Origin of the sequence: Salipiger aestuarii (assembly GCF_003259905.1) — a bacterium.
In the GTDB taxonomy this organism is placed as follows: domain Bacteria; phylum Pseudomonadota; class Alphaproteobacteria; order Rhodobacterales; family Rhodobacteraceae; genus Salipiger; species Salipiger aestuarii.
On sequence record NZ_QLMG01000010.1, the window covers coordinates 1 to 114,674 of the forward strand.

A 114,674-nucleotide genomic window follows, 5' to 3' on the forward strand; every position below is an offset into this window, starting at 1 on the left:
CGACCCGGGCGCGCGGCACCCGCACGGTCTGGGTCCCGAAGGTGCCGGTGAGCTGCCGCTCGCGGTGTCCGTGGCGATACCCCTTCGCCGGGCTGCCCGACCGGCCATAGCGCAGGCGGCCGAGAAAGGCGGCCAGCTCCTCCTCGAACATCGCCTCGATGGTGAGGCGGACGTTCGCCCGAAGGCGATCCTCGATCGGGTCGAACCCGGCCTCCCCGGCCAGTAGCGCAAAGCTCGCGGTGTCGGTAATCTGGGTCATGGCGTGATCTCCCTGGCGGTTGGCGCCGCCGGTTGGGTGGGTTTCAGGTCACCCGGAGATTACGCCGCCTTCGAATTTCCACCACTTCCGCGACACGACCCCCGCGGGAAATATCACGCGCGATGGTTGCGACTAGGGCTTCCTCATTAAGATAGGGCAAGATCACTTCGCGGACTTTTACCTGCGAAAGTAAAAGATCGACACCGTTGACGTGGTCGCTGTCGAGGTGAGAAAGAAAAAGTAGGTCGATTTCGCTGTCTCTGGCGATGGAACCGACCTCTCGCTTCAACGCATCGGCCTGATTGGAGCCGCAGTCATAGACCCAGCGTAGCGGTTTATGACCAAGCGTCAGCTCGCCGCAATGCAAGCCGCCCTGACCAACTGCACGCTGCACCATCCTCACTTGCATCTATCGTCTTTCCTTCAAGATTTCGGTCTTAGTAGGGTCAAAATGCTTGACCGCTCTTCAGTAACTTGATGCCTGTCAAAGGCTTGCCCCCGCGAAATGGGTCAGCCCTTTGCTGACAGTCGCCGATTTGGTTATCGCGGCAGTGCAGCGTCCCCGAACCGGTCATCCATGGCGGCTCGTAACAAAGCCAAGGGAGAATGTCGTTGGGAGGTAGGGTTGAAACGCTTCGACTTTTTTAACGTAGTCAAGCGCAGCGGGATTTCCAGATTTGATAAATCGTCTTACGACGCTCAAATGCCTCCGGGCCGCCCTCCATAATGGAGATGACGTTGGCCTGGCAGGACTTATCGTCAATATTTCCGACTGATATGGCGATTTCATCATCTCGGAAGTGGCATGTAGTAATGGTTTCGGCATCTCCAAGTACCGGGAAATTCGCGTTGTGCGTCGCGAAGATGAATTGCTGGTTCGGCTTGAGCCAACGAAGCAGTTTGACAACCTCCTCGTAGACGGTCTGGCTATCAAGATCATCTTCTGGCTGGTCGATGAGCAGAAGATCATTCTCCTTCTGGCTAAGCAGGAAGAGCATCATCGCCGAGGCGCGCTGGCCCAGAGAATGAGACAAGAGTGCCTTGCCGTGATACGTCACTGAATAGCTGTTGGGTACCTGATAGGCGGTGAGTGAGTAGAGATTTGCTATGAAGAGCTTTTTGAAGTCCTGGCTCTTCCCCTTCGCGTGAGCACAAGCCTTTTCGAGGTCTTTGAAAACCTCGCCAAAATCCGAATAAGCCTCGGAAAGGTCATTGTAATATTCCTTGCGGAGGTTATTTCCTCGAAGCAATCCGTCAATATGGGCCTTAAAGGCGTTGCGGTCTCCCTTGAACGCTGCCTCCACTCTCAGTGATCCTTGCGATTCATTGATGATTTCAAGCGCCGCCGCGATGAGTTTGAATTCATCGTGCCAAGCGTTATTCAGCGAGTTCATGGCCGTCAGAACGGCCTCAAGTCTTGTTCTTTCCTTGCCCGTCCGGTTGGCAAGCTCGGCGATTCCAGTTTCAAGCTCCTGCTTGCGCTGAGTGAGATTGATATAGGCATTCGGCTGGATCGAGGTAACGCCCTGTTCCTCCAACGCCTTGACCAGCTCCCGCTCGGTCTCGGCAAATTCTTCCTTCAGGCCGTCTCGCACGCCTTCAAGCTCTTGGCGCAGTTCATCTAAATCGGTGGAATTAGTCTTGATCGTAGCGGCAAGGGCCTTGGCTGTCGCAACCGTGCCTTTTAGTTCTTTCACCTTGGCCGCATAGCGCGTGAAGAAATCTGTATTCTGATCGGAGGAATGAACTTCGATCAGTTTGAAATTTTCTTCGGTCTGGTTTGCCGCATCATCAATCGTCTTGCGCCAAGCCTCAGCTGTCTCGTGAATGCCCTGACAGTAGGTCAAGTCCTCGTTATAAACCAGTTGTTTTTCAAGCTTGTCCTTGACGCCATGCTTGTCAAATTGCTCCAAGTTGAATTTGACATCCTCAAGTTCATCTTCTAGCGCCTGCTTGTCCTCTGCATCGCTTCGCGCGGAATGGAAGTTCTCTATCGCCGTTTTAAGTTCGCCTGCGCGCTCCTCGATCTTTTGCCGCACGCCCTTAAGGCTATCCCCCATGAGCTTTTCGACAAGATCGTGCCCGAAGCCTTTCCCAGCAGCGGCGAGGTCCTTCTGCCCGAAGTAAAGTGGCTTGGCGATAATCGTTTCCCTAATAGAGACTCCCGGGCGCAGCACGCCATCGACATAGACATCTGGAGAGTGCCCCCAAATGCGTCTCACCTCAAAGCGACCGCCATGCCGATCGGTCGCTTCAACAATCACCTTGCCGCCGCTTTTCAGGACATGGGGCAGGAGTTTGTCCTTGTATTCCTTGTCCTGCGCTTTTTCGCCAAAGGGGATATCAAGGGCATAACGCACGCTTTCCAGGATAGAGGATTTTCCGCTGCCCTGGATGCCGATCAGGCAATTCAGATGCGGGGAGAAAGTAACGCGACTGCCATCCAGCAACCCGCCTTCAAAGCGAACGGCGTTGACATGGGAATGCCCTAAGGACGGAAATTCCGACGCAACGCGGAAAGTATGATCGGTCATGGCAAACTTCACGGCATCGAAGCCAACATCGCCAAGCTTCAGATAGACCCTTCTGCCTTTGCCGATTGCGGTTATTTCTTTTGCATCAGAGCCTTCTACTTCGGCTGGATATTGATCGCCCCACCAGCCCTTGACCTTCGTGCGGCAAACGCTGTCCGGCTTGTCATGGGTGCGAACCTTCTGGAAGCCCAGAGCATATTTTTGAATGAGCGGCTCAACGGCAAGCTCGCCCATTCGGCCGCCGCTTAACTCTTTCCACAAGCCGCTATTGGCCTCGACGTGTGCGAATATAATGAAAAAGTCGCGGTTGTATGCTTCCAGCTTCTTCAGCGTCTCGATTACGTCGTCGTTGCTGCGCCCGTTTTCCTGCTCGTATTGCGCGGGGACCTTGCCAGCGAATGCAACGCCAAGAAACTGGTTGATGTAATCCTGACCCTCGGCCAACCAAGCTTCGGAAAATACCACAAGTGTGTGAACACCGTTTGCGCCGTCCTTGACGGACAGCTCCACGCCAGGGAGCACACCGATACCGGATTTGCGCGCCCTTTTGCGCAGCGCCTTAAATTCTTCGAGGTCAAATTTGTTGTGGTTGGTGATGACAGCAAGGCGTATTCCGGCAGCTTCAAGCGCCTCTACATAGCTTGCGACGAAACGGTCATCATCGCCGTCATAGCGAAATTCCTTATCTGCTCGAGTGTGCAGGTGAAAATCTGCCCTTACCCATTGTGCGCCATGTTCGAAAACTTTCTGAAGAGCCTCACTCAATCTTAAAATCCTGTGATAAAATCATTTTCCGGCAATGAAACCACGCAATGAGGGGTTGTGTAAAGTCAAAAGCCGACTGGTCCCAGGATGTCCAGCGCGGCGCGCGAGCGGCGGCAGTGTGACATGTCCTGAGGTGCAACAGCGACTGTGTCCGAGCTGTCCCTGCAACTGTGATGCAGGGACTTGGGAGAGCCGACGATCCTCTCGTCAAGGGGCCTCGAGTTCGCTTCCATGCCCTGGCACGGATGGTGCCGCACATGCAGAGAAGGTCCGTTTTCCGCCCTTCGTGTCGGCGCCTGACGTAAAGTTGCGCCTTGCAGGAATGCCGCTTGGGCTGCCCCCCCCGCCAGCTGCTGCCATCAGCCCAAGCGACTACTTTGGTCTTGGCCGACCTAAGGCGCGCTCGCCTCGACCACTCAATGCGACAGTGGGCTGCTTGCCATGGCCTCTGCCCTCTCCAGCATCCTGGACACATGGCGCAGATTGAGATCATGCTCCCCGGCAACCTGGTCGATCACCTCACAGATCGCGCCCAGGGCAGAATCAGACAGCCCCCGTCGTGCGCCCTCGCGCTCCGCGAAGGAGATAAGGTCTCCCTTGCCTGGGCCCGCGAGGCGCAGGATTTCCAAGCGGCTCAGGAACGGAGCCGGAAGCGTCGTCAGGCTGTTCGAGGTCAGGACCCAGCTGATCCAGGACATGTCGAAGCCGACCTGGTAGTAGGGGCACTTCCAGGCCACGGAAGACGAGCGCTCCAGCAGCGCCAGCAGCCCGTCGGCCAAGCCGTAGGCCTGCCCCTTCGTCGAGATCGGCGTACCGGCCTTTTCGATCTCGTCGATCACCACAATCGGGTTCGCGCAGAGGCTCTGCACGATGGTTTGCAAGGGCCGTCCCGGGAAGGCCGTGCCCCAACCGCGTTGCGACCCGTTCACGACGAAGGAGGCCTGCTCTGCGGTCCCCTCGATGCCACAGCGCGGCACACCGAGATGGCGCCCAAGTTCGCGCGACCACACGCTCTTGCCGAGGCCCGGCGGACCATCGAGCAGCACGGGTGGCAGCCGGAAGCCTGGCTCCCCCACACGCACCGAGCGGCGCATCGCCTTCCAGAGGAAGTCGGTGGCAGCCGCCATCCAGGGCATCTCGGCATGAATGGCCGCGGCGATCTCATCGGCGCGGTGCTCACTGGCGATGCCGACCAGATCCGCCCCGCCGCGGAACACCTCAAGGGCGCGCCGGTCATCCGAACTGAGATGGCTGAGTCCGGAAGCCTTTGCACGCGCACCCATGACCCGGCGCGCACGGCGCAGCACCTTGTTGCGGTCCTTTTCCGAGAGCGGCACGGCGATGAGGTCCTCGTTCCAGCGCAACTCATCTTCGAAGTCTCCCGGAACCTTTGGGGACACCCCGTCCTGAAGGGCACGGAGCTTGCGCAGATGCCACTCGAAGCGGCGTTTAAGGGCGAACTCGTTCTCGTCGGGATCAGCGAAGCGCGCATCGATAAACTTGATCTTCGTCATGGGGGCCTTTCTGGCGCAGCGCGCCATGCCCTCAGGCAGAGGTTCTGCTGGAGGGGGATGTTGGAAAGAACCCGGCCGGATTTGCCCTGAGGGATGCCGAAAGCGCGACTGGCCGTCAACGGCGCCCACCAGGGCGGAGCACTGCTACGGCGCATACAAGGCCGCAAATCCGCCAGTCTCGCAAGTCATTGAAATAAAAAGAAACCACAGACTGCAGCGCAGCCGGTGGTCATTAATCCTGTGCCGGAATGGTCAAATTACCCCGGAAATGGACAAGATATGTTGGGTCTCACACAAGTAAAAACTCAGTATTTCACCCCGAACACTTCGAATGTCCGCAGCTGCTGCACGTCATGCAGCCCTCTAGCATCATCATCGAGTACTGGCCGCACGAGGGGCACGCCTTTCCGCGCGGAGCGTCAAGGTTCACCACCTGCGCCGTCGGATCGGACTTGAGACCCATTCCTTCGCCCTCAAGAAACCCTGTCGCCAGGAAATGCCGTTCGATAACACCGCCGATCGCGGCAAGGATCGACGGGATGTACTTGCCCTGCACCCAGGCACCGCCGCGCGGATCGAACACGGCCTTCAGCTCTTCCACGACGAACGACACATCCCCGCCCCGGCGGAACACCGCCGAGATCATCCGCGTCAGCGCCACCGTCCAGGCGTAGTGCTCCATATTCTTCGAATTGATGAACACCTCAAAGGGCCGGCGATGGCCACCCACCACGATGTCGTTGATCGTCAGGTAGATGGCGTGCTCGCTGTCAGGCCATTTCAGCTTGTACGTCTGTCCCTCAAGCGCCTGCGGACGGTCCAGCGGCTCGGCCATATAGATCACGTCGCCGTGAGGCACATTAGGTTCTCTGGCGGGGGTCGCGACGGCTTCGGGCGTGGAATCGTTGCCAACATCCATAGCGTGAGTAAGCCACATCACAGGCACATCGAAACAAGCAGCAAGACGCTCGAGAACGGACAGCGGCGCGACACCTCCGTCCTCATAGGATATAATATCGGCCTGTGACACTCCGACAGCGGTTGCTAGCTGCGGCTTGGTCAGGCTTTTTCGAAGGCGCTCGTCTGCCAAACGCTGCCCCCAAACCTTGTAGGATTTCGGCGTCTCTTCCGAGACCGACAAAACCGACCCCGTCACATCATTGGGCCGATAGGTGGTACACCCCTTGCAGCCCATTTCATAGGCCTGCATGTAGACGTCCTTGAACGCGTCGAAATCGATGTCCTCGGGGCAATTGATGGTCTTGGAAATCGACGAATCCACCCATTTCTGCGCCGCCGCCTGCATGCGTACATGGGCCTGCGGGTCCAGCGTCTGGGCGTTGACGAAATAGTCGGGCAGCGGGGTATCGCCCTTGAGGTCGCGCCACATCTGCACGGCGTAATCCACCACCTCTTCCTCGGTGCGCGTGCCGTCCTTTTGCAACACCTTCCGGGTGTAGGCATAGGCAAACACCGGCTCGATCCCGGACGACACATTCCCCGCATACAACGAGATCGTCCCGGTCGGTGCAATCGACGTCAGCAGCGCGTTGCGGATGCCATGGGTGCGGATCGCCTCGCGCACGTCGTCATCCATGTTCATCATGTTGCCTGACGCAAGATATTTTTCCGCGTCAAACAGCGGAAAGGCGCCCTTTTCCTTCGCCAATTGCACCGACGCCAGGTAGGCGGCGCGGGCGATCCGGTGCAACCAGTGCTCGGCCTGACGCGCCGCTTCTTCGGTGCCGTAACGCAGCCCCTTCATCAGCAGCGCATCGGCAAGCCCGGTGACACCCAGTCCGATCCGGCGCTTGTTGCGGGCCTCTTCGGCCTGCGCGGGCAGCGGGAATTTCGACGCATCGACCACATTGTCCATCATCCGCACGGCGGTGCCGACAAGTTCGTCCAGCTCGGAATCGTCGATCCCGGCGCCCGCCTCGAACGGCGCCGTCACCAGACGCGCAAGGTTGATCGACCCCAGCAGACAAGCGCCATATGGCGGCAGGGGCTGCTCGCCGCAGGGGTTGGTGGCGCAGATTTCCTCGACGTAGTTCAGGTTGTTGGCCTTGTTGATCCGGTCGATGAAAATGACACCCGGCTCGGCGTAATCATAGGTGGCCTTCATGATCCTGTTCCAAAGATCGCGCGCCTGCACCGTGCGATACACCCGACCGTCGAATTTCAGATCCCAGCTGCCGTCCACCTTCACCGCCTCCATGAACGGATCGCTCACCAGCACCGACAGGTTGAACATGCGCAGGCGGGCAGAATCGGACTTGGCGCCGATGAACTGCTCGATGTCCGGGTGATCGCAGCGCATGGTGGCCATCATCGCGCCACGGCGCGACCCCGCCGACATGATCGTGCGGCACATTGCGTCCCAGACGTCCATGAACGACAGCGGCCCCGACGCATCGGCGGCGACCCCCGCGACGGGCGCGCCCTTGGGCCGGATGGTCGAGAAATCATAACCGATTCCCCCCCCCTGCTGCATGGTGAGCGCGGCCTCTTTGAGCATGTCGAAAATGCCGCCCATGCTGTCGGGGATCGTGCCCATCACGAAACAGTTGAACAGCGTCACCGAACGCGCGGTGCCGGCCCCGGCGGTGATGCGCCCGGCGGGCAGATAGCGAAAATCCTCCAGCGCCGCGTAAAACCGGTCTTCCCACCGCGCCGGTTCCGCCTCGACCGAGGCCATGTCGCGCGCGATTCGGCGCCAGGTGTCCTCGATCGTGACATCCAGGGGCGTGCCCCCGGCATCCTTGAAACGGTACTTCATGTCCCAGATCTGTTCGGCGATGGGGGCGGCGAAACGGCTCATGGCAGCGGATTCCTCAGAGTGGCAGACATGCCTGATAACAGCCACCATCCTAGCACGTCCAGCCCGTTCGGAACAGCAGCACACCATCTCTTGAAACCGCGCTGGACGTTCCTACAATATGCTGCGGCCCACCGGAGGATTCGCGTGACCAACCCGACCCATCTCATCAAGCTCAGCGTGGGCACCGAAAGCGTCGAGGGCCTTGCGGCCTGGCAGGCCTCGCCCCAGGCGCAAACCGATGACGGCCAACCCCGCCACGTCACCCGCATGTTCCCCAAACGCGAAGCCGACGTGCTGGACGGGGGCAGCATCTACTGGGTGTTTCAGGGCCTGATCCAATGCCGCCAGCGCGTCCTCAGGCTGGATCGCGTGACGGGCAGCGATGGCATAACCCGCTGCGCCATGGTGCTGGACCAGGATCTGATCCGCGTCAGCCCGGCCCAGCGGCGCCCGTTCCAGGGCTGGCGCTACCTCGCCCCCGCCGATGCCCCGCCGGACCTTGCGGCAGGCCGCCAAAACGAAGACTCCCTGCCCCCCGAACTCGCCGGCGCGCTGGCCGAAATCGGCGTGCTCTAGCGACCCTTGCCACTGAGAAAGTACCACCCCAATGCCGGGATCTCGCGCAGCACCGCCTTGACCTGTGGCCCCGGCCGCGCGCCCGTCAGCGCCACAGCCACGCCGCGCGCCGAAACCCCAGAGCGCCGCGCAACCATCAGCGCCCGTGGCAGGTGGTAAAAGTCGCTTACCACGATCACCTCGCGCGCCCCGATCTGGCGCAAAACGGGGCGCGCGAACTGGATGTTCTCCAGGGTCGTGGTCGATTGATCTTCGCAAAACACCACGCTGCGGGGCACACCCGCCTCATGGCACAGCCGCGCGATCACCGCGGCTTCAGCGGGCGCGTGGGCGCCCTGTCCACCGCAGGCGACGATCGCCCGCACCCGCCCCCCGGTCCAAAGCCGCGCCCCCGCCAGGGCCCGCCGCCTCAGCGCTGGCGACGGCATACCTCCGGACCACACGGCTGCCCCGAGCACAAGCGCCACCGGAAGATCGTCGCTCCCCGTCTTCATCTTGCCAAATAAACTCCCGCCGGAGGCATCCCGCCCCCTCAAACAGAAACACCGCCGGCGCCTGCGCGCCGACGGTGCCATCAGACCTGAAACAGACCTCAGTTCGGGATCTCGCCCGACACCCCTTCGACATAGAAATCCATGCCCGCCAGCGTGCCGTCATCGGCCACCTCGCCCTCGGCCAGCCAGGCCGACCCGTCCTGCTTGTTGATCGGGCCGGTGAAGGGGTGGTAAGCGCCCGAAGCAATATCCTCCTTCATCCGGGTGACATGGGTCAGCGCATCCTCGGGGATCGGGCCGGTGAATTCACCGATGCCGACCATGCCGTCGCCGATGCCCTGCCAGACATTGTGGCTTTCCCAGGTGCCGTCCAGCACCGCCTGCACCCGTTCGATGTAATAAGGCGCCCAGTCGTCGATGATCGACGAGATGCGCGGGGTCGGCTTGAACTCTGCCATGTCGGCCGCCTGACCGAACCCATAGGCCCCGGCCTTTTCCAGCACCGACAGCGGCGCGGTGGAATCGGTATGCGCCAGCACGACGTCCGCGCCCTGATCCAGCAGCGCCTGCGTGGCGTCCGCCTCTTTGGCGGGGTCGAACCAGGTGTTCAGCCAGACCACGGCGATCTCGACATCGGGGTTGGCCTGCGCCGCGTGCAGGTAGGATGAGTTGATGCCGCGAATGACCTCGGGGATCGGGAAAGACCCGATGTAGCCGATCTTGTCGGTCTCTGTCATCGCCCCGGCCAGATAGCCGGTGATCGCGCGTCCCTCGTAGAAACGCGCCGAATAGGCCGACACGTTGTCGGCGGTCTTGTACCCCGTTGCGTGTTCGAATTTCACATCCGGGAATTTCTGCGCCACATTGATCGTCGGGTCCATGTAGCCGAACGAGGTGGTAAAGATCAGGTCGGCCCCCGACAGCGCCATCTGGGTCAGGACGCGTTCGGCGTCGGCGCCTTCGGGCACCGATTCCTGTTCGACAATCTCGATCCGGTCGCCGAAATGGTCTTTCATCTCCATCGCGGATTCATGATGGTGCTGCGACCAGCCGCCATCGTTCACCGGACCGACGTAGACAAAGGCGATCTTCGGCACGTCCTGCGCAAGGGCGGCGCCGGCGGCAAGGCTCAGCGCGGCGGCAGAGGCAAGAAGGGTTCTGCGGTTCATGTGACGTGGTCTCCCTGTCGTTTTCAAAGATGCCTCAGCTTGAGGCGTGAAAGGAACGGCCCAGAGATGCGGGCGCGCCCTGCACCCCGCGGGCCGAGATGATCACCAGCACGATAATCGTTATCAGGTATGGCGACATGGACAAGAGTTCGACAGGCACGGTGGTGCCCGCCGCCTGAAGGTTCAGCTGAATGACGGTGACACCCCCGAACAGGTACGCCCCGATCAGCACGCCAAATGCCCGCCAGGACGCAAAGACCACGATCGCCAGCGCGATCCAGCCCGCGCCCGCCGTCATGCCTTCGGTCCATTGCGGCACGCGAACAAGGCTGACATAGGCGCCACCCATCCCGGCGCAAGCCCCGCCAAAGGCGATCGCGGCCATGCGCACCCGCACCACCTTGTAGCCCAGTGCATGGGCGCTGGCGTGATCCTCGCCCACCGCGCGCAGGATCAGCCCGGCACGGGTGTATTTGAGAAACGCCCAGACCGCCGCGACCAACGCAAGGCTGACATAGACCATGATGTCATGCGACAACAGCATCCGCCCCAGCATCGGAATATCCGACAGCAAGGGCATGTCGAGCTTGCCCAGAGCAGGCGCGCGCTGGCCTTCGTAGTGCGATCCGATCAGCGCCGACAGGCCCAGCCCGACCAGCGTCAGCCCCAGCCCCGTCGCCACCTGGTTCGACAACAGGTACTGTGTCAGGAACCCGAACGCGAGCGACAGTACCGCCCCCGACACCGCCGCCCCGGCAAAGCCCATCAGCGGCGAGCCAGACGTCACGGCAATGGCAAACCCCATGACCGCACCCGTGATCATCATGCCCTCGACCCCAAGGTTCAGCACCCCGGATTTCTCGACCACCATCTCTCCCAGAGCAGCCAGCAGGATCGGAGTCGCCGACACCATGATCGAGGCGACAAGCAGCACGGGGTCCATCAGGCGGCCTCTCTGCGTAGCATGCGCACGCGGTAATTGGTGAACACATCCGTCGCCAGCAGGAAGAACAGCAGCATCCCCTGAAACAGTTGGATCGACGCGCCGGGCAAACCAAGCATCAACTGAGCCAGTTCACCGCCGATATAGGTCAGCGCCATCAACAAACCGGCGGCCAGGATGCCAAACGGGTTCAACCGCCCAAGGAAGGCGACGATGATCGCGGTGAACCCATAGCCCGAGCCAAAGTCGATGCTGACCTGCCCCGCCGGGCCGGTGACCTCGAACAGCCCGGCAAGCCCGGCAAGCCCGCCCGAAACCCCGAGGCACAGGAACACGATCCACGCCGGGCTGACGCCCGAAAACCGCGCCGCGAGGGGGGCTTCGCCCGTCAGTCGGACGTTGAACCCCTGGATGTGCCGCGCCATCATCACATAGGCCGCGATGACGGCGATGAACGCTGCGGCGACGCCCCAGTGCATACCTGTGCCCGTCAACAGCTCGGCATTGTAAACGGCAGACCACTGCTTGAAATTTCGCGAGCCGGGAAAGCCCATGCCCTCGGGGTTGCGCAACCAGCCTGCCGAGGCGGAGGCAAGAATGTTCTCGGCCACATAGACAAGCATCAGAGACACGAGGATTTCGTTGGTGCCGAAACGTGTCTTGAGCACCGCCGGAATCATCGCCCAGGCCCAGCCGCCAAGCGCCCCGGCAAAGACCATCAGCGGGAACAACAGGACACTTTGCGACGGATAAAACGCCAGCCCCACGGCAGCGCCCGAGACCGCGCCCATGATATACTGCCCCTCGGCGCCGATGTTCCAGATCCCGGCGCGGAAGCCGATGGAAAGCCCGATCGCAATCAGGATCAGCGGCCCAGCCTTGACCAACAACTGTGGTCGCGAATAGTCCGCAAACTGCGGATGAAACAAAGGATCCCAGAAAATCGTGCGGATCGCCTCGACCGGCGGCTTGCCCAATGCCCAGAACATGAAACCGCCGACGATCATCGTCAGCCCCACCGCCAAAATGGGGCTGAGCGCGGTCCAATACCCCGAGGGCTGCGTGCGTTTTTCCAGCCGGATCATCGCGCCACCTTTCTGCCGCAAAGATTTTTCGTACGAAAAATCTTGATCTCGCGCGGAAAGAAGAAATTTCGTACGAAATTTCTTCGGCTCCCCCCATCAGCCGTCTGCATGGACGACCTCCATGTCATGCGCACCGCCCATCATCAGACCGATCTTCTCGATATCCAGATCGGCCACCGCCCGCGTGGGTGACAATCGTCCCTCGTTGAGCGCCCCGAAACGGTCCGAGATTTCCATCAGCTCGTCCAGATCCTGACTGATGCAGATGATCGCGGCCCCCCTGGCCGCCAGATCCAGCAGCGCCTGCCGGATCGCGGCGGCGGCGGCGGCATCTACGCCCCATGTCGGCTGGTTCACCACGAACACGTCGGGGTCCTGTTCGATCTCTCGCCCCACGACGAATTTCTGAAGGTTTCCACCAGACAGCGACCGCGCCGTGACATCCGCTCCCGGCGTGCGCACATCATAACGGGCGATGACGTGGTCGGCAAACGCCTGCGCCGCCGTCCAGTCGATGAACCCGTTCTTCACCAGCCGCTTGCGCCGGGCCCCCGTGAGCACGGCGTTTTCGGTCAGACTCATGTTGGGAGCGGCGGCATGGCCAAGCCGCTCTTCGGGCCCCGAAAGCAGTCCCGCCTCGCGCCGTTTGGATGGCCCGTCGCGGCCGACGTCGCGCCCCTTGAACCAGATCGTCCCCTTGGGCGCCAGCCGCTCTCCGGACAGCGCCATCAACAGCTCGTCCTGCCCGTTGCCCGCAACGCCGCCAATGCCAAGAACCTCTCCGCCGCGAACTTCCACTGAAATCTCGCGCAGGGGCGTTCCGAAGGCCCCCGGAGCCGGCATCGATAGCGCGTCGCAGCGCAAAAGCACCTCGCCCTTGGCGCCTGCTTTCGGCTCGGGCGCGGCGAAGCTGGATCCGACCATCATCTCGGCCATCTGACGTGCGGTGACATCGCGCGGCGTGCAAGTGCCGACATTCTTCCCCAGCCGCAGGATCGTCGCCTCGTCGCACAGCGTGCGGATCTCTTCCAGCTTGTGTGAGATATACAGAATCGATGTGCCTTCGGACTTCAGCTTGTTCAGGGTCTGGAACAAAATCCCGACCTCCTGCGGCGTCAGCACCGAGGTCGGCTCGTCCATGATCAGCAGGCGCGGGCCTTGCAGCAGGCAGCGAATGATCTCGACCCGCTGGCGTTCGCCCGCCGACAGAGTGCCGACCACCCGGGAGGGGTCTAGCGGCAGCCCGTAGGTTTCAGACACGGCGCGGATCTGGCGGGCGAGGTCGCGCATCGCGGGCGGGGATTCCATCCCCAGCGCCACGTTCTCGGCCACGTCCAGCGCATTGAACAGCGAGAAATGCTGGAACACCATGGCCACGCCCGACTTGCGGGCCTCCGACGGCTTGCCGGGGCTGTAAAGATCGCCGTCGAGCCGCATCTCGCCCCTGTCCGGCTTTACCAGCCCAAAGATCATCTTGACCAGCGTCGACTTGCCCGCCCCGTTTTCGCCAAGCAGGGCGTGGATCTCGCTTTTGCCGATATCGAACGAGACGTCATCGTTCGCGACGACGCCCGGATAGGTCTTGGTCAGGCCCCGGAGGCTGAGAAGTGTGTCGGGCACGCCAGGCTACTCCCTTTTCCGTGATGGAGTAGATGCCCAGCCACACCGATGGCAATGGCCTGAGGGTGTTTGCCATAGTCTTTTTGCCCAATCGGGCAGCAAATGCGCAAAATCTGCGCATCTTCGTGTCCGAGCGCCCGCAGACGCGTCCGGAACCGGGCCCATTTGGTGCCTGAGCCGATCAACCCGGCCCAGCCAAAGCGATGCGACAAAAGCGCGTGACACAGCATGAAATCAAGCTCGTGACTGTAGGTCAGCACCAGATGTTCGCCCCTGTCCGGCGCATGCGACACCAATCGCGCGGGATCGGCGGCAGGCACGGTTGTGACGCCTTCGGGAACCTCGGCGGGAAAGCGCGCCGCGCTGGTATCGACCCAGCTGACCGCCAGATCCGGCAGAGGCGCCAGCACCGACACCAGCGCACGCCCCACATGGCCCGCGCCCCAGATCCAGACATCACGCGACGGGCGGGTGACCGGCTCGACAAACCAGCCCTGCACCAATTGCGGCTGGACAGTCGCGCCCTGCGCCCGCGCGCGGTCGCGCAGGCGCGCCACCGCCAAAGGCATCGCCCCAATGCCGCGCGCGATCACCTCGCACCGCTCCAGCGCCGCCAAGGCGGCGGCATCGTAAACCTCTGTGAGCAGCACCACGGCCCCGCCACAGCACTGCCCCAGCTCCGGGCCCAACGAATGCCGCGACAATCCCTGACGGGCAAATGCCGCCCGTGCCGCCATCAGTTCCAGCGCGCCGCCACCGATGGTCCCCGACTGCGCGCGCCCGTCGTCCCAGACCAGCATCGCCGCGCCTACCTCGCGCGGGGCGGATCCGGCGACCTCGGCCACCACGACGCGCGCGACACGGCCGTGCCGCGTCACAGCCGCCCGCAATCCGGCCAGATCAAACCCCATCCTGCACCTTGCGAATCGCCATCAGCACCCGTTCGGGCGTAGCAGGGGCATTCAGATCCGGATAGGCGCTGCCGCAGGCCGCAACCGCATCGGACAACGCCAGAAACGCCGAAATACCCAGCATGAATGGCGGCTCCCCGACCGCCTTGGACCGATAGACGGTCTCTTCGCGGTTCGGCCCATCCCAAAGCGCCACATTGAACACCTCGGGGCGGTCCGAACAGGCCGGGATCTTGTAGGTCGATGGCGCATGGGTGCGCAGACGCCCCCTGTCATCCCAGACCAGTTCTTCGGTGGTCAGCCAGCCCGCCCCCTGCACATAGCCGCCCTCGATCTGGCCGATGTCCAGCGCGGGGTTCAACGAGGCCCCCGCATCGTGCAGAATATCCACGCGCAGGATGCGGTATTCGCCAGTCAGCGTGTCCAGCACGACCTCGGTGCAGGCCGCCCCGTAGGCAAAGTAGAAGAAAGGCCGCCCCTGCCCCGCGATGCGGTCCCAATCGACATTGGGGGTCTTGTAGAACCCGGTGGACGACAGGCTGACGCGGCCCTCGTAACACAGCCGGGCCGCCGTCGCGAAGCTGATGACCTCGTTGTCCACCCGCACCGAACCGTCGGCGAACATCACATCCGACGCCGGCACCTGGAAAACCTGCGCAAGATGCGCCGCCATCCGGTCGCGGATCGTGTCGCACGCCGCCTTCACCGCCATCCCGTTCAGGTCAGACCCCGATGATGCCGCCGTGGCCGAGGTATTGGGCACCTTGGAGGTATCCGTCGCGGTGATCCTTATGGCGTCCATCGCCACGCCAAAACGCGCCGCCGCCACCTGCGCCACCTTCTGGAACAACCCCTGCCCCATCTCGGTGCCGCCGTGGTTCAACGCAACCGACCCGTCCTGATAGACGTGTACAAGCGCACCCGCCTGGTTCAGATGCGTCAGCGTGAACGAGATTCCGAACTTTACCGGCGTCAGCGCGATGCCGCGCTTGAGCAACGGTTTTTCGGCATTCCACCGCGCGACCGCCTCGCGCCGCGCCGCATACCCGCAATCTGCCGCCAGCTTGGTCGTAAGCTCACCGAGGATGAAATCCTCGACCGGCTGGCCGTAATGGGTGGTCTGCACCCCCGCGGGCGCCGCGACAGGCGTGCCCGACGACACAGGTGCCCCGCGCGACGCAAGATCGCTTTCGGCGATGTCCTGTGTGTTTGGGGCCAGAATATCCTCGGGGGGGGGTGTCGGCGTGTCGGGCGCGCCTCTGTCCGCGCCGTCCACGGGCGCATCCGCATAGTAATTCGCCCGGCGCACCTCCAGCGGATCACGGCCCAGCGCGTGGGCCACATGGTCCAGCACCCGTTCGATCCCCAGCATTCCCTGAGGACCGCCAAAACCGCGATAGGCGGTGGCGCTTTGCATGTTGGTCTTCAGCCGGTGGCTTTCGATCCGCATGGCGGGGATGTCATAGGCGTTGTCCGCGTGCAGCATCGCGCGGTCAGCAACTGGCAGCGACAGGTCCTGCGCCCAGCCGCAGCGGGTATGATGCACGAAATCCACCACCTCGATCCGGCCCGCGTTGTCATAGCCCACCACATAGTCGATGCGGAAATCGTGACGCTTGCCGGTGATCGTCATGTCGTCGTCGCGATCATAGCGCATCTTGGCGGGGCACCCGGTCGCCGCCGCGGCGACGGCGCAGGCCACCGCCAGCGCGTTGCCCTGGCTTTCCTTGCCGCCGAAACCGCCGCCCATGCGCCGGGTCTCGACCCTGACGGCGTGCATCGGCAGGTGCAGGGCATGGGCGACCTTGTGCTGGATCTCGGTCGGATGCTGGGTGGAGGAATGCACCAGCATGTCGCCGTTTTCCTGCGGCAGCACCAGCGCCGCCTGCCCTTCAAGGTAGAAATGCTCTTGGCCGCCCATGTCGATGGTGCCGCGCAGCACATTGGGCGCGCCCGCAAGCGCCGCCGCCGTGTCGCCCTTTTCCCAGGTGCGCGGGCCATCCTCGAACCGCGAATCCGCCGCCATCGCCTCATCCACGCTGAGCAACGCGTCCCGTTCCTGATAGGTGATGCGCGCCTTGCGCACCGCCTTGCGCGCCGCAAGATGCGAACGTGCCGCCACAAGGAACACCGGCTGGCCCAGGTAGCACACCGTCGATCCCGACAGCATCGGCTCATCCCCAAGCGAGGGCGAACAATCGCAGGGCGACGGCAGGTCGCGCGCCTCCCACACCCGGACAACGCCGGGCGCGGCGCGCACCTCGTCAAGGTCGATCGACGTGATCCGCCCATGGGCGATTTCAGACAGGCCGAACGCCAGATGCAGGCAGCCCGCAGGCACGGGGATGTCGTCGATATACCGCGCACGGCCCGTGACGTGCAGCGGGGCGGCATCGTGGGGCAGCGGTTTCGCCACGCTCATGCCCGCACCTTCCGCACATCCGTGTCGGCGCCCAGATCTTCCAGCAGGTACCGCGTCAGCATGTTGCGTGCGGAAACCAGCCGGTAGGACGCGCTGGCCCGCATGTCGCTCAGCGGGACAAAGTCCCGTTCCCAGGCGTCCCAGGCGGCAATCACCGCCTCATCGGTCCAGGGCTTGCCCAGCAACGCCGCCTCGACCTGAGCGGCGCGTTTCGGGATGCCCGCCATGCCGCCAAAGGCGATGCGGGCCGTGGTCACCACGCCGCCGTCAACCTCGACACAGAACGCGCCGCACACGGCTGAAATATCCTGGTCGAAGCGTTTGGACAGCTTGTAGACCCGCAACCGGTCGCGTCGGCGCGGGATGGTGACGGCAGCGACAAACTCACCCGGCCTGCGATCCTGTTTGCCATAGGCGATAAAGAAATCCTCGATCGGCATGTCTCGTGTCCCGTCGCGGTGGCGCAGATGCAGCGTCGCGCCAAGCGCGATCAGCACCGGAGGGTTGTCTCCGATGGGCGAGCCATTGGCGATGTTGCCACCGATGGTGGCCGCCGCGCGCACCTGCGCCGAACCGTAGCGGCGCAGCATTTCGGCGTAGCTGGGGGAATGGCCGCGCATCAGATCCAGCACCCGGTCCATGGTGACCCCGGCGCCGATGCGGATCGCGTCGTCCGAAATCTCGATCTGTTGCAGATCGGCGCAGCGATTGAGAAAGATCACCTCGGGCAGATCGCGCAACTGCTTGGTCACCCACAGCCCCACATCGGTGGCTCCGGCCACCAGCACTGCCTCGGGGCGCTCGGCGTAAAGCGCGGCCAGCGCCTCGGTGGTTTCGGGTGCGCGCGCAAGGCCGGTGACCGGCGGCATCGCGGGTTCCGCCATCCAGTCCGGAACGGGAACCGTTGCAGCGGCACGGGCGGCGCGCACGATGGGCGCGTAGCCCGTACAGCGGCACAGGTTGCCCGCGAGGGCATCGTCATGGTCGGTATCGCCCACCTTGTGCGCCCGTGCCATCGACACAATGAAACCGGGCGTGCAGAATCCGCATTGCGACCCGTGCTGATCGACCATTGCCGCCTGCACCGGATGCAGCGCGCCATCGGGGGCGGCAATCCCTTCGACCGTGCGCAGCGCCTTGCCGTGCAGCTGGGGCAGGAACAGGATGCAGGCGTTGACCGCGCGTGTTCCGCTGTCATCCGTCACCATCACCGTGCAGGCGCCGCAGTCGCCCTCGTTGCAGCCTTCCTTGGTGCCGGTCAGGCCGCGCCGCTCGCGCAGCCAGTCAAGCGCCGTCCGCGTCGGGGACACCCCGTGCAGGTCGACTTTCTCCCCGTTCAGAAGAAAGGAGATGTTCATATGCAATAGACCCGCCGCCTTACCCTGTCCGTCTGCTGCGCGCCCCCGATGCGGCATAGAAGGCGCGCGGACCATCCCTGTGTTTCCCGAAAGCTAGCGAGACCGCTTGAAGCTTGGCAAGGGAAAAACGCCGGTTTTCCGTGCCGGCGGCCAGCTGGTGCCGTGAAACATGTCAGGCCGTGGCCCGCCGATCCCCGGCGCGTGACGGAACCCATGCCCGCCCCGGCGCATTTAACGGGGCAGGCAGGGAAAGGACAGCCGATGAACCGTCTTCAGATTTCACGCATGGCGCGGGCGCTGGTCCGAACCGAGGGCAGCACCAAGGCCGCGTTGCGTGAGGCCGCCCGAGTCATAAGCCAGGAACAATCGCGCGGCCGCGCCGACAAGGCCGACATCTGGCGCGCCATCCGCGACGAGCTGCTCGCGCTGGCCCCGTCAGATGCCCCCGGTGCCGTCGCGGAACGTGGCTGAGCGGCCTTTCGCCCGGCGGGCACTGGGCCTAATCTGGGGGGCATGGCAGATCCCCGATTCATCCACCTTCGCACCCATACCGAATATTCCCTGCTCGAAGGGGCCGTTCGGCTGAAAAAGCTGCCCGGCCTGTGCGCCGCGATGGAGATGCCCGCAATCGCGGTCACCGACAGCAACAACCTGTTCGCGGCGCTGGAATTTTCCGTCGGCGCCGCCGGCGCCGGCATTCAGCCGATCATCGGCTGTCAGGTCGATCTGCGCTACCTCGAACCGGCCCCCGGCGAGCGCCCCAAACCCCCCGCCCCCATCGTGCTGCTGGCGCAGAACGAGACCGGGTATGAAAACCTGATGCTGCTGAATTCCTGCCTGTACATGCGCGGCGACGGCGCGCTGGAACATGTCACGCCAGAGGATCTGGAGCGTCACGGCGAGGGGCTGATCTGCCTGTCGGGCGGCCCCGACGGTCCGGTGGGGCGGCTGTTGCGCGACAACCACCGCGCCGCCGCGCAGGTGCTGCTGACCAGGCTGCATACGATCTTTGGCGACCGGCTGTATGTCGAACTGCAACGCCATCCGGGCGATGACGGCCTGCCGCAGGCGGAACGCCTGTCCGAACGCGGCCACCTTGAAATGGCCTATGAAATGGGTCTGCCTCTGGTCGCCACCAACGACGTGTATTTCCCCAAGTCCGAAATGTACGAGGCCCACGACGCGATGATCTGCATCGCCGAGGGCGCCTATGTCGACCAGCAGGAACCCCGCCGCCGCCTGACACCGCAGCATTACCTGAAGACCCCGCAGGAAATGGCGACCCTGTTCGCCGATCTGCCCGAGGCGCTGGAAAACACCGTCGAGATCGCGAGGCGCTGCGCCTTCATGGCCTATCGCCGCGACCCCATCCTGCCGAAATTCGCCGATGACGAGGTTGCCGAACTGCGGCGCATGGCGAATGAGGGCCTGCAACGCCGCCTGGCAGTGATCCCCCATGCGGTCACGCCCGACGAATATCAGGAACGGCTGGATTTCGAACTGGGCATCATCGAAAGCATGGGCTTTCCCGGCTATTTCCTGATCGTTGCCGATTTCATCCAATGGGCCAAGGATCACGACATCCCGGTCGGTCCGGGGCGCGGTTCGGGCGCCGGGTCGCTGGTCGCCTATGCGCTGACCATCACCGACCTCGACCCGCTGCGCTACAGCCTTCTGTTCGAACGGTTCCTCAACCCCGAACGCGTGTCGATGCCGGACTTCGACATCGACTTCTGCATGGACCGCCGCGAAGAGGTGATCCGCTACGTTCAGGAAAAATACGGCCACGACAAGGTGGCGCAGATCATCACCTTTGGCGCCTTGCTGTCGAAAATGGCGGTGCGCGATGTGGGGCGTGTGTTGCAGATGCCCTACGGGCAGGTCGACCGTCTTGCCAAGATGATCCCTGTCGAAGGCGTCAAGCCGGTATCCATCGAACAGGCGCTGCGCGACGAACCCCGCCTTGCCGAAGAGGCGCGCAACGAAGAGGTCGTCGACCGCCTGCTCACCTATGGCCAGCAGATCGAGGGGCTGCTGCGTTCCGCCGGCACCCACGCCGCCGGTGTGGTTATCGCCGACCGCCCCACCGACCAGCTTGTGCCGCTGTACAAAGACCCGCGGTCCGACATGCCCGCCACCCAGTTCAACATGAAATGGGTCGAACAGGCGGGGCTGGTGAAATTCGACTTTCTCGGCCTGAAAACGCTGACCGTGGTGCAGAACGCGGTGAACCTGATCCTGAAAGACGGCCGGCCGATCCATGTCGCTGCCGATGGCACGCAATTGTACGAACCCGCCGAGGGCGGCGAAAACCAGATGAACCTCATCCCGCTGGACGATGAGAAAACCTATCGCCTTTATGCCGATGCCAAGACGGTCGCGGTGTTCCAGGTGGAATCCAGCGGTATGATGGACGCGCTCAAGCGCATGAAACCCACCTGCATCGAAGACATCGTCGCGCTTGTCGCGCTGTACCGCCCCGGCCCGATGGAAAACATCCCCGTCTATTGCGAGGTCAAGAACGGCCTGCGCAAGATCACCTCGGTTCATCCGTCGATCGACCATATCCTGGCCGAAACCCAGGGCATCATCGTCTATCAGGAACAGGTGATGCAGATCGCACAGGAAATGGCCGGATACAGCCTTGGCGGCGCCGACCTGCTGCGCCGCGCCATGGGCAAGAAAATCAAGGAGGCGATGGACGCCGAACGCCCCAAGTTCGAAAAGGGCGCGGCGGAAAACGGCGTCGCCAGGAAAAAGGCCACCGAGGTCTTTGACCTGCTGGAAAAATTCGCAAACTACGGTTTCAACAAATCGCACGCGGCGGCCTACGCGGTGGTCAGCTACCAGACGGCGTGGCTCAAGGCGAACCACCCGGTCGAATTCATGGCTGGTGTGATGAATTGCGACATCCACCTGACCGACAAGCTGGCGGTCTATTTCGACGAACTGAAGCACGGGCTGAACATGGGCTTCGTGCCCCCTTGCGTGAATCGCAGCCAGGCAACGTTCGACGTGGTGAACCAGGAACTGGTCTATGCGCTTGGCGCGCTCAAGAACGTCGGTGTCGACGCGATGCAGATGATCGTGCAGGGGCGCCGTTCGGTGCCCGAAGACCCCGACAGCCCGGACAAGCCGTTCGCCACCATCTTCGATTTTGCCCGCCGGGTGGATCTGAAACGCATCGGCAAGCGACCGCTGGAAATGCTGGCGCGCGCGGGCGCGTTCGACCAGCTTGACCGCAACCGGCGGCGGGTGTTCGATTCGCTCGACGCGCTGGTGGCCTATTCGGCGGCGGTCCACGAACAGCGCCACTCGGCGCAGGTGTCGCTGTTTGGCGATGCGGGCGACGATCTGCCCGAACCGCGCCTGACCCCCGCCCCCGACTGGCTGCCCGCCGAACGCCTGAACGAGGAATTCAAGGCCATCGGCTTTTACCTGTCCGGCCACCCGCTGGACGACTACATGCCCGCGCTGAAACGGCGCGACGTGATGACGCTGGAAGAGGTCCGGCGCAAGGCCATGGGCGGGGCCTTTGTCGCCAAGCTGGGCGGAGTTGTGGCGGGGCGCCAGGAACGCAAATCGGCCAAGGGCAACCGCTTTGCCTTTGCCCAACTGTCCGACCCGACCGGCGCCTACGAAGTCACGATCTTTTCCGAAACGCTGGAAAGATCCCGCGATCTGCTGGAAACCGGCACCAAGGTGGTGGTCACGGTCGAGGCCACGGTGGACTCGGACCAGCTCAAGCTGCTGGCGCGCAGCTTTGGCCCGGTGGAAACGGTGGTGGCGGACGCCGGCGCGTCCGGACTGCGAATCTTTATCGAAACACCGGGATGCGTGTCGCAGATCGCATCGGTGCTGACCCGCGCGGCCGAGCAGATGCCCAAGGCGGGGCGCGGGCCGGTCCGTCTGTGCCTGTCGGGCCAGGGCCTGCCGGGTGAGGTCGAAATGGACCTCAAGCGCGAATTTCCCGTCTCGCCCGAAATCAAGGGCGCCGTCAAATCGCTTGACGGTGTGCTCGCGGTCGAAGATTTCTGATCGCGAAACCGCCGCTCAGGCGATTGTGAACGTTCCGGTTTCGCCCCGGCGGGCCGACGGGCCCATGCACGTTCCCGATCAGTAATGCGGCGGCCGCTCGTCCCCGATCACCACGCCGCCCCCGGCATCCGACTGACGCTCGGCCTCGCGCCGGGTCAGCAGCTCAAGTCGTCGGGTCAGCCGCGCGATTTCGCGATCCTGCCGGGCAACTGTCTCGGACAGATCGTCGCCCAGTCGTTCCAGATGGGCGATGCGTTCTTCGAGGGCGGAATCGTGCGGCATGGGCTGGCTCCTTTGTGATCCAGATAGGTGCGGTTGCGCGCGATGTCCACGGCGCGCAGGGGGCGCCGCCCCCTCGGCCATGCGGCCTCACCCCCGGAGTTTATCTGGCAAGATGAAGGCAGAGGGCGGTCCTTGTCCATCCGGGGCAAACTGGTCGAAGCGCAAGCCAGCGCCGGCCGTCTTGCGCGACACGCCGCGCCCGTCGCTTGCCCCCTGACGCACAAGCGGCTAAGGGAGGCGCGCATTCCGCAAGGAGCCAGTCATGGCGAAAGACAAGAAAGCCCCCCGCCCCAAGGCCCAGACGCCGAAGGGGTTCCGCGACTATTTCGGGTCCGACGTGAGCGAGCGCGCGGATATGCTGCGCGCCATTGCCGGGGTGTATCATCGCTACGGTTTTGACGCGCTGGAAAGTGCCGCCGTCGAGACGGTCGAGGCGCTTGGCAAGTTCCTGCCCGATGTGGATCGCCCGAACGCGGGCGTGTTTGCCTGGCAGGACGAGGACGAGTCGTGGATGGCCCTGCGCTACGATCTGACGGCGCCGCTGGCCCGGGTCTATGCGCAGCACCGCAACGATTTGCCGCTGCCTTATCGGCGCTATGCAATGGGGCCGGTCTGGCGCAATGAAAAGCCCGGCCCGGGGCGATTCCGCCAGTTTTACCAGTGTGATGCGGATACGGTGGGGGCGGCATCGGTCGCCGCCGATGCGGAAATCTGCGCCATGCTGTCGGACAGTCTGGAAGTGGTGGGCATTGCGCGCCGCGATTACTTGATCCGGGTGAACAACCGCAAGGTTCTGAACGGTGTACTGGAAACCATGGGGCTGGACGGCGACGCGCAGCGCGATGCGGTTCTGCGCACCATAGACAAGTTCGACAAGGTTGGCGAGGCGGGCGTGCGCGCGCTGCTTGGCAAGGGCCGGCTGGACGCATCTGGCGCCTATATCGACGGCGTGGGGCTGAGCGAGACGCAGGTCGATCCGGTGCTGGCGTTCCTGACCTCGAAAGGGACGGATGCGGGCGCGACGGTGGCCAATCTGCGCGCTGCCATCGGCGGCAGCCAGATCGGCACCGAGGGCGTCGATGAGCTGGAACAGATGGGCGCGCTTCTCGCCGCCCAGGGCTACGGCCCCGATCGCATCGTGATCGACCCCAGCGTCGTACGCGGCCTTGGCTATTACACCGGGCCGGTGTTCGAGGCGGAGCTGACCTTTGAAATCCTTGATGACAAGGGCCGCAAGCGCCAGTTCGGCTCGGTCGCGGGCGGCGGGCGCTATGACGATCTGGTCAAGCGGTTCACCGGGCAGGCGGTGCCGGCCACTGGCGTGTCCATCGGCGTCGACCGCCTGTTGGCGGCCCTGCGCGAAAAGGGCCGGATCGGCGGCCCCCCTTTGGGGCCTGTCGTGGTGACAGTGATGGATCGCGACCGCATGGCCGATTATCAGGCCATGGTGGCCGAACTGCGCAACGCGGGCATTCGCGCCGAGGTGTATCTTGGCAACCCCAAGAACTTTGGCAACCAGTTGAAATATGCCGACAAGCGCAATTCCCCCGTGGCCGTCATCGAGGGCGGCGATGAAAAGGCGCGCGGCGTGCTTCAGGTCAAGGATCTGGTGCTTGGGGCAAAGCTGGCCGAAAGCGCCAGCCTTGAGGAGTGGAAAGAGCGCCCCAGCCAATATGAAATTACGCGCGCCGATCTGGTCGCCAAGGTTCGCGAGATCATCGACCAATGGGCCTGACCCTCGCAACCGAGCGCGCCGAGGCTGTTCGCCTGCGTCAGCGTTTCATCGACGCGGGCGCCCAGAACGTCGAATGCGCCATCCTGCAATCGGCGGAAACGCTGCTGGATGTTTACGGCGAAGACATCCGCGCGCGCACCTATGTGACGCAGGATCCGTCGCGCGGCGAGGTGATGCTGCGCCCCGATTTCACCGTGCCGGTGGTGCAGATGCACATGGAAAGCGGCGCCGCCCCGTCGCGCTACACCTATTGCGGCGAAGTGTTTCGCCGGCAAGAGGACCACCCCGAACGGGCCTCGGAGTATTTTCAGGTCGGATACGAGCTGTTCGACGAAAACGATGCCGCACAGGCCGACGCCGAGGTCTTTGCGCTGTTTGCCGACACGCTGAAAAGCTACGATCTGCGCGCGGTGACCGGCGACATTGGCATCCTGACCGCCGCCGTGCGGGCGCTGCGGGTGTCACAGCCGCGCCGGGAGGCGTTGATGCGCCATATCTGGCGGCCACGCCGTTTTAGGGCGCTGCTTGACAGGTATTCGGGGCGCGCGGCCGTCCCGCCGTCGCGCAGCGCCCTGCTTGCGGCGCCGGATCCCATGGCGCATGCCGGGCCACGGATCGGCCTGCGCTCTGACGCGGAAATCGCCGAGCGCATCGCCGCGCTGCGCGCCGAGGCCGCCGAAGGTCCGCTGTGCCTCAGCCAGGTTCAACTGATCGACACGCTGCTTGCGGTGCGCGAAACCTGTTCCTTTGCGCTCGAGCATCTGCACGACATCGCCGTCGACCTGCCCGGAATGCGGCCTGCCGTGGAACGGTTCGAGCGGCGCTGCGAGGCGCTGGCCGCGCGCGGTGTCGACGTGTCGCGGCTGGAATTCGAGACCAGCTACGGGCGCAGCTCGATGGAATACTACGATGGCTTCGTGTTCGGTTTCGTGCCCGCACGCCGCCCCGACCTGCCGCCCATCGCCACAGGCGGGCGCTATGACGCGCTGACCGGACGGCTTGGCGCGGGGCGCTCGGCGCGTGCCGTGGGCGGGGTCATCCGCCCCGGCCTTCTGCTGCAACTGGAGACCACGGCATGACCATCAAGCTGGGGGTGCCGTCCAAGGGGCGGCTGATGGAAAAGACCTTTGACTGGTTCGGCGCGCGCGGCATCACGCTGTCGCGGACCGGCAACGATCGCGAATATTCCGGAGCGGTCGGTGGCATCGCGGGCGTCGACCTTGTGCTGCTTTCGGCGGGCGAAATCCCGCGCGAACTGGCGGCGGGGCGCATCCATCTGGGCGTGACCGGCACCGACCTCATCCGCGAAAAGCTGGTGCAGTGGGACCAAAAGGTCGAACCGCTGGCCGAGCTTGGCTTTGGTCAGGCCGACCTGATCGTCGCGGTGCCCGCGAGCTGGGTCGACGTGAACACGCTGGACGATCTTGACGCCGCCGCCGCCGCCTTTCGCGCCCGGCACGGGTTCCGGATGCGGATCGCGACGAAATACCACCGGCTGATGCGCGACTACCTGCGAATCGGCGGCGTGGCCGACTATCAGCTTGTCGACAGCCAGGGCGCGACAGAAGGCACGGTCAAGAACCTGACCGCCGAGGCGGTGGCCGACATCACCTCGACCGGCGAAACGCTGCGGGCCAACCATCTCAAGGTGCTGGAAGAAGACCCCGTGCTGCGCAGCCAGGCGACTCTGTTCCGCAGCCGGACCGCGCCGATGGACGCCGCCGACCGCGACACGCTGCGCGACCTGACCGAGATCCTGCGGGTCTGATTTGGCCCGCCGACGCGCAACCGCCCGCCGCGCCCTGTTCTTCTCCCCCCTCCCGTGCCACCCTTGACGAAATCGAAAAGGGGAATCGCGCCATGAAAGTCGGCATCGTCGGGGCGGGCATGGTCGGGTCCGCGGCAGGCTACGCGCTTGCGCTGCGTGGTGGGGCCAGCGAAATCGTGCTGGTGGATCGGTCGCTTGCCTTTGCCCGGGCGCAGGCCGAGGATATTTCGCACGCGGTGCCGTTTGCCCATCCCTGTCGGGTGCTGGCGGGGGAATATGGCGCGCTTGAGGGGGCGGACATGGTGATCCTTGCCGCCGGGGTCGCGCAGAAAGCCGGTGAAAGCCGCCTGAGCCTGCTGTCGCGCAATGCCGATGTCTTTGCACAGGTCATCGCGGGGGTGCGCAACGCCGCCCCGGACGCGATCCTGCTGGTGGCGTCGAACCCGGTCGACATCATGACGGACGTGGCGCAGCGCATCTCGGGCCTGCCGGCCGCGCGGGTGATCGGGTCGGGCACGATTCTGGACAGCGCCCGGTTTCGCAGCCTGATCGCGGGGCATCTGGGCATCGCGCCGCAATCGGTACATGCCTATGTGCTGGGCGAACACGGCGATTCCGAGGTGCTGGCCTGGGCCTCCGCCCGCGCGGCGTCGCAACCGGTGGAACGCTTTGCCGCGCAGGTGGGCGCGGCAATCACGCAGGACGTGCGTGACCGCATCGACGACGGCGTGCGCCGCGCCGCCTATCGCATCATCGAAGGCAAGGGCGCAACCTGGTACGGCATCGGCGCGGGGCTTGCGCGCATCGTGCAGGCAGTCGGCGGCGATCAGCGATCGGTTCTGTCGGTGTCCATAGTCACCCCCGAGGTCGAAGGTGTGAGCGACGTCGCGCTCAGCCTGCCGCGCGTTGTGGGCCGCGAGGGCGTCATCGCGACGCTGCGGCCCGAATTGTCGGGCACGGAATCCGACGCGCTGCGCCGCTCGGCCGAAATGCTCAAGGATACCGCATCCCGATTGTGACACCACCCGCGCGCATCTGGCTCAGGCGATGATGTCCGGGGTCAGCCGGTCCTCGATCAGGGCGATCTTGTCCTTGAGAAACAGCTTCTTTTTCTTCAGCCTCTGAAGGGTCAGCTGATCGGCGACCCCCCGTTCGTGCAGCGCGTTGATGGCATCGTCCAGATCGCGGTGTTCCCGTTTGAAAACCTCCAGTTCGATCCGCAGCACCTCCTCGGTTTTCATCGAGATGTCTTGCGGTGCGTCCATTCGGGCGATCTCCTTTCGATGCAGGCATTTAGCTTATCAAACTGTCGCCGCTTGGCAAAGCCCTTGCAAGGGGCTTGCGCGGGGGGCGCGGCTTTCCCATATTGAAATCAGACGGGTTGCCGCAAAGCGGGGCCCGGTTGGACGGTCGCTTTTCCGCAAAGGACGTGTCATGAGCAAACTGACCCTGGGATCGTATCCCCATATGCTGGGCTTTGAGCAGCTTGAACGCTTGCTTGAACGCACCGCCAAGACCAGCGAGGGCTATCCGCCCTTCAACATCGAACAGACTACGGACTGTTCCTATCGCATCACGCTGGCGGTGGCCGGGTTTTCCGAAAACGATCTGTCGATCACCGTCGAAGACCGGCAACTGGTCATCCGGGGTCGCCAGCGCGACGACGGCTCGGACCGCATCTTTTTGCATCGCGGTATCGCGGCGCGGCAGTTCCAGCGCAGCTTCGTGCTGGCCGACGGGGTCGAGATTGGCGACGCCATCATCGAAAACGGCCTGCTGCACGTCGACCTGACCATATCGCGGCCCGAAACCGTGGTACAGACGATTCAGATCAAGAAAGGGTAAGCCATGGACACGACATACGATTTCAGCCAGACGGGCGAAGACCGCATCGTCTATGTGCGGCCCGTGGATGCGGATGAATTGCCGCAAGACGTGCAAGACCAGCTTCACGGGCTCAAGACACTATACGCCGTGCACAATGCCGATGGTGAACGACTGGCGCTGGTCAAGGACCGCAAGCTTGCCTTCCTGCTGGCGCGGCAGAACGATTTCGCCCCCGTCACAGTGCACTGAACATCACGGGCGCGGGGCCGACGGCGGCCCCGCTAGCCCCGCCGCCAGCGGTGCATCACGTCGCCGCCCATGGCGCGGACTTCTTCCAGCGTGAAACGCGGCGCTTCGGACAGCCGGTCGATGCCCATGGCGCCGATGCCGGGCCTGCCCTCGGCCCCAAGCGCCATACCGGCGGTAAAGCCCACCAACTCATCCACCAGATCGGCGGCCAGCAGCGATGCCGCCAGTTGTCCGCCCCCTTCGCAAAACACCCGCGTCAGGCCTTCGCCGCCCAGTGTGGTCAACAACGCCTGCGGGTCGATCCGCCCGGCGCGGACGCTGCATTGCAGCAGTCGCGCGCCGCAGCTTTCCCATGCCTTGCGCGTCAGAGGCGCGGCGTCCGAGCCATGCGCGACCCAGACGGGCACCTCGCGCGCGCCGCTGGCCAGCTTGCTCATCAAGGGCACGTCGATCAGGCGCGAGACGATCACCCGCACCGGCTGGCGCATCGCGCCCATTTCGCGTACGGTCAGCGACGGGTCGTCCGCGCGCGCGGTCCCCGCCCCCACCATCACCGCGTCATGCCTTGCGCGCAGCCCATGCACATAGCGGCGCGCCTCGGGGCCGGTGATCCACTGGCTTTCGCCGGTGGCGGTGGCGATGCGCCCGTCAAAGCTGTTCGCCAGCTTCAGCGTCACCAGCGGGCGACCCTGCGCCACCTTCAGAAAGAACCCGGCGTGGTCGCGCGCCGCCTCGTCCGCCAGAACCCCTGTGGTCACCTGGACCCCGTGCATGCGCAGATACTGGAACCCCTGCCCCGACACCCTGGGGTCGGTATCGGCAATCGGCGCAACCACCCGCGCAATGCCGGCCGTCACCAGTGCCTTGGCACAGGGCGGCGTCTTGCCGGTGTGGGCGCAAGGTTCCAGCGTGACATAAGCGGTAGCGCCGCGCGCCGCAGCGCCCGCCTGGGCCAGCGCCTGCGGTTCGGCATGGGGGCGCCCGCCCGGCGCGGTGGCGCCACGACCGACAATGCGCCCGTCCCTGACGATCACGCAGCCGACCGCCGGGTTGGGCCAGCACTGGCCCATGCGCCTGCGCCCCAGCCGAAGGGCGTGGGCCATGTGCGCGGTATCCGGGATCACTTGTCGATCGGCGAAACGGGCCGCAGCTCGCTGACGAACTTGTCGAAATCGCCCGCCGCCTGGAAATTCTTGTAAACGCTGGCAAAGCGTACATACGCGACGGTGTCGATCCGGGCGAGCGTCTCCATCACGATTTCGCCGATCTGCTTGGAGGGAATATCGGTGTCGCCCAGGCTTTCCAGCCGCCGCACGATGCCGCTTATCATCTGTTCGATGCGCTCGGGTTCGATGGGGCGCTTTTGCAGGGCGATCCGAATCGAGCGTTCCATCTTTGTACGGTCGAAATCCTCTCGACGCCCGTTCGATTTTATCACCACCAGGTCGCGCAGTTGCACCCGCTCGTATGTGGTAAATCTGCCACCGCAGGCCGGACAGAACCGCCGGCGGCGGATCGAGACATGCTCTTCCGCCGGGCGTGAATCCTTGACCTGCGTATCAATATGTCCGCAAAACGGGCAGCGCATCGCCTGTTCCCTTATCCTATCCCGCCTCAAATGTGGGGTTGGCCCCCACTTATCCACAGCGACTATAGGCGAGCCGCCAGACCTTGGGTAGCCCGTATTTCGGGTAACAATATGGGGCGGCGTACCGCCGGCGCGTCAGCGGGACAGATGCGCGATGACGTCACGCCGCTTCGGGGCATCGCGGTGTTCGAACAGATAGATCCCCTGCCAGGTGCCCAGCCGCATATGCCCGTCCAAGACCGGAATGGACAGGGACACCGGAAGAAGCGCCGCCTTGATATGGGCGGGCATGTCGTCGGGGCCTTCGAGGGTATGTTTCAGATAGCCCATCGTCGCATCGGTGGCGGGGGGCACCAGTCGCTGAAAGAACGCGCTCAGATCGGTGCGCACCTCGGGATCGGTATTTTCCTGAATGACAAGCGACGCCGAGGTGTGGCGGATGAACAGGGTCAGCAATCCGGAGCGCGGATCATCGCCCGAGCGAACCCAGGCCGCGACATCCCGCGTAAATTCGTACAGCCCTTGCCCGTGGGTCGACAGGGTGAAACTGGTCTGCATCGGCGGTCCCTTCGGTGGTGCGGCACGGGAACCGCGCCGCAAGCACGGCGATCACGCGTCGATCGAGATCGCGCAAACCACGGTGGGAAGAGCGTCCGCCCCGGCGAAAACAACCGGGCTGCCATTGTCGGACACCACCGGCATGGCGCCAACCTCGCGCAGCGTGCGTTGGCAATCGGCAAGCTCTTGCGGCGCGACTTCGATCCGGATGACTTCGGGTTCGTCAGAGATCACCGCATCGACCCCGGCAAAGGCGGTCACAGCGACGGTTGCGGCGGCAGCGCCGAGGGCGGCAAGGCGGAACATCATGGCGGGTCTCCTTTTGTCTTGGCGACATAACGCCATCAAACCCTTAAATGTTCCCTTCAAACCGGGGGGCGTTTCGCGCGGCCTCGCACGGGGCGCGGTGGGTCCGCCCAGCCGCGCGCATCAGGCTTTCAGCCGAACAGACGCACACCCTGTTCGTCGATCATCTGCCGGGCCTTGCGCAACGAGGCCTCGATGGCATCGTCCCGGTCGCGGATCACGTCGGCGCGCACAAGCTGGTGCGATTTTGTCTCGCCCGCGACCTCGGCTTCGATCAGCGCGGCGATGCGAAAGCCGTCGCCCTCTTTCAGGGGCGATGGCGTGATGCGAAAGTCCTTGTAGGCGACCGCGTCGGCCTGCGGCGCGGGGACCGCGTTGCCCCCGCCAAAGAGCTTTTTCAGAAACGACATGGCCTTACTGATCCAGGAAGCTGCGCAGCTTGCGTGACCGCGACGGGTGCTTGAGCTTGCGCAACGCCTTCGCTTCGATCTGTCGAATGCGCTCGCGGGTCACGCTGAACTGCTGACCGACCTCTTCCAGCGTGTGGTCGGTGTTCATGCCGATGCCGAACCGCATCCGCAGCACACGTTCCTCACGCGGGGTAAGCGAGGACAGCACGCGGGTCGTGGTTTCCTTCAGGTTTTCCTGAATGGCCGAATCCAGCGGCAAAATCGCGTTCTTGTCTTCGATGAAATCGCCAAGCTGGCTGTCTTCTTCGTCGCCGATGGGCGTTTCCAGAGAAATCGGTTCCTTGGCGATTTTCATCACCTTGCGGACCTTTTCCAGCGGCATCTGCAACTTTTCGGCCAGCTCTTCGGGGGTCGGTTCGCGACCGATCTCATGCAGCATCTGGCGCCCGGTACGGACCAGCTTGTTGATGGTTTCGATCATATGCACCGGGATACGGATGGTGCGCGCCTGATCCGCGATGGACCGGGTGATCGCCTGACGGATCCACCACGTCGCATAGGTGGAAAACTTGTAACCGCGGCGGTATTCGAACTTGTCCACCGCCTTCATCAGACCGATGTTGCCTTCCTGAATAAGATCAAGGAATTGCAGACCGCGGTTGGTGTATTTCTTGGCGATCGAGATCACTAGACGCAGGTTCGCCTCGACCATCTCCTTCTTGGCCTGACGCGCCTCTTTTTCGCCCTTCTGCACTTGCTGCACGATGCGGCGGAATTCGCTGATGTCCAGACCGACATACTGGCCGACCTGCGCCATGTCGGTGCGCAGCCCCTCGATCTTGTCCGAGAAGCGTTCGATGAACATCTGCCAGCCCCGGCCGGGCTTTTCCGACATCCGTTCCAGCCAGCTTGGGTCAAGCTCGTGGTTACGGTATTCCTCGACGAATTCGCGACGGTTGATGCGGGCCTGGTCGGCCAGCTTCACCATGGCGCTGTCGATGGACATGATGCGCTTGTTGATCCCGTAAAGCTGGTCGATCAGCGCCTCGATGCGGTTGTTGTGCAGGTGAAGCCCGTTCACCAGTTCGACGATTTCCGAGCGCAGCTTCTGGTAGGTCGCTTCGTCCTGCGCCCCGAAAGTGTTGTCTTCGTTCAGGGTGGCGCTGATGCGCGCGTCCTGCATCGCGGCCAGGGTTTCATAATCCTGCGCGATCCGGTCAAGCGTTTCCAGCACGCGCGGCTTGAGCGCGGATTCCATGGCGGCAAGCGACATGTTGGCCTGCTCGTCATCGTCCTCGTCGTCATCGTTGTCGCGGATCGGGTTGCCGTCGGCGTCCAGTTCCGGCTCGTCCTGCTTGGGTTTCTCCGCAGCGGGGGCGGCGGCGTCGATCACCGGCTCTTCAAGCCCGCCCTCTTCGTCAAGCTGGTTGCCAAAGGTGGTTTCCAAGTCGATGACGTCGCGCAGCAGGACGTCTTCGGACAGCAGTTCCTCGCGCCAGATGGTGATCGCCTGAAAGGTCAGCGGGCTTTCGCACAGCCCCAGGATCATCGTGTTGCGCCCGGCCTCGATGCGCTTGGCGATGGCGATCTCGCCCTCGCGGCTCAGCAGCTCCACGCTGCCCATCTCGCGCAGGTACATGCGCACCGGGTCGTCGGTACGGTCCAGCTTTTCCGCGCCCCCCGACGACAGCGCCACGTCCTTGCCGCGTGAGGCGTCGACAAGTTCGGTCGACCCCTTGCTGGGGCTGTTGCCGTCTTCGTCGGCTTCTTCGTCTTCTTCGGTGACCTGGATGCCCATTTCGGAAAGCATCGACATCACGTCTTCGATCTGGTCCGACGACACCTGATCCGGCGGAAGCACCTGGTTCAGCTGGTCGTAGGTAATGTAGCCACGCTCGCGCGCCTCGGCGATCATCTTCTTGACCGCAGCCTGGCTCATATCGAGGCTATGCGCGTCCTCAGAGGTGTCCGGCTTGGCGTCGTCGTTGTCTTTGGCTGCCATAAAAGAGATGCTCCATCACAGGGAGGCGACCCCGCAGGGCCTGCGGTCACGCGGTAAGATTGATTCGATTCTCCGAATCATGCGGAGATTCAACTGATTCGGCCAGAGATCCTACCCCGAATTCCTCCATATTTTCCGACCGAACACTTAGTTCGGCCCTTTCGAAAAGCGAATCTGGTCCCAGATGGCCTCGGCCCGCCTCTTTTCCTCCCTGTCGATGCGCACCCCGTTGGGCGCGATCTCAAAGTCGGACTGTGTCTCGTCCTTGCGCTGGACCGACTCGTCGCGGGCCTTTGCGGCCTGGGCAAGCCGCCAGGTCAGCGCCTCGTCCGCGAGATCCCGAAGATCCTCTTCCGCCTCGTGGATTTCGGCGGCCAGCCCCCGCTGCGCGTCGATCTTGGCAAGCTCCTCGGCCACCGTCAGGCGGGCGAGCGAAACATCTCCGGGTGTACGCAGGCAGGGAACGACTGCGACATGGCGTGCGCAAAGCAGAGATTCAAGGGCCATCGCGCCAATTGCCTGCTCGCACGCGTCCCGAACCACACCCGGATCGGTTTCCCGGCACCGCAACAGCACATCGCGCAGCGCGGCGCGGTCGGGATCGGCGCAATCCAGCGAGTCGATCTGATGCTCGAATTCGGGGATCAGCTCGGGCGTGGTCAAAAGAACGCACAGGATGACCGCCTCGCGCAGTTCGGCCTCGGCGTGATCGCCCGCGGCGACCAGCAGCGACCGGCGCACCTCGGCGCTGGGGGGCAGCGGAGCGTCCCATTTGCGCCAGGCGCCCTTTTTGCCACGCAGCCCCTGGCGGGGGACGCGCTGCGGGCGAAAGAGCTGATAGCGCAGTTCCTTGATCTCGTCGCCATAGTGGCGCCGCAGCCCCTGATCCTGAATGCCACGCAGCACCTCGCGCAGGCGGGCATCCAGCGCCGCCTTGCGTTCGGGGCTGTCGAACACCTTGCCTTCGGTTTCACGCCGCCACAGCAGATGCACCATGGGCATCGCGCGTGTCAGCACCTTTTCCACCGCGCCCGCGCCTTCGGCACGCAGCAGATCGTCGGGGTCCTTGCCTTCGGGCATCAGCGCGAAACGCAGCGACTTGCCCGCCTCCAGCAGCGGCAGCGCAAGGTCGATGACACGGTAGGCCGCCCGCAGCCCGGCCTTGTCGCCATCCAGCGCGACCACGGGTTCGCCCGACACCCGCCAGATCAGCTGTAGCTGGCTTTCGGTCACCGCCGTGCCCAGCGGCGCGACCGAGGCCCCGAACCCGGCCTCGGACAGCGCGATCACGTCCATGTAGCCCTCGGCCACGATCAGCGGATCGCCCTTGCCTGCCGCCTCGCGCGCCGCCCTCAGATTGTAAAGGTTGCGGCCCTTGTCGAACAGCTCGGTTTCGGGCGAATTGAGATATTTGGCGTTATCGTTCGGGTCCATCGCGCGCCCGCCAAAGGCGATGGCGCGTCCACGCCCGTCACGGATGGGAAACATGATGCGGTTGCGGAATACGTCATAGGGATCGCGCCCCTTGTCCGAGGCGCGCGTCAGACCGACCGCAAGGATCAGATCCTCGGGCACACCCTGCCCGCGCAGATGGTCGCGCAGGTTCTGCCAGCCCTCGGGGGCGAACCCCAGTTCGAACCGGTCGCGCGCCTCCGCCGACAGCCCGCGCCGGTCCAGATAGGCCCGTGCCTGCGCCGCTGCGGCACCGTTCAGCTGCATGCGGAAATAGCGCACCGCCTGCTCCATCACCTCGGCGAGCACCTCATGACGGCTCGCCCTTTTCGCCGCCTGCGGGTCGCGCGCGGGCATCGGCACCCCGGCCTCGCGGGCAAGAATCTCGACCGCCTCCATGAATTCGACGTTCTCGGATTCACGCACGAACGAAATCGCGTCGCCCTTGGCCTGACACCCGAAGCAGTAATAATACCCCTTGCGGTCGTCGACGTGGAACGAGGCCGATTTTTCCTGATGGAACGGGCACGGCGCCCACATGTCGCCCTTGCCCTGGTTCGACTTGCGATTGTCCCATATGACCTTGCGCCCCACGACCTGAGCAAGGCTCGTGCGGTTGCGCAGTTCGTCAAGGAAACCGGGAGGCAGACTCATGGCGCGAATATCCTCCCCCGCGCGCCCCGAGTCCAGAGACGCTCTGCGCCCATCGGCAAATACCTGGCGCGCCGACATCGCAACCGGCACGTTCGGTGCGGTCGGGGCGTCAGGGCGCAACTGGCGCCTGAACCGACCTGCGCGCCGCAAGGCGCACCGCCGGATCGGGCTATTGCGCCTCGCACTGGTCCTTCCAGGCCTGGCCCACCGCAGGGGTCAGCTGATCCTCGGGCAGCGTCCAGACCCATTCGGCCAACACATTGCCCGCATCCGCGCCCAGCGCCGCATGCAGGGGTTTGCGCGCCCTCGCCTTGCTTTGGCCCGCCGCCCGTGCCGCGACCGTTTCGGACACCAGACGCGCTGTCACCTCGCAGACGCTGTCGGGCTTCGCGGTTGCGGCGATGCCCGGCCCGGCCCCGATCAGCCCGGCCCCGATCACCCCGGCCCCGGTCAACCCGACCACGATCAGCCCGGCAGCAAGAATCCCTCCTGCGTGCATACCCGTTTCCCCTTTCACAAGCATAAGACGCCGATACAACACGCGGCCCCGCCTGTCACGGCGCAGCCGAAGCCCTGTACGGCTTCCGTAACGACAGCATCAGGCCCGGAGCGCGGTCACAGCCCCTTGGCGCGATAGCTTTTCGCGACGCGGTCGATGGCGGTGATAAAGGCCGCCGTGCGCAGGTCGGTGACATCGTCGCGCCCGTGCCAGACCTCGCGCATGGCCTGATAGGCGATGCGCATGGTGTCATCGAGCCCCGAGCGCACCAGTTCCAGTTCGTCGGCCCCGCGCAGGTACTTGTCCTTGAAACTGGGCGTCAGGGACCAGTTGTCGCCCATGGCCGTATCCAGCCGTTCCAGTTCATCGACCACCAACTGGTGGCGCGCCTCTTCCTGACGGCGCTGCATCCGGCCAAACCGGATATGGCTCAGGTTCTTGACCCATTCGAAATAGGACACCGTGACCCCGCCGGCGTTGGCGTAAAGATCGGGGATGATGACCGTGCCCCGCGCGCGCAGTATGTCATCGGCGCCCGCGGTGATCGGCCCGTTCGCCGCTTCCAGGATCAGGGGGGCCTGGATACGGTGGACGTTGCCAAGGTTGATGACCCCCTCCAGCGCCGCCGGGATCAGGATGTCGCATTCGGCCTCAAGCACGGCGGCCCCTTCCGCCACGGTGTTTGGCTCGTGATAGCCCGTCAGCCCGCCGTGGCGCACCAGCCAGTCGCGCACCCGTTCGACGTTCAGCCCGGCGGGATCGTAAAGCGCCCCGTCACGTTCCACGATGCCGACGATCAGCGCGCCGTCTTCTTCGGACAGGAACTTGGCGGCATGATAGCCCACGTTGCCAAGGCCCTGCACCACCACGCGCTTGCCGTCCAGCTTGCCCGACAGGCCCGCCTTTGCCACGTCATCGGGATGGCGAAAGAACTCGCGCAAAGCGTATTGCACGCCGCGCCCTGTGGCTTCGGTCCGCCCCTGAATGCCGCCGGCGTTGATCGGCTTGCCGGTCACACAGGCGCGGGCATTGATGTCGGTGGTGTTCATCCGGGCGTATTGATCGGAAATCCAGGCCATCTCGCGTTCGCCGGTGCCCATGTCGGGGGCGGGCACGTTCTGACTGGGATGGATCAGATCGCGCTTGATAAGCTCATAGGCAAAGCGGCGGGTGATCTGTTCCAGCTCGTGGTCGTCATAATTGCGCGGATCAATGCACAGCCCCCCCTTCGAGCCGCCGAACGGCGCCTCGACCAGCGCACATTTGTAGGTCATCAGCGCCGCCAGCGCCTCGACCTCGTCCTGATCGACCGAAAGCGCGTAGCGGATGCCGCCCTTGACCGGCTCCATATGTTCGGAATGAACCGCGCGATAGCCGGTAAAGGTCTGGATCTGCCCGCGCAGCCGCACGCCAAAGCGCACCATGTAGACGCCGTTGCAGACACGGATCTTTTGTTCCAGGCCGGGCGGCAGGTCCATCAGCGCCGCCGCTCGGTTGAACATCAGGTCGACGCTTTCGCGAAACGTCGGCTCATTGGATGGCGCAGCACACATGGTCGGTCTCCTCCCGTCATAGGTTGCAGCGGCCGGTCCGCCCCGGTTCCGCCTGAATCACCGTCGCAGGGAATGGTTTCAAATTCCAGAAGCCGTGATTGAATCTCGTTTTCGACAAATTCAGCCCCTTATCAAAAGGCCGCGGTAACCAGTTTCTGCGCTATTGTCGGGCCTGGTGAAACAGCCCCGAAGCGGGCCTGAATATTGTTTCCCTAAAATGCAGAAATATCAAAAACTTCCTATTAAATGCGCCCAATTTTGGCCACGAACTCCCCGCATAACCTTGGCATCGCAACAAGTGCCATGTGGGGGCATTTCCGGGTCGGTGCCCGGAAGGAAGGAAACGGGATGACACAGATTCGTTCTTCTTGGGAGAACGCCCAGCTGCCGCGGACCGAGACTGCCATCTCGGCCCTGGGCGGTCGCCTCCGCAATTTCGGACGCAGTGACGACGGCAGCATGACCTACATGGCGTTCTTCCTGTCGATCCTCATGCTGGTCTTCGGCGGTATCGGGATTGACCTGATGTACGCCGAGCTTCAGCGCAACAAGATCCAGAACACGCTCGACCGGGCGGTGCTTGCCGCCGCCGACCTCGACAACACGCTGGATGCCGCCGAAGTGGTGCAGGATTACATGGAAAAGATGGGCGTCGGCGACACCCTCATCCGTGTCGATGCCAGCACCACCCTGACATCCAAGTCGGTGCTTGGCGAAGGTTACAAGTCGATGCCGTCGAACTTTGCCGAGATCATCACCCCCATCAAGGCGCTTCAGGCCTACGGCCTTGCCAGAGCCGAAGAGCAGTACAACAAGGTCGAAATCTCGCTCGTGCTCGACGTGTCGGGGTCGATGGACGACGGCGACAAGATGTCGTCAATGCAGGACGCGGCGGCGGAATTCATCGAGACCGTGCTGGCCGGCGGCGCGCGGGATTACACCTCGGTCAACCTCGTGCCCTATTCCGAACATGTAAACGCTGGGCCGGAAATCCTGAGCTACATGAATGTCGACTGGAAGCACGGCTATTCGCATTGTCTGGAAATGCCCGACAGGTTCTTCGCTCAGACGGAGCTGGATCTGTCGTATGAATACGACCAGATGCAGCACTACCAGTGGAACTTTGACGGGCGCAACAACGCGCGGAACGATACCATCTGCCCGCGCTACAGCTATGAACGCATCAACCCCTGGAGCAACGATGCCAACGAGCTGACCGATCAGGTCTATGACCTGAAGCCGCGTGCCGGCACCTCGATCTTTATGGGGATGAAATGGGGCACCGCCCTGCTTGACCCATCCACCCGCGGCATCGTCAGCGGCATGATTTCCGACACCGCCGTCGACTCGGTGTTCGAAGGCCGCCCCGCCGACTACAACGATGGGGAAACCGCCAAGACGATCGTTCTGATGACCGACGGCCAGCACGACCGATCCTACCGGATCCAGGACTGGGCCTACGACTCGGCCAGCGAATACGCGCATTGGGAACGCTACAACCTGTGGTATTACCTCAACAACTATGTGCGGTCGTCCAGCTGGAGCGGGTTTTACACCCAGAAATACAACGCCACGACCGGCGACACGCTGCTTGGCAATATCTGCACCGCCGCCAAAAGCCAGGGCATCGTGATCTGGGCCATCGGCTTTGAGGTACAGGACCACGGCGCCGATGTCATGGAACGCTGCGCCTCTTCGTCGTCCCACTTTTATCGGGTCAATCGGGAACAGATCGTCGCGACCTTCAAGACCATCGCCGGATCCATCAACCAGTTGAAGCTTGTCCAATGAAACATGTTGTCCTGAATGCCCTGCGCCGCTTCCGCGACAGCGAAGAGGGGACGGCCGTCGTCTCTGTCGCGCTCTGGGCCCCGTTCATGGTAAGCATCGCGCTTTCCACCGTCGAAATGGGTGCGCTGACCATGCGGCAGGTGTCGCTTGAGCGCGCGCTCGACAAGACCATCCGCGAGGTCAAGCTGGAAACCGGCAGAACCTGGACCCACGCGCAGATGAAAACCGATATCTGCGACCGCGCGACGGTTCTGACGAACTGCGACCACCTGTTGCACCTTGAGATGCTCAGCGTCGACATGCGCGATTATGTGGCGCCCAATCCGCAGGCGGAATGCACCGATACGGTCAAGCTGCTGACGTCGGAAAACAGCGATGGCATCGAGATCCCGCTGTCGGACCGTCTGACCGCGCAGCGCAATTTCGAAAACGGTCAGGCGCATCAGACCATGGTTCTGCGCGCCTGTTACAAATACAAACCCATCAGCCCGCTGTCGTATTTCGGCGGCGCGATCCCCAAGGACGAGAAAGGTTTCACCGCCGTGGTGTCGACCGGCCTGTTCGTCCATGAACCGCAGTGAGGTTAGCGAGATGACTCATCATTCAGTGAAATCCGCGCCGAAGAAACCGTCACCGATGAAATCCCTGCTGAACCGGTTCGCAAAGGACACCGAAGGCTATGTCACCGTCGAGGTGGTCATCATGCTGCCGGTGCTGCTGGCGCTGTTCGCCGCCGCCTGGGTCTATTTCGACATCTTCCGCCAGCAGGCCATCGGTCAAAAGGCGAATTTTGCCATCGGGGACATGATTTCGCGCGAAACCGAAGGTCTGGACGACGAGTACATCAACAGTGCCTTCAAACTGCTCGCCATGCTGACCAAGACCGAGATCGACGGCAATCCCGACACCGGGTTTCAGGACATCTCGATGCGGATCACCGTGGTTCAGTATGTCGATAACGGCTCATCGAGCGGTTACAACACGGTGAAATGGTCGCGGGCGCGCGGGGACATGGTCGCGATGACCGACAGCGAACTGTCGCAGACCTATCTCGACAACATCCCCGACATGCAGAATGCGGACGAGGTCGTTCTGGTCGAAACGCGGGAACACTGGTACCCCGCGTTGCGAATCACCGGCGTGCGCGGCAGCGCGCCGGGTCTGGGCGAGACGGATCTGTACACATACAGCTTTACCAGCCCGCGCTACACCAGCCAGATCGGCTGGGACGGCGCAGACCTTTCGATCTCGGCCGCAGCCGACACCAACTGCCCCACCTGCACGAATGAAGACGGCACCCAAAACCACGAAGGCACGTCCAGCTACCCGGACCGTGGCGGGTACTACCACTGACCGCTGCGCGATGGCGCCTGTCGACAGCGAAACGCCGGCCCGACAGGGCCGGCGTTTTTCGTCGCGGATGCCGGTATGCGGATCGCGGCGGGCACGGAAACGACGCCGCCCGGTTCAGCCCGCCTCCCGTTGCGCCACCAGAAGGGCCAGCGCATCGGCAAGCGGCTTGGTGTCGCGTCCGGCCGTCACGCCCCCCACCGCAACCCGGCGCCCCATCCGCCACCAGATGCCCGGATGCCAGGCACGCGGCCCCGAGGTCTTGAGCCGGATCAGAAATCCGTTCGACGGCTTCATGGCAAACATCGACCGGTCGACCTTTTCGATATTGTCGATGCGGGCCAAGACGGTGCCGGTGCTGTCGCGCAACTCGTGCTCGGTCAGGATCAGCCGGCGCGCGGTGTCGCGCCACATGCGGCTTGCCACCCACAGCGCGGCCGCGCCCAGCACACCGAGAAACGCCTGCCACGCCAGCCCCGCTGCCGGCTGCGTCGCCGCCATCCACAGCAGCAGCCCGCCCAGCAGCGCCAGCATGCCGACCCCGGTGCCACGCCGGGCGCCGGTCGCCCCCACCGTCGCGATGATGTCTTCGTTCATTACCCTGCCCCTTTGCGATGCCTAGTCGCGGCGCGGATCGCGGGGATAGACCCCAAGGATTTCCAGCCGCTCGGTGAAATAGTCCAGCTCTTCCAGCGCGCGGGCCACTGCCGGGTCATCCGGGTGGCCTTCGATGTCGGCATAAAATTGCGACGCCTCGAACGAGCCATCCACCATGTAGCTTTCCAGCTTGGTCATGTTGACGCCATTGGTGGCAAACCCACCCATCGCCTTGTAAAGCGCCGCGGGAATGTTGCGGACCTGAAAGATGAAGGTGGTCATCATGCCATGGGAGCCGCGACGCCTGAGGTCGGGTTCGGGCGCCATGATGACAAAGCGCGTGGTGTTGTGGGCGTGATCCTCGATGTGGCGCGCGAGGATTTCCAGCCCGTAGGTTTCCGCCGCAAGGTCCGATGCCAGCACGCCCATGGTGCGCGACCCGCTGCGCGCCAGTTCCGCCGCGGCCCCCGCGCTGTCGGCATATGCCTCACCCTGGATGCCGTATTTTTCAAGAAAGCTTGCCGCCTGCGGCAACAGCACCAGATGCGCGCGCACCTTTTCCAGCGCGTCCAGCGGCACCCCCGGCAGCGCCATCAGGCTGATATGCACCCGCACGAAGGCCTCGCCAACGATGCGCAGCCCGCTTTCCGGCAGCAGGCGGTGAATGTCGGCGACGCGGCCATAGGTGGTATTTTCCACCGGCAGCATCGCCAGCGCCGCCCCGCCCGTGCGCACCGCGTCGATGACATCCTCGAACGTTGCGCAGGGCAGCGCCTGCAGGTCGGGGCGCGCGTTGCGGCAGGCCTCGTGCGAATAGGCGCCAAGCTCGCCCTGAAAGGCAATGCGGTTGCTCATTTGCTGATCCGTCCGGTCGTTCACGATTTGCACACGCAACACGGTTATTGCGCATTTGGTCGCGGCTCATATACCTTGCCAGAAGCTATGGGAAGCCGTAGACCACGGCACGGAGAATTAGGGACACGCTATCATGCTCGACACGATGACGATTACCAAGGCAGTTGGCGGCGCATGCGGCGCCCTTCTGGTCTACTTGCTGGGCGGCTGGGTTGCAGACACCCTGTACACCACCGGCGGCGGACATGGCGAAGAACACGCCGCAGCCTATGTGATCGACACCGGCAGCGAGCCCGCCGCCGAAGAAGAAACCGTCGACTTTGCCACGCTGATGGGCAGCGCCGAGGCAGACAAGGGTGAAAAGGTGTTCGGCAAGTGCCGCGCCTGCCACAAGATCGACGGCACCGACGCGACAGGCCCGCATCTGAATGGCGTCGTGGGCCGCGACATCGGCACCGTCGCCGGGTTCGGCTATTCGGGCGCCCTGGATCAGGTGGGCGATGTCTGGTCCCCCGAGAATCTGTTCGCCTTCCTGGAAAACCCCAAGGGCGCGGCGCCCGGCACGACCATGAGCTTTGCCGGCCTGAAAAAGGCCGAGGATCGGGTGAACCTGATCGCCTATCTAGACGGCCTCGACGGCTGACGGCCCGGAACGGCGCCGGAGACCGGCCGCGGACACCCGCGGCCGGTTCGTTTCGGGCACCCGGTTCCGTGGCGCCCACGCGCGGCGCCCGAATCTCGGGCGATCACGCAAACTCTAGCAGTGATCCCTTGAACAATCCCGCCACGCTCTCATAGCTTACAAGACACGGTCCGGACGCCGGAACGCAACCAGCAGATCAGGGAGATCACATGATCCGGACAGCGCGCGCCGCAAGCACCCGACCCGCCCGTTTCCTTGGATCGTCGATCCTGGCGCTTGGCCTGGCCTTATCGGGTCCCGCCCTGGCGCAACAAGACGACATTATCACCGCACACGGCGTCTCGTCCTTTGGCGAGTTGAAATACCCCGAGGGGTTCGACCATTTCGACTATGTGAACCCCGACGCCCCCGAGGGCGGCGAGATGTCGATCTCGGCCTTCGGCACATTCGACAGCCTCACGCCGTTCATCCTCAAGGGCAACGCAGCGGCGATGTCATCGGTGTTCTATGACAGCCTGCTGACCGGCACGCTGGACGAACCCGACAGCATGTACGGCCTGCTGGCAAGCAGCGTGGAATACCCCGAAAGCCGCGAGTGGATCGTCTTTCACATGCGCCCCGAGGCAAAATTCCGCGACGGTTCGCCCGTCACCGCCGACGACGTGGTGTTCAGCTTCAACACGCTGGTGGAAAAGGGGCTGCCGGCGCTCCGCGTCCAGTTCAAGGACATCACCAACGCCGAGGCGCTGGATGACCGCACCGTCAAGTTCACCTTCAACCCGGACGGCCCGCTGCGCGAATTGCTGATGACCGCCGGGAGCCTGCCGGTGTTTTCCAAAGCCTATTACGACACCCGCGATTTCGCCGAAAGCAGCCTGGAGCCGCCGATGGGATCGGGCCAGTACGACCTGCTGTCCGTGGATCCGGGCCGTTCGGTCGCCTACAAGCGGCGCGATGATTACTGGGGCAAGGATTTGCCGGTGAACGTGGGGCAGAACAATTTCGACGTCCTGCGCGTGGAATATTTCGCCGATTACACCACCGCCTTTGAAGCCTTCAAAGGCGGCGCCTACACCTATCGTGAGGAATACCAGTCCAAGATCTGGGCCACCGGCTATGATTTTCCCGCAACGCAGGACGGCACGATCAAGGTCGAAACCCTGCCCGATGGCCGCCCCGCCGGCACGCAGGGGTTTTTCTTCAACCTGCGCCGCGACAAGTTCGCGGACCCGCGCCTGCGCGAAGCGATCGGCTTGGCGTTCAACTTCGAATGGTCCAACGAAAGCCTGTTCTATGGCCTTTATGACCGCACCGACAGCTTCTGGGAAAACTCGCCGACGTTGCAGGCCAGCGGCATGCCCTCGGACGCCGAACTGGCGCTGCTGGAACCGATCCGCGAGCATATCCCCGAAACCGTCTTCACCGAGGACGCCTATGTCCCCCCCGTGTCGAGCCCCGATGACCTGGCCGACCGTGGCAGTCTGCGCCGCGCCGGTCGTCTGCTGAACGAAGCGGGATGGACGGTTGGCGATGACGGCTATCGTTACAAGGACGGCCAGCGCCTGACCATCGAGATGCTGAATGACAGCCCCTCGTTCGATCGCATCATCAACCCCTATATCGACAACCTCAGACGTCTTGGCGTCGAAGCCACGGCCAACCGCGTCGATGCTGCCGAGGCGCAGGAGCGCCAGAAAAACTTCGATTACGACATCGTCACGCTGCGTTTCGCCATGAGCCAGACGCCGGGCGACGAATTGCGGTCGGTCTTCGGGTCGGATACCGCCGATGTGCCCGGATCGGCCAATATTTCCGGGCTGAAGAACGACGGCGTCGATCAGTTGATCCGCATCGTCGCCGACGCGCAAAGTCGCGACGAAATGACCGTCGCCGTGCACGCGCTGGACCGGGTGTTGCGGGCGCTGCACATCTGGGTGCCGCAATTTTACAAGGGCGTGCACAACATCGCCTATCTGGATGTCTATGACCGCCCGTCGGACACGCCGCCCGCGCAGGGGCTTGGCAACATGTCGATCTGGTGGTGGGATGATGCCAAGGCGGACGCGCTGCGTGCCGCAGGAAAGCTGTAACCCCTTATGGGTGCCTATATTCTCAGACGCCTGCTGCTCATTATTCCGACGCTGCTCGGGATCATGATCATCAACTTCACGCTGGTGCAATTCGTCCCCGGCGGGCCGATAGAACAGATCATCGCCCAGGTGCAGGGCGGCGGCGACGTATTCGAAGGCTTTGCGGGCGGCGGCGGCGAGGTTGCCTCTGGCGGGTCCGAGGAGTACGCGGGCGCGCGCGGCCTTCCGCCCGATTTCATCGCGGATCTGGAACGGGAATTCGGCTTTGACAAGCCGCCCGTGGAACGATTCTTCGGGATGCTGTGGAATTACATGCGGCTGGATTTCGGCGAAAGCTATTTCCGCTCGATCAGCGTGATCGACCTGGTGCTGGAAAAGATGCCGGTGTCGATCTCGCTGGGCCTGTGGTCGACCGTGATCGCCTACATCGTGTCGATCCCGCTGGGCATCCACAAGGCGGTGCGCGACGGCACGTCGTTCGACACCTGGACCAGCGCCGCGATCATCGTCGCCTATGCGATCCCCGGCTTCCTGTTCGCCATCCTGTTGCTGGTGCTGTTCGCGGGCGGGTCCTACTGGCAGATCTTTCCGATCCGGGGCCTGACCTCGGACAACTGGACAAGCCTCAGCTGGCCCGCAAAGATCGCCGATTACTTCTGGCATATCGCGCTGCCGGTGCTGGCCTCGACCATTTCGGCTTTTGCGACGCTGACGCTGCTGACCAAGAACAGCTTTCTGGACGAGATCAAGAAACACTATGTGATGACCGCTCGCGCAAAGGGCCTGACCGAACGCCGCGTTCTGTATGGCCATGTGTTCCGCAACGCCATGCTGATCGTCATCGCAGGCTTTCCGGCGGTGTTCATCGGCGTGTTCTTTTCCGGCAGCCTGATCATCGAGACGATCTTTTCGCTCGACGGTCTGGGCCGGTTGGGATTCGAGGCGGCGGTGGCGCGCGACTACCCGGTGATATTTGGCACGCTGTTCATCTTTGGCCTGATCGGCCTTGCAGTCGGCATCCTGTCGGACCTGATGTATGTGCTGGTCGATCCGCGCATCGATTTTGAAAAACGCGAGGGCTGAGCCATGAGCTATGAGCCGGAACCGTCGCATGGCGCGATCCGCCCGCAGCCCGAACCGGGCGCGGGTCCGATCCCGCAGACCCGCGCCCGGTTCGCCCTGTCGCCGCTGAACGCCCGGCGCTGGCGCAGTTTTCGGCGCAACCGGCGCGCATTCTGGTCGCTGGTCATCTTTACCATCCTGTTCACCGCGTCGCTGTTTGCCGAATTCATCGCCAACGACAAGCCGATCCTGGTGAATTATCGCGGCGACTACCGCATGCCGATCTTCAGCTTTTACCCCGAAACGGCGTTCGGCGGCGATTTTCGCACCGAAGCCGCCTATCGCGACCCCGAGGTGCGCTGCCTGATCCGCACTGGTGGGCTTGAGGCCTGTTTTGACGATCCCGACGCACTGATCGCGGCTGTGGACAACGGTGACGAACTGGGCGCGGATGCGATGCCCGGCTGGATGATCTGGCCTGTCATTCCCTACAGCTACCAAACCCCGGTCGACCGCCCCGGCGCCGCCCCCCTGCCCCCGAACGGGCAAAACTGGCTGGGCACCGACGATACCAAGCGCGACGTCGCCGCCCGGGTGATCTATGGCTTCCGATTGTCGATCCTGTTCACGCTGATCGTGACGGTCTGCGCGTCGCTGATCGGCATCGTCGCGGGCGCGTTGCAGGGCTATTTCGGCGGCTGGCTCGATCTGATCTTTCAGCGGGTGATCGAAATCTGGTCATCGACCCCGTCGCTTTACATCATCATCATCCTCTTCGCCATTCTGGGCCGCAGCTTCTGGTTGCTGGTGTTCCTGACCGTCGCCTTCGGCTGGACGGCGCTTGTGGGCGTGGTGCGGGCGGAATTCCTTCGCGCGCGCAACCTGGAATACGTCCGCGCTGCCAAGGCGCTGGGGGTCAGCAACATCACCATCATGTTCCGCCACATGCTGCCCAACGCCATGGTGGCGACGCTGACCATGCTGCCATTCATCGTGACGGGCACGATCAGCACGCTGGCGGGGCTGGATTTTCTTGGCTTCGGGCTGCCGTCATCGGCGCCGTCGCTGGGCGAACTGACGTTGCAGGCAAAACAGAACCTGCAAGCGCCGTGGCTGGCCTTTACCGCCTTTACCGTGTTCGCGCTGATGCTGTCGCTGCTTGTGTTCATCTTTGAAGGCGTGCGCGATGCGTTCGATCCCAGAAAGACCTTTTCATGACCATTCTGGATGTGCGCGATCTGCGTGTCGGTTTTCGTCAGGACGGCAAGATCAGCCCTGCGGTCAAGGGCGTGTCATTTACCGTGCAGCGCGGCGAAACCGTGGCGCTTGTGGGGGAATCCGGGTCGGGAAAATCGGTGACAGCGCTGTCCACGGTGTCGCTTCTGGGCGATTCCGCGCTGGTCGAAGGCTCGGTCCTGTACGAAGGCGCCGAGATGATCGGCGCGCCCGCCGCCAGGCTGCGCGCGGTGCGGGGCAACGATATCAGCTTTATCTTTCAGGAGCCGATGACCTCGCTCAACCCGTTGCACACGCTGGAAAAGCAACTGGGCGAAAGCCTTGCGCTGCATCAGGGGCTGGCGGGCGATGCCGCGCGGGCGCGCATCCTGGACCTGCTGAACAAGGTCGGCATCCGCGACCCCGAAACCCGCCTGAACGCCTATCCGCATCAACTTTCCGGCGGGCAGCGGCAGCGTGTGATGATCGCCATGGCGCTGGCCAACGGGCCGGAGCTGCTGATCGCGGACGAGCCGACCACGGCGCTGGACGTGACGATCCAGGCCCAGATTCTTGACCTGCTGGCCGAACTGAAGCGCGCCGAAAACCTGTCGATGCTGTTCATTACGCACGATCTGAACATCGTGCGCAAGATCGCTGACAGGGTTTGCGTGATGAAGCAGGGCGAGATCGTCGAACAAGGGCCCACCGCCGCACTGTTCGACAACCCGCAGCACCCCTATACAAAGATGCTCATGTCCGCTGAAAGCACCGGCCTGCCCCAGCCGGTGGCGGCAGGGGCTGACGAAATCGCGCGCGCCGACAAGCTCAAGGTCTGGTTCCCGATCCAGAGCGGCTTTCTGAAAAAGACGGTCGGGCATGTCAAAGCCGTCAATGACGCCAGCCTTTCCGTCAGAGCCGGTGAAACCGTCGGTATCGTCGGAGAGTCCGGCTCCGGCAAGACCACGCTGGCGCTGGCGATGATGCGACTGATCGGCTCCGAAGGGGGCATCACTTATCGCGGTCAGGACGTGCGTGGCTGGTCCACCAAACGCTTGCGCAAGCTGCGTAGCGAAATGCAGATCGTGTTCCAGGATCCGTTTGGATCGCTGTCACCACGGATGACCTGCGAACAGATCATCGCCGAAGGGCTGGGCGTTCACGGCGCGCCCGATGGCATGCCCGCCGCGCAGGCGGTGGATGAGGTGATGCGCGAGGTGGGCCTCGATCCGGCGACCAAACACCGCTACCCGCACGAATTTTCCGGCGGTCAACGTCAGCGTATCGCAATTGCGCGGGCTATGGTGCTGCGGCCCCGGCTGGTGGTATTGGACGAGCCGACATCGGCCCTGGACATGACCGTACAGGTGCAGATCGTCGAGCTGCTGCGGGCGTTGCAGCGCAAATACGATCTCGCCTATCTGTTCATTTCTCATGACCTCAAGGTGGTGCGGGCGATGTCGCACAAAATCATCGTGATGAAACAGGGGGACGTGGTCGAAATCGGTGACGCCGGAGCTGTTTTCGCAGACCCACAGACAGATTACACGCGCAAGCTTTTCGCCGCCGCGTTCGATCTGACCGACTGAGACATCCGCACGGACGAAATAAAAATCTTCGAGAAGATTTTTAGCGGGGGCTGCGCGGGCGGATCGCCCGGTCTAAAAATCTTCTCGAAGATTTTTATGTCTCCGCCCCAGCCGTCGCTTTGGCCCTTGAGCGGAGCGGCATGGGGCGCATCGGGGGGGCATCATATTGCGGAACTGTGCTTGGCTCGGGTCTGATCGTAGGCATCGAAAGCGCGGGCGATAATGCGGGTCAGCGGGCGGGCATCCCGAGACAGGAACAATCCGTCATCGCTTGACGTCAGCAGCCCGTCGAACTGCGCGTTCACCTTGGCATACAGGGCCCCAAGCGCGCCCGCATCCGCGCCGTAGTGTTCCACCAGCTCATCCGTGCGAATCTGGAAGTCGCACATCAGCATCTCGATCATCCGCGCACGCAACCGGTCGTCGCCACCGAAAGCGTGGCCGCGCGTCGACGCGAACCGTCCCGCGCGCACCGCGCCCTGATAGGCGGATGTTGCATGCGCGTTCTGCGCATAGCCCTGCGGGAAGCGCGAGATCGAAGACGCTCCGAGTCCGATCAGCACCTGGGATGTATCGTCGGTGTAGCCCTGAAAATTGCGGCGCAGCTTCCCGGTTTTCTGCGCGATCGCCAGGCCGTCGTCGGGAGCGGCAAAATGGTCGATGCCGATCTCGGCATAGCCATCCCAGGCAAACAGCCGCCGCGCGGTGTCGAACAGGTCTAGCCGTTCCTCGGGGGTGGGCAGCGCATCCGATGGAATCATCTGTTGGCGCTTGGCCATCCAGGGCACATGCGCATAGCCATACAGCGCCACCCGGTCCGGCGCGAAGCTCAGCAGCTTCTGGACGGTTTCGGTGATGCGCTCACGGCTTTGATACGGCAAACCGTAAAGGATGTCGGCGTTCAGGCTCGCCACACCGCGCGCGCGAATCATTTCAACCGCGCGGCGCGTGATGTCGAATCCTTGCGGGCGGCCGATGGTCTGCTGGATCCGTTCATCGAAATCCTGCACTCCGATGGATGCCCGGTTCATTCCGCCCGCCGCCAGCGCGTCCAGCCGGGCCTCGTCGATTTCATTGGGGTCGATCTCGACCGAAAATTCGGATTTCTCGGCAAAGGCCGCGACCGAGCGCACCTTGTCGATCAGGCCGCGCATCATGTCCGGGGACAACAGCGTTGGCGTGCCTCCGCCCCAGTGCAGGCGCGACAATGTCACCCCCCGAGGCAGATGCCGGCCAAGGAGATCGAGTTCGGATTTCAGCGTTTCGACGTAAGCGGCGACCGGCGACAGGGTCGTCGTGCCCTGCGTCCGGCAGGCGCAAAACCAGCAGAGCCTGCGGCAGAACGGCACATGCAGGTACAGCGAAACCGCGCTGTCCTCCGGAATCGCCTCGATCCAGGAAACGAAATCCGCAGGCGCGACCGCGTTCGAAAAATGCGGTGCCGTGGGATAGCTGGTGTAGCGGGGCACTTTCGCGTCGAAGAGCCCGAGCCGGGAGAGTTGTGTTCGCGTGATCATGCGCATAGAGTTAGGGTTGCGTGAACGACGCAACATTGACCCAGATCAAAAGAACGCCCCTCGCGACCGAAATCCGGACCAACCGCTGACAGGACCGTGAACACCGATGCTGAACGAACGCAGCCTTTCTTTTTCCCATGATTGCGAAGATTGTCCGATCCGGCATCGCGCGGTCTGCGCACGCTGCGATCAGGCCGAACTCGAACGGCTTGAAGAAATCAAGTATTACCGCAAGTTCGAAGCGGGGCAGACGGTGGTCTGGTCCGGTGACCGCATGGATTTTGTCGGCTCCGTGGTGTCGGGTATCGCAACCCTGACCCAGACGATGGAAGACGGGCGCACGCAGATGGTCGGTCTTTTGCTGCCGTCCGATTTTGTCGGCCGACCCGGGCGCGATTCTGCCGCGTATGATGTGACCGCGACCACGGATCTCGTCATGTGTTGCTTTCGCAAGACCCCTTTTGAGAACATGATGGACCAGACGCCCCACATCGCCCAGCGCCTGCTGGAGATGACCCTGGACGAGCTTGATGCCGCGCGCGAATGGATGCTGGTGCTGGGGCGCAAGACCGCGCGGGAAAAGATCGCCTCGCTGCTGTCGATCATTGCGCGCCGCGATGCGTCGGTCGCCACGCGCGCCGCCACGCACAGCATTGTTTTCGACCTGCCGCTGACCCGTGAGGCGATGGCCGATTACCTGGGCCTGACGCTGGAAACCGTGAGCCGGCAGATCTCGGCGCTGCGCAAGGATGGCGTCATCGCGCTGGAAGGCAAGCGCCATGTCACGGTGCCCGATATGGGGCGCCTGCTGGAAGAGGCGGGCGACGACGCCGATGGCGGCGTTTTCGCCTGATCTCATCCAACTCGTTTGCGACATGATCCCGCGGCGCCCCACCGGCAACGTTGGCATCCGCGCCGCCTGGCTCATGCCCCCGAAGGCCCTCCTGGACCACACCGAAGGCGGGCGAGCGCTGTCTGCTCTGTGCATATCCCAGCGTGTGCCCTTTATATCCCGCGATGGACCGCAGCACGCGGATCCGGGCAGCCCCTCCGCCCGGCGCAGACCGGCGAAGACGCCGTGCCGACAGGCAAAAGGCGCCGCGCCCCCGCGGATTTCGTCATGCCCGCATCAATGCGCCAGAAACACCGGAACCGTGGCCTGTTCCAACATGTTGCGGGTGGCGCCGCCCAGAATCGCCTCGCGGAACCGCGAATGACCATAGGCCCCCATCACCACCATCTCGGCGTCGACGTCCTGCACATGGCGGCGCAACACCTCGGAGACGCGCGGCATGGTTTTCGACAGAACGTCGATCTCGGGCTTGGCGCCATGACGGGCCAGGAATTGCGACAGCGCCCCGCCCGGATCAGACCGGTTCGGGCCGTGCTGCGGCGGGTCGATGACCACCACATGCACGCTTTCCGCCGTCTTCAGCACCGGCAGCGCCGCCCGGACAGATCGCAGCGCCTCGTTGCTTTCGTTCCAGCCGATCACCACGCGTTTGGGAGTGGACGTCGCGACCGTGTCTTCGGGCACGATCAGAACCGAGGCCTGGCCGTCGAACAGCGCACCCTCGGTCACAGGTTCCAGTTCGACCCCGCGATCCTTGCCATACGGCTTTGGCAGCACCACTAGATCGGCATAGCGCGCCCGCCCCGCAACATGCCGCCCGATGTCGGCAAGCTGCGCAACACCCTCTTCCACCGCCCAGCGGCATTCGATCCGCCCAAGGATGTCCCGGCAGGACGCCGCCAGCGTCTTGGCTTCGTCGGTGGCGCGGCTCAGCGTCTCTTGCAGAACCATGGCGTTGGCCCCAGCGTAGTAATAACCCGTCTGCGTCCGGTCGACGCCAAAACAAAGGACATCCAGATGCGCGTCGCAATCCCTCGCGACGGCGGCGGCATGCCCGATGGTCGATTGGGCAAGCGACTGGTCTGTCACGACCGTCAAGATTGTCTTGTAGCCCATCCTGTGCTCTCCTCGGAATGTGTCTGTAAGCCGTTCATACGTCCGCGCAACCGGACGCACCTTGACCATGCGCAAGGGTTCGATGTGAAAGCCTTGATACAGATCAAGGAGCAAGTCCCGGCGAATGCCCATTAACCCGGAGCAGTCTAAAACCGCTCGCGCGGCACCCGAATCGTGCGAGTCAGACGAAGGGACGAACAATGATCAATTATTTCAGGCTGATCGTGCTTGGGGTGGTCGCGGTCTTCGCGCTGATCGCCGCCAATTACGCACGCGATCTGGCTTACATGGTACACGCCATCCTGATTTTTCTGGTGGCGGCGGGCATGTTCCTGTGGACGCTGCGCAGAACCGACGAACCCGTACCCGCGAGGGTGCTGGAAACCTCGTATATGGACGGCGTGATCCGCTACGGCGTGATCGCCACGGGCTTCTGGGGCGTGGTCGGTTTTCTTGCGGGGACGTTCATCGCGGCCCAGCTTGCCTTTCCGGCGCTGAATTTCGACTGGGCGCAGGGCTACATGAACTTTGGGCGTCTGCGCCCACTGCACACTTCGGCGGTGATCTTTGCCTTTGGCGGCAATGCGTTGATCTGTACGTCGTTCTATGTGGTGCAGCGCACAAGCGCGGCGCGCCTTTGGGGGGGCAACCTCGCTTGGTTCGTGTTCTGGGGCTACAACCTGTTCATCGTGCTTGCGGCCACCGGCTATATCCTTGGCGGCACCCAGTCCAAGGAATACGCCGAACCCGAATGGTACGTCGACCTGTGGCTGACCATCGTCTGGCTTGCCTATCTGGCGGTTTTCGTCGGCACCATCGTCAAGCGCAAGGAACCCCACATCTATGTGGCCAACTGGTTCTACCTTTCGTTCATCATCACCGTCGCCATGCTGCATGTGTTCAACAACCTCAGCATTCCCGTGTCGATCTGGGGATCGAAATCGGTGCAGGTGTTTTCGGGCGTGCAGGATGCCATGACGCAGTGGTGGTACGGCCATAACGCGGTGGGCTTTTTCCTGACCGCCGGTTTCCTTGGCATGATGTATTATTTCGTCCCCAAGCAGGCCGAACGCCCGATTTTCAGCTACAAGCTGTCGATCGTGCACTTCTGGGCGCTGATCTTTATCTACATCTGGGCCGGTCCGCACCATTTGCATTACACCGCCCTGCCCGACTGGGCGTCGACCCTTGGTATGGTGTTTTCCATCGTGCTGTGGATGCCGTCCTGGGGCGGGATGATCAACGGTCTGATGACGCTGTCGGGGGCCTGGGACAAGCTGCGCACCGACCCCATCATGCGGATGCTGGTGATCTCGGTCGGCTTTTACGGCATGTCGACCTTCGAAGGCCCGATGATGTCGATCCGTGCGGTGAACTCGCTGAGCCATTACACCGACTGGACCATCGGTCACGTTCATTCCGGCGCGCTTGGCTGGAACGGCATGATCACATTCGGCGCGCTGTATTTCCTGACCCCGCGCCTGTGGAACCGTCAGCGGCTGTATAGCCTGAGCCTTGTCAGCTGGCACTTCTGGCTCGCCACCATCGGTATCGTGCTTTACGCCGCCTCGATGTGGGTGACCGGCATCATGGAAGGCCTGATGTGGCGCGAAGTCGACGCCAACGGCTTCCTCGTGAACAGCTTTGCCGACACCGTATCCGCCAAATTCCCGATGTATGTCGTGCGCGCCCTGGGTGGCCTGCTCTACGTCGCTGGGGGTGTGATCATGTGCTACAACCTCTGGATGACCGTGAAACGTGCGCCTGCTGTCGAAGCATCCGCCGCCGCGGCTCATGCCCACCCGGCCGAATAAGGAGAGCCGAGATCATGGGAATTCTTGAAAAACACGGTGTCCTGGAACGCAACATTTCGCTGCTGGCGATCTTTGCCTTCCTCGTGGTGACCATCGGCGGGCTGGTGCAGATCGTGCCGCTGTTCTACCTGGAAAACACCATCGAGGATGTCGAGGGCATGCGCCCCTACACCCCGCTGGAACTGGCCGGGCGCGACATCTACATCCGCGAGGGCTGTTATGTCTGCCACAGCCAGATGATCCGCCCGATGCGCGATGAGGTCGAACGCTATGGCCACTACAGTCTCGCGGCGGAATCGCAATACGACCACCCGTTCCAGTGGGGCTCGAAACGCACCGGGCCGGATCTGGCCCGCGTGGGCGGGCGTTATTCCGACAACTGGCACGTCGATCACCTGCGCAACCCGCAATCGGTCGTGCCGGAATCGGTGATGCCCAAATACGGCTTTCTCGAAGCCACGCTGATCGAAGGCGAACACATCCAGGATCTGATGAGCACGCATCAATTCGTCGGCGTGCCCTACACCGACGAGATGATCGAGGCCGGCCAGACCGATTTCCTGTCCCAGGCGGACCCGGATCGGGATTACGACGGCCTGCTGGAACGCTACGGCGAAACCACCAATGTGCGCAATTTCGACGGCGCTCCGGGGATTTCGGAACTGGACGCTCTGATCGCCTATCTTCAGATGCTCGGCACGCTGGTCGATTTCTCGACCTTCGAGCCGGTCGCAAGCCGGTAAGGGGGCTGACATGCATGACACCTATTCGGCGCTTCGACATTTTGCGGACAGCTGGGGTTTGCTGGCGATGTTCGTGTTCTTCATCGGCGTGATCGTCTGGGCCCTGCGCCCCGGCAGCCGCAAGGCGCATCACGACGCGGCGACCGTGCTGTTTCGCAACGAAGACAGACCAGCGGCGGCCTCCGCCAGGAATGACGTATCAGCGCCCCACCGGGGCGCCCCCGCCAACGCCGCCAGCGGCGGCCAGGATTGAGGGACACGGGACATGAGTGAGCACAAGAAAAACGACGACAAGGACTTTGAAACCACCGGCCATTCCTGGGACGGCATCGAAGAATACAACAAGCCGCTTCCCAAATGGTGGCTGATGATCTTTTACGCCTCCATCGTCTGGGGCATCGGCTATTCCATCGCCTACCCGGCCTGGCCGGGCGTGCGAACGGCGACGGCAGGCCTTTTGGGCTGGTCGACGCGCGGCAACGTCGAGCAGGCCATCGTCGATCACGCCGCCGGGCTGGCACCGATCAACGACCAGCTTGCCTCGGTCGATCTTGACGCGATTGCGGGCGATCCCGAACTGAACACCTACGCCCAGAACGCGGGTGGCGCGGTGTTCCGCACCTGGTGCGCGCAATGCCACGGGTCGGGTGCCGCGGGCGCGGTGGGGTATCCCAACCTGCTGGACGACGACTGGCTTTGGGGCGGCACGATGGAAGACATCCACTTCACCGTCAGCCACGGCATCCGAAACGAACAGGACCCCGATGCGCGGTATTCCGAAATGCCCGCCTTTGGCCGGGACGATCTGCTTTCCCAAGAGGAAATCGAACAGGTCACCAATTTCGTGATGACGCTGTCGGGCGAAACCCCGCCCTCGCCCGATCTTGTTGCCGCCGGCGCCGAGGTGTTCGACATCAACTGCGCGTCCTGCCACACCGAGGACGGCACCGGTGATCGCTGGCAGGGCGCTCCGAACCTGACCGACGCGATCTGGCTATACGGTGGCGATTACGCTTCGATCCACGAAACCGTGCACAATGCCCGTTTCGGGGTGATGCCCCCGATGGGTGGCGCAGAGCTGAGCGAGGCTGAAATCCGCGCCGTCACGACCTATGTGCACGGTCTGGGCGGGGGCGAGGTGGCCGAGTAACAGGCCCGAACATAAAAGCTCCGGGCCTGATGGCACGGGGCTTTTCCAAAACCTTTCCCGAAACGTTTTCAAGCTGCGCCGCGCAAAACCCGGCTTCGCATTCGGCCCCCTCGTGCAGGCCCCCTATGCACGCGCGGGCATTGGCGGAAAGGCCAACGCCGGTGCCCCTGCTGATGCGCAAGACGAGCAGCGCGACCACCATGGGCACCGGCGTTATTCTCATGTCCGGTTCGCACGCCGAACACATAAGGTATGATCTGAGTATGGTGGGGAACCGGCTTTGATCAAGGCCTGTCATGCGAATAGATAAACTTCGTTCCATCTTTCCGCACATCGGCCTGACGCATGCGATCAACGCAACCGCGCGTCGGTGCGAAAGCGGTCCAACCGTTGTTCTTCGCGGGCGCGCGACACCGGGGCCCAGCGCCGGTCACACGCCTCGATCTCTGCGTTGCGGCTGGCTGTCATGAAAGCTCTGGCAAGAATTCCAAGCATCTTCTTTCTCCACTATGCGGGATTGATGCATTGATTATTGATCGAAGACGCGATTCAGGCGAGTCAGGAAGCCTGCGAACATGTAAGCACAGCTAACAAGGAGCAGCATGGACTGGCGCAAACTTCCCCCGCTGTCGGCGCTGCGTGCCTTTGCCGCCTATGCCGAACACCGCTCTGTCGAAAAGGCGGGCACGGCGCTTGGCGTCAGCCACGCGGCGATCAGCCAGCAGATCCGTAACCTTGAAACCCGTCTGGGCCTTGCACTGCTGGATCGGCAGGGGCGGCGCATGGTGCTGACCGACGACGGAGAGAGGCTGGCCGAGGCGCTGCTGGATGGTTTTGGCGCCATGGTGCGCATCACCGACGAACTGACCGGGCGCGATGCGGGGCGCACGCTGGAAATTTCGGCCACTCCCGGCTTCGCGGCGGCCTGGCTGATGCCCCGCCTGCCCGCCTTTCGCGCCAGACATCCCGAAATCAGCCTGACCATCGACCCGTCCGCCGGGCTGCGCACGATCGAACCGGGCGGGCTCGACGTGGCGATCCGCTATGGCAACGGCGACTGGCCCGGTCTGGATGCGGAACTTCTGGTGCAATCGCCCATCGCGGTGGTCGCCGCCGCCTCGCTTGTCGGGGATTGCCGCATCGACACCCCCGCCGACCTGCGCCGTTTTCCCTGGCTTCAGGAGCTGGGCACAAACGAGGCGACCGACTGGTTCGCCGAACACGGCATCGAACGCGATTGCAGCCACGGCATGACCGGCCTGCCCGGCAACCTGATGATTGAGGCCGCCCGCCAGGGGCACGGCGTCGCCATCACCGCGCGTCTTTTCGTCGAGCCCGACATCGCCGCCGGTCGGGTCCGTCTGCTGTTCGAGGATTCGCGCAAAAAAGGCTACTGGGTGGTTACCCGGCCCGGCGTGCTGCGCCCGCCCCTGCGACACTTCGTATCGTGGCTGCGGCGCGAGGCCGCAAAAGCTTCATCCACGATATAGTAATTGATGCATATCAAAGCCCGTCCACGGCCCCCGTTCCACAAGACCCCTCAGACAGGCACTGAACCCGGAGCGATTCACCCGTGGCCGACACCCAACCCTCTGCCCCATCCCTTTACGAAGCGCGCGAGCCGATCTTTCCGCGTCGCATCAGCGGGCCCTTTCGCAACCTGAAATGGTGGCTGCTGGCGCTGATGCTGGGCATCTACTACATCCTGCCCTGGCTGCGCTGGGATCGCGGGCCGGCGATGCCCGATCAGGCGGTGCTGCTGGATCTGGCCAACCGGCGGTTTTTCTTCTTCTTCATCGACATCTGGCCGCATGAATTCTATTTCGTCGCCGGCTTGCTGGTGATGGCGGGACTGGGTCTGTTCCTGTTCACCTCGGCGCTGGGGCGGGTCTGGTGCGGCTATGCCTGCCCGCAAACCGTCTGGACCGACCTGTTCATCCTTGTCGAACGCTGGATCGAAGGCGATCGCAACGCCCGCCTGCGTCTGCATCGTCAAAAGAAATGGGATGTCCGCAAGGCGCGGCTGCGCCTGACCAAATGGGTGGCGTGGCTGCTGATCGCGCTGGCGACGGGCGGGGCCTGGGTGTTCTATTTCACCGACGCGCCGACCTTGCTGCGCAACCTCGTGACGGGACAGGCGGGGCCGGTCGCCTATACCACGATCCTTGTGCTGACCGCGACCACCTTTGCCTTCGGCGGGTTTGCCCGCGAACAGATCTGCATCTACGCCTGTCCCTGGCCACGCATTCAGGCCGCGATGATGGACGAAGACACCCTGACCGTCGGTTACCGCGACTGGCGGGGGGAGCCGCGCGGCAAGCACCGCAAGGCGGACGGCGCCGAAGCCCTTGGCGATTGCATCGACTGCCAGGCCTGCGTCAATGTCTGCCCGATGGGGATCGACATCCGCGATGGCCAGCAGCTGGCCTGCATCACCTGCGGGCTGTGCATCGACGCCTGCGACGACGTCATGGCCCGGATCGGCAAGCCGCGTGGGCTGATTGACTACCTTGCCCTTTCGGATGAACCCCGCGAAAGGGCGGGCCACACGCCGCGCCCGATCTGGGCGCATGTGTTCCGGCCCCGTGTCATCGTCTATACCGCGCTGTGGTCGCTGGTGGGGGTCGGCCTTGTGATCGCGCTGTTCCTGCGCCCGGATGTGGAAATGACCGTGGCCCCGGTGCGCAACCCGACCTTCGTGGTGCTGTCGGACGGGTCGATCCGCAACACCTATGACGTACGCCTGCGCAACAAGCACGGCGAGGATCGCCCCTATGCCCTGTCCATTGACGGCAACAGCGATCTGACGATCACGCTTGAAGGCGAGGACGATCTGGTCGTGGAGGTGCCCGCCAACGAGACGTATCTGCAACGCGTCTATGTGACCGCGCCGCGCGCGACACCCGAGGCCCAGAACGAACGTACAGAGTTCGTCCTGCGACTCGAAGACACCACCAACGGCAACACCGCCACCAGGGACACGGTGTTCAACGGACGGGACAACTGACATGACACGCGATTTCCGACTGAACGGCTGGCATGTGCTGGCGATCTTCGTGGGCGCCTTTGCGGTTATCATCGGCGTGAACCTGGCACTGGCCTGGAACGCCGTCGCCACCTTTCCGGGGCTTGAGGTTGCCAATTCCTACGTTGCAAGCCAGACCTTCGACGACCGCCGCGCCGCGCAGGAGGCGCTTGGCTGGACGGTCGATGCCCAGGCAATCGACGGGCAGATCGTGCTTGCCATCACCGATGCCAAGGGCTATCCGGTGCAGCCCAGAACGCTAAGCGCCAAGGTCGGGCGCACCACCAGTTCGCGCGACGACCGCACGCCCGATTTCACCTTCGACGGGCGCGCCTATACCGCCGATGATCCGCTGGCGACCGGCTACTGGAACGTCTGGCTGACCGCCGAGGCGTTCGATGGCACGGCCTTTCAGCAGCGTCTGTCGCTGCGCGTCCGCTAACGCCGGGGAACAGACATGACCGCCGCGATGCGCCCGCAGATGTCTGCCTGCCCGGCCTGTGCCGCCGCGCCTGCCGCCGAGGCGCTGGCCGAGGTTGCGCCAAAAGACGCGCGGCTGGTGCTGTCGCTCCCGACCATTCACTGCGCCAATTGCATGCGCGCCGTCGAAGAGGCGCTGGCACAGGTGCCCGGCGTGCATGCGGCGCGGGTCAACCTTACCATGAAGCGCGTCAGCATCGAGGCCGACGCGGCGCTTGCCGCCGACGATCTGATCCCGGTGCTTCGCGATGCGGGGTACGAGGCGCATGAACTCGACGCGGGCGCCCTGTCGGCCACGCAGACCGACCGTGCGGGGCGCGACTTGCTGATGCGTCTCGCGGTCGCAGGCTTCGCGATGATGAACGTCATGCTGTTGTCGATTTCGGTCTGGTCGGGGGCGACGGGGCCGACGCGCGACATGTTCCACTGGATCTCGGCCGCGATCACCCTGCCCACCATCGCCTTTTCCGGGCAGATCTTTTTTCGCAGCGCCTGGGGCGCGCTGCGGGCGGGGCGGCTGAACATGGACGTGCCGATTTCGCTGGCGATCCTGCTGGCCATCGTCACATCGGTCTGGGAAACCTCGTTGTCGGGCGAACACGCCTATTTCGACGCGGCCATCGCGCTGACCTTCTTTCTGCTGACGGGGCGTTATCTGGACCATCGCACCCGGTCCATCGCGCGCTCTGCCGCGGAAGAACTCGCCGCCCTGGAGGTGCCGCGCGCCTGGCGCCTGACGGTGGAGGGCGACGAACAGGTGCCCATAGCCGATCTGCGCGCGGGCGATCTGCTGCGCGTGCGCCCCGGCGCCCGGATGCCGGTGGATGGCGAGATCACCCAAGGCCAGTCGGAACTGGACCGGTCGTTGCTGACCGGCGAAACCCTGCCGGTGTTTGCGGCCCCCGGCACCGCCGTCAGCGCGGGCGAGGTGAACCTGACCGGCCCGCTGGTGGTGCGCGCCACAGCCGTCGGGCGCGACACGTCGCTGCATCGCATGGCGGATCTGGTGGCCGTGGCGGAATCGGGGCGGGCAAATTACACTCCGCTGGCCGACAAGGCGGCAAAACTATACGCGCCGGGCGTGCATATCCTGTCGGCGCTGGCTTTTGCGGGGTGGTTCCTGTGGACCCGGGATTTCCGCGTCGCGCTGAACATCGCGGCGGCGGTGCTGATCATCACCTGTCCCTGCGCGCTGGGGCTGGCGGTACCGGCGGTGACCACGGCGGCCTCGGGTCGGTTGTTCCGCAAGGGCCTGCTGATAAAGCACGGCACCGCGCTGGAACGACTGGCCGAGGTCGACACGGTGGTGTTCGACAAGACCGGCACGCTGACGTCGGGCACCCCCGAGGTCATCAACGCCGATGATTTCTCGCGCCGCGATCTTGAAATCGCGCTGGCGCTGGCGCAGGGGTCGGCGCATCCGCTGTCGGTCTCGCTGACCGCTGCGCTGACCGCGCGTGGTATCGCCCCTGCCACCCTGAGCGACGTGACCGAGGTGCCGGGCCACGGCACACAAGGGTTGTGGCAGGGGCAGATGGTGCGGCTGGGACGTTCGGCCTGGGTCGGGGGCGGCCACACCGATCTGACCGCGGCCTGGCTGCGGGTCGGCGACGGCCCGGCACAGGCGGTGACCTTTGCCGACACGCTGCGCGCCGGCGCGCAAGAGGCCGTCGCGGGCCTGATCGCCACCGGCAAGCGGGTGATCCTGATGTCCGGCGACACCCCCGCCGCCGTCGAGGCGCTGGCCCGTCGGCTGGCCATCCCGCAATGGACCGCCGAGGCCCTGCCCCAGGACAAGGCCGCCCGCGTCAAGACGCTGAGCGATGCGGGCGCGAAGGTGCTGATGGTGGGCGACGGGTTGAACGACACGGCGGCGCTTGCCTCGGCGCATGTGTCGATCTCACCCGCGTCGGCGCTGGATGCCGCGCGGGTGGCGTCCGACATCGTGCTGCTTGGCACATCGCTGGCACCGATCCCGGACGCGCTGGGGACCGCCGCGCAGGCCACGCGCCGCATCCGTCAGAATTTCGGCATCGCCACATGGTACAACGTCATCGCCGTTCCGCTGGCGATCGCGGGACTGTGTTCGCCGCTGATTGCCGCATTGGCGATGTCGGCATCGTCGATTACCGTATCGCTGAACGCTTTGCGGCTGAAATAGCGACGGAAGGGCCTGTCATGACCATCCTGCTTTATCTGATTCCGATTTCGCTGGTCCTTGGCGGCGCGGGGCTGGTGTTTTTCGTCATCACAGTGCGGACAAAGCAATATGACGACCCCGAAGGCAACGCCGCGCGCATCCTGTCGGGTCAGTACGACGACGCCCCGAAACAGGACTGACCACGATTTCGATTGGGGCCGCCGGCCAAAAGAGGGGGCCAGCCCCCCGCGCGATGCGCTCCCCCCGGAGTTTATCCGGCAAGATGAAGGCGCTGGCGCTGTGCCCCCCGCGGGCGCGGAACGGATCAGGCGCGCAGGATCATGTCGGCGGCCTTTTCGGCGATCATGATCGTCGGGGCGTTGGTGTTTCCGCTGACAATGCGTGGCATGACGCTGGCATCCACCACGCGCAGACCGTCAAGACCCTTGAGCCGGCACTCTCCGTCCAGTGGTGCGTCTGCATCGGTGCCCATGCGCACCGTCCCGACGGGGTGGAAGATGGTGGTGCCGATGTCCGAGGCGGCGCGGGCGAGGTCTTCGTCGGTCTGGTGGGACGGTCCGGGTTTTTCTTCCTGGGGGGCGTATCTGGCCATGGCGTTCTGCGACATGACGCGGCGTGCCAGCTTGATGCTGTCGATCGCGACGCGGCGATCCGCTGCCGCTGACAGGTAGTTGGGGGCGATCACCGGCGCGTCGTGCGGATTGTTCGATGCGATACGGATGCTGCCGCGGCTTTCGGGACGCAGGTTGCAGACGCTGGCGGTGATGGCGGGGTAGCGGTGCAGCGGAGAGCCAAAAGCGTCAAGAGACAACGGCTGGACGTGGAATTCGACGTCGGGGGTGTCCAGCCCCTCGCGTGATTTGGCAAAGGCCCCGAGCTGGGAGGGAGCCATCGACATCGGTCCCGAACGCCGCGCCATGTATTCCAGCCCGATCGCCATCTTGCCCATCAGCGAATTGGCCAGCTGATTCAGCGTTTTCGCCCCGGTCAGCCGCCATGCGCAACGCAGTTGCAGGTGGTCTTGCAGGTTCTCGCCGACAGCCGGCGCGTCGTGCATCACCTCGATGCCGTGTGCGCGCAGCAGCGCACCAGGACCGATGCCCGACAGTTGCAGGATCTGCGGCGAGTTCACCGCGCCCGCCGACAGGATCACGTCGCCGCCGCAGCGGGCCTCATGCGCAGTGCCGCCCCGTTCGTAGCGCACGCCCACGACCTTGCGGCCCTCGACGATCAGTCCCAGCACATGGGCGCGGGTCTTGACGCTGAGAGTGTCGCCTTTGGTGGTGCGCAGGAACGCCTTGGCGGTGTTCATCCGCCAGCCGCCACGCTGGTTGACCCGGAAATAGCCGACGCCTTCGTTGTCGCCGGTGTTGAAATCGGTAACCTTCGGGATTCCCGCCTGCGCGGCCGCGTCCATCCAGTCGTCAAGCACCGGCCAGTGCAGGCGCTGGTTCTCCACCCGCCATTCGCCGCCGGAGCCGTGAAAGTCGCTTGGTCCTTCGACGAAATCCTCGGATTTCCGGAACCACGGCAGCACGTCGTCCCACCCCCATCCGGTCAGCCCCATCTGCCGCCAGCCGTCGTAATCCACCGCCTGCCCGCGCAGGTAAAGCATGCCGTTGATCGAAGAACACCCCCCCAGCACCTTGCCGCGCGGATAGATCAGCGTCCGCCCGTTCAGTCCCGGATCTGGCGCGGTGCGATAGCACCAGTCGGTGCGCGGGTTGTCGATGCAGTAGAGATACCCCATCGGGATGTGAATCCAGTGGTAGCTGTCGCGCCCGCCTGCTTCGAGAACCAGCACGCGGCGGCCTGCCTCGACCAGTCGCTTGGCCAGAACGCAGCCGGCGCTGCCCGCTCCGATGATGATGTGGTCCCACATGACGCGCCCCTGCAAATGTCTGACAATTCGTATGTCAGACATTTATCAGGCGCAACCTCGGCGCGGTTACACCGGCAGCGCCGTGGTCTTGAACACGGTCCTGAGCGCAAAGCTGGATTGCATCTGCGCCACGCCCGGAAGACGCGTCAGGTGCTGGCGGTGAATGCGCGCGAAATCCTCGGTATCCTCGGCGACGACCTTCAGGATGTAATCGGCCGTGCCCGCCATCAGGTGACATTCCAGCACGTCGGGAATGCGCGCGACCGCCTTTTCGAAGGCGTCCAGCACCTCGTCCGCTTGCGCGCTGAGGGTGATTTCGACAAAAACCGTGGTGGGCACGGCCATCTTCCGGGCGTTCAGCAGGGCGACGTAGCCGCGGATCACGCCATCGGTTTCCAGGCGCTGCACCCGACGGTGGCAGGCCGAGGCCGACAGGTTCACCTGGTCGGACAGATCGGCATTCGAGATCCGCCCCTGTTTTTGCAGCACCCGCAGGATGCGGCGGTCGGTCTCGTCGAGCTCCATGGCGATTTCTTTCGTCAAAACGGTCTTTTGTCGAAGCCTCTGCGATGACTCCTTGTCGATACGCATCAAATCCGCGCGGAAATTGCAAGCCGAGGCGCGCAGGATGGAGACGAAAGAGGAGGAATTGCCATGAAGGTCGGATGCCCCAAAGAGATCAAGCCACAGGAATACCGCGTGGGCCTGACCCCCAACGCCGCGCGCGAGCTTGTCGCGCAGGGACACGCGGTACTGATCGAGACGGGGGCCGGGATGGGCGCCGGGTTCGACGATGCGGATTACACCAACGCCGGCGCGCAGATCGTCACCGATGCGGCGGCGGTGTTTGCGGGGGCCGGGATGATCGTCAAGGTCAAGGAACCCCAGGCGCCCGAGCGCGCCATGCTGCGCGCGGGCCAGCTGCTGTTCACCTATCTGCATCTTGCGCCCGACCCCGCGCAGACCGACGATCTGCTCGCGTCTGGTGCGACCTGCATCGCCTATGAGACGGTAACCGCGCCGGGCGGCGGACTGCCGCTGCTGGCGCCGATGTCCGAGGTTGCGGGGCGGCTCGCGCCGCAGATGGGCGCCTGGGCGTTGCAAAAGGCGAATGGCGGGCGCGGCGTGCTGATGGGCGGCGTACCGGGCGTCGGGCCGGCAAATGTGCTGGTGCTGGGCGGCGGTGTGGTCGGCACCCATGCGGCGCGCATTGCGGCAGGCATGGGCGCCGATGTGACGGTCATGGACCGCTCGCTGCCCCGGCTGCGCTATCTCGACGACGTGTTCGGCGGCTTTCGCAACCGCTATTCCACGGCTGGCGCGCTGGCCGAATTGCTGGCCGAGGCGGATATGGTGATCGGCGCGGTGCTGATCCCCGGCGCCGCCGCGCCCAAGCTGGTCAGCCGCGCGATGCTTGCGGACATGAAGCCCGGCTCGGTTCTGGTCGATGTCGCCATCGACCAGGGCGGCTGTTTCGAGACCTCGCACGCAACCACCCATGACGATCCTGTCTACGAGGTCGACGGCATCCGGCATTACTGTGTGGCCAACATGCCCGGCGCGGTGCCGCGTACCGCGACCATCGCGCTTGGCAATGCCACGCTGCCCTTTGTGCTGGCGCTCGCAGGCAAGGGCTGGCGGCAGGCGTGCAAGGACGATCCGCATCTGGCCGAAGGGTTGAACGTGCATGCGGGCCAGCTGACGAATCTTGCGGTTGGCGAGGCGCTGGGGCGGGATGCGGTGACTCCTGGGTCGGTATTATAAGCACAACCTGTCTTCTGGCACGAGCAAACCGTTGTGGCAGAAGACAGCCGCCCTCTTCAGATGGTAGGTCGCCCCTAACGCGACCTACCACGCGCAGATCTCGTAATTGCGATTTCCCCAACATCCCGAGCGACGGCTCTCTCCGCCCCGGTACAACGATCCCATCCGGACCATATCAAAGCCTTCGCCGGGAAGATTGGTCCAGAACTGTCCCATCGAATAGTCGACACCCCGACCCTCTCCGGAGTTTTGATTGGCGGGTGCGAGACTCACGGGGCCTGTCGTAATGTCACGAGCGATGGCACCTCCGGTGCCGTCCAGCATCTCGAAGACGAAGTCCCCGTTCTCCAGCGGCTTGAAATAACATCGTCCGGAGGTGAGGGCGAAACTCGCCTCGACATCGATTTCACAGGTCGCGAGCTTGGTATCGGCGTCGGCAGCTACACCGGCCGTCACAGCACTAAGTAGTACGACAAGAAACTTCATCTCGATTTTCCGTTATTCTGAGGGGGGACTGGTAACCGACGAAAGGCCCCTCCCCGCATCGGGGGAGGGGCCTTTTTCCCGTGCGATCAAGGATCAGGCCTGCTCGGGCACCAGAATCTCGCGCTTGCCGACGTGGTTGGCCGAAGACACGACCATCTCGTCTTCCATCTGTTCGACCAGACGCGCCGCCTTGTTGTAGCCGATGCCCAGCTTGCGCTGGATGTAGGATGTCGAACACTTGCGGTCCTTGATGACGATCGCCACCGCCTGATCGTAAAGCGCATCCTCGCCGCCGGTGTTGCCGCCGGTGTTCAGCCCCAGCACGGCGTCGATGTTGTCGGCCTTTTCCTCGTCCGGGCCCTGCACCACGCCGCCAATATATTCCGGCGGGCCGAACGCCTTGAGATGGTTGACCACCTCTTCGACTTCCTCGTCCGAGACGAACGGGCCGTGACAGCGGGTGATCTTGGCCCCGCCCGCCATATACAGCATGTCGCCCATGCCGAGCAGCTGTTCGGCGCCCATCTCCCCAAGGATGGTGCGGCTGTCAATCTTGGATGTCACCTGGAACGAGATCCGGGTCGGGAAGTTCGCCTTGATCGTGCCGGTGATGACATCGACCGATGGGCGCTGCGTGGCCATGATCAGGTGAATGCCGGACGCCCGTGCCATCTGCGCAAGGCGCTGGATGCAGGCTTCGATTTCCTTGCCAGCGACCATCATTAGGTCGGCCATCTCGTCGACGATGACGACGATATAGGGCATCTTCTTGGGTTCGATTTCCTCGGTCTCGAACACCGGCTCGCCCGTGTCGTCATCGAATCCGGTCTGCACCGTGCGGCTGAACATCTCGCCCTTTTTCAGGGCTTCGGCGACGCGCCCGTTATAGCCGTCGATGTTGCGCACGCCCATCTTGGACATCTTGCGATAGCGGTCTTCCATCTCGCCCACGACCCATTTCAGGGCGACGACCGCCTTTTTGGGGTCTGTCACCACGGGCGAAAGCAGGTGCGGGATGCCGTCATAGACCGACAGTTCCAGCATCTTCGGGTCGATCATCACAAGGCGCAGATCGTCCGGGGTCAGCTTGTACAGCAGCGACAGGATCATGGTGTTGATCGCGACGGATTTGCCCGACCCCGTGGTGCCCGCGATCAGCAGGTGGGGCATTTTCGCAAGGTTGGCCACCATGGCATCGCCGCCGATGTCCTTGCCCAGCGCGAGCGGCAGCTTCTGGTTGCCATCGCCGTAATCGCGGCTGGACAGGATCTCGCGGAAGCTGACCATCTCACGGTTTTCATTGGGCAGTTCGATGCCGATGACGCTGCGCCCCGGAACGGTGGACACCCGCGCCGACAGCGCCGACATGCTGCGTGCGATGTCATCGGCAAGACCGATCACGCGGCTTGCCTTCAGGCCCGGCGCCGGTTCGAGTTCGTACATGGTGACCACGGGGCCGGGGCGCACGCTGACGATCTCGCCCTTGACGCCGTAATCGTCCAGCACCGTTTCCAGCATGCGCGCGTTTTCTTCCAGCGCCTCGTCGGACAGATGGTGGCGTTCGATGCCGTCCGGGCTGCCCAGCAGGCCGAGAGGGGGCAGTTCGTAGCCCGACCCGCTGTCATCGAACCCGAGCGAGGGCTGCGCCTCGGCCTGGGCGCGCCTGGAGGGCTGCATCGGCTTGCGCAGGTCGGGCTGCACGACCTTTCTGGGCGGGGCGACGGGAATGTCCAGCCTCTCGGACGGCTGCACGCCCCCGCGCATGATGGGCGGCGGGGCGTAATCGGCGGGGTTGAAAGTCCCTGCGTCGTCGTCGTCCCAGGTGTCCGCGTCCGGATCGCCGTCTCGGGTTTCGCGAAAGATGTTCTGCGCGCCCTGGACATCGTCATCGCCGTAATCGTCGAAATCGCGCAGGCTTTCGTAGGCCGACTGCCCCACCGGCGCGGCAGGTTTCTTGTATTTCGCCGGCACATGCTCGGCGGGTGTGAATTCTTCGGCCGGGGCGGGGTCTTCGGGTTCCTGGACGGGCGGCGCGGACCAGTCTTCGTCATAGACGTCGGCGTAGTCATCCTCGGGCAGTTCGGATTCCGGCAGGCGAGGTTCCGGCAAAGAAGGGTCTGGCTGGACGCTTGGCGCGGGCGCGGGTGGAATCCCCCGGGACGGGGCGGGCGACGCCGCGCGTGCCAGTACGGTGGCCGCCTGCGCAAGCGGAGGCGTCGCGGACAAGGGCGGCTCGGGCGGCAGATGCGGTTGCACCTGCGCCGCGGTGACCGGCGGTTCACGGCGCCCGGCGGGCCCGGTGCGGCAGATCAGCGGCTCGGGGCGGCGGCCGCGCCCCTTGGTCAACGGCTTGCTCGGGTCCGCGACAAAGGACGGCTCGGGCATCGGACCGCCGCGGCGGCGGGCGCGGATCACATCGGCGATCTTGGCGCGGATGCGCTCTTCGCCCGGCTCGAACGTTTCTTCGCCCCAGGCTTCGGTTTCGAACAGATCGTCTTCGGGTTCGGGGTCTGGATCGACGCGTTTGATGACGCGGGCCAGCAGGCCGGGTTTCTTTGGTTCGGGCAGATCGCGCCACGGCGCCGGGTCGCGCGGGTCGATGACCGGCAGGTCCGGTTCCGGCGCGGGCGCTCGGGTTGCCGTAAGTTCGGGCACAGGATGTGCGGGCGCGGGGTGCGGTGCACGCGGCAGCGGCGCGGGGGCGGCGACAGCTTCGGCGTCCGCGCGGCGCACACGGGTTTGGGCGGGTGCCTGCGCATCGGCGTGAAGGGCATGGGACGCGGTGGCCTGCGCGCGGGCCCGGCCAGCGGTTGTCGGCGCGGGGATGGCCGCTTGCGCGGCGGCCCAGGCGGCGGCCTCGGCTTCTTCGGCGCGGCGTCGGTCGCGACGGTCGGCCTGCGCGGCCTGCATCTGCCGTGCCGCCGCGACCGACGCCCCTGCTCCGCGCCCCAGGACCTGCAACACGGTCGCATAGACCATCACAAGGCCCAGCAACAGAAACCGCGCGATGCCGCGCAGTTCGCCGCGGGTAAAGCCCAGCACAAAGGCTCCGAGCGCCAGCAGGCCCACCGCCAGCACCACCATCACCAGCTTCAGCCCAAGCCCCGCGCCGATCGGCAGCACCCCCAGAACGGTGCCCATCATCATGTCACCGAACAGCCCGCCAAGGCCAAAGCTGTGGCTCCAGTCCGGGCCAACCGTTTGCCCCGCGGCATAAACGGCGGACAGCGCGATCCAGATCGGGGCAAAGACGATACGGGAGAACGCGCGCTCCTCGCCGGTATGAAGGGCGAGGCGCACCCCCCAGACCAGCAACACCAGCGCAAGCCCCCACGCGCCCCAGCCGACGATCATGAACAGCGGTGCCGCGATGGATGCGCCGATACGGCCCATCCAGTTCTGCACCGGGGCATCGGTCGCCGACAGCCAGCTGGGATCGTCGGGGGTATAGGACCCGACCATCGCCGCCGCCATCAGGCCAAGTATCACCAGGCCGAGGCCCGCCAGTTCCTTGCCGCGCTTTTCGATCGCCGCCTGCATGTTGCTGTCGAAAAGGGGGTCCCTCCCCCGTGCCTGGTACGCCATCGTTTGCCTCGTCTTTTTCTTATTGGCCATAGAGACAGTCACGGATTGCCGTGAGTCCCCTTTCGGTCTCAAGTTCGGGGGCCACGAGGGCCACCCGGATATAACCCTCTCCGGGGTTTCCATGGTCTGTGTCGCGCGACAGATAAGCGCCGGGCAGAACCCGCACGCCAGTGTCCTGCCACAGCTTCAGGGTCGCGGCCTCGCCATCCCCGACGGGCAGCCACAAAAAGAACCCCGCCTGCGGTGGTTCGTATCCGGGCACATTGCCAAAGATCCGGTCGGCCATGTCGAACTTGCGCTGATAGAGCGCGCGGTTTTCGGTGACATGCGCCTCGTCGGCCCAGATTTTCTCGCTGACGCGCTGGATCGGCAGCGGCAGCGGCGCGCCCGCATAGGCACGCAACTGACGGACGCGCGCCATGGTCTCGGGGCCGCCCGCAACGAACCCCGAGCGCAGGCCCGGCAGGTTCGACCGCTTGCTGAGCGAGTGAAAGATCACCACCCGCTCCGGGTTCGCGCCCATCGCCGTCGCGACCTGCAACGCGCCGGGGGGGGCCGTGTCGCGGTAAAGGTCGGAATAGCATTCATCGGCGAGGATCTGGAAATCGTGCTTTTCGGCCAGCGCGATGAGTCGCCGCCAGTAGGATTCATCCGCCACCGCGCCCTGCGGATTGGCGGGCGAGCAGATGTAGCACAGCGCCGTGCGGTCCAGAATCTCGGCGGGCAGGCTTTGGTAATCCGGAAGGTGGCCGGTGTCGCGCGTCGCGTTGACGAACACCGGCTCCGCCGCGACGGAAACCGCCGAAACAGCATAGACCTGATAAAACGGGTTGGGCATCAGCACCACGGGCTGCTTGCCGTTCCTGGTTTCCGGGCACAGCGCCATGCCGGCGTTATACAACCCCTCGCGCGTGCCGTTCAGCGGCATGACCTGCGTCGGGTCCAGCGACACACCGTAGCGCCGGGCGATCCAGCCAGCGATGGCCGCGCGCAGTTCCGGCGTGCCGTCATTGGGCGGATATTTCGCAAACTCATGCACATGCGCCGCCAGAATATCGCCCACCCACGCCGGGAAAGCGTGTTTGGGCTCGCCGATCGACATATGCGTGACCTTGCCCCCGGGCGCATGCGCATCGAGAAGCGCCCGCAGACGCGGGAACGCATAGGGCGGCAGGTTCGAAAACCGCTCTGGAAACATTTGGCTCTGCCTCGGGCTGCCTGACAGGACTGCTTGTATTTCAGGGGTCGTTTTCCGCCCCATTTGACCGGCAGGATACGGGATCGGGGGGCGTTTCGTCCAGCGCCGTGAGGGGTTGCCCCGATGTTGTGACAGGAAAGACGCAAAGCGCGCCAAAACCGCAGCGCGCGGCCCGCAGGCGCGGCTTTTGTCGCAATGGTGCGGGGGGCGCTGCCCCCCGCGCGATGCGCTCCCCCCGGAGTTTATCCGGCAAGATGAAGAGGCTGGCTCAGCGCCTCTTCGGCGGCCTTGCCAAGGCGCAGCAGGCGATCCTCGGCGCCCGGCGCGCACATCAGCGACAGTCCGCAGGACGGCGTGCCGGTGGGCAGGGTCAGTGCGCATAGCCCCATGACGTTGCCCACGCGCGTGTTGCGCAGGGCGAGAAGGTTTTCGGTGACGTAGTAATCCCCGCCCTTCAGCAACCGTGCGACATTGGGCGGCAGAATCGGCGCGGTCGGGCAGAGTACAGCGTCAAAACCCGCCGTGGCCTTGGCATAGGCGGCGCGGGCCTTGTGCATCCGGGTGACGGCGCGCAGATAGTCGGCGCCGCCGATGTCGCGGCCTGCCTCGAACCGCTCGCGGATGGGGGCGAACATGACGTCGGGGGCGATGTCGATCGCCTCTCCCCAGGTGGCCCAGGCTTCGGTGGTGAACAGGACGCCGGCGTCGGCCATGGGGATGGCGATGTCGGGGACATCCAGATCGACGATCTCGGCCCCGGCGGCGGCGAGCCTGTCCAGCGCCCCGGCATGGGCGCGGGCGGGTTCGGGGCGCAGATCGTCCAGCACGATGGTGGTGAGGCGGGCGAACCGGCGCCCCCTTAGCGACGTGTTGGTCAGATCGGGGGGAGCGCGGCCTTCGAGCGCGGCGAATGTCAGCGCGGTATCCTCGACCGTGCGGCACAGGGGGCCGACGGTGTCGAACCGCGCCGCCAGCGGCACGAGTCCGTCCAGCGAGATGCGCCCCGCGGTGGTTTTCAGCCCCACAATGTCGTTCCAGCACGACGGAATGCGCACCGATCCGCCGGTGTCCGACCCGATGGCGGCGGCCGCCAGCCCGAACGCGACCGACGCCGCCGCCCCCGAAGACGACCCGCCCGCCACCGCGTCGGGATCGTTGACGCAAGGCGAGGTAGCGGTCATCGGATTCAATCCCAGCCCGGAAAAGGCCAGCTCCGACATATGCGTCTTGCCCAGACACACCAGCCCCATCGCGGTGGCGGTGCGCAGCACCGGCGCGTCAGCATCGGGCACGCGGCCCGCCAGAAGCCGCGATCCCGCTTCGGTGCCGATGCCAGCGGTGTCGAACAGATCCTTCCAGCTGACCGGCACCCCGTCCAAGGGCGAGCGACGCCGGCGGGCCAGCGCGCGCGCGCTGGCGGCCCGCGCTTCGGCCAGCGCGCGTTCGGGGGTCAGGCGGGCATAGATGCGGTCCGCCATGGGATGTACGGCGATCCTGTCCAGAAACCGCTGCGCCAGCGCCACCGGGTCGATGTCGCCTCGTTCGATCCCCTGCCCCAGCGCCGCCGCGCTCATTTCCGTCCAGTCGGTCATGGCTGCTGCCCTTTCATCGTTCGCGACATTGGTAGCGGCACAGGTGCGCATGGACAATCCCGCCACGCGGCGCATATTTGCGGCCATGGAACATGATTGCGACATCCTTATCACGGGCGGCGGGCTGAACGGCCCCGCGCTTGCGCTTGCGGCCGCAAAGGCCGGGCTATCCAGCATTGTGGTCGACGCCTTGCCGCTGGCGACGCGCGAGGACGGGGGTTTTGACGGGCGCGGCTACGCCCTGGCGCTGTCCTCGGTGCGGATGCTTGCGAATCTGGGGCTGTGGGACACCCTGCACCCCCACGCCCAGCCAATGCGCGAGATCAAGGTCACCGACGGGCGCGTCGGCGAGGCCAGGGTCTTTATGGGGCTGCATTTCGACGGCGCCGAGATCGAAGAAGGTCCGATGGGCCAGATGATCGAAGACCGCTATCTGCGCCGCGCCCTGCTGGGAGCGATGGAGGCCGCCCCGCTGGTGACGCATCGCGCCGGGGTGCGGGTGCGGGCGCAAGACGTTTCGGCCAGCGGCGTGTCCATCACGCTGGACACTGGCGATGTGCTGCGCGCGCGGCTGCTGGTGGGGGCGGACGGACGGCAAAGCGGCACCGCCCGGCGCGCCGGGATCCAGCGCACCGGCTGGGACTACGGGCAAACCGCGCTGGTCTGCGCCATCGCGCATGACCGCCCGCACGGCGGCATCGCCCACCAGTTTTTTCTGCCGCCCGGCCCGCTGGCGATCCTGCCCCTGCCCGGCAACCGCAGTTCTATCGTCTGGAGCGAATCCGACGCCCGCGCGCCCGCCATCCAGTCCCTGAGCGATGACGATTACCTCGCCGTCCTGCGGCCGCGCTTTGGCGATTTTCTGGGCGACATCGCACTGGCCGGACAACGCCATGTCTACCCGCTGACGCTGACGCTGGCGAACAGCTTCGTCTCGGACCGTATTGCGCTGATCGGAGATGCGGCCCACGGCATGCACCCCATCGCCGGACAGGGCCTGAACGCGGGGCTGCGCGACGTGGCCGCGCTGGCGCATGTGCTGGGCCACGCGCGCAAACGCGGCGAAGACATCGCCTCGCCCGCCGTTCTGGCGCGCTACCAGCAATGGCGCCGGTTCGATACCGCCTCGCTTGCCGCGGCAACAGACCTGTTCAACCGGCTATTTTCCAACGACAACCCTCTGCTGCGCCTGGGCCGTGACATCGGCATGGCCGCCGTGAATGCCCTGCCCGGTCTGCGCCGCACCGTCATTCGCGAAGCCGCCGGCATCACCGGAGACCTTCCCGATTTGATGCGCCCGTGACCTGATCCGGATCTGACCATGCGCTCCGGATCCGGCGGGGCCACCCCCGGCTTCGTGTACCCCGACGGACGGGGACGGCGGCGCCCCTTCGGTCCGTGCCCCGTCAGGCGACGCTTTTCCTTATGCGCGCTGCGTGCAACAACCCGAGCAACTGTCTTTCTCGGAGGAAAACGGACATGACGTCGAAATGCGCTATCGTCACCGGGGCAGCCCGCGGCATCGGGCTGGCCACTGCGGATCTGTTTGCCGAACAAGGCTGGCGTGTGGTTCTTGTCGACCGTGACAGCGCGGGGCTGGCACAGGTTGCCGGCGACCGGCCCGACATGCTGGCTCTGCCGCTGGATGTGTCGATCCCCGACCAGGTGGATGCCATCATCGCGCAGACGCTTCAGGCCGAAGGACGAATCGACGCGCTTGTCAACAACGCCGGCGTCGCGGAATTCGGCCCCATCGCGGATTGCGAATTTGCCGCCTGGCGCCGGGTCATGGCGACCAATCTTGACGGCGTGTTCCTGTGCAGTCAGGCGGTCGCGCCCGCGCTGAAACAAACGCGCGGCAGCATCGTCAACATCGCGTCGATCAGCGGTTTGCGCGCATCGACCCTGCGCGTGGCCTATGGCACATCCAAGGCAGCCGTGATCCACCTGACCAAGCAATATGCCGCCGAGCTCGGCGACTTCGGCGTGCGTGTCAACTGCGTGGCCCCCGGCCCGGTGCGCACCAAGCTTTCCATGGCCGTGCACAGCCCCGAGATCATTGCCGCCTATCACGACGCGGTGCCGCTCGATCGATACGGATCGGAACGCGAACTGGCCGAGGCGATCGTGTTCCTGGCCTCGGAAAAGGCGTCTTATATCACCGGGCAGATGCTGGCCGTGGATGGCGGGTTCGAATCGACCGGCGTCGGCCTTCCTGCATTGCGGCAGGCCGACGCGAAGATCACTTGATGCGTTGACCGTTGGCCAGGATCTGGCCGCGCTTGTTCACCCTGATGGTGGACGTCAGGCTGTCTTCGGCATCGCCGGGGACAGCGAACATGCCCAGCATCATGCGGGCACCCATCGCCTGCGCCTGATCCACCGCGCCCAGCGCCATCAGCTTGTCGATCAGCGCGTTGGCCCCGACCAGCCGCAGGTTCACCTCGCCCTCGGGCGCGGGCAGGCCGTCAAAGCTGTCCAGATCGGTATTGTCGAAGGTGAACGCCCCCTCGCCGGTCAGCCTTGCGCCCGCCGCCTCTGCGGTCAGGCTGTTCAGTGTCAGCGCGTTGATCTCGCCGGGGCGCACATTGCCGGTTTCCAGCTTGGCCAGCGCCTCGGGGTCGAACAGGTCCGTGTAGGGCGTCACCTTGCCCGTCATGTCCAGCACGATGGTGGCCGGATCGCGCGGCAGCATTGCCTGCGGGTCGATCATGCCCCAGATCGCCTCGGACAACGACACCCCGCCAAGCGTCAGCCCCAGCGCGATGTCCTGAGGCGCCTGCGCGGCGCTGACCGGAGCACCGAGGTTCATCGCAATCCTGTCCATCCCGGCGGCCAGCGGAAAGGGCATTCCCTGGGGCGTCACCTCGATTTCAACCCCGGACACGTCCAGATCATAGGTCATGCCATCGGGCGACATGGCAAAATCCATCGTTCCCGCTCCGCTGCTGGTGCGGCCCGTCGCCTCGTCGCGCGCTTCGGTCACGGCAAAGACGATCTGGCTGTCGGTCCAGGCCAGCGTGCCGCTCGCGTCAAAGCCCGCATTCAGCAGCGCCGCCATGTCGTCGGACGGGGTCCCTTGCGGCAGGCGCGTCCGGTTTTCTGCGGTCAGCCCGCCAACGGCGCCCGCAAAGGTGCCGCCGGTGCCGGGATCGGCGCCGGGGTCGGACCCGGACAGATCGAAGGTCACATCGCCGAAACGGACCGTCTGCGCGATGTCGCGCAGCCCGTCCACCAGTTCCATACGGCTGCGCCCCGCGACCGGCCCGGCGGCCACCGCAAAGCGCGCCGCGTCCTGGCCCAGCACGTCGCCGTCGACGATCAGTTCGGACAGCGACAGGCCCATGGTCGCAAAGCTGTAATCCCAGGTGGTGTCGTCTGGCGCGCCCGAAACCGTCATCTCGGGATCGCCCAGCGCGACCTCGTAGGTCATGTCGACGGTTTCGATCTCGTCTTCGCCGGTCGGGGTCAGCGTCATGACCAGAGGAAACCTCGCGGGCAGCGAAATCGTGACCGCATCGCCGGCCGGTGCCAGCAGCATCTCGCCGATCTGTGCGCGGATCTCGCCTTCACCCTCGGGCAGGGCCATGCGCAGCGCCACGTCCGACAGGCGCAGCGCGCCGCTCGTACGGCTTTCGGTCGCGCGCACCTCGTAACCGAAGCTTTGAAAATAGGTCTCAAGATCGTGCCAGACCTGATCCGGCGTGATGTCCGCCAGCGCCGGATGGGCCACCGTCAGCGCGCAGGCCGCCAGCGCGAGTCCCTGTTTCGATACCAGCATAATCACCTCTTTTCCATCGCGGATCGTGTCCCGCCATAACGTCGGTCCCGCATCGGACCGGGTCAAGAGGCTGGACCGGCGACGGGCCAGCCTTTACCAAGAACGTGAATCGCAATGCTAGGGGGGATCGCATGGATCTGACAGGGAAAACCGTGATGATCACCGGGGCAAGCCGGGGCATCGGGGCGGCTGCGGCGCGCGCCTTTGCCGCATCCGGGGCCAGGGTGGCGCTGCTGGCGCGGGGCGGGGATGCCATCGCCGAACTCGCGGGCGAAATCGGCGCCGCCGCCGTTGCCATCCCCTGCGAGGTGTCGCGGTACTGGGAGGTGGATCAGGCGGTGCAGAACTGCCTGAAAGCGTTCGGATCGCTGGATATTCTGGTAAACAACGCCGGGGTGATCGACCCCATCGCGCCGCTGGCCGAGGCCGACCCCGACGCCTGGGGCGCGGTGCTGGACATAAACGCCAAGGGCGTGTTCAACGGCATGCGCGCGACGCTGCCGGTTATGCTGGCGGCGGGGGGCGGCAGCGTGCTGACCATCGGGTCGGGCGCGGCGCATCATCCGCTGGAAGGCTGGTCGGCCTATTGCACCAGCAAGGCGGCGGCGCTGATGCTGACCCGCGCGGCGCACACGGAATATGGCGCGCGCGGCATCCGCGCCATGTCGCTGTCACCCGGCACCGTGGCGACCGAAATGCAACGGACCATCAAGGCCAGCGGTGTGAACGCGGTCAGCCAACTGGACTGGTCCGATCACATCCCGCCCGAATGGGTGGCGCAGGCACTGGTCTGGATGTGCGGCCCAGAGGCGGACGGATTTCTGGGCGACGAGGTCTCGCTGCGCGATGACGACATCCGGCGCAAGGTGGGCATCGCGTGATCTCGGTCGAAAAGGACGGCGGGCTGTGGGTCGCGACGATCAACCGCCCCGACAAGGCCAACTCCCTGACCCCGGACATGCTGGAACAGCTGTGCGACGTCGCCGAGGCCGCGCAGGACGCACGCGCGCTGATCCTGACCGGCACCGGCGGGGTGTTTTCGGCGGGCGCCGATCTGGGCGCGGCGCGGGCGGGTCTTGCGACATCGGGGGTGTGGGAACGGCTGTCGGGCGCCATTGCCGCGCTGCCCGGGTTGACCATTGCGGCGCTGAACGGCACGGCGGCGGGCGGTGCGTTGGGGATGGTTCTGGCCTGCGATCTGCGCATCGCGGTGCCGGGGGGCAAGATCTTTTACCCGGTGATGCGCCTTGGCTTTCTGCCGCAGCCGTCAGATCCGGTGCGGCTCTCGGCGCTGATCGGCCCCGCGCGGGCCCGGATGATCCTGATGGCCGGGCAAAAGATCCCCGTGGAAGAGGCCGCGATCTGGGGCCTGATCGACCGCATAACATCACCCGGCGATCTGATGACCGACGCCAGGGCGCTGGCCTCGGACGTGCTTGGCGCCCACCCGGACCATGCGCGCGCCATCAAGGCGATGATTCGCTAGGATCACGCGCGGGGGCGTCTGCGCCGTCGCGCGTGACAGCGGCGTCCGCGCCGGCTGCCTCAGTTGCTGGAGGCGTTGTTTTCCAGATCGAGCGGGGCGGGATTGAAATAGTCGATGGTCCCCGCGGCCAGCCCGGCGGTGTTTTCCGAATCGACAAAGGTCTGGGTCATGCCGTCGGTCACATCCAGCATCACGACGGCGCCGGGCAACATCACGCCGGTGGTCCAGCTGCCATCGGTGGCGGTAGCGGCCATCGTGATGTCCGATTCATTGACGAATTTCACCTGGTCGCCGACCGCCGGATAGACGTAATCGGGGAAATAGCCATCCCCCATCAGCAGCACATAATGCACCTCGGCCATGGCGGGTGCGGCCAGCAGCCCCAGCGAAAGGGCAAGAATCCCGGTTTTGCGAAGCATGGAACGCTCCTTCAGCAGCACGATCGGCCCCCACCTATCGCACGACAGCCTTAAGGGTTGATTAAGGCGAAAATAGGACAATATTGCCGCGCGCGCCGGTCGATCACTGCGATCACAGCAGCGCGGCGCGGATCATGTCCGCCGCCGACGGGCCCAGCGCCAGCGGCGTGTCATGCAGCACCGAAAGCCGGGTCAACGCCTGAAGATCGGCATCCCCGCCATGCGGCACGGTAGGGTCGGCGAAAAAGATCACCGCGTCCAGCTCTCCGGTTGCGATAAGCGCGCCCAACTGTTGGTCCCCCCCGCGCGAGCCGCGTTGCAGGCGGCGCACGCTCAGCCCCGGCGCCGCGTCCGAGATCATCCGCCCGGTGCCCCCGGTGCAGATCAGCCGATGCCCCTGCAGTGCCGACGCATGGCGCGTGACCCAGGCGCGCAGGTGGGATTTGCGCGTGTCATGCGCCACCAGTGCGATGTTGCGCGGCGCGGTGGATTGCGCCCTGCCCTGCTCTGTCAGCGCCAGAATGGCGCGGACCTGCGCGGCAAAGCCCGGCATTTCGGCCGGAAACGCTTCGGCCAGCGCGGCGGTGCCCACGGTGAACCCCGCGGCCCCCGCTTTGGCGGTGGCGAGGATGCGGTCTTCGCTGTCGATGCTGCCCGCCATGATGACGGGCTTGCGGGCGGCCTTGCAGACCAGCGCCATCAGCGCGGGCACATCCCCGGCAAAGCGATACGCCAACAGATCCAGCCCGTGCACATGTTCCAGATCCGCCAGGCGGCGGGCAGAGTCCGCTATCGCCGCGGGCGGGCCTTGCAACACGCTGGGATGGCCGGTGATCGCCCCCGCAAAGGGGTAATACCGCAGCGGATGGTCGCGGGTGACGCGGCTGACCGCCTCTGGCCGGGTGCCGCCGAGCAGGCAGTCGACATCCAGCCCCACGGCGGCGCGGGCCGAGGCCAGTTCGCTGTCTTCGTCCAGGCTGACCACCTCAAGATAGCTGCGCGCGCCCGCCACGCGGATCGCGTCGGCCAGCCCGCGCAATTCAGGCAAGGGCAGCCCGACATCCTTGAACCCGATGTGGCGCACCCCGCCTTCCAGCGCCTCGTCGATCCGCGCCCGCGCGTCGGGAATGGTGCGGTCGTTTTCGGTCAGCATCAGGATGAAATCGAACGCCATGGGCGGCTCCGTCGCGGGTTGATCTGCCCCGCAACCGTAGACCGATTGCGCACCGCGTCAAAGCGATGCGTCAGACGGCGGCGATCACGGTGATTTCAATCAGATGCCTCGCCAGCCCGGACTGCAGCCAGGCGGGCTGCGGCCAGTGCGCCGGGTCGCCACCGATCCAGGCGGTCCAGGCGCCATCCATTTCGCCCCTCATCGCAATATCGGCGATGTAGATGGTCGCGTTCAGGATGCCGGTGCGGTCGCGGCCCATGCCCGCCAGGTTCTCGTCTATGCGGGAAAGGCTGGCGATGGTCTGATCGTTGATGTCATCTGTTTTCATCCGGATGGTGGCGACGGCCCGGCCCGTGCCATTGTAGCCGGTGACGGAATTGCGCCCCGCACGGCGACCGTGCACGCGGGGGATTCCGGGCATCCCGGCGTCCTATCGTCCTATTGCATAAGCCTGCATCAGCCGGGGCGTCGCCGCGGCCTGAAGCATGCCGTCGGCGTGCCTGCGCGCGACGGTCAGCCGGCCCACGGTGTGGGCCGGGGCGACCACCACGTCATGGCCGCGCGTCCGAAGCGCGTGGATGATGGCTGCGCCAATGGTTTCCTCGATCATCACCCGGCCCGGATGGGCGATGCGGGGATAGAACGAGCCTTGGAAATGCTGCGAATGAAACAAAGGCGCGTCGATGCCCTGTTGCAGGTCCAGCCCGTGATGCACAAAGCGCAGGAACCAGATCAACTGCCACTGGTCCTGCTGGTCGCCACCGGGGGTGCCGAACGACAACACGTCATCGCCGCGGGTGGCGATGCTGGGGGTCAGCGTGGTGCGCGGACGCGCGCCTGGCCGCAGCGTCGAGGCAAGCCCCGCGTCCAGCCAGAACATCTGCGCGCGCGAATTCAGCGCAAAGCCAAGGCCCGGCACCACCGGGTTCGACTGCAACCACCCCCCCGAAGGCGTGGCGGACACCACGTTGCCCCAGCCGTCGATGATGTCCAGATGCACCGTATCGCCCCTGGTGTCGGTCAGATGCGCCATGGTTGGCTCGCCGGTGGCGGGGTCTTCGGCGACATCCACATGGCGCGACGCGCGCGCGATGGCGGCATCGGCCCAATCTTCGAATCCCGCGATTCGACCGGGGCGGGTTTCGGTGCTGGCGCCGTGCCCGACCAGGGCGGCGCGCGCGCGCCCATAGTCCTCGGACAGCAATACATCCATCGGAATATCCGCGAAATCGGGGTCGCCGTAATACGCCTCGCGGTCGGCCCAGGCCAGCTTGATCGCCTCGATCACCGTGTGGGTGAACTCCTCGCCGAACGGGTCCATCGCGGACAGATCGAATGCCTTGAGGATCTGCAACGCCTGAAGCAGCACCGGCCCCTGCCCCCAGGGCCCGGTCTTGTGCACCGTCCAGCCGTGGTAGTCGACCGTCACGGGGGCCTCGATACCGGCCTGCCAGGCGGCAAGATCACTGCGGCTCAGCAACGCGCTGTGGCGTTCGCCGGTCGCGTCCATCACCTTCGCATCCGCCAGGTAGTCACAGATCGCATCCGCAACGAACCCGCCGCGCCAAGCGTCGCGCGCCGCATCAATGCGGTCCTCGCGGGTGTCGCCGCGGCTGGCCGCAAGCCGCGTCCAAGTGGCGGCCAGATCGGGGTTGCGAAACAGCCGGTCCGCCTCGGGCAACGCACCGCCAGGGGTCCAGACAGCGGCGCTGCTGGGCCATTCGGCCTCGAAAAACCGCTTCAGCCCGCCGATGGCGTGGTGCACGGCGGCCAGCATCGGATGACCGTCGCGCGCATAGCCGATGGCCGGGGCCAGCACATCCGCCAGCTCCATCGTGCCATGATCGCGCAGCAGCAACAGCCAGCCATCCCAGGCGCCGGGCACCACCGTCGCGAGCAGACCTGATCCGGGGATCAGCCCGTCGATGCCCTCGGCCGTCATGCGCTCGGGCGTGGCCAGCGCCGGTGCGACACCCTGCGCACATAACACAAGCGGCGCTTCAGACGCCGTTTTGTAGATCACGGGCAGATCGCCGGCGGGGCCGTTCAGATGCGGCTCAACCACCTGCAAGACGAACCCCGTCGCGACGGCCGCGTCGAACGCGTTGCCCCCCCGTTCCAGCACCGCCATGCCCACGGCGCTTGCGATCCAGTGGGTCGAGGTCACGACGCCAAAGGTACCCCGAATCTCGGGGCGCGTGGTGAAACCAGTCATCCCGCCACCAGCAAGTCGCGCGGACAATCGGCAAAGCATTCGGCGCCCCCCGGCGTCACCGCGAATGTTTCGCTGACCACCAACCCGTAGTCGTCGCGCCAAAGCGCGGGAATGCAGTGGAACGTCATGTTTTCCTCCATCACCGTGGTGTCGCCCGCGCGCAGCGAACAGGTCAGCTCGCCCCATGTGGGCGGAAAGCCGATGCCCACGGGATAGCCGATGCGGCTGTCTTTTTCGATGCCGTGGCGGCGGATCACCGCCTCCCATGCGGCGGCCATGTCCTGGCACAGCGCGCCGGGTTTCACGACGTCCAGTGCCGCCTCCAGCCCCTCTCGGATCACCCTTGTGGTCTCGATCAGCGCGGCGGGCGGATCGCCCACATGGACGCAGCGCGACAAAGGCGAATGATACCGGTGCCGGACGCCGCCCATCTCGATATAAAAAATCTCGCCCTCGACCAACGGCGCATCCGTCCAGCTGAGATGCGGCGCCGAGGCCCGTTCCCCCACCATCGCATTGGGCGGCTTGCACGGAAAGGTTCCGCCAAACTCGGGCGTGCCGGATGTGGTCACACGGTAAAGCTCGGCCATCACATCGCATTGCCGCACGCCGGAGCGGCACAGCTTGCGCGCCGCGTCCTGCGCCAGCGTCGCGATCTGCCCCGCCTGGCGCATATACAGCAGTTCACGCGGCGATTTCACCATCCGGCAACGGTTGACCAGCAGGAATCCATCATCGAATTCGCCCTGCCCAAGTCCCGCCACCAGAATGCGGTTCCATTTGGCGGTATAGTAGTAATCGTCCTGTTCGGCGGCGATACGCCCCTTGTCCCACCCCCTGGATTTCAGCAGATCCACAAGATAATCCATCGGGTGCAGCGTGTCGCTGCCGACATATCTGTCCGGATAGGGGATGATATTCTCTTGGCCAAGACAGGCGGTGAATTTCGCCCCCGCCGCATCCATCTTGCGCCCGAACCAGAACGGGTCAGCCACGTCCACATGTACCACCACCATCTGCGGCGTATAGAACGAGCAGCCGTCATAGCCCGTCAGCCAGAACTGGTTGGCCGGGTTCGACACCAGCAGCACGTCGATGCCGCGTGCGCGCATTGCCGCCTGCACCCTGCCCACGCGGGCCCGGTATTCGTCGCGGTCGAAAAGCAGCTGCATGCGGTCCCCTGCGTCATTTGAATGCGAAGGAAACGCGTCGCGCCGGCAATGTCGATGCAAAACGCCGCCGTCGCGCGAAAATTCCCCTTCTGCCGGGCCGAACAGGGCGCGCGGGGCGACATTTCCGCAACCCTGCGCGCGATCCGCAAAGCCGCGCATTGGCCGTTCCCGCGCGCCATGCGACAACATCGCCAGCCCCAGACAACCTCAGGCCACCATGAAGATCCTCTGCATCCACCAGAACTTTCCCGGACAGTACAAGCATCTCGCCCCGGCGCTGGCGGCACGCGGTCACGAGGTGGTGGCGCTGACGCTCAAGGTCAAGAAACCGACCAGATGGCAGGGCGTCACCATCCTGCCCTATGACATCCGCGGCAGGTCGGCCAAGGACATCCACCCCTGGCTTCAGGATTTCGAAACCAAGCTGATCCGCGCCACGTCGTGTTGCAACGCCGCGATCGCGCTGCGCAAGCGCGGCTTTGTTCCGGATGTGATCCTTGCCCATCACGGCTGGGGCGAAAGCCTGTTTCTGAAAGACGTCTGGCCGCAAGCTCGCATGGGGCTGTATTGCGAGCTGTACCACCAAAGCCTGCCCGTGTTTACCGCCTTCGACCCCGAGTTTCAGCGCCCCCAGACCCAATCCGACCCGCTCCGCCTGCGGCTGAAAAACCTCAACAACCGCCTGCATGAGGAAATCATGGACGCGGGGATCTCGCCCACCGCGTTTCAGGCGGGCACCTTTCCCGACCATTGGCAGGACCGCATCACCGTCGCCCATGACGGGGTGGATACCGACCTCGTGGTGCCCGGTCCCAACGCCACGCTGACCGTCACCGACGGCCGCGTCCTGACCCGCGAGGATGAGGTCATCACCTTCATCAACCGCAATCTGGAACCTTACCGGGGCTACCACATCTTCATGCGTGCCCTGCCCGACCTGCTCAGACGCCGCCCCGATGCGCAGGTCGTTCTGATCGGCGGGGATGAGGTCAGCTACGGCGCCAAGGCGCCCGACGGCACGACCTGGAAGCAGATCTTTATCGACGAAATCGCCGACCGCATGCCCCCCGAGGACTGGGCGCGCGTGCATTTTCTGGGCCGCGTGCCCTACGATCGGTTCCTGTCGATGATGCAGGTCAGCCGGGTGCATGTGTACCTGACCTATCCGTTCGTGCTCAGCTGGTCGCTGCTGGAAGCGATGAGCGCGGAATGCGCCATCGTGGCGTCCGGCACCGCCCCCGTGCGCGAGGTCCTGACCGAGGGCGAAACCGGCGTGATGGTCGATTTCTTCGACACGGATGGAATCGTGGGAAAAACCTGCGCGCTGCTGGACGACGCCGATGCCCGCGCCCGCATGGGCCGCGCCGCGCGCGCCTTTGTGCGTGACGGGTACGATCTGCACACCCGCTGCCTGCCGCGTCACATCGACTGGGTGGAAGACCTGGCAACGCGGACCCCGCGCCCCCCGCGCGACTAGGCTTGCGAAACCGGCGCGCCCGCCGCTAGACAGGGCGGCGCCCCAACCCGATCAACCCGTCCCGATCAAAAGGCCGCTCGCATGATACAGACCGACGCGCTGGTGGTCGGCGCAGGCCCCGCCGGGCTGATGGCCGCCGAGGCGCTTTCACAGGCAGGACTGTCGGTGCTGGTCGCCGATCACAAGCCCAGCGTCGCGCGCAAGCTGCTGATGGCGGGAAAATCCGGGCTGAACCTGACCAGGGACGAACCGTTCGACGCCTTCGTCGCCCACTACGGAACCGCCGCACTGCACCTGCGCCCGATGCTGGCCGCCCTGCCCCCCGATGCGGTCCGCGCCTGGGCCGAAGGACTGGGCCAGCCCTGTTTCACCGGCTCCACCGGGCGCGTTTTTCCCAACGCGATGAAGGCCTCGCCCCTGCTGCGCGCCTGGCTGGCACGGCTGGACGCAAGCGGCGTGCAGCGCCGCACCCGCTGGCGCTGGGTCGGATGGGAAGACGCTGCCGCACGGTTCGACACCCCCGAAGGGCCGCGTCTTGTCATTGCGAAAACCACCGTTCTGGCGCTCGGCGGCGCAAGCTGGGTGCGCCTTGGCTCGGATGGTGCCTGGGCGAAAACGCTGACGAGAGCCGGCACACGGATCGCCCCCTTCCAGCCCGCCAACGCCGGGCTGCTGGTCGACTGGTCCCCCCACATGACCGCGCATTTCGGAGCACCGCTAAAGGGCGTGGGCTGGCGCGCGGGCGCGCTTGCCTCGCGCGGCGAAGCGGTGATTTCCGCGCGTGGGCTTGAGGGCGGCGGGCTATATCCACTGACCCCCGCCCTGCGCGACGGCGCGGCGCTGCACGCCGACCTCGCCCCCGACATCCCGACCGGCATTCTTGCCCAAAGGCTTGCAAACGCACGCGGCAAGCAAAGCCTCGCCAACCGGCTGCGCAAGGTGCTGCACCTCGATCCCGCCACCCGCGCGCTTGCCATGGAATGCGCCCGTCCCCTGCCCCGCGATCCCGACAGCCTTGCGCGCCTGCTCAAGGCGCTGCCGATCCCCGTTGCGGGCCTGCGCTCGCTGGATGAGGCAATCTCGACCGCTGGCGGCCTGCCCTTTGCCGCGCTGGACGCGCAATTGATGCTCAAAACCCGCCCCGGCACGTTTTGCGCCGGCGAAATGCTCGATTGGGAGGCCCCGACGGGCGGCTACCTGCTGACCGCCTGCCTTGCCACCGGCCTTGCGGCGGGCCGCGCCGCCGCCCGCCACGCCCACAAGGGCTGATCAGGCGAACAAAAAGGGACGCCCGCAACGGGCGCCCCTCTTCATCTTGCCAGATAAACTCCCGCCGGAGGCATCCTGCCCCCACAACGGGTGCAAGCCTCAGAGCGCGGCCTTGAGGCTTTCCGCCAGATAGATCTCGCGCAGGCGCCCCGCGACCGGGCCGGGCGTGCCGGTGCCCACGGACGCACCGTCGATCTCGACCACCGGCATTACAAAGGCCGACGCCGAGGTAAGGAACGCCTCGTCCGCCTCCCTGGCCTCGTCGATGCTGAAAGGCCGCTCTTCAACCGCCATCTGCGCCTCGCGGGCGCATGCCAACACCGCGGCGCGGGTGATGCCGTGCAGGATGTCGGTGCCAAGGTTGCGGGTGATGATCTTGCCGTCCTTGACGATATAGGCATTGTTCGACGTGCCCTCGGTGACGAACCCGTCCTCGACCATCCAGGCATCGTCGGCGCCCGCCTTCCTCGCCATCATCTTGCCCATCGACGGGTACAGCAGCTGCACCGTCTTGATGTCGCGGCGGCCCCAGCGGATGTCGTCGATGGAAATGACCTTGATGCCCTTTTTCGCGACCGGATTGTCGGACAGCCCCGGCTTGTTCTGGGTAAACAGCACCAGCGTCGGTTCTGTGGTCTCGGGGTCCGGAAAGGCAAAATCGCGATCGCCCGGCGCGCCGCGCGTCACCTGCAGATAGATCAGCCCCTCGCTGATGTCGTTCAGATCGACCAGCTTGCGGTGGATTTCCAGCAGATCGCCGAAGGCGGCGGGCTTTTTGATGTCCAGCTCGGCCAACGAGCGTTCCAGCCGTCTGGCGTGGCCCGCAAAGTCGATCAGCTTTCCCCCCAGCACGCTGGTGACTTCGTAAACGCCATCCGCCATCAGAAAGGCGCGATCGAAGATCGACACCTTGGCTTCGGTCTCGGGAAGATATTCACCGTTAAGATAGACGGTTCGGGACATGAACAAGGCTCCTGGCAAGGGGGGGCGCATCCGGCACCCCCGCGTGTGACGTTGCGGCGGCGCAGGCGTAGCCCGCCGTGCGCTGGATGACAAATGTTGAATGCCGCTCTAGGAAAGACGCAGCACCCAAAGAAAGACCGGCATGGCAGATACAGACCGGCTGAACGCCTTCGTCCGCGACGCGCTGGCTGCGGGCCGATCCCGCGACGATATCCGCGCCGCCCTGACCCGCGCGGGCTGGACCGCGCCCGAGGCGGATACCGCGCTGGCGGGGTGGACCGACTGCACCCGCTCGGGCCCCGTGCCCCGCCCGTTGCGATCGCGCGCCGCGCAGGATGCGGTTTTCTACGCGCTGCTGTTCATCGCCTTCGGCGTGGTCGCGGGCAATGTGCTGAGCCTTGGCATCGGGCAGATCAACATCTGGCTGCCCGACATCGGCCCGTCGGCCGGAGGCCCGCGCGCCCTGCGCTGGTCGATGGCCGCGCTGATCGTCTTCGCACCGGTGTTCTGGTGGCTGGACCGCAGCGACCGGCGCGCCCTTGTGCGCGCTCCGGCGCGGCGGCATGGCGCCGTGCGGCGCTGGCTGTCGTCGCTGGCGCTGCTGGTCGCCTCGGTCGCGCTGCTGGTCGATGCGCTGGTGCTGATCTACGCGTTTCTCGACGGGCAGATGACCGCGCGTTTCGCCGCGCGCGCCGCGCTGATCGCCGCGCTGGCTGCGATCGTGATCGCATATTTCCGCCAGAGCGCCCGGGAAACCGCGCGCCGACCCGCGGGTCCGGCCCTGCTGGCGCTTGCGGTGATCGCGCTGGGGCTGTCGCTTTTCAGCGTGGGCGGGCCACGCCGGGGGCAGGCCGAACACCGCGACCGGGCGCGGGTTTCCGACCTGCGCGAACTTGCGCTGGATGTCGCCGCCTGTACCGGTCAAGACGCTCTGCCCGACAGGCTGAACCCGCTGGACTGCGCGCGGACCCCGGCGCGGCTGACCGCCCTTGCCGCCGCGGTCGCGTATCGGCGCACTGGCGACACGACGTTCGATCTGTGCGTCGCGGTCGAAGCGCCAGGGGCGATTTCGCAATACGGCATCAGAATCAGCGACGACATGGCCTGCATCAAAGGAACCGCCCGCTGACCCTTAGCCCCAGAGGTGGGGCGAAGACGGGTGCACGCCCGCCTCGTCGAACAGCAGCGGCACGTCGCGGTCTTCGCCCAGCAGCAGCGGACCATCCAGATCGGTGAACCCCGCCCCCTGCGCAAGCAGCACGGCGGGCGCCATGGCCAGCGACGAGCCGACCATGCAGCCGACGAACACGCCGTAGCCTTGCGCCAATGCCGCCTCGCGCAGTTTCAGCGCCTCGGTCAGCCCGCCGGTCTTGTCGAGCTTGATGTTGACGAAGTCGTACTTCCCCGTGAGCTTGGGCAACGAGGCGCGATCATGGGCGGATTCGTCGGCGCAAACGGGTACAGGGCGATCCATTCCGATCAGCGCCTCGTCATCCCCCGCAGGCAGCGGCTGCTCTACCATCGCCACGCCAAGACGCAGCAGATGGGGCGCCAGATCGGCGTATACCTGCGCCGACCAGCCTTCGTTCGCATCGACGATGATGGTGCTGTCGGGCGCGCCGGCACGCACCGCTTCGAGACGGGGCATGTCATCCGGCGTGCCCAGCTTGATCTTGAGCAACGGGCGAAAGGCGTTTTTTGCCGCCTGCGCCTGCATCGTTTCGGGCGTGTCGAGCGACAGCGTATAAGCGGTGATTTCCGGCCCCGGTTTCGGCATCCCAAGCAGTTCCCAGACGCGCTTGCCACTGGTTTTCGCCTCCAGATCCCACAGGGCGCAATCCACCGCGTTGCGCGCCGCCCCCGCGGGCAGCAGCGTTTGCAGCGTTTCAAGCGTGACATCGTCAGGCAGGCCCGCGATCTGCGCCTCGACGCTGTCAAGGGTTTCGCCGTAGCGCGCATAGGGCACGCATTCACCCCAGCCGGTCACGCCATTGCGGGTGATCCTGACCGTCAGCACATTGGTTTCGATCCGGCTGCCGCGCGAAATGGTAAAGACCTGCGCCAGCTTGAACCTGTCCCGTGTTACCTTGATGCTCATGCGCCTGTTCTTTCGTCTGTCCGGTAAATCAGACGCGGCGGTGCGTTGGACACCGCCGCGCGTATGGCGTGCAATCCCGCCCGAGGGATCAGCAGGCGGCAACCGCATCGACCAGACGGTCGGCTCCGTGGCGGTACGGATCGACCGTCGGCAGGCCAAGGCGCGCCTCGACCTCGGCGCAATAGTCCAGCGCCTCCTGATCGCCCATGTGCTGGGTGTTGATCGACACGCCAATCGCCTTGCACGCCGGGTTGGCGACCCGCGCCAGCGTCAGCGCCATGTCGCGCACCGCTTCCAGTGTCGGCAATTGATGGCCCGGCAGGCCGCGCATATGGGTGCGAGTCGGTTCGTGGCACAGGATCAGCGCGTCGGGCTGCCCGCCATGCACCAGCGCCATGGTCACGCCGGAATAAGACACATGGAACAGCGACCCCTGGCCTTCGATGATGTCCCAGTGGTCATCGTCATTGTCGGGGGTCAGATATTCGATCGAGCCCGCCATGAAATCGGCGATGACGGCATCCAGCGGCACGCCGTCTCCGGTGATCAGGATGCCGGTCTGGCCAGTGGCGCGGAAGGTCGACTTCATGCCCTGTTCGCGCATCGCCGCATCCAGCGCCAGCGCGGTGTACATCTTGCCCACCGAACAATCGGTGCCAACGGCCAGCAGGCGCTTGCCCTTGCGCGGCTCGCCGTTGGCGATGGGATACTTGACGGACGGGATGCGCACGTCCCACAGGTTCCGGCCGGTGGCCTTGGCGACGGCGGCAAGGTCTTCTTCGTCGCGCAGCAGGTTGTGCAGGCCCGACGCCAGGTCGAACCCTTCTTCCAGCGCCTCGACCAGCACCTTTTTCCAGGTCTGCGAGATCATGCCGCCCCGGTTCGCCACGCCGATCACCAGCGTCCTGGCACCGGCGGCCCTGGCTTCGGCCAGGGTCATGTCGGGCAGCTTCATGTCGGCCTTGCAGCCCTCAAGGCGCAGCTGGCCGACGCAGTTTTCCGGGCGCCAGTCCTTGATCCCCTGGGCGACCTTGGCAGCGAGCGGATCGGGCGCGTCGCCGAGGAACAGCAGATAGGGGGTCTTGATCATGGCAGTCTCCTTGTTCGTTCGGGGCCCGCGGCCCCGTCATGCGATTTGGTCGAACCCTAGCGTGGCAATGGCGCAAGGCGATGCCGTTTTCGCGGTCGCGGCGGATGGCTTCGCGAAGAATCTGCTCTGGGGGGACGATCTGCTCAAAAGATTTACCATTGCCCTGGGCAAAGCGCGCGCTCGCCGTCCAGTGCGGCAGCCTGGCATGTGGTGCCGGAGGCAGTTTTCAGTCGCGCGCCAGCGTCCCGGCCGCGACCGGCTGTCCAGAACAAACGGGGGTCGGGCGCGCCGTCCGATGCCTCGCCGCGTGCTCCCGAACGGCCTCCCGAACGGCCGACCTGCGCGCGGGCACAACCGTTCCGGGCCGGGCGGATGCAGCGAAGATCTGCCTCGTCGTGGCAGCATCGAGGGTGAAAAAGCCCGATCATCAAGCGTGACGCTATAAAGCCCCGCAAAGGCATCGCCCCGCGATGTCGGTCATATGCGTGTGCTTTCGCCGCGTTCATGTTCGATGTGAACGCAAGCTTGGCGTCAGCTGCGCGCGCATGGCAACATCCGCAGGCGCGCTGCCATTGATGGCCCGCAGGCGCGCCCAGCCCGCGCACCCCGCAAAATCCGCTTGTGAGACGCGACCTAATTTAATAACCCCTACGCAGGAAAAAACGAAACATCGTTTCAAGCCGATCCAACCAGAGGAGATCTCATGAGCTTCCGCATCCAGCCCACGCCCCCGGCCCGCCCGAACCGCTGCCAGCTTTTCGGCCCCGGCTCGCGCCCCGCGATCTTTGACAAGATGGCAGGCTCGGCGGCGGATGTCATCAACCTTGATCTGGAAGACAGCGTCGCGCCCTCGGACAAGGACAGCGCGCGCGCCAACATCATTCAGGCCATCGGCGACATCGACTGGGGCAAGAAGACGCTGTCGGTGCGCATCAACGGGCTGGACACGCCTTATTGGTATCGCGACGTGGTCGACCTGCTGGAAAAGGCGTCCGATCGGATCGACCAGATCATGATCCCCAAGGTCGGTTGCGCCGCCGACATCTATGCCGTGGATGCGCTGGTGACGGCGGTGGAACGCGCGCGGGGCCGCACCAGGCCGATCAAGTTCGAGGTCATTATCGAATCCGCCGCAGGCATCGCCCATGTCGAGGAAATCGCCGCCGCCTCGCCCCGCCTTGAAGCCATGAGCCTTGGCGCCGCCGATTTCGCGGCCTCCATGGGCATGTCCACCACCGGCATCGGCGGCACGCAGGAAAATTACTACATGCTGCACGATGGGGCCAAGCATTGGTCGGACCCGTGGCACTGGGCGCAGGCCGCCATCGTCGCCGCCTGCCGCACCCATGGCGTTTTGCCGGTCGATGGCCCGTTCGGCGATTTCAGCGATGATGAAGGCTTTCGCGCGCAGGCGCTGCGCTCGGCCACGCTTGGGATGGTCGGCAAATGGGCGATCCACCCCAAGCAGGTGGCATTGGCCAACGACGTGTTCACCCCCTCCGAAACCGCCGTCGCCGAAGCACGCGAAATCCTTGCCGCCATGGAAGACGCCAAGGCCAAGGGCGAGGGTGCGACGGTCTACAAGGGCCGCCTGGTCGACATCGCGTCGATCAAACAGGCCGAAGTGATCGTCAAACAGGCGGAAATGATCGCCGGATACTGACGACCGGATACTGGCAGCGGGACGGCCGGTGATCCGGCCCGGCCCCCACGGCAGGCGGCGAGGCAGGGGCGCATCTGCCTCGTTCGCGGCTTCGCACCTGTGCCATGCCCTGTCCCGCGCGCGACCCCGGCCCTGCTGCTGGCCGTCGCCGCGCGGGCCGATCCGCCGCTGTCGGCCACAGCGCCCGAACAGGCCCCGGCGCGGTCGAGGCGTTCCGGGACGCCGCGCTTGACGACGCCGCCACCAGGCGAAACACTGCCCCGGTGGTTGCCACGGAATCGAGACGCGTCATGTTCAGATATCTTTACCTCGCCGCCGTGATGGGCGCCTCTCCGGCGCTGGCGGATGTCGATTATTTCGACACGCCCTCGGGCAATATTTCCTGCTCTGTCGGGCTGGGACGCGACAGCAGCGACGTCAGCTGCACCATCTACGACCGCACGCCCACCCTGCCCCGAGCCGGAGGATGCAGCCGATCGGGGCACACCGTCTGGATGAACGATCGCGGCCCGGTCACCATCGAATGCGACCAGCCGGGCCTGTCCTATGCGCGGCCCGCGGGCCCCGGCCCGCAGGTGCTTGAATATGGCCAGAGCTGGGATTTCGGCGGCATCCGCTGCACCTCCAGCACAAAGGGGCTGGAGTGCCGCAACGCCGGCGGGCACGGGTTCTTTCTGTCCCGCGCCCGCCAGTCGGTCTGGTAAGGCGCACGCGGCGCCGCTGTCATTGCGCCGGCTTCTGCGCGGCTTCGGCAAGGATCAGCTCGGCATCCTCGTCGATGTGCAGATCGTCCCCGGTCCTGTCGCCTGCAAGGGGGTCCGCGTACACCTCCATGTCGATCTGGGCCTCGCCTCTGGCCACGATGGCCGTCACCACGGCATCGCCGGTGATGTTCACGGCGGTGCGGATCATGTCCATCAACCGGTCCACCCCAAGGATCAGCGCGATGCCTTCGATCGGCAGCCCCACCTGACCAAGCACCATGGTCAGCATCACAAGCCCCACGCCCGGAACCCCCGCCGTGCCGATCGACGCCAGCACCGCCATGGCGATCACCGTGACATAGCCGCCAAGGCCAAGGTCGATGCCGTAGACATTGGCCAGAAACACCGTCGCCACGCCCTGCATGATCGCGGTGCCGTCCATGTTGATGGTCGCCCCGAAGGGCACGGTGAACGCGGCCACCGAATTGTTGACGCCCATCCTTTCGGTCACGCAGCGCAGCGTGACGGGGATGGTCGCGTTGGATGACGCGGTGGAAAAGGCAAAGACCTGCGCCGGGCGGATCTTTTTCAGGAAGATGATCGGGTTGAGCCCCGAAATCAGCTTGAGGAACAGCATCAGCGTGCCGAACATATGCAGCAACAACGCCCCCACCAGCACAAGCACATACGACATCACCGGGATGAACAGCCCCACGCCCTGTTCGGTAAAGGTCTTGGCGATCAGGCAGAACACGCCATAGGGCGCAAAGGCCATGACGATCTGCACCACCTTCATCATCAGCTCGTTCATGTATTCGCAGGCCTGCACGAACGGCGTCGACCGTTCGGCCAGCATCAAAGCCGCCACCCCGAGAATGATGGTGTAACAGATGATCTGCAGCATCTCGCCGCCCGCAAAGGCCGCAAACGGGTTGCGCGGCACGATGGCGGCAAAGGTATCCCAGACGCTGGGCGCATCCCGCCCCGCGATACCCGCCGTGTCGATGCCGTCCATCACGAACCCGTCCCCCGGCGCCACCGCCAGAGCAATCAGGATCGCGACCGCGATCGCCGTACCGGTCGTCGCAAGGTACAGCGCAAAGCTCTTGCCCCCCACGCGCCCCAGGATACGGATATCGCCGATCCCCGCGACCCCGGTGATGAGCGAAAAGAACACCAGCGGCACCACCAGCATCTGCAACGCGTTCACGAACATCCGCCCGATCATGTAGAACAGCCCGCCCACCACATGCGTGTTGATGAAAGCGATCTGCGCCATGTTGAGGATCACCCCCAGCACCAGCCCCGCGCCCATCGCAAGCAAGATCCGCGTCGTCAGTGACAGCTTTCCGTCACCGTCCCGAAGTGTCGCCCCCATGGTGGCCTCCCGCTGGTTGTGGTTTGGCCCAGTGTGCACCCATTTCTGCAAAACTGAGATTTTTTTTCGCCATATGCGCGAAAAGCCAACCCCGCGGATACCGCGATGCGTTAGGATACACCGGTTCAGGCATTTTTCAGCGTCATCGCTGCACCTTGCGCACACAATGGCATGCCGTGGCCAACATCGCCGCCGCCCTCTGTACCGTATTGTGCCTGTGACATTGCGGCGCTACAGCGCGCAACCGGCCCATCGGAAAGGATCTCGGCATGTCTCAGTTCACGCTCGGATGGGAGGAATGGCTTTCGCTGCCCGACCTCGGCCTGCCAGCGGTGCGCGCCAAGGTCGATACCGGGGCCCGCACCTCGGCGCTGCACGCCTTTGCCATCGAACCGTTCGGATCGACCAAGAAACCGATGGTGCGCTTTGCCATCCACCCCGATCCAAACGATCCGCATCTGGAGATGATCTGTTCGGCCCCGATGAAGGACCGCCGCGAGGTCACATCGTCGAATGGCGAAACCGAACTGCGCTTTGTGATCGAGACGACTGTGAACATGGGCGAGCGCAGCTGGCCCATCGAGGTTACGCTGACCGATCGCGGGTCCATGGCCTATCGGATGCTGCTGGGGCGCACGGCGCTGGATGACGACATGATCGTGTCGCCCAGCAACAGCTTCTGCCAGCCCGAACTGTCGTTTGACGCCTATCACGGCATCCCGCGCAGCGAACGGCACCGCCGCGCCCTGCGCATGGCGATCCTGACCCGCGAGCCGGAAAACTACTCGACCCGCAAGCTGATCGCGGCGGCGGAAATGCGCGGCCATTCGATGGAGGTGATCGACACCTCTCGTTGCTACATGAACATCCATTCCGTCGGCGGAGAGGTCCATTACGACGGCCGCCGCCTGCCCCATTACGACGCGGTGATCCCGCGCATCGGGGCCTCGATTACATCTTACGGCACGGCGGTGGTGCGCCAGTTCGAAAGCATCGGCACCTACTGCCTGTCGGGGTCCGAAGGCATCACCATGTCGCGCGACAAGCTGCACGCGCACCAGGTTCTGGCACGGGTGCAGATCGGCATGCCGACAACCGCCTTTGCCCGCAGCCCCAAGGATTCGGCCAACGTCATCAGCCTGGTGGGGGGCGCCCCGCTGGTGCTGAAACTGCTGGAAAGCACGCAAGGCAAGGGGGTGGTGCTGGCGGAAACCAAAAAGGCGGCGGAATCGGTGATTTCGGCGTTTCAGGGCCTGCGCGCGGACTTTCTTGTGCAAAGCTTCGTCAAGGAAGCGGCGGGCGAAGACATCCGCTGCTTTGTCGTGGGCGGCAAGGTGGTGGCCGCGATGCGCCGCCGGGGCAAGCCCGACGATTTCCGCTCCAACCTGCATCAGGGCGGCACGGCCGAGCCTGTGCGCATCTCGCGCCAGGAACGCGAAACCGCGATCCGCGCCGCGCGCACCATGAAGCTTGACGTGGCCGGCGTGGACCTTTTGCGCGGCGAAGACGGACCCAAGGTGCTTGAGGTCAACAGCTCGCCGGGGCTGGAAGGGATCGAACGCACCTCGGGCAAGGACATCGCGGGGCTGGTGATCGCGCATATCGAAGCCAAGGTTGCACCCAAGCCCTCGCGCGCCCGTGCCAAGCGCCCCCCCGGCTGACGGCGCGCCCGACCGGCGTGGCGGACATGTCCGGCGGGGATAATTCCGGACGCATGCCTCGGCGCCCCAGGGACGCTTGGGTCGGGGCGGCCAGACGTGAACCGCGCCGGGTTCGCCAGAGGCTCCATCGCCCGGGCAAGCTGGCGCATCGTGGCCAACGACGACGGGCGTTCCGGTGACGCCTGCGAACCTGCCGCCATATCCTGACGCGCGGGCGGCACGACGCCGCAAATCGTCCCCCCGCCGGACGCAGGCCGTCGCGGTCGCATCCTTCCAGCTGGGATGGCTCTGCGCCGCCTGTCTTTCAGCCGAAGCGATAGCCAAAGCGTGAAATGTCATCGGCGCAGCTTTTTGCCACCGCATCGGCGCTGTCGGCGTCGTAATAGGGGCGCCAGTCTCGACCGCGCGGCGACGCATTGGCATGGCCGATGTCGGGGCGAAATCCCAGATGCGCGACAAGGGGCGCCATATCCGCTTCAAGTTCCTCAAGCCGAAGGTAAAGCAGCGCGCGCTCGACCCCGCCGGCGTCGCGCATGTAGTGACGGGCCGGATGGGCGGCGAGGCTGGCAAGCGTGGCGGGGTGCTGAACAAACTGCGCGAATGCCAGCGTTTTGGCACGGGCCACAGCGGGGTGCGCAAAGGCCTGCCCTTGCAGCCAGTGATAATAGCTGACCACCCGGTCCCACGGGTTGCGCACCAGCGTGAAGGTAAACATCCGTGCGATCTCTGCCGAGGTCAGGATGCCGTCGATGTCCGCCAGCGTCGCGTGTTTCCACAGCCGTCCCCTTGCGGGCAGCGCCGCGAGTCGGCCGCGCCGCCGCAGCGCCTTTGGCGTGTCCCCGATCAGAATGTCATCGCGGTGGGCCCGCGCCTCCAGCGCCGCCGCCATCGAGGTTCCGCCGGTTTTCGGTATGTGCACAAAGATATAACGGCGGCGGGGCGAGATTATCATGCCCGCGAGCCTAGCCTTGCGCGGACCGCCCGTCATGCCCCATTCTGCCCTTTTCCACGCGCGCGCTTACTTGCATAGTCCCCCCGAAGATCAGATGCGGGAGTAAAATGTCATGGGCTGGCTTGCCAACGAAACCGGGCTTGGGAAATGCGCTGCGAACTATGTGCCGCTGACCCCGTTGTCGTTCCTGAAGCGGGCCGTTCAGGTCTGGCCCGATCATCTGGCCGTGGTCTACGGCCCCCATCGCAAGACCTATGCCGAGTATCACCGCCGCGTCAGCCGACTTGCCTCGGCGCTGACACGAATTGGCGTGGCGCCGGGCGATGTGGTCGCGACCCTTCTGCCCAATATCCCGGCCCAGGCCGAGGCGCATTTCGGCGTGCCCGCCTGCGGTGCCGTTCTCAACGCCATCAACACCCGTCTGGACGTCGATACCATCGCCTATATTCTGGACCACGGCGAAGCCAGGGTGGTGCTCTGCGATCCGCAGTTCATCCCGCATCTGGCCGAGGCGCTGGAGCTGATGGAACAGGACCCGCCCGCCGTCATCGAGGTCGCAGACCCCCACGGCGGTGCGCATGCCTTTGGCGATTACATGGAATACGAGGATTTCCTGCAAACCGGCGACCCCGATTTCGACTGGATCCTGCCCGAGGACGAATGGGAAAGCCTCGCGCTCAACTATACCTCGGGCACCACGGGGCGCCCCAAGGGCGTGGTCTATCACCACCGCGGCGCCTATCTGAACGCCATGGGCCAGGTACTGAGCTGGCGCATGGTGCTGCACCCGGTCTACCTGACCATCGTGCCGCTGTTTCACTGCAATGGCTGGTGTCATACCTGGATGATGCCTGCGGTCGGGGGCACTGTCGTGTGCTGCCGCGACATCACGGCGCGCAACATCTATGACGCCATCGCCGACCATGGCGTCACCCATTTCGGCGGTGCCCCCATCGTGCTGAACATGCTCGTCAATGCCGCCGAATCCGACCGGCGGCCGTTCGACCAGCTTGTCGAGGTGTTCACCGCCGGCGCCCCCCCCGCCCCCGCGACGCTGGCCAAGATCGAGACGATGGGGTTCAACGTGACGCAGGTTTACGGGCTGACCGAAACCTACGGGCCTGACGTGGAATGCGCCTGGCAAGGGGGCTGGGATCACTTGCAAGGCGAAGAACGTGCCGCGCGCAAGGCCCGTCAGGGCGTCGCCATGCCGTTTATGGAACACGTCACCGTGGTGGACGACGCGATGCGGCCCGTCACGCCCGACGGCGACACCAAGGGCGAGATCATGCACCGCGGCAATGGGGTAATGAAGGGGTATCTCAAGGCGCCCAAGGCCACGCGCGAGGCGTTTCAGGGCGGGTATTTCCATTCCGGCGACATTGCCGTGCTTTACCCCGACAGCTATCTGCAAATCGCCGATCGCGCCAAGGACATCATCATTTCGGGGGGCGAAAACATCAGCTCGGTCGAGGTCGAGAACACGCTGATGGCGCATGAGGCGGTGCTGCTGTGCGCCGTCGTCGCCAAACCCGACGATACATGGGGCGAGGTGCCTTGTGCCTTCGTCGAGCTGAAGCCGCAGCACACGGCGACCGAGGCCGAGTTGATCGGCTTTGCCCGCCAAAGGCTGGCCGGGTTCAAGACCCCCAAGCGCGTTGTTTTCGAAGAGCTTCCCAAAACCTCGACCGGGAAAATCCAGAAATTCGTCCTGCGGGCACGCGCGCGCGAGGTCTGAGGCACAGGGTCAAAGCGGATCCGCCACCGGCGCCCGCCGATAGTCGTTCGGGGTCGAAACCACGACGCGGTTTCGACCCGACACCTTTGCCGCGTAAAGCGACCGGTCCGCCGCCTGAAGCGCCTGTTCCAGCCCCGGTTCGCCCGGCGGCAGCCGGGCGCATCCAAAAGACGCCGATGCGCCCTGACCGGACATCCCGCACAGGCCTCCTTCGGGCATTTCCGAGATCGCGTTGCGGCAGCGTTCAGCAATATCGCGCAGCGCCGCCTCGCGCTCTTCGGTCAGCAGGATAAGGAATTCCTCGCCGCCCCAACGGGCCAGCAAGGCATTGTCCTGCGACAGGGCCGCGGTCAAGGCATCGGCGACCCCGCGCAGAACCCGGTCGCCCTGGTCGTGGCCGAACCTGTCGTTGATCGACTTGAACCGATCCAGATCGCACAGGATCAAGCCGCGATAGCGCGTGCGGGACCGGCGCAGTTCCTGCGCCAGGCCATGACGGTTCAACAACCGTGTCAGTGGGTCGCGGCGGCCGGTCTCCTCAAGTTGTTCGATGATCGACTGAAGGTAGTGACCAAAGGCCAGCGCGATCAGCAGCATGGCCCAGCCCAGCACCCCGCACAGAACGGCGATCCGGTTCAGTTCCCCGGGTCCGCCCCCGGCCAGTCGCACGAACAGCGCCCCCGTCAGCAGCGGCACCAGAACCGCGGCCGCCGCCATCCAGCGCATCACATTTCCGGGCCGTCCGGGCATGAACAGACAGGAAAACAGCGTCTCGTTTCGCAGCAGTGTCACCAGGGCGAATTCCAGGCACCAGGCGCAGAGAATCGTCCAGATCGCCAGATCCGCGTCCAGCATCACCCCCGTCAGTACCGTTTCAAGCACCGCGATCTTGATCCGAAGCATCAGCGCCAGCGCGGCCAGCACCGACAGGGTCGCAAATCCGGACCGGCTGAGCAGGGCAACAGCCCCGAGCATTCCAAGCAATTCAAGCGAAACCGAAACCTTGCCCGAAAATCCTAGCGGATGCAGGCAGAGCGCCCTGGTAAGACGCCCGATCTGGTCAAGGTGGGGCGCCAGCGGCATTTCAAGCAGTGACAGGCAAGACAGCCCCCCGATCAGCGCGGTGGTCACGCAGGCACAGCTGCGCGCGACGCCGCAGCGGTCTATCAGCGCAAGATGCGCGGCAAAAACCGCGAATACCACCGCCGACGGAACGCTCATGTGGGCGGTCGTGCCATCCGGACGGGCAAGCAGGCTTTCGATCAGCCCGGCGCACAGGATCACGGCCATCGCGAGCGACAGCATGCCCACCGCAGAAAACCGCTCCATACCGACCGCGATCATTTGGATACCATTTAAACTTGTAGGTCTTAGCGTGCCGCGCAAGTATTAACATATTGTTAACTAAATCTCAGCCACCCGACCCGGATCCATCCCGGCCGCCGTGCCGGTTTCCCGCGTGGCGTGCATTGCTCCCGCATGCGGCCCCATGCTAGTGTTGCCTGGAAACGAGGCAGAGCAGCCCAACCCCATGACCGCACTCAAGGAGTATGATCGCCTGGAGGCCTCTGGCCTCTGGCGCCCCGAACCGGACGCGCAGCGCCGCGAGGTGATCGTGTCGCTTGGCGATGCTTCATTGACCATCTCGGAATTTTCGGGGCGTGCGCTGGCGCATTGGTCGCTCGCCGCCGTGCGGCGCGCCAACAAGGGCCAGCGTCCCGCCATCTACCATCCCGACGGCGATGCCGATGAAACGCTGGAATTGCGTGACGACGCCGAAGACATGATCGACGCCATCGAACGGCTGCTCAGGGCGATCGACCGGCGACGGCCAAAGCCCGGAAAGCTGCGTGTTGCGCTGCTGTCGGGATTCGCAGCGGCGGTGCTGGGCGCGGTGGTGTTCTGGCTGCCCGGCGCGCTTGTGGCCCACACCGAACAGGTGGTCCCGACGGTCAAGCGCGACGAGATCGGCGCGGCGCTGCTATCGCGCATCACCCGCATCGCCGGCCAGCCCTGCATGACCGACGAGGCGCGCACCCCGCTGCGCCATCTCGCCCTGCGCATCCTGGGCGAGGCGCGGCAGGGCGATCTTGTCGTCCTGCCCGATGGCGTGCGCGACACCGCGCATCTGCCGGGCGGGCTTATCCTGATGAACCGCACCATTCTTGAGGCGCACGAAGATCCCGACATCGCGGCGGGCTACATCCTGACGGAAGCGCTGCGGGCGCGCCGCGCCGATCCGCTCGGAGAGTTGCTGGACCACGCAGGCCTGTGGGCGGCGCTACAGCTTCTGACCACCGGCCAGTTGCCCGAGGCGGCGCTTGACCGCTATGCGGAATCGCTGCTGACCCGCACGGTCAGACCTGTGCCCACCCAGGATCTGCTTGCGGCTTTCGATGCCGCGCAACTGCGCAGCACGCCTTACGCTTTCGCACTGGATGGAAGCGGAGAAAGCACCTTCGATCTGATCGACGCGGACCCGCATGCCACCGATGGCAGCCGCCCCGTGCTGTCCGACGCGGACTGGGTGCGGCTTCAGGGTATTTGCAGCGGCTGACCCGCCGTCGCCCTAGCGCAGATAGGCCTGAACATAGCCCACCGCCCGCACGCGCCGCAGCGCCGCGTCCAGCGCCCGCTGGTCGCTGTAGGGGCCGACCACGACGCGCCGTGCCCCGGCGCGGTCACTGGCTCCGTCCAGATAGCGCACCGGCAGCCCCGCCGAGCCAAGCCGCGCGGCAGCCTCTGCCGCACCCTGCCCCGATGTGAACAGGCCGATCTCGACATAGCGCGTCGTATCTAAGCCCTCGGGCGCAACCGGGGCCGAACGGGTCGACACCACCGGCCCCCGCAAAGACACATTCGGCGCGCGCACGACCCCGGCGGGATAGTCCAGGACGGGGTCCTTGGCACGCACATAGCGCGATTTCGCCGGCGCCGGATTTTCACGCGGAACGGTGTTGGTCCAGCGTCGCTGGGTTTCGTAATAGCCGTCGACCGTCTGCCATGCGCGGTAAGGGTTCAGGCGGTCGTCTTCCCACGCGGGCCGATACCCCGACGGCACGATCGGCGCGACATGGGCGCGCCCGCGCCACACCTGATCCGGAACGATGCGCGCCCGCGGCGCCACGCCCGCAAGGGGAATGTCGGATCGGGAGACTTCGGCAAAGGGCGTCGTGCCCTCAAGGCGGCTGTCATCCCAGCTGCCCCGCCCCGCGCCCTGATTGCGATAGACCCTGGCCCTCGCCGGTGCCTTGCCGCGCCCGACTTCGGTCACATAGGGTTCGCTTTGCGGCCCGCAGCGCACGACCCGACCGTTGTGTTCGACATTGCCCATCTGTCCGGGCGCGCAGATCGACCCGGCGCCCTGTCTGGCCGTCGGGGTCGCGGGCATCTGGCGCACCACGGTGGCGGGCGGCGGCGCCAAAGGCGGCTTTGACGCGGGGGCCTTGACCACCGGCGCGCGGCGCGCGGCGACGGTTTCGATCGGCTTGCCCGGATCGGCAGCGCGTTTGGGCCGGGGGGTGGCTGCGGGTTTGGGCCGGGGGGCCGGCGCCGGTTTGGCGGCAAGTCTCGGCGCGGGCTTTGGCGCGGCAACCACGGGCGGCGTTGCGCGCGCGGGGGTGCGCACCGGTTCCGCAGCGGCACGGGTGCCGCCAAAGGTCGGCGCATAGCCGCAGATCTGATCGCGGTCACGCGTCACGCGCGGCACCCAGATCACCGCGCCGTCGAACCCGGCACGCACGAACACGCACCCCCGGCTGTCCACGAACTGGCGACCCGAAAAGCTGGCGGGCGGCATTTCGGAGGGCCGGTCGATGGTCTCGATCCCCTGCGCAAGGCTTGGGCTTGCCCCGCAGAGCGCAAGGCCCCCCGCAAACGCGATGATCGCCAGTCGTTTCAGATGCATGTCCGCCCCCACAGGATAACGCCGGAATCATGCGCCATGTGTTCTTCCGAGTAAAGCGCCCGAACGGCTTATTTTGTCCCGAACATGCGGTCACCCGCATCCCCTAGTCCCGGAACGATGTATCCCAGATCGTTCAGTCGCTCGTCCAGCGACGCCGTGATGATCGGAACGTCGGGGTGCGCGTCTTTCATGCGGGCCACGCCTTCGGGGGCGGCCAGCAGACACAGAAACCGGATATCCCTGGCGCCGGCCTCTTTCATCAGATCTACGGCTGCCACGGATGAATTGCCCGTCGCCAGCATCGGATCGACTAGGATCACGCAGCGATCTTCAAGGTTTTTGGGAACCTTGAAATAATATTGCACCGGTTGCAGCGTTTCCTCGTCGCGGTACAGCCCGACAAAGCCGACGCGCGCGGCGGGCACCAGTTCCAGGATACCGTCCAGCAGGCCGTTGCCCGCGCGCAGGATCGACACCAGCACCAGCTTCTTGCCCTCGATCACCGGCGCGTCCATCTCGCACATCGGTGTCTCGATCCTTTTCGTGGTCACCGGCAGTTCATGCGTGACCTCATAAGCCAGCAGCAGCGAGATCTCGCGCAAAAGTTGCCGGAAGGAGGCGGTCGAGGTGTCCTTTTCCCGCATCAGTGTCAGCTTGTGCTGCACCAGCGGGTGATCGACGACGGTAAGATGCTGTTTCATGGTCCGGCCTCCGTTTGCCCGCCCCTCTCTAGACGCGCGCCCTCCGCCCCGCAACGGTCAAGCGGGGGGCGCGGCATGGCATTCAGCCATCGAGGCGTTTCAGGATGCCGGCGCGGGTGTCTTCGTCGCAAAAAGCGGCGTCGGCCGACGTTCTGGCGATTTCGGCAAACCGCGCCGCGTCCCAGCCGTGGGTGCGCGCAAGCTGTTCGTATTCATCCGCCATCGACGTGTGGAAAAACGGGGGATCGTCGGTCGAGATCGTCACCTTGACGCCGCGTTCACGCAGTTTTTCAATCGGATGCGCGCCCAGGTTCGGGTAAACCCCAAGCATCACGTTGGAACCGGGGCAAACTTCGAGAACAATCTGTTTCTCCACGAGGTTATCCACAAGGCGCGGATCCTCGATGGCGCGCACCCCGTGGCCGACGCGGCTGACGCCAAGGTCGCGCACCGCCTCCTCGACCTCGCGCGGGCCGCGCCATTCACCCGCATGCGAGGTCAGCTTCAGCCCCGCTTCGCGTGCCATATCAAAGGAATAGGCGAAATCCCTCTGGCTGCCGCGCGCCTCGTCGCCGCCCATACCGAACCCGACGATCCAGTCGCCCGCGGTTTCGGCCGCGCACATCGCCGCGCGCCTGGCCTTGTCCGGCCCGAAGTGGCGGATGCAGGTGACAACGCCCCTCAGAGTTATCCCCAGGCTTTTCCCGGCCTCTTCCGACGCCTCCCGCATCGCCTGAAGGTATTCTTTCCATGCGGACAGATCGCCGCCGCCGCAAAAATCGGGGCTGATGAAGGTTTCGGAATAGATCACCCCGTTTTCGGCGCTTTGTTCCAGCATCGCCAGCGTCAGGCGGGCGTAATCCTCGGGCGAGGCAAGCACCGAGGTCGCCGCCTCGTAAACTTGCAGAAAATGCCCGAAATCCCGGAAATCATAAGAGCCGTCGGGCGCGAACACATTGTCCAGCCGCACGGATTTTTCTTTTGCCATGCCCCGGATGAAGGCGGGCGGCGCCGCGCCTTCCAGATGCAGATGCAATTCCACCTTGGGCAGCGCGCGAATGACCGAGATGTCATGCTCGCGCTCGTCGCGGCCGATGGGTTCGTTGGGGTCGCGCATCACAGAAAGCTCCTTCCCGGTCCTTGCGACGGCACGCCCAGATGCGCCGCCACGCTTGCCGCCACATCGGCGAAACCCACCTGCCCGACAGGCTTGGGCCCGCAGCCAAAGGCCAGCACCGGAACCCGTTCTCGGGTGTGGTCGGTGCCCGGCCAGGTCGGATCGTTGCCATGATCGGCGGTGACAAGCAGAATGTCGGTTTTCCGCAGGCGCGGCAGAAGCCGCCCGAGGCTGGCATCAAACCATTCCAGCGCGCGCGCGTAGCCCGACACATCGCGTCTATGCCCGTAAAGGCTGTCGAATTCGACAAAATTCGCAAAGGTCAGCGATCCGTCTTCGGCCGTATCCACCAGTCGCGACAAATGCCCCATCAGAGCCGCATCATCGCCTTTGTGCAAATGGTCGATCCCCTCCATCGAAAAGATGTCGCCGATCTTGCCCACCGCATGCACCGTTCGGCCCGCCGCGTGTACCCAGCTGGGCAGCAGCGGCGCGGGCGGGCGCAGCGCATAATCGTGACGGTTTCCGGTCCGCCGGAACGCCCCCGCGGTGCCGACGAAGGGCCGGGCGATCACGCGCCCCACCTTCATCTCGTGCAGCATGGGGGCGATGCGCTCGCACAGGGTCAGCAGGCGATCCAGGCCAAAGAGGTCTTCGTGCGCGGCAATCTGGAACACGCTGTCGGCCGAGGTATAGCAGATCGGCCAGCCGGTGCGCATATGTTCGGCGCCGTACCGATCCAGCATCACCGTGCCCGACCCGTGTTCGTTGCCGAGCGTGCCGCCCGCGCCGGAAAGCTCGCTCACCCTGGCCAGAAGCGGCGCGGGGAACACCGGCGGCTTGGTCGGAAAATACCCCCAGTCGAACGGCACGGGCCGCCCGGCCAGTTCCCAGTGCCCCGACGGGGTGTCCTTGCCGTTGGAAGCTTCGGTCGCCGCGCCCCACAGCCCCTGCGGCTCTGCCCCCAATCCGGGCGGCAGGGTCGCACAGGCAAGCGCCCCCGCGTGCCCCAGGCCCAAACGGTCGAGCACCGGCAGCTTCAGCGGCCCGGTGCGGCCTTCTTCAGCGCGCCCGTCCGCGCAGGCCTGCGCGATGTGCAACAACGTGTTTGCGCCGGTATCGGGCAGGCCGTCGTTGAAAAAGCGCGCCGCGTCCGGGGCCCCGCCGATGCCCACCGAATCCATCACCACAAGAAATGCTCTCACGCGATCCGCTCCCGTACCAGCGGGCCGGGTTCCGGCGCTGTCTCGCCCAGGACGAACGCCGCCTGTATCATGCGCAGCTCCGCCTCGGCTTCGGGTTCGCGGCGGGCATGGACACGGGCCAACGGCTGCCCGGTCTCGACGCGCTGGCCCAGGCGCAGCACCTCAGACAGACCCACGGCCGGGTCGATCATGTCGGTTTCGACCCTGCGCCCGCCCCCAAGCCGCACAACCGCAAGCCCCAGCGCCTCGCCGTCGATTGCAGTCACGACGCCCGACGCGGGCGCGGGCACCTCGCGGATCACCGTCGCTTCGGGCAAGTGGCGGCGCCAGTCATCGACAAACCCGTGCGGGCCGCCAAGGCCGTGGATCATCCGCCCCATCCGTTCTGCCGCCCCCCCCGAGGCAAGCGCCTCGCGCAGCCGCGCCTCCGCATCGGCTATGCCCGCACCCGCAAGCAACGGCGCGCCCAGCGCCAGCGTCAGGTCGTAGAGCTTGCCCTTCCCGCCGGTCAGCACCTGCATCGCGGCGTCAACCTCCAGCGCGTTGCCCAGCGCGGGCGCGATGGGCTGGGTCATGTCGGTGACCAGCGCCGTGGTCGGGCAGCCCGCCGCGTTGGCCGTATCGACCAGCGCCCGCGCCACGGCGCGCGCGTCGGCGTCGGTCTTCATGAACGCGCCGCTGCCGACCTTGACATCCAGCACCAGCCCTTGAAGCCCCGCCGCCAGCTTCTTGGACAGGATCGACGACGTGATGAGCGCCAGGCTTTCGACCGTGGCGGTCACGTCGCGCACCGCGTAAAGCCGCCGGTCGGCGGGCGCGACGGCGGCGCTGGCCGACACGATGGCGCAGCCGGCGTCGGCCACGACACGGCGAAACCGCGCCTCATCCGGCGCGACCGCATAGCCCGGAATCGCGTCCAGCTTGTCAAGCGTGCCGCCGGTGTGCCCCAGCCCCCGCCCCGAAATCATCGGCACATAGACGCCGCAGGCCGCCAGCGCGGGTGCCAGCACAAGCGACACGCAATCGCCCACCCCCCCCGTCGAATGCTTGTCCAGCACCGGCCCGTCCAGATCCCAGCGCATGACCTGCCCCGTGTCCCGCATCGCCAGCGTCAGCGCCACGACGTTGGCCTCCGACAAGCCGCGCAGGCAGACCCCCATCGCAAAGGCGCCCGCCTGGGCATCGCTTACCCGCCCGTCGGCCAGCCCGGCGGCAAAGTGGCGCAGGGCATCGGGCGACGGCTCTTCGCCACGGCGAAGTGCTGCGATCAGCGCGCGCGCATCCATCAGACGCGGCCCATGTCGTCGTTGCGAAACGCCCCCGGCAGCAGCTCGCCCACCGTCGTGCGCAAGGTGTCCCCCGACAGGGTCGCCAGCGTCACCACGACCTGGGGGCCGGCGAATTCGGCCAGCTTCTGGCGACACCCGCCGCAGGGCGGCACCGGACGCGGGCTGTCGGCCACCACATAGACCTCGGAGATTTCGGCCTGCCCCGCGGCGACCATCGCCGCGATGGCGCCCGCCTCGGCGCAGGTGCCCTCGGGGTAGGCGGCGTTTTCCACGTTGCACCCCACATGAACCGATCCCGCAGGCGTCCTGACCGCCGCCCCCACCTTGAACCGCGAATAGGGCACATAAGCGTTTTCGCGCACCGCGCGCGCGGCCTGTTCAAGATCCATGAAACTCTCCTGCTGCCTCCTGGCCACCATGTTTGAAAGCCCCCCGTCCGGATTGCAAGCCCCGGCACAGCGGACCGGCCCGCGGGTTTCGTCTGGCCGCGCATGTTTCGGCGAGGGCCCGCCCAGGTCGCGCGCCCCTGCGCTAGCGGCCCGTGCGCGACCGGCGCGCGCACGCTCTGTTGTCATCCGACCAATCGACAATATCGGGATACCATGTGCGCCGCCACGCCCTGACCCTGGGGTTCATGATGCGCCGCCAGAGCGGGGGCACCATCGCTGCCATGGTCATGATCGGATAGCCGTAGGGCAGCTGCGGCGCGGTTGCATCGGGGTAGGTCTGAAGCAGCGGAAACCGGCGGTCGGGCTTGTGGTGATGATCGGAATGGCGTTGCAGGTTTATCAGCAGCCAGTTGGTCGCCGTGTGCGCGGAATTCCACGAATGGTGCGGTTTGACATGTTCGTACTTGCCGTCCCCCAGATGCCGTCGCGTCAGAGCGTAATGTTCGACGTAGTTGGTCAGTTCCAGCTGCCAGATCGCCACGCCCGCCTGCACCGCAAGGAACACCAGCCCCGGCCACCCCCCCAGCGCCCCCGCAAGGCCCAGCATCGCCAATTGCAGCGCAGCGTATTTCCAGAACGGATTGCGCCGGTGCCACCACGGCAGCCCGCGCCGCGCCAGCAACGCCCGTTCAGCCCTGAACGCCGACGCCGGACAGTCGCGCAGCACGCGGGGGTAATAGCGGTGAAAGCCTTCGTTGTAGCGCGCTGTCACCGCATCGCGGGGGGTGCCGACCCAGACGTGATGCACCAGCAGATGTTCCGAGCGGAAGTGCGAATACAGCACCATGGCCAGCAACCCGTCGCCAAGAGCGCGTTCCAGCCGGTTGCGCTGATGCAGCAACTCGTGGCTGTAGACGATGCCGACCGAGCCGGTCATCACGCCGGTTCCGAACATCACGCCGAACTTTTCCAGCGCGCTCAGGTGATCCGCATGGCCCATATACCAGATCAGCGAGAACAGCGCCACGAACTGCACCGGCGCCCAAAGCATCACGCCAAGGCGGTACCAGAACAGATCGCGGTCGCCGGTCTGCGGATCGGCGTTCTGCTCGTTCAGGCCCAGCGCCGCGTCGAGCGCCGAAAACAGGTACCACGTCGCGAGCGGCGGCAGCAGCACCCAGGCGCCTCCCCGCACCGCCCCGAGCCAGGTCAGCGGCGGCAGGATATATGTCAGCCAGAACGGCATGGCCGCCGTCACGCGCGCCAGCTTCTCGGATGGGATCACCGTGGCGCCTCCTTGTGCGTCCTGCAAAGCGGTCGCGCGCAGGTTAGCCCCGTGCAATCGCCCCTGTCACGCGGCATATCGCCCGCCTGCCCGCGCCGGTATCACGGCCCGCGCGCCAGATCGAAGGCCTTGCGCATCACCGTGGGCAAATCCGACGGGCTGAAATCCTCGGGGCCGACAAACACGCCGCGACCGGGGGGGCGGTCCATCGGCACCAGCGCGGTCCTGACCGTCAGGCGCAGATGGAAATGGGTGAAGGTGTGGCGGGCCTCGCCCGGCAGGGTCTTCCATTCGGCACGGATCGGGGGGGACTCCGGCGACGCTTCCTCGGCCCAGTCGCTGCCCGGCCAGCCCAGCATGCCCCCCAGCAACCCCTTGTCGGGGCGGCGTTCCAGCAGCCAGGCGCCATCGACCCGGCGCGCCAGGTAGGCGATCCCCAGCCGGGTGGGCTTGCGCTTTTTCGGCGCCTTCTTCGGCAATTCGACGGCGGTGCCCGCATCCCATGCGGCGCAGGCGCCGCGCCAGGGGCACAGCCCGCAGGCCGGGTTGCGAGGCGTGCAGATGGTGGCGCCCAGATCCATCACCGCCTGGGCGTAATCGCCGGGCCGGTCCGCCGGCGTCAGCGCGGCCGCCATTTCGGTCAGGATCGGCTTGGCCTGCGGCAGCGGCGTGTGTTCGTCATGCACCCGTGCCATGACGCGTTCGACATTGCCATCCACCACCGTTGCGGGCAGATCAAAGGCGATGGCCGCGACCGCCCCCGCCGTGTACGGGCCGACGCCGGGCAGCGACAAAAGCCCGTCCAGCGTGTCGGGGAAAACCCCGCCGTGATCCGCCACCACGGCGCGCGCGCATTTCAGCAGGTTGCGGGCGCGGGCATAATATCCCAGCCCGGCCCAGGCGGCCATCACGTCTTCGTCCCGCGCGGCGGCCAGATCGGACACCGTCGGCCAGCGCGTGGTGAACGCCTCGAAATAGGGTTTCACCGCCGCCACGGTGGTTTGTTGCAACATGATCTCGGACAGCCAGACCCGATAGGGATCGGGACGCCCGCCCGGCACCCGCGCCCGCGGCGGCACGCGCCAGGGCAGCGCGCGGGCGTGGCGGTCGTACCAGACAAGCAGATCCTGCGGGCGGGGGGTTTCACGCAACGGTGACATTCCTTTGATGATGTAATTCCGGGCTGGCGCCCGGTGACCGGGCCACTAGAATAGCGCCGGGCAGAGGGATTCAAGATGGCGCGGCGTTCGACGACAACATACGGTTTCACCCAGACCGGCGGCCTTCTCAAGGGCGATATCCGGCGCGCCAGCGAAAGCCGCGGCTTTGCGCAGTCGCGCGTGCTGACCCATTGGGAAGAAATCGCTGGGGCCGACATTGCCGCGATTTCGCGACCCGTCGAGATAAAGTACAACGCCCGCGCCCGCTACGACCTGTCGAGGAACAAGAAGGGCGCCACGCTGGTGCTGCTGACCAACGGCGCCAACGCCCAGCTGTTGCAGATGCGCAAACAGGAAATCTGTGACCGCATCAACGCCGCGTATGGTTATGGCGCGATTTCCGACATCCGCATCACCCAGACCGCCAGTTCCGGTTTTGCCGACGGGCGCGTGTCTTTCGACCACGCCCCGAAGAAAACCACCCCTGCCACGCCCTCGCCCGCGCAGAAGGCGCAGGCCCACCGTGCCACCAGCGACGTCGGCGATCCCGGCCTGCGCGAGGCGCTTGAACAGCTTGGCGCCAACATCATATCCAAAACGCAACGCCAGGCCGGGGCCCGACCGGCCCTGCGGACCAGACCAGACCCGAAGGAACACCCATGAAGCGCATCCTGACCACCGCCGCCCTCGCCGCCGTTCTTGCCGCAGGCGGCAGCTGGGTCTTCAGCCCCGGCGCCCAGCCCCCGATGGGCGCCGCCGGCGCGCAGGACGCCTCCGCCCCCGCCGAAGTGACAGTGACCGACATGGTGCTGGGCGACGCGGACGCGCCGGTGACGGTGATCGAATACGGCTCGTTCACCTGCCCCCATTGCGCCACCTTCGAAGAAGAGGTCTTTCCCCAGATCAAGGAAAACTACATCGACACCGGCAAGGTGAAATTCGTCTTCCGCGAGGCGTATTTCAACAAGTACGACATGTGGGCGTCGATGATGGCGCGCTGCGGCGGCGAGATGAAATATTTCGGCATCGTCGACATGATCTACAGCACCCAGAACGACTGGGCCCGACAGAACAGCGAACAGGCGGTCGCGGATTCGATCCGCAAGATCGGCCTTCAGGCTGGCATCGACAAGGACGCGCTGGACGCCTGCATGGCCGACGGTGCCAAGCTTCAGGCGCTGGTCGGATGGTATCAGGACAACATGGAAGAGGATGGCTTCAGCTCGACCCCGTCCTTCGTGGTGGATGGCGATCTGCGCGCGAACATGTCCTATTCGGAGTTTTCCGAGCTTCTGGACGAACGCGTCGACGCCGCGCAATGATCTCGGCACCCAACGGCCCCCTCGAAGGGGTGAAGGTCGTCGAACTCGCGCGCATCCTGGCCGGCCCCTGGGCGGGCCAGGTGCTGGCGGATCTGGGCGCCGAGGTCGTCAAGGTCGAGGCCCCGCGCGGAGACGATACCCGCAAATGGGGACCGCCCTTCATCGACCGCGAAGACGAACGATCGGCGGCGTATTTTCACTGCTGCAACCGGGGGAAGCAATCGGTGGTCGCGGATTTCACCACCCCCGAAGGCCAGCGGCAGGTCCGCGACCTGGTGCGCGACGCCGACATCCTGATCGAGAATTTCAAGGTCGGCGGGCTGGCGAAATACGGGCTGGACCACGCATCTCTGGCACAGATCAACCCCGGTCTGATCTACTGCTCGGTCACCGGATTCGGACAGGATGGCCCCTACGCGCACCGCGCGGGATATGACTACATCATCCAGGGCATGTCGGGGTTCATGTCGATCACCGGCAACCCGGACGGGCAGCCGCAGCGCACCGGGGTCGCGATCACCGATCTGTTCACCGGGCTTTATTCGGTGTCGGGCATCCTTGCCGCGCTGCACCAGAAACAGCGCACCGGCAAGGGACAGCATCTGGACATGGCGCTGCTGGATTGCGCGGTGGCGGCAACGGCGAATCAGGCGATGAACTACCTTGCCACGGGCGCGGCGCCGGGCCGCACCGGCAATTACCACCCGAACCTGACGCCCTACCAGGTGTTCGACTGTTCGGATGGCTACATCATCATCGCCACCGGCAACGATCCGCAATACCAGCGGCTTTGCGGTCTGCTCGGACTGCCGGATCTGGCCGCGCATCCCGACTACGCCACCAACGCCGACCGCATCGCAAACCGCCAGCCGCTTGAAGCGCTGCTGATGGCGGAGACGGCGAAATGGTCCAAGGCCGACCTGCTTGCCGCGTGCGAGCGCGAAGGCATCCCCGCCGGTCCGATCAACGACCTTGCCGAAGTCATGGCCGACCCGCAGGTACAGGCTCGCGGCATGCAGATTTCGCCCGAAGGCGTGCCGGGCGTCCGGTCTCCGTTCCGGTTTTCGGATGCGGCGCTGCGCCTTGACCGCGCCTCGCCCAAACTGGGAAACAGCTGAGGCGCCCGCCGCAGGTGTGCGGCCGGTGCCGGGCACCGGACGGGACCAGCGCGGCGCCGACGGGGTTTCCGCGCGGATGAAACGGGGTGTCGTTTGGCGCGCCTGTCGGTGTCGGTCATGCGGCTGCCCCGTCCGCGGTCGACCGGGTCAGCCGAAATGGAGCATTGTCGCTCCACATCCGGTGCAGGACCACGGCGAGCCGTCGGGCGACGGCAACGACGGCTCGCCCAATTCCACGCCGCTGCGCGACCCGCGTGCCCCAGGCCTTGAGCCAGTTCTTCGGGTGGGAATGATAGAGCATCACCGTGGCCGCCTGGAACAGAGCCGTCCTTACAGATCGGTCCCCGGCACCGCTGATCGCGCCCACCACGTCGCGTTCACCGGATTGTTCGCGCCGGGGCGTCAGTCCAAAATGCGGGCCCACCATCTTGGAGGATCGGAACCGCGCCGGGTCGTCGATCCCGGCCTTCACATGCAGCGCAACGACGGCGCCAACCCCTGGAGTGGACATCGTCAACCGGCAGATCCGGTCCTGACGCGCGATCCGGCGCAGACGCAGTTCGATCCGGGCCAGTTCCGAGCGCAACCCGGCCTGACCACGCAGCATCGAGGTCACCATGGCGGTCAGCATCTCGTTGCCGCTTGCCAGTTCGCGGGCGCGGTCCGGCAGCTTCCGGCGGCCGATCCGCCCGAGCTTGAGCCCGAACCCGCGCAGCAGGCCCGCATCGACAACTCGATGCTGATCATCGACTTCTGAAGCGTTCGGCGGGCCCCGAGCAGGGCACGCAGTTCCTGCGTCGATACCGACTTGCGGTGCACGGGGCGGAACCAGCCCATGCGGATAAGCTGCGCGATCCCGACTGCATCGCGGCGGTCAGTCTTGATCGGCATGGCCTTCAGCGCGCCCTTCACCTGTCGCGTTTCCATCAGCACCGCTTCCAGACCTGTATCCCGGAGATGCCGATGCAGCCACTGCGACAACGGCCCGGCCTCAAGCCCGACGCAGGCAAGGTTATGGTCCAGATCCCGCAGGAACGCGATTAATGCTTCCGGTTCACAGGAAACCTTCGCCTCTCGCACGGTGGCGCCCGACCGATTGACCACGCAGCTCTCAAGGGACACGTCGATCCCGACAAAATGATCCATGATCTTGTCCTCCCTCTGGGATCGTTGCCGCCGACCGGTCGGTCGGCTGTGGCAGGACGATACCAAGCTCATGGTCGGCAACTCAGTGAAACGCCCGGCCTGGGAGCGACTCGCCCATTAAGCCATCTCTTTCGGGAATGTCCCCCGCGCGACGCCATCAGAGGGAAACGCATCAGAGCCGATTGGAGGCTGTCATTTGCCGCGATCCGCGATTGATCCCTGGCGGCGCCTGATCGCCACGGACCCGGCGCTTGACGCAAGGCATGCAGGCCACAAGGAAACGCCCCGCGCCTTTCGGCACGGGGCGTCCGGATGCGGCTGAAACGTCAGTTCACATGCGCGATGCGACGTTTTCCCAGTTCACCAGATTGTCGAGGAAGTTCGCCAGATATGCCGGGCGCTTGTTGCGGAAGTCGATGTAGTAGGAATGTTCCCACACATCGCAGCCCAGCAGCGCGGTCTGGCCAAAGCACAGCGGGTTCACGCCGTTTTCGGTCTTGGTGATCTTGAGCCCGCCATCGCTGTCCTTGACCAGCCAGGCCCAGCCCGACCCGAACTGGCCGGCGCCCGCGGCCGAGAAATCCTCTTTGAATTTCTCGATGGTGCCGAACGATTCTTTCAGCGCGGCTTCCAGCTCGGACGGCATGGTGGATGCGTCCGGGCCCATCATTTCCCAGAACTGGGCGTGGTTCCAGTGCTGGCTTGCGTTGTTGAACAGGCCCGACTGCGCAATCGCGGTCTTGTCATAGGTGCCGGTCACGATCTCTTCGAGCGACTTGTCAGCCCATTCGGTGCCTTCGGTCAGCTTGTTCAGCGTGGTGACATAGGTGTTGTGGTGGATGTCGTGGTGGTATTCCAGCGTTTCCTTGGACATGCCCTTGGATGCCAGCGCATCGTGCGCATAGGGAAGGTCGGGAAGTTCGAAAGCCATTTTCTATCCTCTCTGTATGTGTGTTCTCGACCCAGAGTCCTAACTCCGCAAGGCGTGAGGTCAAGCGGTCTCGCGGTTCAACCATGCACATGGCACCGGGCTGTGCAGCACAGCCGCGCCGATGCGTCAGCGGACGTGAAAGCCCACCTCGCCGCCCGCCCCCGCCGCCAGGGTCAGCACCCCGAAGGCATACTCCGCCACCGAGCGAAACACAAAGATCTGCATCGTATCGGCATCGCGCATCCAATAGCCCGCCGCCACCTGCGCCAGCCGCGACCGGCGCACCATGCCGGGGACAAAGGCCTGCGGCGCCATGTCCACCGGGGTCAGTTTGGCCAGTACATCGCGCAGGTGCCCCCCCGTGATGCGGAACTGCGCGCGCGCGTCCGACACATCGGCGATGGCGATGAACCAGCCATCGAACACCTGGCCCAGCTGCGCCATCAGGGTCGGCACCGCGTCATAGGGGCACAGCAACAAAAGCTCGTCCGGCGACATCCACAGCAGCGCGCGGTCGCCGTCGGACGTGGCGCCCAGCGGTTCGGGAACGGCAAAGCCCAGAGTCTCGCCCAGCTTCCAGCGGAAATCGTCGGACAGATCGCAGCGCAGGGTGATCTGCCCCTGCGCAGGCAGCGCCTCGACCGTCACAACGCCCTCGCTGCGGGCGCCCTGCATCGGTGCCATAACATCGGACGGATCAGACATCCTGCTTTTCCCCCTTTGGATCAAAGAACACCGGGCTGACGATCTTTGCCTCGACGAGGCTCAGCTTGCGGGTGGTATGCTCTTGCTCCTCGGCGGTGAACCAGATCGTTTCGCCCATGCGGCCAGGTCCGTTTTCGACCAGCCCCATGGCGATGCCCCGCGTCAGCGTCGGCGAATAATAGGTCGATGTCACCCGCCCCTGCACGTTGCGCTGGCCATTGGCGTTCTTGCCCGCCGCCACCGCATAGGCGCCATCGGGCAGCACCGATCCATCGGGCGTTTCCAGCCCCACAAGCTGCCATCGGTTGCCACGCACCATGTCAGGGCGCTCTTGCGCCCGTTTGCCAAGGTAGTCGGTCTTTTTCTTCGAGATCGCCCAGCCAAGGCCCAGATCCTGCGGAATCACCGTGCCGTCGGATTCGTCGCCGATCATGATGAACCCCTTTTCGGCGCGCATGACATGCAGCGCCTCGGTGCCGTAGGGGGTAATGTTCCACTCTGCCCCGGCCTGGATCAGCTTGTCCCAGAAGGCCCGGCCCCGGTTGGCGGGAATGGCGATCTCATAGCACAGCTCGCCCGAGAAACTGATGCGATAGACCCGGACCGGCGTGTCGGCGAGCCTGCCATCGGCCCATTGCAGGAACGGCAGCGCGTCCTTGGACACATCCATCCCGCCCAGCTTTTCCAGCAGCTTGCGGGCGTTGGGGCCGACCACGGCGATCTGCGCGTATTGTTCGGTAAGGTTGACGGTATAGACCTTCCAGTCCCACCATTCGCATTGCAGCCAGTTTTCCATATGGGCGTGGACGTGATCCGCGCCGCCCGAGGTGGTGTGGCAAAGCCAGCTGTCGCCGGTCAGGCGGACCACCACACCGTCGTCCATCAAAAAGCCGTTTTCGTTGCACATCAGCCCATAGCGGCATTTGCCCACCGGCAGCGTCGACATCATGTTGGTGTACATCATGTCGAGGAATTTCCCCGCATCCGGTCCCTTGACCAGGATCTTGCCAAGGGTCGACGCATCCAGAACGCCAAGGCTGCCGCGCGCGGCGTTGATTTCGCGGTTCACGGCATCGCGCTTGCTCTCGCCCGTTTGGGGATAGCAATAGGGGCGGCGCCACTGGCCGACGATCTCCCACGCCGCGCCATGCGCCGCGTGCCAGTCCTGCATCGGGGTGCGGCGCAGCGGCTGGAACATCTCGCCACGCG

Annotated in this window: 100 protein-coding genes and 1 pseudogene (1 of these 101 running past the window's edge); 43 read left to right on the plus strand and 58 right to left on the minus strand. The window is 64.9% G+C overall.

Going from position 1 to position 114,674, the window contains the following annotated elements:
- The 5 genes from ATI53_RS07380 to ATI53_RS07400 all read right to left on the minus strand — a co-directional run.
- Positions 1-259: transposase (locus ATI53_RS07380; RefSeq protein ID WP_211315392.1), on the minus strand; the 259-nt coding region annotated here is incomplete at its 3' end.
- 43 nt (positions 260-302) lie between these two features.
- Positions 303-668 carry an MBL fold metallo-hydrolase gene (locus ATI53_RS07385; protein ID WP_111550090.1) on the minus strand — a complete coding sequence of 122 codons (366 nt, stop codon included), beginning with the start codon at positions 666-668 and terminating at the stop codon, positions 303-305.
- A 244-nt stretch (positions 669-912) separates the two neighbouring features.
- Positions 913-3,558 carry a TrlF family AAA-like ATPase gene (locus ATI53_RS07390; protein WP_170134540.1) on the minus strand — a complete coding sequence of 882 codons (2,646 nt, stop codon included), beginning with the start codon at positions 3,556-3,558 and terminating at the stop codon, positions 913-915.
- A gap of 416 nt (positions 3,559-3,974) precedes the next feature.
- Positions 3,975-5,072 (minus strand): AAA family ATPase, encoded by a 1,098-nt coding sequence (locus tag ATI53_RS07395; RefSeq protein ID WP_009502403.1) that lies wholly within the window; start codon positions 5,070-5,072, stop codon positions 3,975-3,977.
- A 313-nt stretch (positions 5,073-5,385) separates the two neighbouring features.
- Positions 5,386-7,893, minus strand: coding sequence for an adenosylcobalamin-dependent ribonucleoside-diphosphate reductase (locus ATI53_RS07400; protein ID WP_111550091.1), 2,508 nt, complete (start codon positions 7,891-7,893; stop codon positions 5,386-5,388).
- A 144-nt stretch (positions 7,894-8,037) separates the two neighbouring features.
- On the opposite strand from ATI53_RS07400, the gene ATI53_RS07405 reads away from it, so the two are divergent.
- Positions 8,038-8,469 (plus strand): DUF1489 family protein, encoded by a 432-nt coding sequence (locus tag ATI53_RS07405; RefSeq protein WP_111550092.1) that lies wholly within the window; start codon positions 8,038-8,040, stop codon positions 8,467-8,469.
- On the opposite strand, the gene ATI53_RS07410 is transcribed toward ATI53_RS07405, so the two are convergent.
- The 8 genes from ATI53_RS07410 to xdhA form a co-directional block, all read right to left on the minus strand.
- Complete coding sequence (locus ATI53_RS07410) at positions 8,466-8,963, minus strand: YdcF family protein (RefSeq protein ID WP_111550093.1); 498 nt, start codon at positions 8,961-8,963, stop codon at positions 8,466-8,468. The genes ATI53_RS07405 and ATI53_RS07410 overlap by 4 nt on opposite strands.
- A 98-nt stretch (positions 8,964-9,061) precedes the next feature.
- Positions 9,062-10,132 (minus strand): BMP family ABC transporter substrate-binding protein, encoded by a 1,071-nt coding sequence (locus ATI53_RS07415; RefSeq protein WP_009502407.1) that lies wholly within the window; start codon positions 10,130-10,132, stop codon positions 9,062-9,064.
- Between the two features lie 34 nt (positions 10,133-10,166).
- Positions 10,167-11,075, minus strand: coding sequence for an ABC transporter permease (locus ATI53_RS07420; RefSeq protein ID WP_009502408.1), 909 nt, complete (start codon positions 11,073-11,075; stop codon positions 10,167-10,169).
- Positions 11,075-12,160 (minus strand): ABC transporter permease, encoded by a 1,086-nt coding sequence (locus ATI53_RS07425; protein ID WP_009502409.1) that lies wholly within the window; start codon positions 12,158-12,160, stop codon positions 11,075-11,077. Before ATI53_RS07425 ends, ATI53_RS07420 begins: the two co-directional genes overlap by 1 nt.
- A 96-nt stretch (positions 12,161-12,256) precedes the next feature.
- Positions 12,257-13,780 carry an ABC transporter ATP-binding protein gene (locus tag ATI53_RS07430; RefSeq protein ID WP_009502410.1) on the minus strand — a complete coding sequence of 508 codons (1,524 nt, stop codon included), beginning with the start codon at positions 13,778-13,780 and terminating at the stop codon, positions 12,257-12,259.
- A complete protein-coding gene (xdhC, locus tag ATI53_RS07435; protein ID WP_111550094.1) occupies positions 13,747-14,691 on the minus strand; it encodes a xanthine dehydrogenase accessory protein XdhC in 945 nt (314 codons plus the stop codon). The genes ATI53_RS07430 and xdhC overlap by 34 nt, the downstream gene beginning before the upstream one ends.
- A complete protein-coding gene (gene xdhB, locus ATI53_RS07440) occupies positions 14,681-17,113 on the minus strand; it encodes a xanthine dehydrogenase molybdopterin binding subunit (protein WP_111550095.1) in 2,433 nt (810 codons plus the stop codon). The genes xdhC and xdhB overlap by 11 nt, the downstream gene beginning before the upstream one ends.
- Positions 17,110-18,471: a xanthine dehydrogenase small subunit gene (gene xdhA, locus ATI53_RS07445; protein ID WP_009502413.1), complete on the minus strand. Its 1,362-nt coding sequence runs from the start codon at positions 18,469-18,471 to the stop codon at positions 17,110-17,112. Before xdhA ends, xdhB begins: the two co-directional genes overlap by 4 nt.
- A gap of 261 nt (positions 18,472-18,732) precedes the next feature.
- On the opposite strand from xdhA, the gene ATI53_RS07450 reads away from it, so the two are divergent.
- Together ATI53_RS07450 and dnaE are read left to right on the plus strand one after the other, a co-directional pair.
- Positions 18,733-18,942 carry a hypothetical protein gene (locus tag ATI53_RS07450; RefSeq protein ID WP_009502414.1) on the plus strand — a complete coding sequence of 70 codons (210 nt, stop codon included), beginning with the start codon at positions 18,733-18,735 and terminating at the stop codon, positions 18,940-18,942.
- A gap of 42 nt (positions 18,943-18,984) precedes the next feature.
- The gene (dnaE, locus tag ATI53_RS07455; protein WP_111550096.1) at positions 18,985-22,509 is read left to right on the plus strand and encodes a DNA polymerase III subunit alpha; all 3,525 of its coding nucleotides are present in this window, start codon (positions 18,985-18,987) and stop codon (positions 22,507-22,509) included.
- Positions 22,510-22,587: 78 nt separating this feature from the next.
- On the opposite strand, the gene ATI53_RS07460 is transcribed toward dnaE, so the two are convergent.
- A complete protein-coding gene (locus ATI53_RS07460) occupies positions 22,588-22,791 on the minus strand; it encodes a SlyX family protein (RefSeq protein WP_009502416.1) in 204 nt (67 codons plus the stop codon).
- Positions 22,792-23,053: 262 nt separating this feature from the next.
- Here ATI53_RS07460 and hisS point away from each other — a divergent pair, with 262 nt between their 5' ends.
- The 4 genes from hisS (at position 23,054) to ATI53_RS07480 (ending at position 27,313) form a co-directional block, all read left to right on the plus strand.
- Positions 23,054-24,526: a histidine--tRNA ligase gene (hisS, locus tag ATI53_RS07465; RefSeq protein ID WP_111550097.1), complete on the plus strand. Its 1,473-nt coding sequence runs from the start codon at positions 23,054-23,056 to the stop codon at positions 24,524-24,526.
- Complete coding sequence (locus ATI53_RS07470) at positions 24,517-25,605, plus strand: ATP phosphoribosyltransferase regulatory subunit (protein WP_009502418.1); 1,089 nt, start codon at positions 24,517-24,519, stop codon at positions 25,603-25,605. The genes hisS and ATI53_RS07470 overlap by 10 nt, the downstream gene beginning before the upstream one ends.
- Positions 25,602-26,294 (plus strand): ATP phosphoribosyltransferase, encoded by a 693-nt coding sequence (gene hisG / locus ATI53_RS07475; protein WP_009502419.1) that lies wholly within the window; start codon positions 25,602-25,604, stop codon positions 26,292-26,294. The genes ATI53_RS07470 and hisG overlap by 4 nt, the downstream gene beginning before the upstream one ends.
- Before the next feature lie 92 nt (positions 26,295-26,386).
- Complete coding sequence (locus tag ATI53_RS07480; RefSeq protein ID WP_111550098.1) at positions 26,387-27,313, plus strand: L-lactate dehydrogenase; 927 nt, start codon at positions 26,387-26,389, stop codon at positions 27,311-27,313.
- A 21-nt stretch (positions 27,314-27,334) separates the two neighbouring features.
- On the opposite strand, the gene ATI53_RS07485 is transcribed toward ATI53_RS07480, so the two are convergent.
- Positions 27,335-27,559, minus strand: a complete 225-nt coding sequence (locus ATI53_RS07485) for a YdcH family protein (RefSeq protein ID WP_009502421.1) — start codon at positions 27,557-27,559, stop codon at positions 27,335-27,337.
- A 169-nt stretch (positions 27,560-27,728) separates the two neighbouring features.
- On the opposite strand from ATI53_RS07485, the gene ATI53_RS07490 reads away from it, so the two are divergent.
- Together ATI53_RS07490 and ATI53_RS07495 are read left to right on the plus strand one after the other, a co-directional pair.
- Positions 27,729-28,139: an Hsp20 family protein gene (locus ATI53_RS07490; RefSeq protein WP_009502422.1), complete on the plus strand. Its 411-nt coding sequence runs from the start codon at positions 27,729-27,731 to the stop codon at positions 28,137-28,139.
- Positions 28,140-28,142: 3 nt separating this feature from the next.
- Entirely contained in the window at positions 28,143-28,370 is a 228-nt protein-coding gene (locus ATI53_RS07495; RefSeq protein WP_009502423.1) for a DUF1150 family protein, read from the plus strand.
- A 32-nt stretch (positions 28,371-28,402) separates the two neighbouring features.
- Here the strand turns inward: ATI53_RS07495 and ribD are convergent, their stop codons facing one another.
- From ribD to ATI53_RS07540, 9 genes are all read right to left on the minus strand, one after another.
- On the minus strand, positions 28,403-29,473 hold the full coding sequence (gene ribD / locus ATI53_RS07500; protein WP_111550099.1) for a bifunctional diaminohydroxyphosphoribosylaminopyrimidine deaminase/5-amino-6-(5-phosphoribosylamino)uracil reductase RibD: 1,071 nt from the start codon (positions 29,471-29,473) through the stop codon (positions 28,403-28,405).
- 17 nt (positions 29,474-29,490) lie between these two features.
- A complete protein-coding gene (gene nrdR / locus ATI53_RS07505) occupies positions 29,491-29,958 on the minus strand; it encodes a transcriptional regulator NrdR (protein WP_009502425.1) in 468 nt (155 codons plus the stop codon).
- Positions 29,959-30,093: 135 nt separating this feature from the next.
- Positions 30,094-30,516, minus strand: a complete 423-nt coding sequence (locus tag ATI53_RS07510) for a secondary thiamine-phosphate synthase enzyme YjbQ (RefSeq protein WP_111550100.1) — start codon at positions 30,514-30,516, stop codon at positions 30,094-30,096.
- A 51-nt stretch (positions 30,517-30,567) separates the two neighbouring features.
- Complete coding sequence (locus tag ATI53_RS07515; protein ID WP_009502427.1) at positions 30,568-30,825, minus strand: hypothetical protein; 258 nt, start codon at positions 30,823-30,825, stop codon at positions 30,568-30,570.
- A 128-nt stretch (positions 30,826-30,953) separates the two neighbouring features.
- A complete protein-coding gene (locus ATI53_RS07520) occupies positions 30,954-31,232 on the minus strand; it encodes an HlyU family transcriptional regulator (RefSeq protein WP_111550101.1) in 279 nt (92 codons plus the stop codon).
- A gap of 4 nt (positions 31,233-31,236) precedes the next feature.
- Positions 31,237-33,234, minus strand: a complete 1,998-nt coding sequence (gene rpoD / locus ATI53_RS07525) for an RNA polymerase sigma factor RpoD (RefSeq protein ID WP_111550102.1) — start codon at positions 33,232-33,234, stop codon at positions 31,237-31,239.
- A 147-nt stretch (positions 33,235-33,381) separates the two neighbouring features.
- Positions 33,382-35,340, minus strand: coding sequence for a DNA primase (gene dnaG / locus ATI53_RS07530; protein WP_111550103.1), 1,959 nt, complete (start codon positions 35,338-35,340; stop codon positions 33,382-33,384).
- Positions 35,341-35,509: 169 nt separating this feature from the next.
- Complete coding sequence (locus ATI53_RS07535; RefSeq protein ID WP_009502431.1) at positions 35,510-35,839, minus strand: hypothetical protein; 330 nt, start codon at positions 35,837-35,839, stop codon at positions 35,510-35,512.
- A gap of 116 nt (positions 35,840-35,955) precedes the next feature.
- Entirely contained in the window at positions 35,956-37,392 is a 1,437-nt protein-coding gene (locus ATI53_RS07540; protein ID WP_009502432.1) for a Glu/Leu/Phe/Val family dehydrogenase, read from the minus strand.
- 348 nt (positions 37,393-37,740) lie between these two features.
- Here ATI53_RS07540 and ATI53_RS07545 point away from each other — a divergent pair, with 348 nt between their 5' ends.
- From ATI53_RS07545 to ATI53_RS07555, 3 genes are read left to right on the plus strand one after another with little or no spacing between them, the layout of a single operon-like run.
- Positions 37,741-39,183 carry a pilus assembly protein gene (locus ATI53_RS07545; protein WP_111550104.1) on the plus strand — a complete coding sequence of 481 codons (1,443 nt, stop codon included), beginning with the start codon at positions 37,741-37,743 and terminating at the stop codon, positions 39,181-39,183.
- Positions 39,180-39,764, plus strand: a complete 585-nt coding sequence (locus tag ATI53_RS07550; protein ID WP_009502434.1) for a TadE/TadG family type IV pilus assembly protein — start codon at positions 39,180-39,182, stop codon at positions 39,762-39,764. The genes ATI53_RS07545 and ATI53_RS07550 overlap by 4 nt, the downstream gene beginning before the upstream one ends.
- A gap of 10 nt (positions 39,765-39,774) precedes the next feature.
- Entirely contained in the window at positions 39,775-40,536 is a 762-nt protein-coding gene (locus ATI53_RS07555; RefSeq protein WP_190323901.1) for a TadE/TadG family type IV pilus assembly protein, read from the plus strand.
- Between the two features lie 114 nt (positions 40,537-40,650).
- On the opposite strand, the gene ATI53_RS07560 is transcribed toward ATI53_RS07555, so the two are convergent.
- On the minus strand, positions 40,651-41,130 hold the full coding sequence (locus ATI53_RS07560; protein ID WP_111550105.1) for a hypothetical protein: 480 nt from the start codon (positions 41,128-41,130) through the stop codon (positions 40,651-40,653).
- A gap of 21 nt (positions 41,131-41,151) precedes the next feature.
- Positions 41,152-41,985: a prephenate dehydratase gene (locus ATI53_RS07565; protein WP_009502437.1), complete on the minus strand. Its 834-nt coding sequence runs from the start codon at positions 41,983-41,985 to the stop codon at positions 41,152-41,154.
- 133 nt (positions 41,986-42,118) lie between these two features.
- Between ATI53_RS07565 and ATI53_RS07570 the strand changes: the two genes are divergently transcribed.
- The 5 genes from ATI53_RS07570 (at position 42,119) to ATI53_RS07590 (ending at position 48,584) form a co-directional block, all read left to right on the plus strand.
- The gene (locus ATI53_RS07570; RefSeq protein ID WP_009502438.1) at positions 42,119-42,628 is read left to right on the plus strand and encodes a c-type cytochrome; all 510 of its coding nucleotides are present in this window, start codon (positions 42,119-42,121) and stop codon (positions 42,626-42,628) included.
- 209 nt (positions 42,629-42,837) lie between these two features.
- Positions 42,838-44,718, plus strand: coding sequence for an extracellular solute-binding protein (locus tag ATI53_RS07575; RefSeq protein WP_111550106.1), 1,881 nt, complete (start codon positions 42,838-42,840; stop codon positions 44,716-44,718).
- A 6-nt stretch (positions 44,719-44,724) separates the two neighbouring features.
- The gene (locus ATI53_RS07580; protein ID WP_111550107.1) at positions 44,725-45,801 is read left to right on the plus strand and encodes a microcin C ABC transporter permease YejB; all 1,077 of its coding nucleotides are present in this window, start codon (positions 44,725-44,727) and stop codon (positions 45,799-45,801) included.
- A 3-nt stretch (positions 45,802-45,804) separates the two neighbouring features.
- The gene (locus ATI53_RS07585; protein ID WP_009502442.1) at positions 45,805-46,998 is read left to right on the plus strand and encodes an ABC transporter permease; all 1,194 of its coding nucleotides are present in this window, start codon (positions 45,805-45,807) and stop codon (positions 46,996-46,998) included.
- Positions 46,995-48,584 (plus strand): ABC transporter ATP-binding protein, encoded by a 1,590-nt coding sequence (locus ATI53_RS07590; protein ID WP_111550108.1) that lies wholly within the window; start codon positions 46,995-46,997, stop codon positions 48,582-48,584. The genes ATI53_RS07585 and ATI53_RS07590 overlap by 4 nt, the downstream gene beginning before the upstream one ends.
- Positions 48,585-48,745: 161 nt before the next feature.
- On the opposite strand, the gene hemN is transcribed toward ATI53_RS07590, so the two are convergent.
- Positions 48,746-50,101 (minus strand): oxygen-independent coproporphyrinogen III oxidase, encoded by a 1,356-nt coding sequence (hemN, locus tag ATI53_RS07595; protein ID WP_111550141.1) that lies wholly within the window; start codon positions 50,099-50,101, stop codon positions 48,746-48,748.
- A gap of 106 nt (positions 50,102-50,207) precedes the next feature.
- On the opposite strand from hemN, the gene fnrL reads away from it, so the two are divergent.
- Positions 50,208-50,954, plus strand: a complete 747-nt coding sequence (fnrL, locus tag ATI53_RS07600; RefSeq protein ID WP_009502445.1) for a transcriptional regulator FnrL — start codon at positions 50,208-50,210, stop codon at positions 50,952-50,954.
- Positions 50,955-51,230: 276 nt separating this feature from the next.
- On the opposite strand, the gene ATI53_RS07605 is transcribed toward fnrL, so the two are convergent.
- Positions 51,231-52,070 carry a universal stress protein gene (locus ATI53_RS07605; RefSeq protein WP_009502446.1) on the minus strand — a complete coding sequence of 280 codons (840 nt, stop codon included), beginning with the start codon at positions 52,068-52,070 and terminating at the stop codon, positions 51,231-51,233.
- 200 nt (positions 52,071-52,270) lie between these two features.
- Here ATI53_RS07605 and ccoN point away from each other — a divergent pair, with 200 nt between their 5' ends.
- From ccoN to ccoS, 9 genes are all read left to right on the plus strand, one after another.
- Complete coding sequence (ccoN, locus tag ATI53_RS07610) at positions 52,271-53,884, plus strand: cytochrome-c oxidase, cbb3-type subunit I (RefSeq protein WP_009502447.1); 1,614 nt, start codon at positions 52,271-52,273, stop codon at positions 53,882-53,884.
- A 14-nt stretch (positions 53,885-53,898) separates the two neighbouring features.
- A complete protein-coding gene (gene ccoO, locus ATI53_RS07615; RefSeq protein ID WP_009502448.1) occupies positions 53,899-54,627 on the plus strand; it encodes a cytochrome-c oxidase, cbb3-type subunit II in 729 nt (242 codons plus the stop codon).
- A 10-nt stretch (positions 54,628-54,637) separates the two neighbouring features.
- Positions 54,638-54,880: a CcoQ/FixQ family Cbb3-type cytochrome c oxidase assembly chaperone gene (locus ATI53_RS07620; protein WP_009502449.1), complete on the plus strand. Its 243-nt coding sequence runs from the start codon at positions 54,638-54,640 to the stop codon at positions 54,878-54,880.
- Between the two features lie 12 nt (positions 54,881-54,892).
- Positions 54,893-55,777 carry a cytochrome-c oxidase, cbb3-type subunit III gene (gene ccoP / locus ATI53_RS07625; RefSeq protein WP_009502450.1) on the plus strand — a complete coding sequence of 295 codons (885 nt, stop codon included), beginning with the start codon at positions 54,893-54,895 and terminating at the stop codon, positions 55,775-55,777.
- Between the two features lie 602 nt (positions 55,778-56,379).
- A complete protein-coding gene (locus ATI53_RS07630; protein ID WP_009502453.1) occupies positions 56,380-57,267 on the plus strand; it encodes a LysR substrate-binding domain-containing protein in 888 nt (295 codons plus the stop codon).
- A gap of 83 nt (positions 57,268-57,350) precedes the next feature.
- Complete coding sequence (gene ccoG / locus ATI53_RS07635; RefSeq protein ID WP_009502454.1) at positions 57,351-58,784, plus strand: cytochrome c oxidase accessory protein CcoG; 1,434 nt, start codon at positions 57,351-57,353, stop codon at positions 58,782-58,784.
- A 1-nt stretch (position 58,785) separates the two neighbouring features.
- Entirely contained in the window at positions 58,786-59,244 is a 459-nt protein-coding gene (locus tag ATI53_RS07640; protein ID WP_111550109.1) for a FixH family protein, read from the plus strand.
- A gap of 15 nt (positions 59,245-59,259) precedes the next feature.
- Positions 59,260-61,443, plus strand: coding sequence for a heavy metal translocating P-type ATPase (locus tag ATI53_RS07645; protein WP_009502456.1), 2,184 nt, complete (start codon positions 59,260-59,262; stop codon positions 61,441-61,443).
- A 17-nt stretch (positions 61,444-61,460) separates the two neighbouring features.
- Positions 61,461-61,622, plus strand: coding sequence for a cbb3-type cytochrome oxidase assembly protein CcoS (ccoS, locus tag ATI53_RS07650; RefSeq protein WP_009502457.1), 162 nt, complete (start codon positions 61,461-61,463; stop codon positions 61,620-61,622).
- Between the two features lie 125 nt (positions 61,623-61,747).
- On the opposite strand, the gene ATI53_RS07655 is transcribed toward ccoS, so the two are convergent.
- The gene (locus tag ATI53_RS07655) at positions 61,748-63,325 is read right to left on the minus strand and encodes a GMC family oxidoreductase (protein ID WP_111550110.1); all 1,578 of its coding nucleotides are present in this window, start codon (positions 63,323-63,325) and stop codon (positions 61,748-61,750) included.
- 66 nt (positions 63,326-63,391) lie between these two features.
- Complete coding sequence (locus ATI53_RS07660) at positions 63,392-63,850, minus strand: Lrp/AsnC family transcriptional regulator (RefSeq protein ID WP_009502459.1); 459 nt, start codon at positions 63,848-63,850, stop codon at positions 63,392-63,394.
- A 129-nt stretch (positions 63,851-63,979) separates the two neighbouring features.
- Here ATI53_RS07660 and ald point away from each other — a divergent pair, with 129 nt between their 5' ends.
- Positions 63,980-65,089: an alanine dehydrogenase gene (gene ald / locus ATI53_RS07665; RefSeq protein WP_111550111.1), complete on the plus strand. Its 1,110-nt coding sequence runs from the start codon at positions 63,980-63,982 to the stop codon at positions 65,087-65,089.
- A gap of 84 nt (positions 65,090-65,173) precedes the next feature.
- Here ald and ATI53_RS07670 read toward each other — a convergent pair whose 3' ends face one another.
- The 4 genes from ATI53_RS07670 to ATI53_RS07685 all read right to left on the minus strand — a co-directional run bounded on the left by ATI53_RS07670 (position 65,174) and on the right by ATI53_RS07685 (position 71,950).
- Entirely contained in the window at positions 65,174-65,575 is a 402-nt protein-coding gene (locus tag ATI53_RS07670) for a hypothetical protein (protein ID WP_111550112.1), read from the minus strand.
- A gap of 93 nt (positions 65,576-65,668) precedes the next feature.
- Complete coding sequence (locus tag ATI53_RS07675) at positions 65,669-69,160, minus strand: DNA translocase FtsK (protein ID WP_111550113.1); 3,492 nt, start codon at positions 69,158-69,160, stop codon at positions 65,669-65,671.
- A gap of 19 nt (positions 69,161-69,179) precedes the next feature.
- Entirely contained in the window at positions 69,180-70,358 is a 1,179-nt protein-coding gene (locus ATI53_RS07680; protein ID WP_009502719.1) for an aminotransferase class I/II-fold pyridoxal phosphate-dependent enzyme, read from the minus strand.
- 242 nt (positions 70,359-70,600) lie between these two features.
- Positions 70,601-71,950, minus strand: a complete 1,350-nt coding sequence (locus tag ATI53_RS07685) for an amidase (protein WP_111550114.1) — start codon at positions 71,948-71,950, stop codon at positions 70,601-70,603.
- A gap of 49 nt (positions 71,951-71,999) precedes the next feature.
- On the opposite strand from ATI53_RS07685, the gene ATI53_RS07690 reads away from it, so the two are divergent.
- Together ATI53_RS07690 and ATI53_RS07695 are read left to right on the plus strand one after the other, a co-directional pair.
- Entirely contained in the window at positions 72,000-73,253 is a 1,254-nt protein-coding gene (locus ATI53_RS07690) for a UbiH/UbiF/VisC/COQ6 family ubiquinone biosynthesis hydroxylase (RefSeq protein WP_223865906.1), read from the plus strand.
- Positions 73,254-73,429: 176 nt separating this feature from the next.
- Complete coding sequence (locus ATI53_RS07695) at positions 73,430-74,200, plus strand: SDR family NAD(P)-dependent oxidoreductase (RefSeq protein WP_111550115.1); 771 nt, start codon at positions 73,430-73,432, stop codon at positions 74,198-74,200.
- On the opposite strand, the gene ATI53_RS07700 is transcribed toward ATI53_RS07695, so the two are convergent.
- Positions 74,193-75,731: a DUF2125 domain-containing protein gene (locus ATI53_RS07700; protein ID WP_111550116.1), complete on the minus strand. Its 1,539-nt coding sequence runs from the start codon at positions 75,729-75,731 to the stop codon at positions 74,193-74,195. The two genes, ATI53_RS07695 and ATI53_RS07700, sit on opposite strands and share 8 nt — an antisense overlap.
- Positions 75,732-75,862: 131 nt before the next feature.
- Between ATI53_RS07700 and ATI53_RS07705 the strand changes: the two genes are divergently transcribed.
- Together ATI53_RS07705 and ATI53_RS07710 are read left to right on the plus strand one after the other, a co-directional pair.
- Positions 75,863-76,612 (plus strand): SDR family oxidoreductase, encoded by a 750-nt coding sequence (locus tag ATI53_RS07705; RefSeq protein ID WP_009502724.1) that lies wholly within the window; start codon positions 75,863-75,865, stop codon positions 76,610-76,612.
- Positions 76,609-77,217 carry an enoyl-CoA hydratase/isomerase family protein gene (locus tag ATI53_RS07710; protein ID WP_009502725.1) on the plus strand — a complete coding sequence of 203 codons (609 nt, stop codon included), beginning with the start codon at positions 76,609-76,611 and terminating at the stop codon, positions 77,215-77,217. Before ATI53_RS07705 ends, ATI53_RS07710 begins: the two co-directional genes overlap by 4 nt.
- A gap of 59 nt (positions 77,218-77,276) precedes the next feature.
- Here ATI53_RS07710 and ATI53_RS07715 read toward each other — a convergent pair whose 3' ends face one another.
- The 5 genes from ATI53_RS07715 to ATI53_RS07735 form a co-directional block, all read right to left on the minus strand.
- The gene (locus tag ATI53_RS07715) at positions 77,277-77,636 is read right to left on the minus strand and encodes a hypothetical protein (RefSeq protein WP_009502726.1); all 360 of its coding nucleotides are present in this window, start codon (positions 77,634-77,636) and stop codon (positions 77,277-77,279) included.
- 112 nt (positions 77,637-77,748) lie between these two features.
- Positions 77,749-78,810: a methylglyoxal synthase gene (locus tag ATI53_RS07720; RefSeq protein WP_111550117.1), complete on the minus strand. Its 1,062-nt coding sequence runs from the start codon at positions 78,808-78,810 to the stop codon at positions 77,749-77,751.
- 70 nt (positions 78,811-78,880) lie between these two features.
- Positions 78,881-79,231 (minus strand): Rid family hydrolase, encoded by a 351-nt coding sequence (locus ATI53_RS07725; RefSeq protein WP_009502728.1) that lies wholly within the window; start codon positions 79,229-79,231, stop codon positions 78,881-78,883.
- Between the two features lie 9 nt (positions 79,232-79,240).
- Positions 79,241-81,025: a gamma-glutamyltransferase family protein gene (locus tag ATI53_RS07730; protein ID WP_111550118.1), complete on the minus strand. Its 1,785-nt coding sequence runs from the start codon at positions 81,023-81,025 to the stop codon at positions 79,241-79,243.
- Positions 81,022-82,197 carry a M24 family metallopeptidase gene (locus ATI53_RS07735; protein WP_240778559.1) on the minus strand — a complete coding sequence of 392 codons (1,176 nt, stop codon included), beginning with the start codon at positions 82,195-82,197 and terminating at the stop codon, positions 81,022-81,024. Before ATI53_RS07735 ends, ATI53_RS07730 begins: the two co-directional genes overlap by 4 nt.
- A 217-nt stretch (positions 82,198-82,414) precedes the next feature.
- Here ATI53_RS07735 and ATI53_RS07740 point away from each other — a divergent pair, with 217 nt between their 5' ends.
- Positions 82,415-83,674, plus strand: coding sequence for a glycosyltransferase (locus ATI53_RS07740; protein WP_111550120.1), 1,260 nt, complete (start codon positions 82,415-82,417; stop codon positions 83,672-83,674).
- An 81-nt stretch (positions 83,675-83,755) separates the two neighbouring features.
- Entirely contained in the window at positions 83,756-84,943 is a 1,188-nt protein-coding gene (locus ATI53_RS07745; protein ID WP_111550121.1) for a TIGR03862 family flavoprotein, read from the plus strand.
- A 99-nt stretch (positions 84,944-85,042) separates the two neighbouring features.
- On the opposite strand, the gene ATI53_RS07750 is transcribed toward ATI53_RS07745, so the two are convergent.
- Positions 85,043-85,906, minus strand: coding sequence for a D-amino-acid transaminase (locus ATI53_RS07750; protein ID WP_111550122.1), 864 nt, complete (start codon positions 85,904-85,906; stop codon positions 85,043-85,045).
- 142 nt (positions 85,907-86,048) lie between these two features.
- On the opposite strand from ATI53_RS07750, the gene ATI53_RS07755 reads away from it, so the two are divergent.
- Positions 86,049-87,035: a DUF5671 domain-containing protein gene (locus ATI53_RS07755; protein ID WP_111550123.1), complete on the plus strand. Its 987-nt coding sequence runs from the start codon at positions 86,049-86,051 to the stop codon at positions 87,033-87,035.
- Positions 87,036-87,038: 3 nt separating this feature from the next.
- Here the strand turns inward: ATI53_RS07755 and dgcA are convergent, their stop codons facing one another.
- Both dgcA and dgcN read right to left on the minus strand, forming a co-directional pair.
- The gene (dgcA, locus tag ATI53_RS07760) at positions 87,039-88,004 is read right to left on the minus strand and encodes an N-acetyl-D-Glu racemase DgcA (RefSeq protein WP_111550124.1); all 966 of its coding nucleotides are present in this window, start codon (positions 88,002-88,004) and stop codon (positions 87,039-87,041) included.
- A gap of 88 nt (positions 88,005-88,092) precedes the next feature.
- Positions 88,093-89,094, minus strand: a complete 1,002-nt coding sequence (gene dgcN / locus ATI53_RS07765) for an N-acetyltransferase DgcN (protein ID WP_111550125.1) — start codon at positions 89,092-89,094, stop codon at positions 88,093-88,095.
- Between the two features lie 703 nt (positions 89,095-89,797).
- On the opposite strand from dgcN, the gene ATI53_RS07770 reads away from it, so the two are divergent.
- Together ATI53_RS07770 and ATI53_RS07775 are read left to right on the plus strand one after the other, a co-directional pair.
- Positions 89,798-90,757 carry an L-malyl-CoA/beta-methylmalyl-CoA lyase gene (locus ATI53_RS07770; protein WP_111550126.1) on the plus strand — a complete coding sequence of 320 codons (960 nt, stop codon included), beginning with the start codon at positions 89,798-89,800 and terminating at the stop codon, positions 90,755-90,757.
- Positions 90,758-91,047: 290 nt separating this feature from the next.
- Positions 91,048-91,461: a DUF6636 domain-containing protein gene (locus ATI53_RS07775; protein ID WP_009502738.1), complete on the plus strand. Its 414-nt coding sequence runs from the start codon at positions 91,048-91,050 to the stop codon at positions 91,459-91,461.
- Between the two features lie 19 nt (positions 91,462-91,480).
- Here ATI53_RS07775 and ATI53_RS07780 read toward each other — a convergent pair whose 3' ends face one another.
- Positions 91,481-92,839, minus strand: coding sequence for a dicarboxylate/amino acid:cation symporter (locus tag ATI53_RS07780; RefSeq protein WP_009502739.1), 1,359 nt, complete (start codon positions 92,837-92,839; stop codon positions 91,481-91,483).
- 269 nt (positions 92,840-93,108) lie between these two features.
- Here ATI53_RS07780 and rimK point away from each other — a divergent pair, with 269 nt between their 5' ends.
- Positions 93,109-94,500, plus strand: coding sequence for a 30S ribosomal protein S6--L-glutamate ligase (gene rimK, locus ATI53_RS07785; protein ID WP_111550127.1), 1,392 nt, complete (start codon positions 93,109-93,111; stop codon positions 94,498-94,500).
- A 304-nt stretch (positions 94,501-94,804) separates the two neighbouring features.
- Here rimK and ATI53_RS07790 read toward each other — a convergent pair whose 3' ends face one another.
- Positions 94,805-95,452: a sulfotransferase family 2 domain-containing protein gene (locus ATI53_RS07790; RefSeq protein WP_009502741.1), complete on the minus strand. Its 648-nt coding sequence runs from the start codon at positions 95,450-95,452 to the stop codon at positions 94,805-94,807.
- Between the two features lie 112 nt (positions 95,453-95,564).
- Here ATI53_RS07790 and ATI53_RS07795 point away from each other — a divergent pair, with 112 nt between their 5' ends.
- Entirely contained in the window at positions 95,565-97,190 is a 1,626-nt protein-coding gene (locus ATI53_RS07795; RefSeq protein ID WP_009502742.1) for an AMP-binding protein, read from the plus strand.
- A 9-nt stretch (positions 97,191-97,199) separates the two neighbouring features.
- On the opposite strand, the gene ATI53_RS07800 is transcribed toward ATI53_RS07795, so the two are convergent.
- Positions 97,200-98,534: a GGDEF domain-containing protein gene (locus tag ATI53_RS07800; RefSeq protein ID WP_111550128.1), complete on the minus strand. Its 1,335-nt coding sequence runs from the start codon at positions 98,532-98,534 to the stop codon at positions 97,200-97,202.
- Between the two features lie 187 nt (positions 98,535-98,721).
- Between ATI53_RS07800 and ATI53_RS07805 the strand changes: the two genes are divergently transcribed.
- Positions 98,722-99,747, plus strand: a complete 1,026-nt coding sequence (locus tag ATI53_RS07805) for a hypothetical protein (protein ID WP_111550129.1) — start codon at positions 98,722-98,724, stop codon at positions 99,745-99,747.
- Positions 99,748-99,759: 12 nt separating this feature from the next.
- Here ATI53_RS07805 and ATI53_RS07810 read toward each other — a convergent pair whose 3' ends face one another.
- The 8 genes from ATI53_RS07810 to mutY all read right to left on the minus strand — a co-directional run bounded on the left by ATI53_RS07810 (position 99,760) and on the right by mutY (position 108,234).
- Complete coding sequence (locus ATI53_RS07810) at positions 99,760-101,097, minus strand: SPOR domain-containing protein (protein ID WP_111550130.1); 1,338 nt, start codon at positions 101,095-101,097, stop codon at positions 99,760-99,762.
- Positions 101,098-101,165: 68 nt separating this feature from the next.
- Complete coding sequence (gene upp, locus ATI53_RS07815; protein WP_009502746.1) at positions 101,166-101,798, minus strand: uracil phosphoribosyltransferase; 633 nt, start codon at positions 101,796-101,798, stop codon at positions 101,166-101,168.
- Positions 101,799-101,880: 82 nt separating this feature from the next.
- The gene (locus ATI53_RS07820) at positions 101,881-102,915 is read right to left on the minus strand and encodes an adenosine deaminase (protein WP_009502747.1); all 1,035 of its coding nucleotides are present in this window, start codon (positions 102,913-102,915) and stop codon (positions 101,881-101,883) included.
- Entirely contained in the window at positions 102,915-104,120 is a 1,206-nt protein-coding gene (locus ATI53_RS07825; RefSeq protein ID WP_111550131.1) for a phosphopentomutase, read from the minus strand. Before ATI53_RS07825 ends, ATI53_RS07820 begins: the two co-directional genes overlap by 1 nt.
- Positions 104,117-105,406: a thymidine phosphorylase gene (locus ATI53_RS07830; RefSeq protein ID WP_111550132.1), complete on the minus strand. Its 1,290-nt coding sequence runs from the start codon at positions 105,404-105,406 to the stop codon at positions 104,117-104,119. Before ATI53_RS07830 ends, ATI53_RS07825 begins: the two co-directional genes overlap by 4 nt.
- A complete protein-coding gene (locus ATI53_RS07835) occupies positions 105,406-105,798 on the minus strand; it encodes a cytidine deaminase (RefSeq protein ID WP_009502750.1) in 393 nt (130 codons plus the stop codon). The genes ATI53_RS07830 and ATI53_RS07835 overlap by 1 nt, the downstream gene beginning before the upstream one ends.
- A gap of 142 nt (positions 105,799-105,940) precedes the next feature.
- Positions 105,941-107,083, minus strand: a complete 1,143-nt coding sequence (locus tag ATI53_RS07840; RefSeq protein WP_111550133.1) for an alkane 1-monooxygenase — start codon at positions 107,081-107,083, stop codon at positions 105,941-105,943.
- Between the two features lie 101 nt (positions 107,084-107,184).
- Positions 107,185-108,234 carry an A/G-specific adenine glycosylase gene (gene mutY / locus ATI53_RS07845; RefSeq protein ID WP_111550134.1) on the minus strand — a complete coding sequence of 350 codons (1,050 nt, stop codon included), beginning with the start codon at positions 108,232-108,234 and terminating at the stop codon, positions 107,185-107,187.
- Between the two features lie 84 nt (positions 108,235-108,318).
- On the opposite strand from mutY, the gene ATI53_RS07850 reads away from it, so the two are divergent.
- The 3 genes from ATI53_RS07850 to ATI53_RS07860 are packed head-to-tail and all read left to right on the plus strand — an operon-like array spanning position 108,319 to position 110,683.
- Positions 108,319-108,906, plus strand: coding sequence for a DUF721 domain-containing protein (locus tag ATI53_RS07850; protein WP_009502753.1), 588 nt, complete (start codon positions 108,319-108,321; stop codon positions 108,904-108,906).
- Complete coding sequence (locus tag ATI53_RS07855) at positions 108,903-109,565, plus strand: DsbA family protein (protein WP_111550135.1); 663 nt, start codon at positions 108,903-108,905, stop codon at positions 109,563-109,565. Before ATI53_RS07850 ends, ATI53_RS07855 begins: the two co-directional genes overlap by 4 nt.
- On the plus strand, positions 109,562-110,683 hold the full coding sequence (locus tag ATI53_RS07860; protein ID WP_009502755.1) for a CaiB/BaiF CoA transferase family protein: 1,122 nt from the start codon (positions 109,562-109,564) through the stop codon (positions 110,681-110,683). The genes ATI53_RS07855 and ATI53_RS07860 overlap by 4 nt, the downstream gene beginning before the upstream one ends.
- A 115-nt stretch (positions 110,684-110,798) precedes the next feature.
- Here ATI53_RS07860 and ATI53_RS07865 read toward each other — a convergent pair.
- The 4 genes and pseudogenes from ATI53_RS07865 to ATI53_RS07880 form a co-directional block, all read right to left on the minus strand.
- Positions 110,799-111,829 (minus strand): annotated as a pseudogene (locus tag ATI53_RS07865) (IS110 family RNA-guided transposase).
- A gap of 331 nt (positions 111,830-112,160) precedes the next feature.
- Entirely contained in the window at positions 112,161-112,760 is a 600-nt protein-coding gene (locus tag ATI53_RS07870; protein ID WP_009502756.1) for a superoxide dismutase, read from the minus strand.
- Between the two features lie 126 nt (positions 112,761-112,886).
- Positions 112,887-113,465, minus strand: coding sequence for a sarcosine oxidase subunit gamma (locus tag ATI53_RS07875; protein WP_223865904.1), 579 nt, complete (start codon positions 113,463-113,465; stop codon positions 112,887-112,889).
- Positions 113,458-114,674: the end of a sarcosine oxidase subunit alpha family protein gene (locus tag ATI53_RS07880; RefSeq protein WP_111550137.1), read on the minus strand. 1,822 nt of this gene lie beyond the right edge of the window; 1,217 of the gene's 3,039 nt are visible here — the last part of the coding sequence; its start codon lies off the right edge, out of view; the stop codon is at positions 113,458-113,460. The genes ATI53_RS07875 and ATI53_RS07880 overlap by 8 nt, the downstream gene beginning before the upstream one ends.

Excerpts from the sequence above, each read along its gene's own strand:
- ATI53_RS07720 (WP_111550117.1), bottom strand. The coding sequence starts at position 78,810 with ATGGCGTTCGATTTCATCCTGATGCTGACCGAAAACGACCGCACCATT.
- ATI53_RS07425 (WP_009502409.1), bottom strand. The coding sequence starts at position 12,160 with ATGATCCGGCTGGAAAAACGCACGCAGCCCTCGGGGTATTGGACCGCG.
- ATI53_RS07700 (WP_111550116.1), bottom strand. The coding sequence starts at position 75,731 with ATGCTGGTATCGAAACAGGGACTCGCGCTGGCGGCCTGCGCGCTGACG.
- ATI53_RS07810 (WP_111550130.1), bottom strand. The coding sequence starts at position 101,097 with ATGCATCTGAAACGACTGGCGATCATCGCGTTTGCGGGGGGCCTTGCG.
- ATI53_RS07495 (WP_009502423.1), top strand. The coding sequence starts at position 28,143 with ATGGACACGACATACGATTTCAGCCAGACGGGCGAAGACCGCATCGTC.
- ATI53_RS07605 (WP_009502446.1), bottom strand. The coding sequence starts at position 52,070 with ATGGGCTACAAGACAATCTTGACGGTCGTGACAGACCAGTCGCTTGCC.
- ATI53_RS07770 (WP_111550126.1), top strand. The coding sequence starts at position 89,798 with ATGAGCTTCCGCATCCAGCCCACGCCCCCGGCCCGCCCGAACCGCTGC.
- xdhA (WP_009502413.1), bottom strand. The coding sequence starts at position 18,471 with ATGAACATCTCCTTTCTTCTGAACGGGGAGAAAGTCGACCTGCACGGG.
- ATI53_RS07730 (WP_111550118.1), bottom strand. The coding sequence starts at position 81,025 with ATGACTGGTTTCACCACGCGCCCCGAGATTCGGGGTACCTTTGGCGTC.
- ATI53_RS07575 (WP_111550106.1), top strand. The coding sequence starts at position 42,838 with ATGATCCGGACAGCGCGCGCCGCAAGCACCCGACCCGCCCGTTTCCTT.
- xdhB (WP_111550095.1), bottom strand. The coding sequence starts at position 17,113 with ATGAGCGTGGCGAAACCGCTGCCCCACGATGCCGCCCCGCTGCACGTC.
- ATI53_RS07535 (WP_009502431.1), bottom strand. The coding sequence starts at position 35,839 with ATGCACGCAGGAGGGATTCTTGCTGCCGGGCTGATCGTGGTCGGGTTG.
- rimK (WP_111550127.1), top strand. The coding sequence starts at position 93,109 with ATGTCTCAGTTCACGCTCGGATGGGAGGAATGGCTTTCGCTGCCCGAC.
- ATI53_RS07800 (WP_111550128.1), bottom strand. The coding sequence starts at position 98,534 with ATGATCGCGGTCGGTATGGAGCGGTTTTCTGCGGTGGGCATGCTGTCG.
- ATI53_RS07555 (WP_190323901.1), top strand. The coding sequence starts at position 39,775 with ATGACTCATCATTCAGTGAAATCCGCGCCGAAGAAACCGTCACCGATG.
- ATI53_RS07805 (WP_111550129.1), top strand. The coding sequence starts at position 98,722 with ATGACCGCACTCAAGGAGTATGATCGCCTGGAGGCCTCTGGCCTCTGG.
- fnrL (WP_009502445.1), top strand. The coding sequence starts at position 50,208 with ATGCTGAACGAACGCAGCCTTTCTTTTTCCCATGATTGCGAAGATTGT.
- ATI53_RS07655 (WP_111550110.1), bottom strand. The coding sequence starts at position 63,325 with ATGTGGGACCACATCATCATCGGAGCGGGCAGCGCCGGCTGCGTTCTG.
- dnaE (WP_111550096.1), top strand. The coding sequence starts at position 18,985 with ATGGCAGATCCCCGATTCATCCACCTTCGCACCCATACCGAATATTCC.
- ATI53_RS07450 (WP_009502414.1), top strand. The coding sequence starts at position 18,733 with ATGAACCGTCTTCAGATTTCACGCATGGCGCGGGCGCTGGTCCGAACC.
- ATI53_RS07590 (WP_111550108.1), top strand. The coding sequence starts at position 46,995 with ATGACCATTCTGGATGTGCGCGATCTGCGTGTCGGTTTTCGTCAGGAC.
- ATI53_RS07680 (WP_009502719.1), bottom strand. The coding sequence starts at position 70,358 with ATGTTTCCAGAGCGGTTTTCGAACCTGCCGCCCTATGCGTTCCCGCGT.
- ATI53_RS07855 (WP_111550135.1), top strand. The coding sequence starts at position 108,903 with ATGAAGCGCATCCTGACCACCGCCGCCCTCGCCGCCGTTCTTGCCGCA.
- ATI53_RS07385 (WP_111550090.1), bottom strand. The coding sequence starts at position 668 with ATGCAAGTGAGGATGGTGCAGCGTGCAGTTGGTCAGGGCGGCTTGCAT.
- xdhC (WP_111550094.1), bottom strand. The coding sequence starts at position 14,691 with ATGGGGTTTGATCTGGCCGGATTGCGGGCGGCTGTGACGCGGCACGGC.
- dgcN (WP_111550125.1), bottom strand. The coding sequence starts at position 89,094 with ATGATCAAGACCCCCTATCTGCTGTTCCTCGGCGACGCGCCCGATCCG.
- ribD (WP_111550099.1), bottom strand. The coding sequence starts at position 29,473 with ATGGCCCACGCCCTTCGGCTGGGGCGCAGGCGCATGGGCCAGTGCTGG.
- ATI53_RS07645 (WP_009502456.1), top strand. The coding sequence starts at position 59,260 with ATGACCGCCGCGATGCGCCCGCAGATGTCTGCCTGCCCGGCCTGTGCC.
- dgcA (WP_111550124.1), bottom strand. The coding sequence starts at position 88,004 with ATGAGCATCAAGGTAACACGGGACAGGTTCAAGCTGGCGCAGGTCTTT.
- ccoP (WP_009502450.1), top strand. The coding sequence starts at position 54,893 with ATGAGTGAGCACAAGAAAAACGACGACAAGGACTTTGAAACCACCGGC.
- ATI53_RS07735 (WP_240778559.1), bottom strand. The coding sequence starts at position 82,197 with ATGCAGCTGCTTTTCGACCGCGACGAATACCGGGCCCGCGTGGGCAGG.
- ATI53_RS07705 (WP_009502724.1), top strand. The coding sequence starts at position 75,863 with ATGGATCTGACAGGGAAAACCGTGATGATCACCGGGGCAAGCCGGGGC.
- ATI53_RS07835 (WP_009502750.1), bottom strand. The coding sequence starts at position 105,798 with ATGGATCTTGAACAGGCCGCGCGCGCGGTGCGCGAAAACGCTTATGTG.
- hisS (WP_111550097.1), top strand. The coding sequence starts at position 23,054 with ATGGCGAAAGACAAGAAAGCCCCCCGCCCCAAGGCCCAGACGCCGAAG.
- ATI53_RS07870 (WP_009502756.1), bottom strand. The coding sequence starts at position 112,760 with ATGGCTTTCGAACTTCCCGACCTTCCCTATGCGCACGATGCGCTGGCA.
- ATI53_RS07415 (WP_009502407.1), bottom strand. The coding sequence starts at position 10,132 with ATGAACCGCAGAACCCTTCTTGCCTCTGCCGCCGCGCTGAGCCTTGCC.
- ATI53_RS07585 (WP_009502442.1), top strand. The coding sequence starts at position 45,805 with ATGAGCTATGAGCCGGAACCGTCGCATGGCGCGATCCGCCCGCAGCCC.
- ccoN (WP_009502447.1), top strand. The coding sequence starts at position 52,271 with ATGATCAATTATTTCAGGCTGATCGTGCTTGGGGTGGTCGCGGTCTTC.
- dnaG (WP_111550103.1), bottom strand. The coding sequence starts at position 35,340 with ATGAGTCTGCCTCCCGGTTTCCTTGACGAACTGCGCAACCGCACGAGC.
- rpoD (WP_111550102.1), bottom strand. The coding sequence starts at position 33,234 with ATGGCAGCCAAAGACAACGACGACGCCAAGCCGGACACCTCTGAGGAC.
- ATI53_RS07850 (WP_009502753.1), top strand. The coding sequence starts at position 108,319 with ATGGCGCGGCGTTCGACGACAACATACGGTTTCACCCAGACCGGCGGC.
- ATI53_RS07690 (WP_223865906.1), top strand. The coding sequence starts at position 72,000 with ATGGACAATCCCGCCACGCGGCGCATATTTGCGGCCATGGAACATGAT.
- ATI53_RS07480 (WP_111550098.1), top strand. The coding sequence starts at position 26,387 with ATGAAAGTCGGCATCGTCGGGGCGGGCATGGTCGGGTCCGCGGCAGGC.
- nrdR (WP_009502425.1), bottom strand. The coding sequence starts at position 29,958 with ATGCGCTGCCCGTTTTGCGGACATATTGATACGCAGGTCAAGGATTCA.
- ATI53_RS07470 (WP_009502418.1), top strand. The coding sequence starts at position 24,517 with ATGGGCCTGACCCTCGCAACCGAGCGCGCCGAGGCTGTTCGCCTGCGT.
- ATI53_RS07570 (WP_009502438.1), top strand. The coding sequence starts at position 42,119 with ATGCTCGACACGATGACGATTACCAAGGCAGTTGGCGGCGCATGCGGC.
- ATI53_RS07750 (WP_111550122.1), bottom strand. The coding sequence starts at position 85,906 with ATGTCCCGAACCGTCTATCTTAACGGTGAATATCTTCCCGAGACCGAA.
- ATI53_RS07790 (WP_009502741.1), bottom strand. The coding sequence starts at position 95,452 with ATGATAATCTCGCCCCGCCGCCGTTATATCTTTGTGCACATACCGAAA.
- ATI53_RS07775 (WP_009502738.1), top strand. The coding sequence starts at position 91,048 with ATGTTCAGATATCTTTACCTCGCCGCCGTGATGGGCGCCTCTCCGGCG.
- ATI53_RS07725 (WP_009502728.1), bottom strand. The coding sequence starts at position 79,231 with ATGCCCGGAATCCCCCGCGTGCACGGTCGCCGTGCGGGGCGCAATTCC.
- upp (WP_009502746.1), bottom strand. The coding sequence starts at position 101,798 with ATGAAACAGCATCTTACCGTCGTCGATCACCCGCTGGTGCAGCACAAG.
- ATI53_RS07740 (WP_111550120.1), top strand. The coding sequence starts at position 82,415 with ATGAAGATCCTCTGCATCCACCAGAACTTTCCCGGACAGTACAAGCAT.
- ATI53_RS07395 (WP_009502403.1), bottom strand. The coding sequence starts at position 5,072 with ATGACGAAGATCAAGTTTATCGATGCGCGCTTCGCTGATCCCGACGAG.
- ATI53_RS07695 (WP_111550115.1), top strand. The coding sequence starts at position 73,430 with ATGACGTCGAAATGCGCTATCGTCACCGGGGCAGCCCGCGGCATCGGG.
- ATI53_RS07490 (WP_009502422.1), top strand. The coding sequence starts at position 27,729 with ATGAGCAAACTGACCCTGGGATCGTATCCCCATATGCTGGGCTTTGAG.
- ATI53_RS07830 (WP_111550132.1), bottom strand. The coding sequence starts at position 105,406 with ATGGATGCGCGCGCGCTGATCGCAGCACTTCGCCGTGGCGAAGAGCCG.
- ATI53_RS07780 (WP_009502739.1), bottom strand. The coding sequence starts at position 92,839 with ATGGGGGCGACACTTCGGGACGGTGACGGAAAGCTGTCACTGACGACG.
- ATI53_RS07675 (WP_111550113.1), bottom strand. The coding sequence starts at position 69,160 with ATGGCGTACCAGGCACGGGGGAGGGACCCCCTTTTCGACAGCAACATG.
- ATI53_RS07795 (WP_009502742.1), top strand. The coding sequence starts at position 95,565 with ATGGGCTGGCTTGCCAACGAAACCGGGCTTGGGAAATGCGCTGCGAAC.
- ATI53_RS07670 (WP_111550112.1), bottom strand. The coding sequence starts at position 65,575 with ATGAAGTTTCTTGTCGTACTACTTAGTGCTGTGACGGCCGGTGTAGCT.
- ATI53_RS07820 (WP_009502747.1), bottom strand. The coding sequence starts at position 102,915 with ATGCGCGACCCCAACGAACCCATCGGCCGCGACGAGCGCGAGCATGAC.
- hisG (WP_009502419.1), top strand. The coding sequence starts at position 25,602 with ATGACCATCAAGCTGGGGGTGCCGTCCAAGGGGCGGCTGATGGAAAAG.
- ald (WP_111550111.1), top strand. The coding sequence starts at position 63,980 with ATGAAGGTCGGATGCCCCAAAGAGATCAAGCCACAGGAATACCGCGTG.
- ATI53_RS07560 (WP_111550105.1), bottom strand. The coding sequence starts at position 41,130 with ATGAACGAAGACATCATCGCGACGGTGGGGGCGACCGGCGCCCGGCGT.
- hemN (WP_111550141.1), bottom strand. The coding sequence starts at position 50,101 with ATGATCACGCGAACACAACTCTCCCGGCTCGGGCTCTTCGACGCGAAA.
- ccoO (WP_009502448.1), top strand. The coding sequence starts at position 53,899 with ATGGGAATTCTTGAAAAACACGGTGTCCTGGAACGCAACATTTCGCTG.
- ATI53_RS07755 (WP_111550123.1), top strand. The coding sequence starts at position 86,049 with ATGGCAGATACAGACCGGCTGAACGCCTTCGTCCGCGACGCGCTGGCT.
- ATI53_RS07875 (WP_223865904.1), bottom strand. The coding sequence starts at position 113,465 with ATGTCTGATCCGTCCGATGTTATGGCACCGATGCAGGGCGCCCGCAGC.
- ATI53_RS07685 (WP_111550114.1), bottom strand. The coding sequence starts at position 71,950 with ATGACCGACTGGACGGAAATGAGCGCGGCGGCGCTGGGGCAGGGGATC.
- ATI53_RS07410 (WP_111550093.1), bottom strand. The coding sequence starts at position 8,963 with ATGAAGACGGGGAGCGACGATCTTCCGGTGGCGCTTGTGCTCGGGGCA.
- ATI53_RS07580 (WP_111550107.1), top strand. The coding sequence starts at position 44,725 with ATGGGTGCCTATATTCTCAGACGCCTGCTGCTCATTATTCCGACGCTG.
- ATI53_RS07460 (WP_009502416.1), bottom strand. The coding sequence starts at position 22,791 with ATGCCGCACGATTCCGCCCTCGAAGAACGCATCGCCCATCTGGAACGA.
- ATI53_RS07550 (WP_009502434.1), top strand. The coding sequence starts at position 39,180 with ATGAAACATGTTGTCCTGAATGCCCTGCGCCGCTTCCGCGACAGCGAA.
- ATI53_RS07520 (WP_111550101.1), bottom strand. The coding sequence starts at position 31,232 with ATGTCGTTTCTGAAAAAGCTCTTTGGCGGGGGCAACGCGGTCCCCGCG.
- ATI53_RS07630 (WP_009502453.1), top strand. The coding sequence starts at position 56,380 with ATGGACTGGCGCAAACTTCCCCCGCTGTCGGCGCTGCGTGCCTTTGCC.
- ATI53_RS07860 (WP_009502755.1), top strand. The coding sequence starts at position 109,562 with ATGATCTCGGCACCCAACGGCCCCCTCGAAGGGGTGAAGGTCGTCGAA.
- ATI53_RS07660 (WP_009502459.1), bottom strand. The coding sequence starts at position 63,850 with ATGGAGCTCGACGAGACCGACCGCCGCATCCTGCGGGTGCTGCAAAAA.
- ATI53_RS07620 (WP_009502449.1), top strand. The coding sequence starts at position 54,638 with ATGCATGACACCTATTCGGCGCTTCGACATTTTGCGGACAGCTGGGGT.
- ATI53_RS07715 (WP_009502726.1), bottom strand. The coding sequence starts at position 77,636 with ATGCTTCGCAAAACCGGGATTCTTGCCCTTTCGCTGGGGCTGCTGGCC.
- ATI53_RS07515 (WP_009502427.1), bottom strand. The coding sequence starts at position 30,825 with ATGATGTTCCGCCTTGCCGCCCTCGGCGCTGCCGCCGCAACCGTCGCT.
- ATI53_RS07540 (WP_009502432.1), bottom strand. The coding sequence starts at position 37,392 with ATGTGTGCTGCGCCATCCAATGAGCCGACGTTTCGCGAAAGCGTCGAC.
- ATI53_RS07510 (WP_111550100.1), bottom strand. The coding sequence starts at position 30,516 with ATGCAGACCAGTTTCACCCTGTCGACCCACGGGCAAGGGCTGTACGAA.
- ccoS (WP_009502457.1), top strand. The coding sequence starts at position 61,461 with ATGACCATCCTGCTTTATCTGATTCCGATTTCGCTGGTCCTTGGCGGC.
- ATI53_RS07640 (WP_111550109.1), top strand. The coding sequence starts at position 58,786 with ATGACACGCGATTTCCGACTGAACGGCTGGCATGTGCTGGCGATCTTC.
- ATI53_RS07745 (WP_111550121.1), top strand. The coding sequence starts at position 83,756 with ATGATACAGACCGACGCGCTGGTGGTCGGCGCAGGCCCCGCCGGGCTG.
- ATI53_RS07485 (WP_009502421.1), bottom strand. The coding sequence starts at position 27,559 with ATGGACGCACCGCAAGACATCTCGATGAAAACCGAGGAGGTGCTGCGG.
- ATI53_RS07545 (WP_111550104.1), top strand. The coding sequence starts at position 37,741 with ATGACACAGATTCGTTCTTCTTGGGAGAACGCCCAGCTGCCGCGGACC.
- ATI53_RS07565 (WP_009502437.1), bottom strand. The coding sequence starts at position 41,985 with ATGAGCAACCGCATTGCCTTTCAGGGCGAGCTTGGCGCCTATTCGCAC.
- ATI53_RS07400 (WP_111550091.1), bottom strand. The coding sequence starts at position 7,893 with ATGAGCCGTTTCGCCGCCCCCATCGCCGAACAGATCTGGGACATGAAG.
- ATI53_RS07420 (WP_009502408.1), bottom strand. The coding sequence starts at position 11,075 with ATGGACCCCGTGCTGCTTGTCGCCTCGATCATGGTGTCGGCGACTCCG.